At 68.6% G+C, this 113,487-nt stretch carries 112 protein-coding genes, 2 pseudogenes and 2 riboswitches (2 of these 116 running past the window's edge); of the genes and pseudogenes, 56 read left to right on the top strand and 58 right to left on the bottom strand.

Going from position 1 to position 113,487, the window contains the following annotated elements; translation table 11 throughout:
* Positions 1–1,156 carry the 3' portion of a 3-oxoacid CoA-transferase gene (locus P6281_RS23840; RefSeq protein WP_009957192.1) on the top strand. The gene continues 194 nt to the left of window position 1, outside the view, so the window shows 1,156 of its 1,350 coding nt (coding positions 195–1,350); its start codon lies off the left edge, out of view; it ends in the stop codon at positions 1,154–1,156.
* A gap of 15 nt (positions 1,157–1,171) precedes the next feature.
* Here P6281_RS23840 and P6281_RS23835 read toward each other — a convergent pair whose 3' ends face one another.
* A complete protein-coding gene (locus P6281_RS23835; RefSeq protein ID WP_009957193.1) occupies positions 1,172–1,864 on the bottom strand; it encodes a DedA family protein in 693 nt (230 codons plus the stop codon).
* Between the two features lie 92 nt (positions 1,865–1,956).
* On the opposite strand from P6281_RS23835, the gene fbaA reads away from it, so the two are divergent.
* Complete coding sequence (gene fbaA, locus P6281_RS23830) at positions 1,957–2,988, top strand: class II fructose-bisphosphate aldolase (protein WP_014385926.1); 1,032 nt, start codon at positions 1,957–1,959, stop codon at positions 2,986–2,988.
* An 86-nt stretch (positions 2,989–3,074) separates the two neighbouring features.
* On the opposite strand, the gene P6281_RS23825 is transcribed toward fbaA, so the two are convergent.
* Entirely contained in the window at positions 3,075–3,956 is an 882-nt protein-coding gene (locus tag P6281_RS23825) for an Rv0361 family membrane protein (protein ID WP_009957195.1), read from the bottom strand.
* Between the two features lie 123 nt (positions 3,957–4,079).
* On the opposite strand from P6281_RS23825, the gene P6281_RS23820 reads away from it, so the two are divergent.
* On the top strand, positions 4,080–4,493 hold the full coding sequence (locus P6281_RS23820; protein WP_014381301.1) for a DUF3151 domain-containing protein: 414 nt from the start codon (positions 4,080–4,082) through the stop codon (positions 4,491–4,493).
* Positions 4,494–4,497: 4 nt separating this feature from the next.
* Here P6281_RS23820 and P6281_RS23815 read toward each other — a convergent pair whose 3' ends face one another.
* Genes P6281_RS23815 through P6281_RS23805 form a run of 3 tightly spaced genes read right to left on the bottom strand, consistent with a single transcriptional unit; the run spans position 4,498 to position 6,874 of the window.
* Positions 4,498–5,394 carry a cation diffusion facilitator family transporter gene (locus P6281_RS23815; protein ID WP_009957198.1) on the bottom strand — a complete coding sequence of 299 codons (897 nt, stop codon included), beginning with the start codon at positions 5,392–5,394 and terminating at the stop codon, positions 4,498–4,500.
* 40 nt (positions 5,395–5,434) lie between these two features.
* Entirely contained in the window at positions 5,435–6,217 is a 783-nt protein-coding gene (locus P6281_RS23810; protein WP_324738539.1) for a site-2 protease family protein, read from the bottom strand.
* A gap of 9 nt (positions 6,218–6,226) precedes the next feature.
* Positions 6,227–6,874: a hypothetical protein gene (locus tag P6281_RS23805; protein ID WP_014383409.1), complete on the bottom strand. Its 648-nt coding sequence runs from the start codon at positions 6,872–6,874 to the stop codon at positions 6,227–6,229.
* A gap of 285 nt (positions 6,875–7,159) precedes the next feature.
* Between P6281_RS23805 and P6281_RS23800 the strand changes: the two genes are divergently transcribed.
* From P6281_RS23800 to P6281_RS23775, 6 genes are all read left to right on the top strand, one after another.
* On the top strand, positions 7,160–8,074 hold the full coding sequence (locus P6281_RS23800; RefSeq protein ID WP_014385924.1) for a histidine phosphatase family protein: 915 nt from the start codon (positions 7,160–7,162) through the stop codon (positions 8,072–8,074).
* 208 nt (positions 8,075–8,282) lie between these two features.
* Positions 8,283–9,581, top strand: a complete 1,299-nt coding sequence (locus tag P6281_RS23795; protein ID WP_014385923.1) for an adenylosuccinate synthase — start codon at positions 8,283–8,285, stop codon at positions 9,579–9,581.
* The gene (locus tag P6281_RS23790) at positions 9,578–10,225 is read left to right on the top strand and encodes a PaaI family thioesterase (RefSeq protein WP_324738538.1); all 648 of its coding nucleotides are present in this window, start codon (positions 9,578–9,580) and stop codon (positions 10,223–10,225) included. The genes P6281_RS23795 and P6281_RS23790 overlap by 4 nt, the downstream gene beginning before the upstream one ends.
* Before the next feature lie 89 nt (positions 10,226–10,314).
* Positions 10,315–11,511, top strand: coding sequence for a formate-dependent phosphoribosylglycinamide formyltransferase (purT, locus tag P6281_RS23785; RefSeq protein ID WP_014943033.1), 1,197 nt, complete (start codon positions 10,315–10,317; stop codon positions 11,509–11,511).
* A gap of 116 nt (positions 11,512–11,627) precedes the next feature.
* Positions 11,628–12,068: a rhodanese-like domain-containing protein gene (locus P6281_RS23780; RefSeq protein ID WP_008261475.1), complete on the top strand. Its 441-nt coding sequence runs from the start codon at positions 11,628–11,630 to the stop codon at positions 12,066–12,068.
* Between the two features lie 7 nt (positions 12,069–12,075).
* Complete coding sequence (locus tag P6281_RS23775; RefSeq protein WP_009952489.1) at positions 12,076–13,302, top strand: O-succinylhomoserine sulfhydrylase; 1,227 nt, start codon at positions 12,076–12,078, stop codon at positions 13,300–13,302.
* Here the strand turns inward: P6281_RS23775 and P6281_RS23770 are convergent.
* The 6 genes from P6281_RS23770 to P6281_RS23745 all read right to left on the bottom strand — a co-directional run bounded on the left by P6281_RS23770 (position 13,299) and on the right by P6281_RS23745 (position 19,908).
* A complete protein-coding gene (locus P6281_RS23770; protein WP_009952488.1) occupies positions 13,299–14,693 on the bottom strand; it encodes an NAD(P)/FAD-dependent oxidoreductase in 1,395 nt (464 codons plus the stop codon). The two genes, P6281_RS23775 and P6281_RS23770, sit on opposite strands and share 4 nt — an antisense overlap.
* Positions 14,694–15,502: 809 nt before the next feature.
* A complete protein-coding gene (locus P6281_RS23765; protein ID WP_014385920.1) occupies positions 15,503–16,129 on the bottom strand; it encodes a hypothetical protein in 627 nt (208 codons plus the stop codon).
* Between the two features lie 5 nt (positions 16,130–16,134).
* A complete protein-coding gene (locus tag P6281_RS23760) occupies positions 16,135–16,806 on the bottom strand; it encodes a TetR/AcrR family transcriptional regulator (RefSeq protein ID WP_014385919.1) in 672 nt (223 codons plus the stop codon).
* Positions 16,807–16,815: 9 nt separating this feature from the next.
* Complete coding sequence (locus P6281_RS23755) at positions 16,816–17,961, bottom strand: acyl-CoA dehydrogenase family protein (protein ID WP_014385918.1); 1,146 nt, start codon at positions 17,959–17,961, stop codon at positions 16,816–16,818.
* Positions 17,961–19,145 (bottom strand): acyl-CoA dehydrogenase, encoded by a 1,185-nt coding sequence (locus P6281_RS23750; RefSeq protein WP_014712478.1) that lies wholly within the window; start codon positions 19,143–19,145, stop codon positions 17,961–17,963. The genes P6281_RS23755 and P6281_RS23750 overlap by 1 nt, the downstream gene beginning before the upstream one ends.
* 16 nt (positions 19,146–19,161) lie before the next feature.
* Complete coding sequence (locus tag P6281_RS23745) at positions 19,162–19,908, bottom strand: SDR family NAD(P)-dependent oxidoreductase (RefSeq protein ID WP_014383402.1); 747 nt, start codon at positions 19,906–19,908, stop codon at positions 19,162–19,164.
* A gap of 70 nt (positions 19,909–19,978) precedes the next feature.
* On the opposite strand from P6281_RS23745, the gene P6281_RS23740 reads away from it, so the two are divergent.
* From P6281_RS23740 to P6281_RS23730, 3 genes are read left to right on the top strand one after another with little or no spacing between them, the layout of a single operon-like run.
* On the top strand, positions 19,979–20,350 hold the full coding sequence (locus tag P6281_RS23740) for a DUF3054 domain-containing protein (protein WP_201407055.1): 372 nt from the start codon (positions 19,979–19,981) through the stop codon (positions 20,348–20,350).
* Between the two features lie 7 nt (positions 20,351–20,357).
* A complete protein-coding gene (locus P6281_RS23735) occupies positions 20,358–21,239 on the top strand; it encodes a class I SAM-dependent methyltransferase (protein WP_014383400.1) in 882 nt (293 codons plus the stop codon).
* 7 nt (positions 21,240–21,246) lie between these two features.
* Entirely contained in the window at positions 21,247–21,750 is a 504-nt protein-coding gene (locus P6281_RS23730; RefSeq protein WP_014712475.1) for a GNAT family N-acetyltransferase, read from the top strand.
* A 107-nt stretch (positions 21,751–21,857) separates the two neighbouring features.
* Here P6281_RS23730 and P6281_RS23725 read toward each other — a convergent pair whose 3' ends face one another.
* Complete coding sequence (locus tag P6281_RS23725; protein ID WP_041785254.1) at positions 21,858–22,607, bottom strand: MBL fold metallo-hydrolase; 750 nt, start codon at positions 22,605–22,607, stop codon at positions 21,858–21,860.
* A gap of 191 nt (positions 22,608–22,798) precedes the next feature.
* On the opposite strand from P6281_RS23725, the gene fgd reads away from it, so the two are divergent.
* From fgd to P6281_RS23710, 3 genes are read left to right on the top strand one after another with little or no spacing between them, the layout of a single operon-like run.
* Positions 22,799–23,809: a glucose-6-phosphate dehydrogenase (coenzyme-F420) gene (gene fgd, locus P6281_RS23720; protein ID WP_008261452.1), complete on the top strand. Its 1,011-nt coding sequence runs from the start codon at positions 22,799–22,801 to the stop codon at positions 23,807–23,809.
* A gap of 11 nt (positions 23,810–23,820) precedes the next feature.
* Positions 23,821–25,980 (top strand): phosphate acetyltransferase, encoded by a 2,160-nt coding sequence (pta, locus tag P6281_RS23715; protein ID WP_038537827.1) that lies wholly within the window; start codon positions 23,821–23,823, stop codon positions 25,978–25,980.
* The gene (locus tag P6281_RS23710) at positions 25,970–27,133 is read left to right on the top strand and encodes an acetate kinase (RefSeq protein ID WP_014383396.1); all 1,164 of its coding nucleotides are present in this window, start codon (positions 25,970–25,972) and stop codon (positions 27,131–27,133) included. Before pta ends, P6281_RS23710 begins: the two co-directional genes overlap by 11 nt.
* A 75-nt stretch (positions 27,134–27,208) precedes the next feature.
* Here P6281_RS23710 and P6281_RS23705 read toward each other — a convergent pair whose 3' ends face one another.
* The 4 genes from P6281_RS23705 to glnX form a co-directional block, all read right to left on the bottom strand.
* Positions 27,209–28,072 carry an endonuclease domain-containing protein gene (locus tag P6281_RS23705; RefSeq protein WP_036389707.1) on the bottom strand — a complete coding sequence of 288 codons (864 nt, stop codon included), beginning with the start codon at positions 28,070–28,072 and terminating at the stop codon, positions 27,209–27,211.
* A gap of 355 nt (positions 28,073–28,427) precedes the next feature.
* Entirely contained in the window at positions 28,428–30,716 is a 2,289-nt protein-coding gene (locus P6281_RS23700; protein WP_014383395.1) for a serine/threonine-protein kinase PknG, read from the bottom strand.
* Positions 30,716–31,693: a glutamate ABC transporter substrate-binding protein gene (locus tag P6281_RS23695; RefSeq protein WP_009952605.1), complete on the bottom strand. Its 978-nt coding sequence runs from the start codon at positions 31,691–31,693 to the stop codon at positions 30,716–30,718. The genes P6281_RS23700 and P6281_RS23695 overlap by 1 nt, the downstream gene beginning before the upstream one ends.
* The gene (gene glnX, locus P6281_RS23690; protein WP_008261439.1) at positions 31,693–33,012 is read right to left on the bottom strand and encodes a protein kinase G-activating protein GlnX; all 1,320 of its coding nucleotides are present in this window, start codon (positions 33,010–33,012) and stop codon (positions 31,693–31,695) included. Before glnX ends, P6281_RS23695 begins: the two co-directional genes overlap by 1 nt.
* Before the next feature lie 153 nt (positions 33,013–33,165).
* Between glnX and P6281_RS23685 the strand changes: the two genes are divergently transcribed.
* Entirely contained in the window at positions 33,166–33,798 is a 633-nt protein-coding gene (locus P6281_RS23685) for an NUDIX hydrolase (protein ID WP_009952604.1), read from the top strand.
* Here the strand turns inward: P6281_RS23685 and thiE are convergent.
* Positions 33,770–34,441, bottom strand: a complete 672-nt coding sequence (gene thiE / locus P6281_RS23680) for a thiamine phosphate synthase (RefSeq protein WP_014383394.1) — start codon at positions 34,439–34,441, stop codon at positions 33,770–33,772. The genes P6281_RS23685 and thiE overlap by 29 nt on opposite strands.
* Positions 34,442–34,489: 48 nt before the next feature.
* Positions 34,490–34,608: riboswitch (TPP riboswitch) on the top strand.
* Position 34,609: 1 nt separating this feature from the next.
* Between thiE and thiO the strand changes: the two genes are divergently transcribed.
* The 4 genes from thiO to P6281_RS23660 are packed head-to-tail and all read left to right on the top strand — an operon-like array spanning position 34,610 to position 37,353.
* Positions 34,610–35,629: a glycine oxidase ThiO gene (thiO, locus tag P6281_RS23675; protein ID WP_026071161.1), complete on the top strand. Its 1,020-nt coding sequence runs from the start codon at positions 34,610–34,612 to the stop codon at positions 35,627–35,629.
* Positions 35,629–35,838, top strand: a complete 210-nt coding sequence (gene thiS, locus P6281_RS23670) for a sulfur carrier protein ThiS (protein WP_008261432.1) — start codon at positions 35,629–35,631, stop codon at positions 35,836–35,838. The genes thiO and thiS overlap by 1 nt, the downstream gene beginning before the upstream one ends.
* Positions 35,831–36,589 carry a thiazole synthase gene (locus P6281_RS23665; RefSeq protein ID WP_014385911.1) on the top strand — a complete coding sequence of 253 codons (759 nt, stop codon included), beginning with the start codon at positions 35,831–35,833 and terminating at the stop codon, positions 36,587–36,589. The genes thiS and P6281_RS23665 overlap by 8 nt, the downstream gene beginning before the upstream one ends.
* Positions 36,586–37,353 (top strand): SGNH/GDSL hydrolase family protein, encoded by a 768-nt coding sequence (locus P6281_RS23660; protein WP_014385910.1) that lies wholly within the window; start codon positions 36,586–36,588, stop codon positions 37,351–37,353. Before P6281_RS23665 ends, P6281_RS23660 begins: the two co-directional genes overlap by 4 nt.
* A gap of 3 nt (positions 37,354–37,356) precedes the next feature.
* Here P6281_RS23660 and P6281_RS23655 read toward each other — a convergent pair whose 3' ends face one another.
* Together P6281_RS23655 and P6281_RS23650 are read right to left on the bottom strand one after the other, a co-directional pair.
* A complete protein-coding gene (locus P6281_RS23655; protein WP_014381282.1) occupies positions 37,357–37,878 on the bottom strand; it encodes a hypothetical protein in 522 nt (173 codons plus the stop codon).
* Positions 37,879–37,938: 60 nt separating this feature from the next.
* Complete coding sequence (locus P6281_RS23650; RefSeq protein WP_008261424.1) at positions 37,939–38,469, bottom strand: hypothetical protein; 531 nt, start codon at positions 38,467–38,469, stop codon at positions 37,939–37,941.
* Between the two features lie 336 nt (positions 38,470–38,805).
* Between P6281_RS23650 and P6281_RS23645 the strand changes: the two genes are divergently transcribed.
* The 6 genes from P6281_RS23645 (at position 38,806) to P6281_RS23620 (ending at position 44,961) form a co-directional block, all read left to right on the top strand.
* Complete coding sequence (locus P6281_RS23645) at positions 38,806–39,138, top strand: CD225/dispanin family protein (protein ID WP_008261422.1); 333 nt, start codon at positions 38,806–38,808, stop codon at positions 39,136–39,138.
* Positions 39,139–39,153: 15 nt separating this feature from the next.
* On the top strand, positions 39,154–39,579 hold the full coding sequence (locus P6281_RS23640) for a DUF2752 domain-containing protein (protein WP_026071162.1): 426 nt from the start codon (positions 39,154–39,156) through the stop codon (positions 39,577–39,579).
* A 52-nt stretch (positions 39,580–39,631) separates the two neighbouring features.
* Complete coding sequence (locus tag P6281_RS23635) at positions 39,632–41,116, top strand: M28 family metallopeptidase (RefSeq protein WP_014383389.1); 1,485 nt, start codon at positions 39,632–39,634, stop codon at positions 41,114–41,116.
* A complete protein-coding gene (locus P6281_RS23630; protein WP_202284518.1) occupies positions 41,113–42,585 on the top strand; it encodes a M28 family peptidase in 1,473 nt (490 codons plus the stop codon). The genes P6281_RS23635 and P6281_RS23630 overlap by 4 nt, the downstream gene beginning before the upstream one ends.
* A gap of 212 nt (positions 42,586–42,797) precedes the next feature.
* Complete coding sequence (locus P6281_RS23625; RefSeq protein WP_014383387.1) at positions 42,798–43,781, top strand: NAD-dependent epimerase/dehydratase family protein; 984 nt, start codon at positions 42,798–42,800, stop codon at positions 43,779–43,781.
* Positions 43,782–43,926: 145 nt separating this feature from the next.
* Positions 43,927–44,961: a hypothetical protein gene (locus P6281_RS23620; protein WP_231117590.1), complete on the top strand. Its 1,035-nt coding sequence runs from the start codon at positions 43,927–43,929 to the stop codon at positions 44,959–44,961.
* On the opposite strand, the gene P6281_RS23615 is transcribed toward P6281_RS23620, so the two are convergent.
* The 5 genes from P6281_RS23615 to P6281_RS23595 form a co-directional block, all read right to left on the bottom strand.
* Positions 44,945–46,165: a peptidoglycan DD-metalloendopeptidase family protein gene (locus P6281_RS23615; RefSeq protein WP_089152282.1), complete on the bottom strand. Its 1,221-nt coding sequence runs from the start codon at positions 46,163–46,165 to the stop codon at positions 44,945–44,947. The genes P6281_RS23620 and P6281_RS23615 overlap by 17 nt on opposite strands.
* Before the next feature lie 25 nt (positions 46,166–46,190).
* Positions 46,191–47,114 (bottom strand): class I SAM-dependent methyltransferase, encoded by a 924-nt coding sequence (locus P6281_RS23610; protein ID WP_089152281.1) that lies wholly within the window; start codon positions 47,112–47,114, stop codon positions 46,191–46,193.
* Positions 47,115–47,516: 402 nt separating this feature from the next.
* Positions 47,517–48,773: an HNH endonuclease signature motif containing protein gene (locus tag P6281_RS23605; protein WP_324738537.1), complete on the bottom strand. Its 1,257-nt coding sequence runs from the start codon at positions 48,771–48,773 to the stop codon at positions 47,517–47,519.
* A 62-nt stretch (positions 48,774–48,835) separates the two neighbouring features.
* A complete protein-coding gene (locus P6281_RS23600; RefSeq protein WP_014943017.1) occupies positions 48,836–49,735 on the bottom strand; it encodes a class I SAM-dependent methyltransferase in 900 nt (299 codons plus the stop codon).
* A gap of 64 nt (positions 49,736–49,799) precedes the next feature.
* A complete protein-coding gene (locus tag P6281_RS23595; RefSeq protein ID WP_236595415.1) occupies positions 49,800–51,230 on the bottom strand; it encodes a serine hydrolase domain-containing protein in 1,431 nt (476 codons plus the stop codon).
* Positions 51,231–51,507: 277 nt separating this feature from the next.
* Here P6281_RS23595 and P6281_RS23590 point away from each other — a divergent pair, with 277 nt between their 5' ends.
* Entirely contained in the window at positions 51,508–52,956 is a 1,449-nt protein-coding gene (locus P6281_RS23590; RefSeq protein ID WP_008261395.1) for a peptidase, read from the top strand.
* Between the two features lie 16 nt (positions 52,957–52,972).
* Here P6281_RS23590 and P6281_RS23585 read toward each other — a convergent pair whose 3' ends face one another.
* From P6281_RS23585 to thiC, 5 genes are all read right to left on the bottom strand, one after another.
* Complete coding sequence (locus tag P6281_RS23585) at positions 52,973–53,848, bottom strand: LLM class F420-dependent oxidoreductase (protein WP_008261393.1); 876 nt, start codon at positions 53,846–53,848, stop codon at positions 52,973–52,975.
* A gap of 18 nt (positions 53,849–53,866) precedes the next feature.
* A complete protein-coding gene (locus P6281_RS23580) occupies positions 53,867–54,301 on the bottom strand; it encodes a MarR family winged helix-turn-helix transcriptional regulator (protein WP_008261391.1) in 435 nt (144 codons plus the stop codon).
* A 46-nt stretch (positions 54,302–54,347) separates the two neighbouring features.
* Positions 54,348–54,983, bottom strand: a complete 636-nt coding sequence (locus P6281_RS23575) for an alpha/beta hydrolase family protein (protein WP_008261389.1) — start codon at positions 54,981–54,983, stop codon at positions 54,348–54,350.
* On the bottom strand, positions 54,983–55,810 hold the full coding sequence (gene thiD / locus P6281_RS23570; protein ID WP_008261386.1) for a bifunctional hydroxymethylpyrimidine kinase/phosphomethylpyrimidine kinase: 828 nt from the start codon (positions 55,808–55,810) through the stop codon (positions 54,983–54,985). Before thiD ends, P6281_RS23575 begins: the two co-directional genes overlap by 1 nt.
* A 37-nt stretch (positions 55,811–55,847) precedes the next feature.
* The gene (thiC, locus tag P6281_RS23565; RefSeq protein ID WP_008261381.1) at positions 55,848–57,488 is read right to left on the bottom strand and encodes a phosphomethylpyrimidine synthase ThiC; all 1,641 of its coding nucleotides are present in this window, start codon (positions 57,486–57,488) and stop codon (positions 55,848–55,850) included.
* Positions 57,480–57,590: riboswitch (TPP riboswitch) on the bottom strand. (Overlaps the previous gene by 9 nt.)
* A 104-nt stretch (positions 57,591–57,694) precedes the next feature.
* On the opposite strand from thiC, the gene P6281_RS23560 reads away from it, so the two are divergent.
* A complete protein-coding gene (locus P6281_RS23560) occupies positions 57,695–58,378 on the top strand; it encodes a PAS and ANTAR domain-containing protein (RefSeq protein WP_008261379.1) in 684 nt (227 codons plus the stop codon).
* Positions 58,379–58,431: 53 nt separating this feature from the next.
* Here the strand turns inward: P6281_RS23560 and P6281_RS23555 are convergent, their stop codons facing one another.
* On the bottom strand, positions 58,432–58,707 hold the full coding sequence (locus P6281_RS23555) for a hypothetical protein (RefSeq protein ID WP_008261377.1): 276 nt from the start codon (positions 58,705–58,707) through the stop codon (positions 58,432–58,434).
* Between the two features lie 63 nt (positions 58,708–58,770).
* On the opposite strand from P6281_RS23555, the pseudogene P6281_RS26200 reads away from it, so the two are divergent.
* A pseudogene (locus P6281_RS26200) lies at positions 58,771–58,848 on the top strand (hypothetical protein); the annotation flags it as partial.
* Here P6281_RS26200 and P6281_RS23550 read toward each other — a convergent pair.
* The 5 genes from P6281_RS23550 to P6281_RS23530 form a co-directional block, all read right to left on the bottom strand.
* On the bottom strand, positions 58,829–63,265 hold the full coding sequence (locus tag P6281_RS23550) for a cation-translocating P-type ATPase (protein ID WP_008261375.1): 4,437 nt from the start codon (positions 63,263–63,265) through the stop codon (positions 58,829–58,831). The pseudogene P6281_RS26200 and the gene P6281_RS23550 overlap by 20 nt on opposite strands.
* Before the next feature lie 21 nt (positions 63,266–63,286).
* Entirely contained in the window at positions 63,287–63,760 is a 474-nt protein-coding gene (locus tag P6281_RS23545) for a hypothetical protein (protein WP_008261371.1), read from the bottom strand.
* Between the two features lie 127 nt (positions 63,761–63,887).
* Positions 63,888–64,694, bottom strand: coding sequence for an exodeoxyribonuclease III (locus tag P6281_RS23540; protein WP_008261368.1), 807 nt, complete (start codon positions 64,692–64,694; stop codon positions 63,888–63,890).
* A 1-nt stretch (position 64,695) separates the two neighbouring features.
* Positions 64,696–65,589 carry an N-acetylglutamate synthase, CG3035 family gene (locus P6281_RS23535; RefSeq protein WP_008261366.1) on the bottom strand — a complete coding sequence of 298 codons (894 nt, stop codon included), beginning with the start codon at positions 65,587–65,589 and terminating at the stop codon, positions 64,696–64,698.
* Complete coding sequence (locus tag P6281_RS23530; RefSeq protein WP_008261364.1) at positions 65,589–66,182, bottom strand: peptide deformylase; 594 nt, start codon at positions 66,180–66,182, stop codon at positions 65,589–65,591. The genes P6281_RS23535 and P6281_RS23530 overlap by 1 nt, the downstream gene beginning before the upstream one ends.
* A gap of 202 nt (positions 66,183–66,384) precedes the next feature.
* On the opposite strand from P6281_RS23530, the gene P6281_RS23525 reads away from it, so the two are divergent.
* From P6281_RS23525 to P6281_RS23495, 7 genes are read left to right on the top strand one after another with little or no spacing between them, the layout of a single operon-like run.
* A complete protein-coding gene (locus P6281_RS23525; RefSeq protein ID WP_008261362.1) occupies positions 66,385–66,693 on the top strand; it encodes a DUF3263 domain-containing protein in 309 nt (102 codons plus the stop codon).
* A gap of 19 nt (positions 66,694–66,712) precedes the next feature.
* On the top strand, positions 66,713–67,186 hold the full coding sequence (locus tag P6281_RS23520) for a LytR C-terminal domain-containing protein (protein WP_050989397.1): 474 nt from the start codon (positions 66,713–66,715) through the stop codon (positions 67,184–67,186).
* Between the two features lie 21 nt (positions 67,187–67,207).
* Positions 67,208–67,891: a superoxide dismutase[Cu-Zn] gene (gene sodC / locus P6281_RS23515; RefSeq protein ID WP_008261360.1), complete on the top strand. Its 684-nt coding sequence runs from the start codon at positions 67,208–67,210 to the stop codon at positions 67,889–67,891.
* On the top strand, positions 67,881–69,011 hold the full coding sequence (locus P6281_RS23510; RefSeq protein ID WP_008261359.1) for a glutamate--cysteine ligase: 1,131 nt from the start codon (positions 67,881–67,883) through the stop codon (positions 69,009–69,011). The genes sodC and P6281_RS23510 overlap by 11 nt, the downstream gene beginning before the upstream one ends.
* A complete protein-coding gene (locus P6281_RS23505) occupies positions 69,011–69,649 on the top strand; it encodes an LON peptidase substrate-binding domain-containing protein (RefSeq protein ID WP_008261358.1) in 639 nt (212 codons plus the stop codon). The genes P6281_RS23510 and P6281_RS23505 overlap by 1 nt, the downstream gene beginning before the upstream one ends.
* A 22-nt stretch (positions 69,650–69,671) precedes the next feature.
* Entirely contained in the window at positions 69,672–70,694 is a 1,023-nt protein-coding gene (locus P6281_RS23500) for a TIGR03617 family F420-dependent LLM class oxidoreductase (protein ID WP_008261357.1), read from the top strand.
* Positions 70,691–71,509 (top strand): enoyl-CoA hydratase-related protein, encoded by an 819-nt coding sequence (locus tag P6281_RS23495; RefSeq protein WP_008261356.1) that lies wholly within the window; start codon positions 70,691–70,693, stop codon positions 71,507–71,509. Before P6281_RS23500 ends, P6281_RS23495 begins: the two co-directional genes overlap by 4 nt.
* 5 nt (positions 71,510–71,514) lie before the next feature.
* Here the strand turns inward: P6281_RS23495 and P6281_RS23490 are convergent, their stop codons facing one another.
* On the bottom strand, positions 71,515–72,435 hold the full coding sequence (locus P6281_RS23490) for an SDR family NAD(P)-dependent oxidoreductase (RefSeq protein ID WP_008261350.1): 921 nt from the start codon (positions 72,433–72,435) through the stop codon (positions 71,515–71,517).
* 272 nt (positions 72,436–72,707) lie between these two features.
* On the opposite strand from P6281_RS23490, the gene P6281_RS23485 reads away from it, so the two are divergent.
* The gene (locus P6281_RS23485) at positions 72,708–73,922 is read left to right on the top strand and encodes a hypothetical protein (protein WP_020823657.1); all 1,215 of its coding nucleotides are present in this window, start codon (positions 72,708–72,710) and stop codon (positions 73,920–73,922) included.
* Here P6281_RS23485 and P6281_RS23480 read toward each other — a convergent pair.
* Together P6281_RS23480 and P6281_RS23475 are read right to left on the bottom strand one after the other, a co-directional pair.
* The gene (locus P6281_RS23480) at positions 73,864–74,427 is read right to left on the bottom strand and encodes a hypothetical protein (protein WP_008261346.1); all 564 of its coding nucleotides are present in this window, start codon (positions 74,425–74,427) and stop codon (positions 73,864–73,866) included. The two genes, P6281_RS23485 and P6281_RS23480, sit on opposite strands and share 59 nt — an antisense overlap.
* Entirely contained in the window at positions 74,424–74,819 is a 396-nt protein-coding gene (locus P6281_RS23475; RefSeq protein WP_008261344.1) for a hypothetical protein, read from the bottom strand. The genes P6281_RS23480 and P6281_RS23475 overlap by 4 nt, the downstream gene beginning before the upstream one ends.
* Positions 74,820–74,840: 21 nt before the next feature.
* Here P6281_RS23475 and P6281_RS23470 point away from each other — a divergent pair, with 21 nt between their 5' ends.
* Positions 74,841–75,437, top strand: a complete 597-nt coding sequence (locus tag P6281_RS23470; protein ID WP_008261342.1) for a TetR/AcrR family transcriptional regulator — start codon at positions 74,841–74,843, stop codon at positions 75,435–75,437.
* On the opposite strand, the gene P6281_RS23465 is transcribed toward P6281_RS23470, so the two are convergent.
* The 3 genes from P6281_RS23465 to P6281_RS23455 are packed head-to-tail and all read right to left on the bottom strand — an operon-like array spanning position 75,411 to position 79,218.
* Positions 75,411–77,582 carry an AAA family ATPase gene (locus P6281_RS23465; RefSeq protein WP_036429626.1) on the bottom strand — a complete coding sequence of 724 codons (2,172 nt, stop codon included), beginning with the start codon at positions 77,580–77,582 and terminating at the stop codon, positions 75,411–75,413. The genes P6281_RS23470 and P6281_RS23465 overlap by 27 nt on opposite strands.
* A 56-nt stretch (positions 77,583–77,638) precedes the next feature.
* Positions 77,639–78,499 carry a CDP-diacylglycerol--serine O-phosphatidyltransferase gene (pssA, locus tag P6281_RS23460; protein WP_008261338.1) on the bottom strand — a complete coding sequence of 287 codons (861 nt, stop codon included), beginning with the start codon at positions 78,497–78,499 and terminating at the stop codon, positions 77,639–77,641.
* Complete coding sequence (locus P6281_RS23455) at positions 78,496–79,218, bottom strand: phosphatidylserine decarboxylase (RefSeq protein ID WP_008261336.1); 723 nt, start codon at positions 79,216–79,218, stop codon at positions 78,496–78,498. The genes pssA and P6281_RS23455 overlap by 4 nt, the downstream gene beginning before the upstream one ends.
* A gap of 35 nt (positions 79,219–79,253) precedes the next feature.
* On the opposite strand from P6281_RS23455, the gene P6281_RS23450 reads away from it, so the two are divergent.
* Entirely contained in the window at positions 79,254–80,501 is a 1,248-nt protein-coding gene (locus P6281_RS23450; RefSeq protein WP_008261334.1) for an MFS transporter, read from the top strand.
* Between the two features lie 200 nt (positions 80,502–80,701).
* Here the strand turns inward: P6281_RS23450 and moeA are convergent, their stop codons facing one another.
* The 3 genes from moeA to P6281_RS23435 are packed head-to-tail and all read right to left on the bottom strand — an operon-like array spanning position 80,702 to position 83,978.
* A complete protein-coding gene (gene moeA / locus P6281_RS23445; RefSeq protein ID WP_008261332.1) occupies positions 80,702–81,907 on the bottom strand; it encodes a molybdopterin molybdotransferase MoeA in 1,206 nt (401 codons plus the stop codon).
* Positions 81,908–81,926: 19 nt separating this feature from the next.
* Positions 81,927–82,877, bottom strand: coding sequence for an SDR family NAD(P)-dependent oxidoreductase (locus tag P6281_RS23440; protein WP_095663089.1), 951 nt, complete (start codon positions 82,875–82,877; stop codon positions 81,927–81,929).
* 42 nt (positions 82,878–82,919) lie between these two features.
* Positions 82,920–83,978, bottom strand: coding sequence for an alpha/beta fold hydrolase (locus tag P6281_RS23435; protein ID WP_008261322.1), 1,059 nt, complete (start codon positions 83,976–83,978; stop codon positions 82,920–82,922).
* A 92-nt stretch (positions 83,979–84,070) separates the two neighbouring features.
* On the opposite strand from P6281_RS23435, the gene P6281_RS23430 reads away from it, so the two are divergent.
* The gene (locus P6281_RS23430; RefSeq protein WP_438941767.1) at positions 84,071–84,700 is read left to right on the top strand and encodes a TetR/AcrR family transcriptional regulator; all 630 of its coding nucleotides are present in this window, start codon (positions 84,071–84,073) and stop codon (positions 84,698–84,700) included.
* Here P6281_RS23430 and P6281_RS23425 read toward each other — a convergent pair.
* Positions 84,688–85,179 (bottom strand): cupin domain-containing protein, encoded by a 492-nt coding sequence (locus tag P6281_RS23425; RefSeq protein ID WP_008261318.1) that lies wholly within the window; start codon positions 85,177–85,179, stop codon positions 84,688–84,690. The two genes, P6281_RS23430 and P6281_RS23425, sit on opposite strands and share 13 nt — an antisense overlap.
* A 29-nt stretch (positions 85,180–85,208) precedes the next feature.
* Between P6281_RS23425 and P6281_RS23420 the strand changes: the two genes are divergently transcribed.
* From P6281_RS23420 to P6281_RS23410, 3 genes are all read left to right on the top strand, one after another.
* Positions 85,209–85,901: a M24 family metallopeptidase gene (locus P6281_RS23420; RefSeq protein ID WP_008261315.1), complete on the top strand. Its 693-nt coding sequence runs from the start codon at positions 85,209–85,211 to the stop codon at positions 85,899–85,901.
* Positions 85,902–86,076: 175 nt separating this feature from the next.
* Positions 86,077–87,702, top strand: a complete 1,626-nt coding sequence (groL, locus tag P6281_RS23415) for a chaperonin GroEL (RefSeq protein ID WP_008261313.1) — start codon at positions 86,077–86,079, stop codon at positions 87,700–87,702.
* A 291-nt stretch (positions 87,703–87,993) separates the two neighbouring features.
* Positions 87,994–88,818 (top strand): SDR family NAD(P)-dependent oxidoreductase, encoded by an 825-nt coding sequence (locus P6281_RS23410; protein WP_014385883.1) that lies wholly within the window; start codon positions 87,994–87,996, stop codon positions 88,816–88,818.
* Here the strand turns inward: P6281_RS23410 and P6281_RS23405 are convergent.
* The 4 genes and pseudogenes from P6281_RS23405 to P6281_RS23390 form a co-directional block, all read right to left on the bottom strand.
* Complete coding sequence (locus P6281_RS23405) at positions 88,807–89,370, bottom strand: carboxymuconolactone decarboxylase family protein (RefSeq protein ID WP_014385882.1); 564 nt, start codon at positions 89,368–89,370, stop codon at positions 88,807–88,809. The genes P6281_RS23410 and P6281_RS23405 overlap by 12 nt on opposite strands.
* A gap of 74 nt (positions 89,371–89,444) precedes the next feature.
* Entirely contained in the window at positions 89,445–89,846 is a 402-nt protein-coding gene (locus P6281_RS23400; protein ID WP_008261307.1) for a hypothetical protein, read from the bottom strand.
* 62 nt (positions 89,847–89,908) lie between these two features.
* Positions 89,909–90,529 (bottom strand): annotated as a pseudogene (locus P6281_RS23395) (PPE family protein); the annotation flags it as partial.
* A gap of 39 nt (positions 90,530–90,568) precedes the next feature.
* Positions 90,569–92,299: an N-acyl-D-amino-acid deacylase family protein gene (locus P6281_RS23390; protein WP_008261303.1), complete on the bottom strand. Its 1,731-nt coding sequence runs from the start codon at positions 92,297–92,299 to the stop codon at positions 90,569–90,571.
* A 47-nt stretch (positions 92,300–92,346) separates the two neighbouring features.
* Between P6281_RS23390 and P6281_RS23385 the strand changes: the two genes are divergently transcribed.
* Genes P6281_RS23385 through P6281_RS23375 form a run of 3 tightly spaced genes read left to right on the top strand, consistent with a single transcriptional unit; the run spans position 92,347 to position 94,112 of the window.
* Positions 92,347–92,718: a VOC family protein gene (locus P6281_RS23385; protein WP_008261301.1), complete on the top strand. Its 372-nt coding sequence runs from the start codon at positions 92,347–92,349 to the stop codon at positions 92,716–92,718.
* 10 nt (positions 92,719–92,728) lie between these two features.
* Positions 92,729–93,247, top strand: coding sequence for a mycothiol transferase (locus tag P6281_RS23380; RefSeq protein ID WP_008261300.1), 519 nt, complete (start codon positions 92,729–92,731; stop codon positions 93,245–93,247).
* Positions 93,248–93,257: 10 nt separating this feature from the next.
* The gene (locus tag P6281_RS23375) at positions 93,258–94,112 is read left to right on the top strand and encodes a hypothetical protein (RefSeq protein WP_014385881.1); all 855 of its coding nucleotides are present in this window, start codon (positions 93,258–93,260) and stop codon (positions 94,110–94,112) included.
* Between the two features lie 9 nt (positions 94,113–94,121).
* On the opposite strand, the gene P6281_RS23370 is transcribed toward P6281_RS23375, so the two are convergent.
* Positions 94,122–95,864 (bottom strand): cytochrome c biogenesis protein DipZ, encoded by a 1,743-nt coding sequence (locus tag P6281_RS23370; protein ID WP_008261296.1) that lies wholly within the window; start codon positions 95,862–95,864, stop codon positions 94,122–94,124.
* 112 nt (positions 95,865–95,976) lie between these two features.
* On the opposite strand from P6281_RS23370, the gene P6281_RS23365 reads away from it, so the two are divergent.
* The 3 genes from P6281_RS23365 to P6281_RS23355 all read left to right on the top strand — a co-directional run bounded on the left by P6281_RS23365 (position 95,977) and on the right by P6281_RS23355 (position 100,216).
* Positions 95,977–96,663 carry a TetR family transcriptional regulator gene (locus P6281_RS23365; protein ID WP_085976859.1) on the top strand — a complete coding sequence of 229 codons (687 nt, stop codon included), beginning with the start codon at positions 95,977–95,979 and terminating at the stop codon, positions 96,661–96,663.
* A 77-nt stretch (positions 96,664–96,740) separates the two neighbouring features.
* Positions 96,741–97,289, top strand: a complete 549-nt coding sequence (locus P6281_RS23360; protein WP_324738536.1) for an MmpS family transport accessory protein — start codon at positions 96,741–96,743, stop codon at positions 97,287–97,289.
* On the top strand, positions 97,286–100,216 hold the full coding sequence (locus tag P6281_RS23355; protein ID WP_009953516.1) for an MMPL/RND family transporter: 2,931 nt from the start codon (positions 97,286–97,288) through the stop codon (positions 100,214–100,216). The genes P6281_RS23360 and P6281_RS23355 overlap by 4 nt, the downstream gene beginning before the upstream one ends.
* 33 nt (positions 100,217–100,249) lie before the next feature.
* Here the strand turns inward: P6281_RS23355 and nrdF are convergent, their stop codons facing one another.
* From nrdF to P6281_RS23325, 6 genes are all read right to left on the bottom strand, one after another.
* Positions 100,250–101,218, bottom strand: coding sequence for a class 1b ribonucleoside-diphosphate reductase subunit beta (gene nrdF, locus P6281_RS23350; RefSeq protein WP_008261290.1), 969 nt, complete (start codon positions 101,216–101,218; stop codon positions 100,250–100,252).
* Positions 101,215–101,862 carry a superoxide dismutase gene (locus P6281_RS23345; RefSeq protein WP_008261287.1) on the bottom strand — a complete coding sequence of 216 codons (648 nt, stop codon included), beginning with the start codon at positions 101,860–101,862 and terminating at the stop codon, positions 101,215–101,217. Before P6281_RS23345 ends, nrdF begins: the two co-directional genes overlap by 4 nt.
* 247 nt (positions 101,863–102,109) lie before the next feature.
* A complete protein-coding gene (locus P6281_RS23340; protein WP_008261284.1) occupies positions 102,110–102,562 on the bottom strand; it encodes a DUF5078 domain-containing protein in 453 nt (150 codons plus the stop codon).
* Positions 102,563–102,641: 79 nt separating this feature from the next.
* Positions 102,642–103,553, bottom strand: coding sequence for a crotonase/enoyl-CoA hydratase family protein (locus P6281_RS23335; protein ID WP_008261283.1), 912 nt, complete (start codon positions 103,551–103,553; stop codon positions 102,642–102,644).
* A gap of 7 nt (positions 103,554–103,560) precedes the next feature.
* Entirely contained in the window at positions 103,561–103,872 is a 312-nt protein-coding gene (locus tag P6281_RS23330) for a hypothetical protein (RefSeq protein ID WP_008261279.1), read from the bottom strand.
* A gap of 10 nt (positions 103,873–103,882) precedes the next feature.
* Entirely contained in the window at positions 103,883–106,063 is a 2,181-nt protein-coding gene (locus P6281_RS23325; RefSeq protein WP_324738535.1) for a prolyl oligopeptidase family serine peptidase, read from the bottom strand.
* A gap of 65 nt (positions 106,064–106,128) precedes the next feature.
* Here P6281_RS23325 and exaC point away from each other — a divergent pair, with 65 nt between their 5' ends.
* The 6 genes from exaC to P6281_RS23295 all read left to right on the top strand — a co-directional run bounded on the left by exaC (position 106,129) and on the right by P6281_RS23295 (position 110,881).
* The gene (exaC, locus tag P6281_RS23320; protein ID WP_008261276.1) at positions 106,129–107,652 is read left to right on the top strand and encodes an acetaldehyde dehydrogenase ExaC; all 1,524 of its coding nucleotides are present in this window, start codon (positions 106,129–106,131) and stop codon (positions 107,650–107,652) included.
* A gap of 28 nt (positions 107,653–107,680) precedes the next feature.
* Positions 107,681–108,187, top strand: a complete 507-nt coding sequence (locus P6281_RS23315) for a DUF779 domain-containing protein (protein ID WP_050782791.1) — start codon at positions 107,681–107,683, stop codon at positions 108,185–108,187.
* 19 nt (positions 108,188–108,206) lie between these two features.
* A complete protein-coding gene (locus tag P6281_RS23310; RefSeq protein WP_026071173.1) occupies positions 108,207–108,485 on the top strand; it encodes a putative holin in 279 nt (92 codons plus the stop codon).
* Complete coding sequence (locus tag P6281_RS23305; RefSeq protein WP_008261270.1) at positions 108,478–109,050, top strand: hypothetical protein; 573 nt, start codon at positions 108,478–108,480, stop codon at positions 109,048–109,050. Before P6281_RS23310 ends, P6281_RS23305 begins: the two co-directional genes overlap by 8 nt.
* Before the next feature lie 144 nt (positions 109,051–109,194).
* Entirely contained in the window at positions 109,195–110,592 is a 1,398-nt protein-coding gene (lpdA, locus tag P6281_RS23300) for a dihydrolipoyl dehydrogenase (protein WP_014383364.1), read from the top strand.
* 7 nt (positions 110,593–110,599) lie between these two features.
* On the top strand, positions 110,600–110,881 hold the full coding sequence (locus P6281_RS23295) for a hypothetical protein (RefSeq protein ID WP_008261268.1): 282 nt from the start codon (positions 110,600–110,602) through the stop codon (positions 110,879–110,881).
* Here P6281_RS23295 and P6281_RS23290 read toward each other — a convergent pair.
* On the bottom strand, positions 110,876–111,436 hold the full coding sequence (locus P6281_RS23290; RefSeq protein ID WP_324738534.1) for a carboxymuconolactone decarboxylase family protein: 561 nt from the start codon (positions 111,434–111,436) through the stop codon (positions 110,876–110,878). The genes P6281_RS23295 and P6281_RS23290 overlap by 6 nt on opposite strands.
* Complete coding sequence (gene ramB, locus P6281_RS23285) at positions 111,433–112,848, bottom strand: acetate metabolism transcriptional regulator RamB (protein WP_008261266.1); 1,416 nt, start codon at positions 112,846–112,848, stop codon at positions 111,433–111,435. The genes P6281_RS23290 and ramB overlap by 4 nt, the downstream gene beginning before the upstream one ends.
* A 158-nt stretch (positions 112,849–113,006) precedes the next feature.
* Between ramB and P6281_RS23280 the strand changes: the two genes are divergently transcribed.
* Positions 113,007–113,487: the 5' portion of an acyl-[acyl-carrier-protein] thioesterase gene (locus P6281_RS23280; RefSeq protein ID WP_008261265.1), read on the top strand. Its footprint extends 317 nt past the window's final position; 481 of the gene's 798 nt are visible here — the first part of the coding sequence; the start codon lies at positions 113,007–113,009; the stop codon falls past the right edge of the window.

The following is a 113,487-nucleotide window of genomic DNA, read 5'->3' as shown; positions in this document are numbered from 1 at the left end:
GCTCAAGGGCAGGCAGGTGAAGAAGGTGATCGCCTCCTATGTGGGGGAGAACAAGGAGTTCGAGCGGCAGGTGCTGGCCGGCGAGCTCGACCTCGCGCTCACGCCCCAGGGCACGCTGGCGGAGAAGCTGCGGGCCGGCGGCGCCGGCATACCCGGGTTCTACACGCGCACGGCCTACGGCACCAATCTCGCCGAGGGCAAGGACACCCGGGTCTTCGACGGTACGGAATACGTTCTGGAAGAAGGCATCCGGGCGGACGTGGCGCTCGTCAAGGCGTGGAAGGGCGACACGGCGGGCAACCTCGTCTACCGCAAGACGGCGCGCAACTTCAACCCCATGATCGCCACCTGCGCGGCGGTCACGGTGGCCGAGGTCGAGGAGCTGGTCGAGGTCGGCGAGCTGGATCCGGACCTGATCCACACCCCCGGCATCTACGTGGACCGCATCATCGAGGGCACCGGCTACGAGAAGCGCATCGAGTTCCGCACCACCAGCGGCGGCGCAGCGCTGAAGAACGACAGCCCTATTCGCGAGCTCATGGCCCAGCGCGCGGCCCGCGAATTGCGCGACGGCTACTACGTGAACCTGGGCATCGGCATCCCGACGTTGGTGGCCAACTTCATTCCCGACGACATCAACGTCACGCTGCAGTCGGAGAACGGCTTGCTCGGCATCGGGGCCTACCCGAGCGAGGACAGCGTGGACCCCGATCTCATCAACGCCGGCAAGCAGACCATCACGAGCCTGCCCGGCTCCAGCTTTTTCAGCAGCGCCGACTCCTTCGCGATGATCCGCGGCGGCCACATCGACCTGTCGATCCTGGGCGCGCTCGAGGTGGCCGAGAACGGCGACCTGGCCAACTGGATGGTGCCCGGCAAGATGGTCAAAGGGCCCGGCGGCGCAATGGATCTCGTGTCGGGTGTCAAGCGGGTGATCGTCGTCATGGACCACACCGCGAAAGACGGCAGCCCGAAAATCCTCAAGCAATGCACGTTGCCGCTGACCGGCAAGGGCGTCGTCGACATGATCATCACCAACCTGTGCGTCTTCGACGTCGAGCCGGGGCAGGGGCTGGTGCTCACGGAACTGCATCCCGGGGTGACGGTCGAGGACGTCCGCGCCAAGACCGGCTGCGATTTCACCGTCGCGGTCTGAGCCGCGCGCGGGCCGCTACTCGGAGGCCGGCAGCTTCTCGGGTTCCCTGTCGGCGGTCTCCGTCACGCGGCGGCGGCCCCGATAGCCGCGCCAGGCAGCGATGAACGCCGGGATCATCGATACGAACAGGATGGCGAGGATGATCTTTTCCAGGTTGTGGTGCACGAACGGCACGTTGCCCAAGAAGTAGCCCGCGAGGGTCGCGCCGCCGCCCCAGGCGATGCCGCCGACGATGTCGAACCCCAAGAACAGCGGATAGCGCATGTAGGACACCCCGGCGATCACCGGGACGAACGTCCGCACGAACGGCGCGAACCGGGCCAGGATGATCGCCCAGGGCCCGTACTTCTCGAAGAACGCGTGTGACTCGGTCACGTAGTGCTTCTTGAAGAACCGCGAGTCTTCCTTCTTGAACAGCGCGGGCCCGATCCGCCGCCCGATGAAATATCCGGTCTGATCGCCCAGGACCGCGACCGTGGCGACGCACGGCGCCAGCACCCAGATGCTGACCGGTGGGTGCGGATGCGCGGCCAGCAGACCGCCGGTGAACAGCAGCGACTCGCCGGGCAGCAACGGAAACAGCAGCCCGGTCTCGATGAAGACGATGACCAGGATCCCGGGCAGCACCGCCGACCCGAAGACGCCGTCGGCGCCCAACCAATACATCGGGTCGAGGATGGCGGGCAGGGCCGTCACGGCGGTACTCATGATCCATCAACATACCGGCCCGCGGTGAGCCGCCCGCCGACCTGGACGATACTGGGTGGACCCGGCCGCAGAAGGGGCAGAAGGGAGTTGCCATGCCCATCGCCACGCCCGAGGTCTACGCCGAGATGCTGCGCCGCGCCAAGGAGCACTCGTACGCCTTCCCCGCGATCAACTGCACCTCGTCGGAGACGGTGAACGCCGCCCTCAAGGGCTTCGCCGATGCCGGCAGCGACGGAATCATCCAATTCTCCACCGGCGGAGCCGAATTCGCGTCCGGCCTCGGAATCAAGGACATGGTCGCCGGGGCGGTGGCGCTGGCCGAGTTCACCCGATCCATCGCGGCCAGGTACCCGATCAACGTCGCGCTCCACACCGACCATTGCCCCCAGGACAAGCTCGACACCTACGTCCGCCCGCTGCTGTCGATCTCGGCCGAGCGGGTCAGCAGGGGCGGCGAGCCGTTGTTCGGATCACACATGTGGGACGGGTCGGCGGTGCCGATCGACGAGAACCTGGCGATCGCCCGGGAACTGCTCACCGAGGCGTCGGCCGCCAAGATCATCCTCGAGATCGAGATCGGCGTGGTGGGCGGGGAAGAGGACGGCGTCGCCAACGAGATCAACGACAAGCTCTACACCACGCCGGAGGACTTCGAGAAGACCATCGACGCGCTGGGCCACGGCGAGCACGGCAAGTATCTGCTGGCCGCCACGTTCGGCAACGTGCACGGCGTGTACAAGCCCGGCAACGTCAAGCTGCGCCCCGACATCCTGGCCCATGGCCAGAAGGTGGCGGCGGCCAAGCTCGGGTTGCCCGACGACACGAAACCGTTCGACTTCGTCTTTCACGGCGGCTCCGGATCCGAGAAGTCGGAGATCGAGGAGGCCCTGCGTTACGGCGTGGTGAAGATGAACGTCGACACCGACACGCAGTACGCGTTCACCCGCCCGATCGCCGGCCACATGTTCACCAACTACGACGGCGTGCTGAAGGTCGACGGCGACGTCGGGGCCAAGAAGGCCTACGACCCCCGCAGCTACCTCAAGAAGGCCGAGGCGTCGATGTCCGAGCGGGTGGTCCAGGCGTGCACGGACCTGCACTGCGCCGGAACGTCGATCGCCTGACCCCGTCGAGCGTCGACTTCTGCGGCTGAATCCGCCCCATTTCGCGCAACAACTCCACGTTCGGCGGGCAGGGGCGGGCTAGCGGGTCAGCCGCTGGCGGACTGGCAGATCTTCCACTGGTCGTCGCGGTACTGCAGGTCCAGGCTGCGGGTGGAGCGCACCTGCGGGTCGTAGGCCATGAACGTGGTGACGTTGGCCTCGGCGTGCTGGCCGTTGACGACGACCTGGTCGATGCTGGCGATCACCGGATACTGCTTGGCCGCCGAGACCCGCCGGTACGTTTCGTCCCAGGAACGTTCGTCGTAATCGGCGTAGCCGTCGCGGGTGGTGCCGCAGGTGATGGTGCGCAGCGTGGTCAGGTCGCCCCGCTGAATCGCGACGTCGAAGTTGCCGATGGTGTGCCGGACCTGGTCTTCCTGCGAGACGCCGGTGTGTTTGCCCCGGGTAAGCAGCACCGTGCCCAGGATCGCGATCGCCGCCAGCGCCAGCACGATCACGACGATCGCCAGTATCCACCCCCAGTTGAATTGCCTGGACGTGCGCAGCTTCCCGCCGAGCCGGGGTGGGATCGATTGCGGGACAGCGGCTTTGGGCGGGGCCCCGAACTGCGCGGTCCCGTCCTGTCCCGGCGTGGCGAAGACCTCGGTGGCGGGCTCCGGGGTGGTGGAGATGATCGTGGTCTCTTTCGCGTCAAACCCCGGGGCGGTGAAGCGACGCTCGCGCTGCGGTGCCTCCGGCACTTCCTGGGGACCGCTGCGCGGATCGGGTTTGTTGATCACCACGGTCTCGGTCTCGGCGTCGTTGGGGACCATGGGCACGCTCTCGGTGGCGTCGTCACCGGTCTCGAAGCCGGCTTCGGGGCCGGATTCGGCCCCCCACTCGTCGCTCGGATCGTTGCGAGACTCGCGTGGATCGAACCCGGGCCGGTTCGGCGGGCCGCCGCGGTCGGGCTCGGATGGGTTGGGCATGAGTACTACTGTCCTCCCGCTGTCGAGTGGGGTAGTTGCAGAGCTTAGCGACCGAGACCCCGGCCCGGGGCGATGGCCGAGGTGCGTCCTGCGGGCAAAACGGGCGAGCTGCAGAATAGAGCCATGACGCCGATGAAGGATCTGCTAGGGCCCGACCCGATCCTGCTGCCCGGGGACCCCGACACCGAGGCGGAACTGCTGGCCGGCGAGAAGCCGGGCATCGTCGCCGCCGCGCATCCGACGGCGTCGCTGGCCTGGGCGGCGCTGGCCGAGCAGGCGCTGGCCGACGACCAGGCCATTACCGCGTACGCGTACGCCCGCACCGGCTATCACCGCGGCCTGGACCAGCTGCGCCGGAACGGCTGGAAGGGTTTTGGCCCCGTCCCGTATTCGCACGAGCCCAACCGCGGCTTCCTGCGCTGTGTGGCCGCGCTGGCGCGCGCCGCCGACACGATCGGCGAAACCGACGAGTACGCACGGTGCCTGGACCTGCTCGACGACTGCGACCCCGAGGCGCGCAAAGCGCTTGGGCTGTAACGCCTTAAAAGCTTTCCGAGCAATCGGTGTCGTCGGGGCAGTCGATCTGAACGGTGGCGTGTTCCAGCCCGCGGGCCGATAGCACCGCCCGCGCGTCATGCAGGACCCGGGCGGGGTCCCCGGTGCTGGTCAGGTGCGCCGTGCACATGTCTTTGCCCGGCGACAGCGTCCACACGTGCAGGTCGTGCACCCCGGTCACGCCGTCGACGGCGCCGAGGGCGCTGCGCAGCTCCTCGACGTCGATGTGGGTCGGTGACGATTCGGAAAGGATCCGCAGCGCGTCGCGTGCGAGCGCGATCGCCCGGGGCAGCACCCAGAGCGCGACGAGCACGGCAACCACCACGTCGGCGTAGGGCCAGTGCGTCGTCACGGTGACCATGCCTGCGATCAGCACGCCCAGGCTGCCGACGGTGTCGGCGACGACCTCCATGTAGGCGCCCTTGACGGCCAGGCTCCCCGACGAGTGGGACCGCAGCAGCAGCGCGACGGCGAAGTTGGCGGCCAGCCCGGCCAGCGCGACGACGATCATCGGCACGCCCGGGACGGCGGGCGCCTCGCTGAGCCGCCGGACGGCCTCGTAGAGGATGAACGCCGCCACCCCGATCAGCAGGCCCGCGTTCGCGACGGCGGTGAATACCTCGGCGCGATGCCAGCCATACGTGCGGGCCGGCGACGAGCTGCCGCGGCGGGCCAGCGTGACGGCGGCCAGCCCCATGAACACGGCGACCACGTCGGTCAGCATGTGGCCGGCGTCGGCCAGCAGCGCGATCGAGTTGATCAGCAGCGAGGTCGCCAGTTCCACGACGAAGAACGCCGCCAGGATCGCCGCGGCGGTGACCATGCGCGGGATCAGCCGAGCGTCGTCCGTCTCGGCCGGGGTGTGATTGTGGCCGGCGCCCATGTCCGGAAATATATGCGTGACGACGCATATATGGCAAGGGTCAGAACCAGCGGCTCCAGAAGCGGGTCAGCCCGTTGCCCCAGCTCACCAGCACGTCCGGCACGCCGGACAGGTCGAACAGCGACAACACGATCCCGAAGAACCAGTGGTTGAGCACCGGCGCCAGGAGCAGGAACAGCAGGATGACGAAGCCCCATTGCTTGGCCGGGGCCAGTGCGCGCTGCGTCTCGGGGTTCAGGTGCGGTTCCAGGGCGTCGTAGCCGTCCAGCCCGGGGATGGGCAGCAGGTTCAGCACGACGGCGGTGAGCTGAAGGAATCCCAGGAACGCCACCGCGGCCCACAGCACCACGTGCGTCGGGTCGAAGAACAACCGGATCAGCGCCAGCAACAGCGCCGCCAGCACCAGGTTGGCCGCCGGCCCGGCCAGGCTGACCAGCGTGCGACGGGCCGGCGTCATGAACCACGTCCGCACGTAGACCGCCGCCCCGGGCAGGCCGATCCCGCCCAGCGTGACGATCACCAACGGCAGCACGAGCGACAGCGCCGGATGGGCGTAGCGGCGGGGATCCAGCGTCAGGTACCCGCGCACGGCCGCGTCGTGGTCGCCGAACCGCCAGGCGGTGACCGCGTGCCCGAACTCGTGCAGGCACAGCGACACCAGCCAGCCGGCGATCACGAAGATGAACACCCCGACATAGGCGAGCGGCCGCGCGCTGTAGCCGGCCTGCCAGGCTAGTCCACCACCGACCGCCGTCAACCCGAGCAGGGCCAAAAAGATCGGGCTGGGCCGGACCGATTCGCGTTGGGGCGAGGGGAAGCTCACCGCACGAAACTATCGGACCAGCAGCCAGCCCTCGATGTTGCGGTAGAACGCCGAGCGGCGGCCGGGCCGGGGGGCGGGGACGCCGTCGCGCAGCACGACGACGCCCGTGCTGCCGAGCTGGGCCGCGCGGCCGGTGACCCACCGGCGCCAGCGCCCCTGGAGCGAGGCCCGCAGGCCGGGCATGGCCAGCGTCGGCTCGACGAGCACGCCGGCGGCGTCGCCGTCGAACAACGTGGTGTCGTCGACGACCGCCTCGCCGTGGATCACCCGCTCGCCGTCCGGCGGCACCCAGGCGGCGCGCCCGACGACCACCGAGCCGGTCTCGTCGCGGATCAGCGTCACCCGTTGCGCGGAACCGCGGACGGCCCGGCGCGCCGCCCGGCGCGCAGCGGGCAGGCGATAGATCCGGGTCGCCCGGGTGCGCCGCCGCGGCACGTAGGCCACCTCGACGTCGAGCCGCTCCGCGCGCAGCAGCCGGGTCAGCACCGCCGCCAGGTCGGCGTCGGCGCCCACCACGACCAGGCGCGGGAAGGGGCCTATCGCGGCGTCGAGGTCGGGTTCGCCGGCGATGCGGTGGGCGCGCAACCCCCGCAACGGGCCGTAGGTCCGCCCGTGCGTGAACACCAGGACCGCGGCGGCCGGATCGTCTTGTGTCACAAGCTATCCAATCAAGCTGTTCCAATCTGTTTGACTTCCAACGACTCTGGCTCGATCAATGGGCCATAACGACACAGTCACAACATGGTGTCGGACTGCGAAAGTTGTTGCGGCGCCGCCTGGAAACACCCGGATACTTTACTCCTGCCACAGGGCCTACGTTGTGCGGAATCCCGCCAACGAGTGGCTGAGAGAACGGAGAACGACCATTCGCCGCCTCACCCCCATTTTCTCCGCCGTGCGGCCCGCGCCGCTCGGGTACGGCGCCGGCCCCGCCCGCCTCCGTTGCTGACGACGCACCTCGGTCGCCTTGGCGCCGTGCTGCTTTCGGCCGTCCTGCTGTGCCTCGCATCGGCGCGGGCGTCGGCCGACGAGTCGATCGTGATCGATTTGGTGCGCCACGGGCAGTCGGTGGCCAACGCCGCGAGGGTGATCGATACGGCGGTGCCCGGGGCCGCGCTCACCGCGCTTGGCCAACAACAGGCGCAGGACGTCGCCAATGTGCTCGCGGCGAAGGGCCCGGTCGCCGCGATCTTCGCGTCGCAGTTGATCAGGACGCAGCAGACCGCGGCGCCGTTGGCGGCGGCGTTGGGGATGAATGTGCAGGTGCTGCCCGGGCTCAACGAGATCGACGCGGGCATCTTCAACGGGATGCCGCAGTTCAGCCTGGCGGGGCTGGCGTACCTGCTGGCACCGGTCGCGTGGTTGCTCGGGCTGCGCGTCGTGCCGATGCTCGCGCCGGGCTCGGCCGACCCCAACGGGTACGAGTTCCACAGGCGTTTCAGCGGCGCGCTCCAGACGATGTCCGGCAACGCGGCGACGACCGCGAGCGGCTTCAACGACATGCTCGCAAGGATGTACGGCAGCGCGTTGGCCAACCCGGTCCGCGCGTCCGACGGCAGGATCAGAGAGGTCGCGTTCTCCAGCGAATTCGACATCGGCATCGGGACGATGACGACCGTCACAAACCCCGAACAGTTGCTCCTGCTTTTCGACCCGCTGCCCAACACCGGCATCGTCGAGATCCAGGGCAATCCCCACGATGGCTGGACGCTGGTCAGCTGGAACGGGAAACCGGCGTGGCCCGGTTGGGCGGCCAAGCGATACGACCGTGACGCCAACGGCCTGTGCCTGATGCTGGACGCGCCGTCGCGCAACGGCGTGTGCGCGGCGAAGCCGCCGGTGGCGGCAAGCCCCTGAGCACCATGCGAGGCCCGACGTCTAGGATCGCCACGTGAGCGCGGCAAGCAAAGACGCGTGCAGCTACGCGCACGGTCACGACGCGGCCAACCGAGGCGCCGTCACCCGACGGCAGTGCGAGCCATCGGGCGATGTCGAAAACCGTTGCAGCGGTGCAAGATCTGGCGTTCTGCCAGCAGAACCACAGTAGGCAGGCGGGAGCAAACTCATGCCGGCAATCGTCCTGATCGGCGCCCAGTGGGGCGACGAGGGCAAAGGTAAGGCCACCGACCTGCTGGGTGGGCGGGTGCAGTGGGTGGTGCGCTACCAGGGTGGCAACAACGCCGGGCACACGGTCGTCTTGCCGACGGGGGAGAACTTCGCCCTGCACCTGATCCCGTCGGGCGTGCTCACGCCCGGCGTCACCAACGTCATCGGCAACGGTGTGGTGATCGACCCCGGCGTGCTGCTCGACGAGCTCAAAGGCCTCGAAGACCGCGGTGTCGACACCTCGAGGCTGCTGATCTCCGCCGACGCGCACCTGCTGTTGCCCTACCACGTGGCCATCGACAAGGTCACCGAGCGCTACATGGGCAACAAGAAGATCGGCACCACCGGCCGCGGCATCGGGCCCTGCTACCAGGACAAGATCGCCCGGATCGGAATCCGCGTCGCCGACGTGCTCGACCGGGAGGTGTTGACCCACAAGGTCGAGGCCGCGCTGGAGCTGAAGAACCAGATCTTGGTCAAGATCTACAACCGCAAGGCGCTCGACCCGCACCAGGTGGTCGAGGCCCTGCTCGAGCAGGCGGAGGGTTTCGCGCACCGCATCGCGGATACCCGGCTGTTGCTCAACACCGCGCTGGAGTCCGGCGAAACCGTGTTGCTGGAGGGTTCGCAGGGCACCCTGCTCGACGTCGACCACGGCACGTATCCCTATGTGACGTCGTCGAATCCGACGGCGGGCGGGGCGGCGGTGGGTTCGGGGATCGGGCCGACCCGGATCACCGCGGTGCTGGGGATCCTCAAGGCCTACACCACCCGCGTGGGCTCCGGCCCGTTCCCCACCGAGTTGTTCGACGAGAACGGCGAATACCTGTCCAAGACCGGCGGCGAATTCGGCGTCACCACCGGGCGGCGCCGGCGGTGCGGCTGGTTCGACGCCGTTATCGCCCGCTACGCCACCCGGGTCAACGGCATCACCGACTACTTCCTGACCAAGCTCGACGTGCTGTCCAGCCTGGAAACCGTTCCCGTGTGCGTCGGCTACCAGATCGACGGGGCACGCATCCACGAGATGCCGATGACCCAAAGCGATTTGCACCGCGCCGAGCCGATCTACGAGGAGCTGCCCGGCTGGTGGGAGGACATCTCGCATGCCCGCGAGTTCGACGACCTGCCCGCCAAGGCCCGCGACTACGTGCTTCGGCTCGAAGAGCTTGCGGGAGCCCATGTTTCGTGCATCGGTGTGGGACCCGGGCGCGAACAGACCATCGTGCGCCGCGACGTCCTGGCGGCCCGCGCGTGACGGACCCGGAACCGAACCCGATCGACCTCGATCCCGAATACGAACACCACGGCGGCTTCCCGGAGTACGGGCCCGCCAGCCCCGGTCCCGGCTTCGCCCGGTTCGTCGCCTCGATGCGCCGGCTGCAGGACCTCGCCGTGTCGGCCGACCCGGGTGACGACGTCTGGGACGACGCCGCCGACCGGGTCGCGGCGCTGACCGAGCTGCTGGGGCCGTTTCAGGCCGAGGCCGAGGGCCAGGCGCCCGCGGGCCGCACCCCCGACCTGCCGGGCATGGGCAGCCTGCTGCTGCCGCCGTGGGTTCTGACGCGGTACGACCCCGAGGGCGTCGAAATGACCGGCCACTTCAGCCGCTTCCACGTCGGCGGCAACCACGCGGTGCACGGCGGCGTGCTGCCGCTGCTGTTCGACCACATGTTCGGCATGATCTCCCACGCCGCCAACCGGCCCATCAGCCGCACGGCGTTCCTGCACGTCGACTACCGCAAGGTCACCCCGATCGACGTGCCGCTGCTGGTGCGGGGCCGGGTCACCGGCACCGAGGGCCGCAAGGCGTTCGTCTCCGCCGAATTGGTCGACGAGGCGCAGACCGTGCTGGCCGAGGGCAACGGCCTGATGGTGCGGCTGCTTCCCGGCCAGCCCTAGCGCGGCGACGATGCGGCGCGGTGCCACCGCGCCGCTGAGGAGCCGGGCAGTCAGCCCTAGCACTCGCCGAACCGACCTATCCTTGAGCCGTGACTGACGGCGTGACGGACGGACGCGACGACGAGACGACGGCGCTCGTCGTGCCCCCACCGGCCCCCGCCGACGCGCGCCCGACGGTGCTGCTGCTGGGTTCCGGCGAGATCAGCCGGGAGCTGGCGATCGCCCTGGGACGCCTCGGGGCCCGGGTGATCGCCGCCGACCGGTACCCCCACGCGCCCGCGCACGGGGTCGCCGACCAGGCGCTGGTGCTCGACATGACCGACGCCGACGAGCTGGCGCAGGCGATCGGGCGGCTGCAACCCACCCTCGTCGTCACCACCACCGACGCGGTCGCCACCGGGGCCCTCGACGCCCTCGACGGCGAGCTGGTGCCCAGCGCCCGCGCCGTGCGGCTCACCGCCGACCGCGAAGGGCTGCGCCGGCTGGCCGCCGACGAGCTGGGGCTGCCCACCGCGCCGTTCTGGTTCGTCGGATCGCTGGGCGAACTCGAGGCGGTCGGCGCGCACGCCGGGTACCCGCTGCTGGTCAAGCCGGTGGCCGGGCCGACCGGGCAGCGGCAGTCGGTGGTGGCGCGCCGCGAGGACATCGAACCCGCCTGGCGCCGCGCGGTGGGCGACCAGTCCTCCGCCCGGGTGCTGGCCGAAACCGTGGTCGAGGTCGAGTTCTACGTGACCCTGCTGGCGGTCCGCAGCGAGGGCCCGTCGGGGCCGGCCATCGAATTCTGCTCACCCATCGGGCACCGCGGGTCCGACGGGCAGGTGCTGGAATCCTGGCAGCCCCAGAAGATGAGCGCGGCCGCGACGGACGCCGCGAGGTCGATCGCCGCGCGGATCGTCAAGGCGCTGGGCGGGCGCGGCGTGTTCGGGGTCGAATTGATGGTCAACGGCGACGAGGTGTACTTCGCCGACGTCACGTCGCGCCCGGCCGACAGCGCCTGGGTGACCCTGCGCAGCCAGCGACTTTCGGCGTTCGAGCTGCAGGCCCGCACCATCCTGGGCCTGCCGGTGGACACCATGATGGTGTCGCCGGCCGCCGCCCGGGTGGCGGGCCCGGCCGATCCCCATGACCCCGCCGCGTTGATCGGCGCGCTGAGCGTGCCGGAGAGCGACCTGCGCGTCTCCGGGAGCGGGTTCCGGGCGTTGGCGACCGCGCCGGAGGTGACGGCGGCCCGCGAGCGCGCCGGCCAGGCCGCCGAACGGCTGGCCGCCCCGGCGCCCCGCGGCTGAGCCCCGAGATGCGCGCGGCGCCGGTCTCGATACGATCGCAGGTCAGGTAGCGCCGCGCGGGGGGCAATCTCGCCGGGGTGGCTGACGATGCGTACGAAGGACGAGGGAATACGAGCATGAGCACAGAGCGCGGACACTCCTACGCGGGCGACATCTCGCCCCTGGAGGCATGGAAACTGCTCAGCGACAATCCGAACGCCGTGCTGGTCGACGTGCGCACCGACGCCGAATGGCGATTCGTCGGGGTGCCCGATCTGTCCAGCCTCGGCCGCGAGGTGCTGTTCCTCGAGTGGAATTCCTCCGACGGCAGGCCCAACGCGAACTTCGCCGACCAGCTGCGCGAGCAGGTGGCGCCGGCCGAAACCGACGCGGATCGCCCGGTGCTGTTTTTGTGTCGCTCCGGAAACCGCTCCATCGGCGCCGCCGAGGTGGCGACCCAGCTGGGCATCACGCCGGCCTACAACATCCTGGACGGCTTCGAGGGCCAGCTGGACGCCAACGGTCATCGCGGCGAGTCGGGCTGGCGGGCGATCGGATTGCCTTGGAAGCAAGGTTGATCCGGGCATGACGCCCGCCGATCACGACTCGGTTCGCACTCCCGCACCGTTGCCCGAAGGCGTCAGCCAGGCGACCATCGGCGTGCGCGGTGGGCTGCTGCGCTCGGGGTTCGACGAGACCGCCGAGGCGCTGTACCTGACGTCGGGCTACGTCTACGAAACCGCGGCGGTCGCCGAGCAGTCGTTCACCGGCGAGGTCGACCGCTTCGTCTACTCGCGGTACGGCAACCCGACCGTGACGATGTTCGAGGAGCGGCTGCGCCTGCTCGAAGGCGCACCGGCGGCGTTTGCCACCGCGAGCGGCATGGCGGCGGTGTTCACGTCACTGGGCGCGCTGCTGGGCGCGGGGGACCGGTTGGTCGCGTCGCGCAGCCTGTTCGGCTCGTGTTTCGTGGTGTGCAACGAGATCCTGCCGCGCTGGGGTGTCGAAACCGTCTTCGTCGACGGCGACGACCTGTCCCAGTGGGAACAGGCGTTGTCGGTGCCCACCACGGCGGTGTTCTTCGAAACCCCGTCGAATCCGATGCAGTCGCTGGTGGACATCGCCGCGGTGACCGAGCTGGCCCACGCCGCGGGCGCAAAGGTGGTGCTGGACAACGTTTTCGCCACACCGCTGCTGCAGCAGGGCGTCCCGCTCGGCGTCGACGTGGTGGTGTACTCGGGCACCAAGCACATCGACGGCCAGGGCCGGGTGCTTGGCGGGGCCATCCTCGGCGACAAGGAGTACATCGACGGCCCGGTGCAGAAACTGATGCGGCACACCGGCCCGGCGATGAGCGCGTTCAACGCCTGGGTGTTGCTGAAAGGCCTTGAGACGATGGCCATCCGGGTCGAGCACAGCAATTCCTCGGCGTACCGGATCGCCGAATTCCTCGAGACCCATCCGGCGGTGAGCTGGGTGCGCTACCCCTATCTGTCCTCACACCCGCAATACGACCTGGCCAAGCGCCAGATGTCGGGCGGCGGAACGGTGATCACCTTCGCGCTCGACTGCCCGGACAGCAGGGCCAAACAGCGGGCCTTCGAGGTGCTGGACAAGTTGACGCTGATCGACATCTCCAACAACCTCGGCGACGCCAAATCCCTTGTCACACATCCCGCGACCACCACTCACCGGGCGATGGGCCCGGAGGGCCGCGCGGCGATCGGGCTCGGCGACGGCGTGGTCCGCATCTCCGTCGGCCTGGAAGGCACCGACGACCTGATCGCCGACATCGATCGGGCCCTGAGCTAGCCGGCCGCCTTCTGCTCGGCCGTCTCGGCGCGCTCGGCGGCCGCGAGCGTGCCTTCGGCGGCCTGCTGCTCCACCCAGTTCACCAGCGGCCGGGCGTAGATCATCTGGCTGGTGATGGCCATCTGGCCGCGGGTGCGGCCCAGGAACGAGATCCCCCAGGCGAACATGGCGGCCAGTCGGTTCCGGTGGCCGATGAGGTAGTACAGGTGCAGCACCAGCCACGCCAGCCAGGCGAAGAACCCGGCGAATTCCACCTTGCCGACCTGCGCGACGGCACTGTAGCGGGAGATGAGCGCCATGCTGCCCTTGTTCACGTACCGGAAGGGCTTGCGGTCGGCGGGATTGTCCTCACCCTTGAGCGCGTGCTTGATGACGGTGGCGGCGTATTTCGCGCCCTGGATCGCGCCCTGCGCCATCCCGGGCACGCCGGGCACCGACATCAGGTCGCCGACGACGAACACGTACGGGTGCCCTTTGACGGTGAGGTCGGGTTCGACGATCACCCTTCCGGCGCGGTCGGTTTCGGTTCCGTCGGACTGTTCGGCGAGCATCGCGCCCAGCGAGCTGGCCTGCACGCCGGCCGCCCACACCTTGCACGCGCATTCGATGCGGCGCTCGCCGCCGTCCTTCTCCTTGATCGTGATGCCCATGTAGTCGACCGCGGTCACCATCGCGTTGAGCTGGACCTCGACGTCCATCTTTTCCAGCCGCCGCTGGGCCTTGAGGCCCAGCTTGGTGCCCATCGGCGGCAACACCGCGGGCGCCGCGTCGAGCAGGATGACCCGGCATTCGCTGGGGGTGATCGTCCGGAACGCGCCGGCCAGGGTGCGCTCGGCCAGCTGGACGATCTCGCCGGCCAGCTCGACGCCGGTGGGCCCGGCGCCGACCACCACGAAGGTCAGGCGGCGTTTGCGCTCGGCCGGGTCGGTGGCGACCTCCGCGGCCTCGAAGGCGCCGAGGATGCGGCCGCGCAGCTCCAGGGCGTCGTCGATGCTCTTCATCCCGGGCGCGAAGGCGGCGTACTCGTCGTGGCCGAAGTAGGACTGCTGTGCGCCGGCGGCCACGATCAGGCTGTCGTAGGGCGTCACCGTCTCCATGCCCATCAGGTGCGATGTGACCGTCTTGGCGGTGAGGTCGATGGCGGAGACTTCGCCCCACAGCACCCGGACGTTGCGCTGCCGGCGCAGGATCAGTCTGGTGGTCGGCGCGATGTCGCCTTCGGACAGGATGCCTGTGGCCACCTGATACAGCAGCGGCTGGAAGAGGTGCGTTGTCGTCTTCGAGATCACGGTGACCTCGACTTCGGTGCCCTTGGGGGCGCGTTTGAGCGCCTTTGCCGCGGTCAACCCGCCAAAACCGCTTCCGATGATGACCACACGATGGCGCGACATGCCTCCACCGTACGACGCCGCACCCACGAAAGGCGAGGCCGACGTGCGCGCGGATGCGCGGCGCGTCGGAGTCACCGGGCTAGCAGAAGGAGCCGCAGAGGCCGAAAATGCGTGCGGCCAAGCCGATCTCGACGCCTCTGGGGACGCCATAACCCGAAATGGCGTGTGTGGTAACGGATCCCGGCCGGGGCCGCGGCGCGCATCAGGGCATGCTGTGGCCCCGGCCGATCACCTTGTGCTCTTCGCTACGCGAAGCGTGATGTGAGTGAACGGGCCCCAATTGAGCTCGGGGCCCGTTCGGTTACCGCTATCCGGTGCAGGTCAAACCGGGTCCACAGTCGATAACGAGCGGAATCGTGCATGCCGAGGTCATTGGCGCTGCGAAAGCCAGCACCACGGCGATGACGATTTTGCTAGTACGACGTGACATTAGAACCCCCTACGTCTGGGAGACGACATTCTAAGGCCCGATGTCGGCGAGCTTACGTTGTCAATCGCTCGCAGATAAGCGATTTCGCGAATATTTCCGACCAATTCGTCAAACGGATGACCGACGAACCCAGCTCGGATGCGACCGCCTGGCCGCGAACGGAATTCAGCAAAATCCGGTGGCTCGGTGAATGGGAATTATCCTGCGCGGGGCCTATGTCGCGGCTATATTGGATCGCTATTTACCCGCCGCTCGCCGGCGCGGCTGCGCAAATTGGATATGAATTCAAATAGGTCCCGAGCTCGCGCCGCCCGACGCGCGGCGAAACCGTCGGGATGGCAATTTGTTTCAGCGACGGGTGGGAGGGCATCGCTGCCGCTCAGAACGGCCACGCGCTGGCGTCGCTCTTGTACTTGGCGTTGAGATCGCTGCAGAAGTCGGCGGCGGTGCCCGCGAGCAGGATGTAATAGGTCTCGCCGCGGCGGCTGTCGTAGGACGTCGGCGTGGTCCAGCCGTTGTTGCACATGGCGGTTTCGCCCCCCGCGGCGGTCCTTCGCCAATTGGTCTTCACGCAGCCCACCAGGCCGTCGAGGCTCGGCGTCGCGCTCTTGGCCGCAACCAGCATCGCTCCGCCCCACTGCCCGTCGCTGCGCCGATAGGCGCGCGCCCCGAATCCCGAATTGTCGGTCTGGCACGCCAACGCCCGGCGCAGCAGCGAGAAGGGCCCCGCGAGTTGCGGGTTGGCGGCTCCCGCCGCGGACGTGATGAACTGCGCCGCGTCCGAGCCGTCGACCTCCTGCACGACGTTAGGATTGCCAAAGCTGAAGAGCTGCTGGGCGATTCCCTGCGCCGCCGCGGAGCCCCCGCCGATGATCGGCCCGCTGCCGCTGGACGCCATCGGGGGCAGCGCCGCGGCCGGATCGGCGCCCGCCACGGGCAGGCCGGCGGCGGCTCCCAGGGCCAACAAGGCGATCGTGCCGCGGACGCGGCGTGCGGTGACTCCCATGCCCCTCATTCCAGCACGTGCGCGTAGTCGACGCGGCGGTCGTCGGCGATCAATCCGCCCAGCACGTGGCCGATCTGCAACGCGATGTATTCGTCGAGGGTGTAGGTCGGCCCGAAGTGCCAGTGCTTGAGCGCCCAGCCATGGGCGAGCAGCATGATGTCGAACACGGTGAGGTCGACGTCGACCCCGCGGAAGACGCCCTGGGCGACGCCGGCCTCGATCACCGCGCGCAGCGGTGCGGCCGTGGCGATTTCGAGGTCCTTGATCTGGGTGCGGCCGGGCGCCCCGAGGGTTCGGCTCTCCCGGTAGGTCAGGACCACGCCGTCGAGGTTCTCGTCGACGATCTGGATGTAGCGTCGGACCCCCGCGGTCAGCTGGTCCACGACGTCGTCGCCGGCGGCGGCGATGACCGGCGCCAGCTGATCGCGGAACGCGTCGAGGATGCGCACGATCGTGGCGAGCAGCAGGTCTTCCTTGCCGCCGAAGTATTTGTAGAGCAGGCCGACGCTGACCTCGGCCTCGGTGGCCAGGTCCTGCATGGACATCTGGTGAAACCCGGTCCTGCCCATGACTTTGACCGCGGCATCGAGCACCTGGCGGCGCCGCGAGCTGACGCGGGCGGCGCGCACCGCCTCCTCGGCGGGAAGGGCGCTGTAGTCGGCGACGTCGGTGGCCATCGGCTGTCCCTACAGGCCCAGGTCCTTGGCGATGATCGTCTTCATGATCTCGTTGGTGCCGCCGTAGATGGTTTGGATGCGGGCGTCGACGAACGCGCGCGCCACGCTGTACTCGCGCATGTAGCCGTACCCGCCGTGCAACTGCAGGCAGCGGTCGGCGGTGCGCACCTGCAGGTCGGTCGTCCACCATTTCAGCCGGGCGGCCCGGGCTGCCGTCAGCTCGCCCTCGAGGTGCTCGGCGAGGCAGTCGTCGAGATACGTTCGCGCGACGTCGATTTCGGTGGCCAACTCGGCGAGCACGAATTGGCTGTGCTGGAAGCTGGCGATCGGTGATCCGAAGGCCGTGCGATCGCGGACGTAGTCGAGGGTTGCGGCCAGGATCGTTTCCGCGGCGGCCACCGCCCCGACACCGAGCGCGAGCCGCTCCTGAGGCAGGTTCTTCATCAACTGATAGAAGCCGCGGCCCTCTGATTCGAGCAGGTTGTCCTTCGGCACCCGCATATCGGTGAAGGTGAGCTCGCTGGTGTCCTGGGCGTGCAGGCCGATCTTCTCCAGGTTGCGGCCGCGGGAAAAGCCCGGGGTGTCGGCGTCGACCACCAGAAGCGACAGTCCCTGATGGCGATCCGGCGAGGTGCGCGCGGCGATGACGAACAGGTCCCCGACCTGACCGTTGGAGATGAACGTCTTGGCGCCGTTGACGACGTAGTCGTCGCCGTCTCGCACCGCGGTCGTGCGGATCCCGGCCAGATCGCTGCCGGTGCCGGGCTCGGTCATCCCGATGCCGAGCACGGTCTCGCCGGTGACCACGCCGGGCAGCCAGCGCTGTTGCTGCTCCGGGGTCGTCAAGTCGGTGAGATAGGGCAGCACCACGTCGTTTTGCAGCGTGAAGGCGATGGCCTCCGCGGCCGCCCCGGCCCGCTGCAACTCGTCGATCACGATCGCGTTGTAGCGGAAGTCGTCCACCCCCGGGCCGCCGAGATGCTCGGGCACCGAAAAGCCCAGCAGCCCAAGCTTGCCCGCCTCGATGAACAGCGAGCGGTCCCACTGGCCGTCGCGTTCCCAGCTCTCGTGGTTGGGCGCGACCGTCTGCCGCACGAAATCCCGTACCAGTTCCCGGAACTGGTGATGCTCGTGCGTGTAGGTCAGCCGGCTCATCAGCGGAAGGCGTCGCTGCCGGTGAACGCCTGGCCGAGGACCAGCTGATGCATCTCCGGTGTGCCCTCGTAGGTCAGCACCGATTCCAGGTTGACCATGTGCCGGATCACGGGATACTCCAGCGATATCCCGTTGCCGCCCAGTATCGTTCGGGCGGTCCGGCAGATCTCGATCGCCTCCCGGGTGTTGTTCAGCTTGCCGAAGCTCACCTGCTCGGGACGCAGGCCCACACTGTCCTTGAGGCGGCCGAGGTGCAGCGACAGCAGCTGGCCCTTGTGCAGTTCGACGGCCATGTCGACGAGTTTGGCCTGGGTCAACTGGAATCCGGCGATCGGGCGGCCGAACTGGGTGCGCTGCGTGGCGTAGTCGAGGGCCGCCTGCCAGGCCGAGCGCGCGGCTCCCATGGAGCCCCAGATGATTCCGTACCGGGCCTCGGACAGGCACGACAGCGGCCCGCGCAGCCCCTTGGCCTCGGGCAGCATCGCCTTGGCGGGCAGCCGCACGTCGTCGAGCACCAGCTCGCTGGTGATCGAGGCCCGCAACGACAGCTTGTGGTGAATGGTGTTGGCGCTGAAGCCCGCCGTCTTGGTGGGCACGATGAAACCGCGGACCCCGTCATCGGTGTTGGCCCACACGACCGCGACGTCGGCCACCGAGCCGTTGGTGATCCACAACTTGCGGCCGGTGAGCACCCAGTCCGAACCATCCCGTCGCGCACGGGTTTTCATCGCGGCGGGGTCGGATCCGACGTCGGGCTCGGTCAGCCCGAAGCAGCCGAGCAGCTCGCCGGTGGCCATGCCCGGCAACCATTCCTGCTTCTGCTCCTCGGACCCGAAATTCCAGATCGCGAACATCGCCAGCGAGCCCTGCACCGAGACCATCGATCGAATGCCGGAGTCGGCGGCCTCGAGCTCGACGCAGGCCAGCCCGTAGTGCACGGCGGAGGCCCCGCCGCAGCCGTACCCGTCCAGGTGCATGCCCAGCAGCCCCAGCTGGCCGAACCCCTTGGCGAGTTCGCGGACCGGGAGGTCGCCGATCTCGAACCACTCCGCGACGTGGGGCAGGACGTGCTCGGCGCAGAATTCCCGGACGGTCTCGCGCACGGCGCGTTCGTCGTCGGACAGGGAGGCGTCCAGGCCGAGCGGGTCGTAGCGGTCGAAGGCGGGTGGCGTTTTGTTGTTCATAGACGTCAGCCTGCCACTAGCCGGCCATCGTCAAACCGCCGCTGACGCTGATCACCTGTCCGGTGATGAACGAGGCGGCCTCCGACGCGAAGAACAACACCGGCGCGGCGACCTCGTCGGGCCGGGCCAGGCGGCGGAACGGGATTGCCTTGACCAGTGCCTCCTTCAGCTTCTCGGGCTGCGCGTGAAACAGCGGCGTGTCGGTCGGTCCGGGGCACACGCAGTTCACCGTGATCTGGTGACGCGCCATCTCGCGGGCCAGCGACTTGGTCAGGGCGATCACCCCGCCCTTAGCGCCGGCGTAGATGCTCTCGCCCGCGCTGCCCACCCGGCCGGCGTCACTGGCCAGGTTGACCACGCGCCCGCCGCCGTGCGTCTCGATCATCCCCGGCAGGAACGCCGAGCAGACATGCACCGGCCCCAGGTAGTTGATCGCGACCACCTTCTGCGCGAATTCCGCCGTGGCATTGAGGAATTGGTCAGTGCGGTCCCATCCGGCGGCGTTGACGACGATGTTGGGCACCCCGAGGTCGGCGTTGATGCGATCCCGCAGCGCGTTGACTTGATCCGGGTCGGCCACGTCCACCGGCAGCGCGGTGATCTTGTCGGGGTGTTCCCCGGCGGTGGCCGAGGCCGCCGCCTCGTCGAGGTCCGCGGCCACCACGCGGTCGCCGCGGGCGGCGAGTCCGAGCGCGATCGCCCTGCCGATGCCGGAACCGGCGCCGGTCACCACCGCGAGGCCATCAGGTGAATGGGTATTCATCGCTGACGAATCTAGGTTCACCGCGGCCGCCGGGTCAAGGATCGAGGCCCTGCCCCGGTAGTCTCGCTGCATGCTTAGGCTCCGATGGCTGGGCTGGCTGGCCGTGGACGTCGTCGGCGTGCTGGTGTTCTGCGCCCTGGGGCGCCGCAGTCATGACGAAGGGCTCAACCTCACCGGCATCGCCACGACGGCGTGGCCGTTTCTCACCGGCACCGCCGTCGGTTGGCTGGCCGCACGCGGCTGGCGGCGGCCCACCGCCGTGGCGCCCACCGGGGTCGTCGTCTGGTTGTCCACCGTCGTCGTCGGCATGGTGCTGCGCAAGGCGACGTCTGCGGGCGTGACCGCCAGTTTCGTCGTGGTGGCGACGGCGGTCACCGCGTTGTTATTGCTGGGCTGGCGAGTGGCCGTGGGGCTTACCCTGCGGCGCCGCTCCGACGTCTGAGCGCGCGATGGCACCGACGGCCGATGTGGAGGTGACCGCGACGTTCGGGGCCGCCGCGCGGGCCGTGGCCACCGACAAGGGCCTGCTGAACGACCCGTTCGCCGAGCCGTTGTTGTGCGCGGTCGGGATCGACTACCTCACCCGGGCGATCAAGGACCACGCGTTCGCGGCCGACGACGGCGACGACGCGGCGATGACGGCACTGATGGACGCGCTGGCGGCGCACACCCGCTTCGTCGACGAATTTTTGGCCGACGCGGGCCGGGCGGGCATTCGCCAGGTGGTGATCCTGGCGTCGGGCCTGGACAGCCGGGCCTACCGGCTGTGGTGGCCGCGGGGGACGACGGTCTACGAGATCGATCGGCCGCAGGTGCTCGACTTCAAGTCCGACGTGCTTCGGGGGCTGGACGCCACCCTGGCCACCAACCGATGCGCGGTCGGCATCGACCTGCGCGACGATTGGCCGGCGGCGTTGCGGCGGGTGGGTTTTGACGCCGCCCAGCCCACGGTGTGGGTCGCCGAGCAGTTGCTCGTCGGGTATCTGCCGCCCCAGGAGCAGAGCCGGTTGCTGCGCGGCGTCACCGCGGCGAGCGCCCTCGGCAGCCGGTTGGCCGCCGATCACATGCCCACCTGGAATCCGTTGCAGCTGGGGGCCGAACGCGCCTTCGTCGACGGCTGGCGGCGGCGCGGCCTCGACGTCGATCTGGCCAGCCTGACCTATCCGGGCGAATACCACTATGTCCCTGAGTATTTGGCGGCCCACGGCTGGGAAACGCGCGGGCGTGACATCGCCGACTTGCTGCGCACCATGGGGCTGGGCAAGCGGCGGCGCACCGGGCGCGGCGACGCGGAGTTCATCCCGGAATATGTCACCGCGACACGCGTTTGAGTTTTCGATGATGCCGGAATCCATTCCGCCAGACGGCCGGTTGCGGTTCGTCTCGGCGCCCCACGACGATCCGCTGGCCCAACCTCTGTTGGCCGAGTTGGCCGTCGAGTACGCGGAGCGCTACGGCGGCACGCCGAGCACGCATCTGTCCTGGCTGCCCGTGCCGGAGGCCGAACTGGCACCGCCGGACGGCGGGTTGTTGATCGGCGTGGTGGGCGGAGTGCCGGTGACCGGCGGCGCGTTTCGCCGCTACGACGCCCACACCGCCGAACTCAAGCGGATCTGGACCGACGCCGCCCATCGGCGCCGCGGCTATGCGCGGGCGTTGCTGGCCGCGCTCGAGGCCGAGACCCTGGCGCGCGGGTACCGGCGGCTCTACTTGATCACCGGCAACCGGCAGCCCGAGGCCGAGGCGCTCTACGACGCGACGGGCTACACCCGGGTGGCGCCGGACCCGCTGCCGTCCTGGGGGCCGTTCATCCCGATCGCCTTCGAGAAGTGGCTGGCATAGCCGGCGCCGACGCCCAGACCGGCGCGATCGAGTTGACAACCGTCACAACGGGTTCAGAACCTTCACGGGCCGGTCTGTTTCCGTGGCGATGATCTGGCCCGAGGCCATCAACCGCCGGCCAGCGAGATGGCCCGGGCCGTCGCCTCGCGGATCGGGCCGCGCCACACGTCGCCGTGCCCCGGCAGCAACACCTCGGTGTCGAGCAGGGCCAACGCGTCCAGGCTACGCAGCGAATTCTGCTGGCTGTGGCTGAACACCTCCGGCAGCAGCTGCGGCCCGTCGTGCTTGAGCAGGGGGTGGCCGGTGATCAGGGCGTCGCCGCTGACCAGGACCCCGTCGACCACGTACGAGCAGTGCCCGCTGGTGTGCCCCGGGGTGAAAACGGCCATCGGATGCCCGGGCAAGCCTGCGGCCACGTCGGCGGTCAGCGGCCGCGTCGACGGGATGCCGTCGCGGATCAGGCCGCCGCTGCGCACCACGTGCAACCCCCACGCCGCCCAGCGCGGCCGCCAAATGCGAACGGCGACATCGAAAACCGAGGCCTGCTCCAGGTATTCGCGCTTGGCGTGCCCCACCTCGTCGGCGTGGCAATACACGTCGGTGCCGTATTCGTTGGCGAACCAGATCGCCGAGCCCAGGTGGTCGATGTGGGCGTGGGTAAGCAGGATGGCACGCACGTCTCCGGCGTCGAAGCCCAGCTCGCGCAGCGACGCCAGCACGTCGGGGCGGTCCCCCGGATAGCCGGCGTCGATCAGCATCACGCCGGTGTCGTCGGCAACGATCGTCCAGTTGACGGCGTCGCCCCGGGCGAGGTGCACCGTGTCGGTGGCTTGAACAAGAGTTGGCGCCGGTCCCATGCCCGCGAGTGTAGGTCTGAGGCGCGGCGTAGCCGGGCGCGGCGGGTCGCGACCGTCAGCACAGGAGCGATCGCAAGCGCGGCGTAGCCGGGCGCGGCGGGTCGCGACCGTCAGCACAGGAGCGATCGCAAGCGCGGCGTTTCGCCGGGCGCGGCGGGTCGCGACCATCAGCACAGGAGTAGAAAGAACTCGTGGCTGAACTGAAACTCGGATACAAAGCGTCCGCCGAACAATTTGCACCGCGCGAGCTCGTCGAGCTTGCCGTCGCCGCCGAAGGTCACGGCATGGACAGCGCAACGGTCAGTGACCATTTCCAGCCGTGGCGGCACGAGGGCGGGCACGCGCCGTTCTCGCTGGCCTGGATGACCGCGGTCGGCGAACGCACGAAGCGGATCACGCTGGGCACCTCCGTGCTCACCCCGACCTTCCGCTACAACCCCGCCGTCATCGCGCAGGCCTTCGCCACCATGGCCTGCCTGTACCCGGACCGCATCTTCCTCGGGGTCGGTACCGGCGAGGCGCTGAACGAGATCGCCACGGGATACGAGGGCGACTGGCCAGAGTTCAAGGAGCGGTTCGCCAGGCTGCGCGAGTCGGTGCGGTTGATGCGCGAGCTGTGGCGCGGCGACCGCGTCGACTTCGACGGCGAGTACTACCGGCTCAAGGGCGCCTCGATCTACGACGTGCCCGAGGGCGGGGTCCCGATCTACGTCGCGGCCGGGGGCCCCGCGGTCGCCAAGTACGCGGGGCGCGCCGGCGACGGCTTCATCTGCACCTCCGGCAAGGGCGAGGAGCTCTACAAGGACAAGCTGATCCCCGCCGTCAAGGAGGGCGCCGCGATCAACGACCGCAACGTCGACGACATCGACAAGATGATCGAGATCAAGATCTCCTATGACCCCGATCCCAAACTGGCGCTGGAGAACACCCGGTTCTGGGCGCCCCTGTCGCTGACCGCCGAACAGAAGCACAGCATCGACGACCCGATCGAGATGGAGAAGGCCGCCGACGCGCTGCCGATCGAGCAGGTCGCCAAGCGCTGGATCGTGGCATCCGATCCCGACGAGGCGGTCGAAAAGGTCGGCCAGTACGTGAAGTGGGGCCTCAACCACCTGGTGTTCCACGCGCCCGGTCACGACCAGCGCCGGTTCCTGGACCTCTTCGAGAAGGACCTGGCGCCGCGGCTGCGGCGGCTGGCCTGAGGGGCGGACGAGTGGTCTCGGGCGCCGCAACGGCAATCTACATCGCCGCGCCCGAGCCGGAGACCGGAAAGTCGACGATCGCGCTGGGCCTGCTGCACCGGCTGACCGCGACGGTCGCGAAAGTCGGTGTGTTCCGGCCCATTACGCGTTCAGATGGCGGCGATCGCCAACGCGGCGAAGCCGGGCGCAGCGGGTCGCCGCAGGACCTGGAAAATCGCGACTACATCCTGGAACTGCTGCTGTCGCGCACCACGGCGGGCCTGTCGTACGAGCAATGCGTCGGCGTCACCTACCAGCAGCTGCACGCGGACGGCGACGCGGCGATCGCCGCCATCGTCGACGCCTACCACGCCGTCGCCGAGAAGTGCGACGTCGTGGTGATCGTCGGCAGCGATTATTCCGAACTCGGACAGGCGATTCGACCCGCGGAGCTTTCCACCAACGCGCGCATCGCGGTCAACCTCGGCGCGCCGCTGCTGCTGACGGTCAGCGGCAAGGGCCGCACCGCCGGTGAGGTGGCCGACGTCGTCAAGGTGTGCCTGGCCGAGCTGGACGCTCAGCACGCCCACACCGCGGCGGTGGTGGCCAACCGCTGCGAACCGGCCGAGCTGGACGCCATCCGGAAGAAGTTGGACGAGGCGCTGCGGCCATCGTCCCTGCGCAGCTACGTCCTGCCCGACGAACCGCTGTTGTCGGCGCCGACGGTGGCCGAGCTTCAGAGCGCGGTGCGCGGGACGCCGGTCAGCGGCGAAGAGTCGCTGCGCGAACGCGAGGTCACCGGTGTGATGGTGGCCGGGATGACCGCCGACCACGTCCTGGAACGGCTGCGCGACGGAATGGCGGTCATCACCCCCGGCGACCGCTCGGACGTGGTGCTCGCCGTCGCGAGCGCCCATGCCGCGGAAGGGTTTCCGTCCCTGTCGTGCATCGTCCTCAACGGCGGCTTCGAGCTGCACCCGTCCATCGCGGCCCTGGTCGCCGGGCTGCGGCTGCGGCTGCCGATCGTCGCCACCGCGCTGGGCACCTACGACACCGCCAGCGCGGCGGCCTCCGCCCGGGGCAGGGTCACGGCGGCGTCGCAACGCAAGATCGACACCGCGGTCGAGCTGATGGACGGCCACGTCGACATCACCGATCTGCTGGCGCAGCTTGCCATTCCGATCCCCACCGTGACCACGCCGCAGATGTTCATCCATCAGCTGACGCTGCAGGCGCGTTCGGATCGCAGGCACATCGTGCTGCCCGAGGGCGACGACGACCGCATCCTGCGCTCGGCCGGGCGGGTGCTGCAACGCCGCGTCGCCGACCTGACCATCCTGGGCGACGAGGCCCAAATCCGCCAGCGCGCGGGCGAACTCGGGGTGGACCTGGCCGACGTGACGGTGATCGATCCGCGCGCCAGCCGGCTGCGCGACGAGTTCGCCGACCAGTATGCGCAGTTGCGCAAGGCGAAGGGGGTCACCGTCGAGCAGGCGCGCGAGATCATGCGCGACACAACGTACTTCGGCACCATGATGGTGCACAACGGGATGGTCGACGGCATGGTGTCCGGCGCCGCCCACACCACCGCGCACACTGTGCGGCCCGCGTTCGAGATCATCAAGACCGTCCCGGACGTGTCCACCGTGTCCAGCATCTTCCTGATGTGCCTGCCCGATCGTGTCCTGGCCTACGGCGATTGCGCGATCATTCCCAATCCGACACCGGAGCAGCTGGCCGACATCGCAATCTCCTCGGCGCGCACCGCCGCACAATTCGGCATCGAACCGCGGGTCGCGATGCTGTCCTACTCGACCGGCGACTCCGGCTCCGGTGCCGACGTCGACAAGGTCAGAACGGCAACGCAATTGGTGCGAGAGCGCAACCCCGACCTGCCGGTGGAGGGCCCCATCCAGTACGACGCGGCGATCGAACCGTCGGTCGCGGCCACCAAGCTGCGCGACTCGCCGGTGGCCGGGCGCGCCACGGTGCTGATCTTCCCCGACCTCAACACCGGCAACAACACCTACAAGGCGGTCCAGCGCAGCGCCGGAGCCCTCGCCATCGGACCCGTGCTGCAGGGTCTGCGCAAGCCGGTGAACGACCTGTCGCGGGGCGCGCTGGTCGAGGACATCGTGAACACCGTTGCCATCACCGCGATTCAGGCGCAGGGCGGCCCCGATGGGAAGTAGCAGCGCGCGCCTGGTGCTGGTGATCAACTCCGGCTCGTCGTCGGTGAAGTTTCAGCTGGTCGATCCCGATTCGGGCACGGCGCTCTCGACCGGCCTCGTGGAACGCATCGGCGAAGAGGGGTCTCCCGTCCCCGACCATGACGCCGCGCTGCGCCGCGCGTTCGACACGCTGGCCGACGACGGCATCGACCTCAAGACATGCGGCGTCGTCGCGGTCGGCCATCGAGTGGTGCACGGCGGCAACGCCTTCTACGAGCCCACCCCGCTGGACGACGCGGTGATCGCCCGGCTCGGCGAACTGTCGGACCTGGCGCCGCTGCACAACCCTCCCTCGCTCAAGGGAATCGAGGTCGCCCGGCGGCTGCTGCCCGACATTCCGCACATCGCGGTCTTCGACACCGGGTTCTTCCACGACCTGCCGCCCGCTGCCGCGACCTACGCCATCGACCGCGACCTGGCGCAGCGGCATCAGATCCGCCGGTACGGGTTTCACGGCACCTCGCACCGCTACGTCAGCGAGCAGGCCGCCGCCTTCCTGGACAGGCCGCCCGGCGACCTGAAACAGATTGTGCTGCACCTGGGTAACGGCTGCTCGGCCTCGGCGATCGCCGGCACCCGGCCGATCGACACCTCGATGGGCCTCACACCGCTGGAGGGGCTGGTGATGGGCACCCGCAGCGGGGACATCGATCCCAGCGTCGTCAGCTACCTGTCCCACACCGCCGGGATGGGCGTCGACGACGTCGAGACCATGCTCAACAAGCGATCCGGGGTGCTGGGCCTGTCCGGTGAGCGCGACTTCCGCCGGCTGCGAAGGATGATCGAATCCGGTGACGAGTCAGCGCAATTGGCCTATAGCGTGTTCACGCATCGGCTGCGCAAGTACGTCGGCGCCTACCTGGCGGTGCTGGGGCACACCGACGTCATCAGCTTTACCGCGGGGATCGGCGAGAACGACGCGGCGGTGCGCCGCGACGCGGTCGCGGGCATGGAGGAGCTGGGCATCGTGCTCGACGAGCGCCGCAACCTCGGTGGCGGCAAGGGTGCGCGGCAGATCTCCGCCGACGATTCGCCGATCGCCGTCCTGGTGATCCCGACCAACGAAGAGCTCGCCATCGCCCGCGACTGCGTAAACGTGCTGGCGGGCTCCTAGCGGGCGTCGAGTGTGCATCCTGGGCTTTGATCGTGAACCGTCGGCGGCGACACGCCGATAATCGACGCCGTAGGTTCACACCGAAAGCCCCAGGTTCACACTCGATTTCGCGAGCGCCTCGCGCACCCGGCGCAGGATGCTGGCCGGGCGATCCTCGGCGACCACCCGGACTATGGTCCAGCCCATCTCCTCGAGCATCTCCATGCGCCGGAGGTCTTTGACGAATTGGCGCCGGTCGGTGCGGTGGTGATCGCCGTCGTACTCGACAGCCACCAGCGATTCCTCCCAGCCCAGATCCAGGTAGGCGAACGGTAGGCCGTCGGCGCCCAGCACCGGGATCTGCGTCTGCGGCCGGGCCAGGCCGGCGTCGATGAGGAGCAGTCGCAGATAGCTCTCCCTGGGGGACTGAGCGCCGGGGTCGACCAGGTCGAGCGCGACCTCCAATCGCCGCACGCCGGGTGCGCGAGGATGCGCCGCCGCAACATCCAGCACGTCGTCGACCTTGAAACCCGTTGCCCGGGCGAGCGCGTCCAGCCTCACCACGGCCGAGCGCACCGCGCCGCGCCGTCCGATGTCGAAAGCGGTCCGCTCCGGAGTGGTGACGGCGAGCCCGTCGCGGATCTGGGTCTCGCCGGCGCACAGCGTTTCCCGGCGTGTCAGCACGCCGCGGGGAGGATGAGTGTTGGTGTGTATCAGCTCGACCGGGACGTTGTCGGGGATCCACTGGGCGCCATGCAGCGCGGCCGCGGCGGCTCCGCCGATGACCGCCCTCCGCCCCGACCACAGCCAGGCCGCCCGAATGCGCAATTCGAGCGGCACCTCGGCATGCGTCGGCACGTAGACGTTCGGAAACACCGCTCGGTAGGACATCCGCAGCTGGTGGCGGCTGAGACTTCCCGACGCCAACTCCTCGCTGCCGATGAACGGCACTCGTCTCATGCCGCGAACGATTGCACGTCAACCACGGTCGGCGAGTGCGTCTGTGCACAGGGCGGGCCACGCGACGGCAAGCCGCCGGACGGGCTGACGCCGGGTCCGCGAGGCCCCGGCTAAATCGACTGTGAATCACCGACTTTGAGTGTGAACTCACGGCTTTCAGTGTGAACCCACGTCGGGGTTTGTCGGCGTGTCGCCGCCCAGGGTTCACACTGAACGCCCAGGATTCACACTCGACGGCGAAGGGCCGACGCGGGAAAGGCCGACGCGGGAAAGACCGACGCGCGAAAGGCCGACGCGCGAAGGGCCGACACGGGAAAACCGCCAGGCGGCGCAAACCGGCAAACCCGCAAATACCTCAGAACGTGCTCGTGGGCCGCACCCGGTTGGCCATGTCCACCAGCTCGTAGCGATGCCGCTGCGTGGGGGCGACGCGGGCCAGATTGCGCAGCGCCGCCTCGACGCCCAGCCGCAGCCCGTGCTCGGTGAACGGAAAGCCCAGGATGTGATTCGTGCTGGCCTTGTTGTCCTCCAACCAGTCCATCGCACAGCCCAGCACCAGCGCCCGGATCTGCAACACGCGTGGTTCGGTGGGCGGCAGCGCCTCCACCCGTCGCGCCGCGTCCCGGATGTCCTCCTCGGTGATCTCGCTCTTGGACCGGCCGGACAGCAGCGTCACCGCGCTCGTCAGGCGCGCGGTGGTGAAGTGCCGGGAGGTGGCCGGCACCTCGTCCAGCGTGCGCACCGCGGCGGCCCGATCACCTTCCGCGGACAGCGATCTGGCCAACCCGAAGGCCGCCGAGATCACGCCGTCGTTGGTCTTCCACACCGTCTCGTAATGCTTGTGCTCGTCGACGTCGCCGGCCAGCTCGGCGGTGGCGGCCAGCGCCAGCTTCGGTGCGAGCTCACCCGGGAACGTGTCCAGCACCTCGGTGAAATGTGTTGTGGCCGAATCGTAATCACCGGTGAGCAGGTCGGCCACCGCCTTGTACCAGACCAGCCGCCACTGCCAACCCACCCGCTCGGCCAGGTCCTCGAGCTTGCGGGTGGCCTTGGCGACGTCGCCGAGATCCAGCAGCGCGCGCACCTCCATCAGCGGTAGCTCGACCGACTCGGACAGCTCGGCGCCGTCGGCGTCCAGCGTCCCGTGCCGGGCCGCGCGCAACGAGTCCAGCGTCTGCACCGGCTGCGACAACACCGTCGCCTGCAGCACCGACGCGGCGACGTCGGCCGGATTGACCAGCGGCACTTGCAGTGCGGTGACGATTTCGCGGGCGGTCAGCTTCTCCGAATGGACCTGCCCGTCCAGGTACACGTCGGTGTGCGCGACCAGCAGATCCACCCCGAACGTGGAGCGGCTGGGGGAGAAGATCGTCGACAGGCCGGGCCGCGGCACCCCGGTGTCGTGGGCGACCACCTCACGCAGCACGCCGATCAACTGCGCCGACATCTCCTCGGTGCTGGCGAACCGGCGACGCGGGTCGGGATCGGTGGCGCGGCGCAGCAACCGGTGGAACGAGTCGTAGGTGCTCAGCACCGGGTCGTGCTCGGGCAGGCCGTCGACGTAACGGCCGTTGCGGGTGCGCAGGTTGAGCGTGAGCGCCGCCAGCGTGCGGCCCACCGTATAGATGTCGGTGGCGACCGTCGGGCCGGTGCGCACAATCTCCGGCGCCTGGAAACCCGGTGTGCCGTAAAGGTATCCGAACGAATTGATCCGCGACACCGCGCCCAGGTCGATGAGCTTGAGCTGCTCCTCGGTGAGCATGATGTTCTCCGGCTTCAGGTCGTTGTAGACCAGGCCGATGGAGTGCAGATAGCTCAGCGCGGGCAGGATTTCCAGCAGGTAGGCGATGGCCTCGGCGACCGGAAGCTTCTCGCCCTTCCCGTGCTTGAGCGACTGCCCGCCGACGTACTCCATGACGATGTAGCCGACCGGATTGCCGTGCTGGTCCTTGTGTTCGACGAAGTTGAAGATCTGCACGATCTGCGGGTGGACCACCTCGGCCAGGAACTGCCGTTCGGCCATCGCGATCGCCTGCGCCTCCGCGTCGCCGGAGTGGACGAGACCTTTGAGCACGACCGGCCGGTCGTTGACGTTTTTGTCGACGGCCAGATACACCCAGCCCAGCCCGCCGTGCGCGATGCACCCCTTGACCTCGTACTGGCCGGCGACGATGTCGCCGGGATTGAGTTGCGGCAGAAACGAATACGGGCTGCCGCAGGCCGGGCACCAACCCTCCGACGTGCCCTTGCTCTTCTTGCTGGACCGGCCCACCGGCTTCCCGCAGTTCCAGCAGAAGCGCTTGGACTCGGGGACCACCGGGTTGGTCATCAGCGCTTCGCGGGGGTCGATGTCGCGTCCCCGCGGGATCTCGACGAGTCCACCGCCGAGCTGTCGGACCGCGGGCAGCGCCCGCGTCGCCACCGTCATGCGGTCGCCGGTGTCGGTGTCAAGGGCGCCCAGCGCGATGTGCGGAAAGTCGTCGTCGTCATCGTCGAAGTCGGGCCGAAACAGCGCCTGCGTGGCCTGCAGCCGCCCCGTCGAGGCGCCGGTCTGGACCTCCGCCGGCTGGGTGCCGGGATTCACGTCTTCCACCGCTTCCGGGCCCGATTCCGGCTTCTCGGATTGCTTGTCCGGCTCGGCCATCAGTCCAGATACCTCGGTGTGGGCGGGGCCGGCGCGGGGCCCAGCACGGTCAACCACTTGCGGTACAACGTGTTCCACGTGCCGTCGCGGCGGATCCTTTCCAGGGTCCCGTTGACGAACCGCACCAGGGGAGTGTTGTTCAGGTTGATGCCGATGCCGTAGGGCTGCGTGGCCATGTTGGGGCCGACGATGTGCAGGTAAGGGTCCTCTTCGACCAGCCCGGCCAGGATCGAGTCGTCGGTGCTCACGGCGTCGATCTCGCGCTGCTGCATCGCGACCAGGCAGTCGGCCCAGTTGACCACCGACACGATGACCGGCGGCGGGTCGATCTGCCGGATGCGGTGCAGCGAGGTGGTGCCCTTGGCCACGCACACGCGTTTGCCCGACAGGTCGCTCACCTTGACGATCGACGAGTCGCGCGGGGCGAGGATGCGCTGGTTGGCGTCGAGGTAGACGGTGGAGAAGTTCACCAGCTTGCGCCGGTCGCAGGTGATGGTCATGGTCTTGACCACGATGTCGACCTCGCCGCGTTGCAGCGCGGTGACCCGCTCGTCCGACGACAGGATCCGGTACTCGACGTGGGACGGCGCGCCGAAGATGTCGCGGGCGATCTCGCCGGCGAGGTCGACGTCGAACCCGGTGATCTCGCCGGTGATCGGGTCGCGGAAGCTGAACAGGTTGCTGCCGATGTCGAGCCCGACGATCAGCCTGCCGCGCGCGCGGATGTCGGCGACCGCGGCGTCGGCCTCGGCCTTGGTGGGGAAGGGCCGCAGGCTGGCCGTCAGGTCGCAGTCCTGATTGGGGCCGTCGGGCGGTAGCGGCGGCTGCGGCGGCAGCTGTTCCATGCCGACCGGGGTGGGCGGCGGCAACGTCGGGACGCTGGCGACGTGCAGCGATTCCGTGTGCCCGCAACCCGCCAGCACGCAAACCGTGGCGGCCACGGTGCACGCCCGGCGCAGCAGGGGCAGGCGGATCATTATCGATACTCTTTCAGCCGCGGCCACAGGCCCAGCGCCACCGCGATGGCCGCCCCGAGGCTGAGCACCACGCCGCCCACCTGGGCGCCGGAGAGCCCGCTGCGCGCGTTGATGACGTCGTTGCGCAGGTGGATGCGGCCCTGGTCCATGGCCTTGACCAGCTCGTCTTCCAGCTTGTCGAACGCCGGGGTGGAATCCTCCTCGCTGCTGCCCAGCGCGACCTGGGTGGCGGCGCGGTAGTTCCCCACCGAGATGTACGAGCTGATCCGGTCATTGGCCTGACGCCAGCGCAGCAGCAGCTGGTCGGCGCCCTCGAGGTCCGGTTTGTCCACGGCGTCGCTGCGGGACATGTACTGGTCGAGCTGGCGGTGCATCGAGTCGATCCGCTGATAGAACGACTGCTTGCGCTTCTCCTCGTCCCCGCGGCGGATCAGCGACAGCGTCTCGTCGGCGCGCGCCTGCTGGGCGGTGATCGCGACGTTGGTGACGGTCTTGAGGGACTCCGCGGCGGTGTCCTTCGCGCTACGACTTGCCGTCGTAGAGATGGTTAGCGCAGTCCCGACCCACACCACCATGACGAGGATAGCGAGAGCGCCCACGACCAGGCCCGGGTTGATCCGGCGCCGGGTGCGCCGGGCCAGCCAGCGATGCGAGAAGGCGCCGAAGACGACGGTGGTGCCGACGACCATGATGACCGGCGCCGGAATCTGGGTCGACGCCGTGGTTTCCACGTCCACCCGCTCCGAGGTGGCCCGGTACAGCCGCGCCGCGTCGGGCAGGATCGTCGACTGCATCAGCCCCGATGCCTCTGACAGGTACGACGAACCGACCGGGTTGCCCGCCCGGTTGTTGGTTCGGGCGATCTCGATCAGTCCGGTATAGACGGCCAGCTGGGCGTTGATCCGGCCCAGCAGCTGCACCTGCGGTTCGTCGGTGAGCCCGCTGGAGGCCCTGGTCACGGCCACGGCCGCGTCGGTGATGGCCTGTTCGTAGCGCTGCCGCACGGGCGGCGGTTCGGCTTCGGCGATGAACGCCGTGGCCGCGGCGGCGTCGGCCACCGACAGCGTGGTGTAGAGCCGCCCGGCCGCGAACGACAGCGGCTCGGTGTGGTTGAGCACCGTGGTGAGCACCTGTTGCCGGTGGTTGATGGTGGTCGAGGTGGCGAAGGCGCTGATCCCGCCGAGGGCCGCCAGCACGATGCCGATGGTCAGGATGCGGCCCGGCGTCGTGGAGATGAACCACCAGCGGGGATGGGCTGGTTCGGCCGGTGACCGCGATCCCTGCGGCTCGGTCGACGGATGCGCCAGCTCAACCGTCACGTCTGATCAGCCCTCATCTCTTGGCCACTGGATTTCGCTGCACGGACCTCTATAAGCGAAGTCTAAGAGCATGTTCGGGTGGATGGGTGGAGGCCGACGCAATTGCCGACGCGCCGAAGACCGCCAAGAACCAAGTCTGCCTATCCTTGATCCGTGCAGGGCGACGGCGACGGTTGGGTGATCTCGGAGCGCGGCGCCCATTACTGGGGTCGGTACGGCGCCGCCGGTCTTTTGCTGCGCGCCCCGCAAGCCGACGGCACGCCCGCGGTGCTGCTGCAACATCGGGCGGTGTGGAGCCATCAGGGCGGGACCTGGGGGCTGCCGGGCGGGGCCCGGGACAGCCACGAGACGCCCGAGCAGACGGCGGTCCGCGAGGCGAACGAGGAGGCCGGGCTGCTCGTCGACCGGCTCGCCGTGCGCGCGACGCTGGTCACCGCCGAGGTCGCCGGGATCGGCGGCACGCGGTGGAGCTACACGACCGTCGTCGCCGACGCCGACGAGTTGTTGCACACCGTCCCGAACCGGGAAAGCGCGGAAATGCGGTGGGTGGCCGAGGACGAGGTGGCCGACCTGCCCCTGCATCCGGGCTTCGCGGCCAGCTGGCAACGGCTGCGCACCGCGCCGGCGCTGTTGCCGCTGGGCCACGGCGACGAACGCCGGCAGTATCTGCCCCGAACGATCGAGGTCGAGGCCGGCGTCTTCGTGTGGTGCATGCCGGGTGACGCCGACGAGGTTCCGTCGCAGCTGAGCCGACGGATCAGCTCGCTGCTGCCAGCGCCGAACTGAGCCGCCGGGCGGCCGCCCGCGGGTCGGACGCCGCGGTGATCGCTCGCACCACCACCACGCGGCGGGCGCCGGAGTCGAGCACCTCGGGCAGTCGCTGCGCGTCGATGCCGCCGATCGCGAACCACGGTTTGTCGGTCCCGAGCCCGGCGGCGGCGCGGACGAGTCCCAGGCCCGGCGCCGCGCGGTCCGGCTTGGTGGGCGTCGGCCAGCAGGGGCCGACGCAGAAGTAGTCCGCTTCGCTGACGGCCGCGGCGCCGGCCTGGTCGGCGCTGTGGCTGGAGAGCCCGAGCAGCACGTCCGGACCGACGATGTCGCGCGCGACGTCCAGCGGCAGGTCCCCCTGCCCGAGGTGCAGCGCGTCGGCGCCCGCCGCGCGGGCGATGTCGGCGCGGTCGTTGACCGCGAACAGGGCGCCGTGCCGGCGGGCGGCGTCGGCCAGGATCTCGCAGGCGGCCAGTTCCTCGCGCGCCTCCAGCGGCCCGAACCGCTGCTCGCCGGCCGACCCCTTGTCGCGCAGCTGGATGATGTCCACGCCGCCGGCCAGGGCGGCGTCGGCGAACTCGGCCAGGTCGCCGCGCTCACGGCGCGCGTCGGTGCACAGATACAGCCGCGCGGTGGCCAGGACGGAGAGTCGTCTATCCATGGGGCGCTGCACACCGAGACGCTAGCGCGCTAGCGTGGAGCGCAGAGAATTACCAGACACGGGAGTCCCGGGAGCGGGGCTGAGAGTGGGCACAGCCGCGAGGACCTGCCCTTACCGTCACACCTGATCCGGATCATGCCGGCGAAGGGAGGCTCGACAATGACCGGGATGCCTTCGGGCCCGCCGCTGGGGTCGCTGGCTGTCATCGGCGGCGGCGTCATCGGGCTGGCGGTGGCGCGCCGTGCCGCCCAGGCCGGCTGGTCGGTGCGGGTGCACCGCAGCGGGGAGCGGGGCGCATCCTGGGTCGCCGGCGGCATGCTGGCCCCGCACAGCGAGGGCTGGCCGGGAGAAGAGCGATTGCTGCGGCTGGGCCTGGAATCCCTGCGGTTGTGGCGCGACGGCGGTTTCCTCGACGGCCTGCCGGCCGGAGTGGTCACCGCCCGCGAGTCGCTGGTGGTGGCCGTCGACCGCGCCGACGCCGCCGACCTGCGCACCGTGGCGGACTGGCTGTCCGCTCAGGGACACCCCGTGGTCTGGGAGTCGGCCGCCCGCGACGTGGAACCCCTACTCGCGCAGGGCATCCGGCACGGCTTTCGGGCGCCCACGGAGCTGGCCGTGGACAACCGGGCGGTGCTCGACGCGCTCGAGGCGGAGTGCGAGCGTCTCGGGGTGCGGTGGGCGCCGCCGGTGCACGACCTGTCGGCGGTCGAGGCCGACGCGGTGGTGATCGCCAACGGCATCGACGCGCCGGCGTTGTGGCCCGGGCTGCCGGTGCGCCCGGTCAAGGGCGAGGTGCTGCGACTGCGGTGGCGCAAAGGCTGTATGCCGTTGCCGCGGCGGGTGATTCGCGCCCGGGTGCACGGCCGGCAGGTCTACCTGGTGCCGCGCGCGGACGGCGTGGTGGTCGGCGCGACCCAATACGAGCACGGGCGCGACACCGCCCCGGTCGTCTCGGGGGTGCGTGACCTCCTCGACGACGCCTGCGCGGTGCTGCCGGCGCTCGGTGAATACGAGCTAGCCGAGTGCGGGGCCGGGCTGCGCCCGATGACACCCGACAATCTGCCGTTGGTGCATCGCCTGGACGCGCGCACGCTGGTCGCCGCCGGCCACGGCCGGTCGGGGTTCCTGCTGGCGCCCTGGACGGCAGAACAGATCGTTTCCGAACTGGCACCGGTGGGAGCACACTAATGATCATCCTGGTGAACGAGAAAGAGGTCGACGTCGACGCGCACACCACGGTGTCGGCGCTGCTCGATTCCCTGGGCTTCCCGGACCGCGGCGTCGCCGTGGCGATGGACGACGCGGTGCTGCCGCGATCACGATGGGCGACAGAGCTTTCGGAGCTTCCCGGCGCTCCCGTGCGTCTCGAAGTGGTGACGGCGGTGCAAGGTGGCTGACTCGAAACTGACCATCGCGGACCGCAGCTTCGCCTCGCGGCTCATCATGGGGACCGGGGGAGCGAGCAACCTGGCGGTGCTGGAAGAGGCGCTCGTCGCGTCGGGCACGGAACTGACCACCGTCGCGATTCGCCGGGTCGACGCCGAGGGCGGCACCGGGTTGCTCGATCTGCTCAACCGGCTCGGAATCACGCCGCTGCCCAACACCGCGGGATGCCGCGGCGCCGCCGAGGCGGTGCTCACCGCGCAGCTGGCGCGCGAGGCGTTGAACACCAACTGGATCAAGCTCGAGGTGATCGCCGACGAGCGCACGCTGCTGCCCGACGCGGTCGAATTGGTGCGCGCGGCAGAGCAATTGGTCGACGACGGGTTCGTCGTGCTGCCCTACACCAACGATGATCCCGTGCTTGCGCGCCGGCTGGAGGACGCCGGATGCGCGGCCGTCATGCCGCTGGGATCGCCGATCGGGACCGGGCTGGGCATCACCAATCCGCACAACATCGAGATGATCGTCGCCGGGGCCCACGTCCCGGTGGTGCTCGACGCCGGCATCGGCACCGCCAGCGACGCCGCGCTGGCCATGGAATTGGGTTGCGACGCCGTGCTGTTGGCCTCCGCGGTGACCCGGGCCGCCGACCCCCCCGCGATGGCCGCCGCGATGTCGGCCGCCGTCACCGCCGGCTATCTGGCCCGGCGCGCCGGGCGGATCCCGAAGAGGTTCTGGGCGCAGGCCTCGAGCCCCCAACGATGAAACGCTATGTCGCGCTGGGCAGTTCGATGGCCGCCGGTCCCGGTATCCGGCCGCGCGCCGCGGGTGCCCCGCGCTGGTCGGGCCGATCCGCCCGCAACTATGCCCACCTGATCGCCCGGCGATACGGCTACGACCTTGTCGACGTCACCTTTTCCGGTGCGACCACCGCGAACGTGCTCGCCGAGCGTCAACGCGGCGCGCCGGCGCAAGTCGACGCCCTGGACGGTTCGGAGGGTCTGGTCACCATCACCATCGGCGGCAACGACGTCGGCTACGTACCGCTGTTGATGGCGGCCGCACTGCCGCGCCCGCTGCGGCGCGTGCCGCTGTTGGGCGACCGCATCCGCGAACTGCTCGATCCCGACGCGCGAGATCAGGCCCTCGACGCGGTGTTCGAATCGCTGTGCGCGGTGGGCCGCGCGGTGCGTCAACGATCCGCAGGGGCGCGGATCTTCTTCGTCGACTACCTGACGATGCTGCCGCCCGCGGGCACGCCTGCCCCACCGCTGTCGCCCGCGGACGCCGACCTGGGCCGGCACGTGGCCGCCACGCTGGAAAGGATGACTGCCGACGCCGCCGCGGCGGCCGGCTGCGGAATCGTCCACGCCGCCGCGGCCAGCCGCGAGCACCACGCCTGGTCGGCGGAGCCGTGGACGACGCTGCCGGCGCGCTACGGTGTTCCGCTACCGGGTCGCCCCGCACCGTTGCACCCGAATCCCGCCGGGATGTGCGCGGTAGCGGATTTGATTGCGGCTCAGCTGTAAACGTCAGCCGTTCGTGCGCCACCACTGGTAGAGCGCGTTGACGTCGGCGTTGGCCGCGGTCAGGTGACCCAGCACGTTCTTGGCGTCGGTGGTCCAGGTCAACGTCGCGTAGTTCTTGTAGGTGCCGCAGGCGATCTGGCCGCCGGTCTGGCCGTTCTGCTTCCACGTTCCCGGCGACTGCCCGGCGTCCCCGCACGCGGCCAGCGACACATCCTTGATGGTGGAACTGAAGGCAGAGCCCAGGTTCGTGCTGTTGGAGAAGAGCGCGTAGACGCCGGAGCCGGGTCCGCCGGAGTCGGGGCTCTGCCCGCAAAGCAGTTCGGCCAGTTCGCCGGTTTCGGTCAGCTCCTGCGGCTTGCAGTTGTTCAGGCCGTAGCCCTTCGACAGCGAAGCCGCCAGCGTGTTCATGTCCGTGGCGCTACCGGTGTTGGGTTCGGCGACCGCGGTGGCGCTGCCCGCGAGGACCAAACCGCCCGTGAAAGCTGCGGCCGACGCGACGCGCAGCGCGGTGATCAGATGTGACATTTTGACTCCCTGCGGTTGTGGGTGGTTGATGCAGAAACCCCTTGCCCCCCAAGAAGATTGTCAACCGTTGGCGCGCCACCACTGGTAGAGCGCGTTGACGTCGGTGTTGGACGCACGCAGGTAGCTCAGCGTGTTTTTCGCGTCCGTCGTCCAGATGATCTCGGCGGCGTTTTGGTATGTGCCGCACGCCGCCTGCCCGGCGTTGGCGGCCGAACCGTCCTTGTGCCAACTGGACGGCGACTGGTTGGCGTCCCCGCACGGCGTCAGGACGTCCTCCTTGATGGTGGCCCGAAACGCGGTGGCCAGGTTCTCGGCGCTGGTGAACAGGACGTACTTGGCCTGTGCCGGTCCTTTCGGATCGGGGCTTTGTCCGCACGTGAGTACGGCCAGTTGCCTGCCGCGGTCGATGTTCTGGGCGGTGCAGTTGTTCAAGCCGTAGCCCTTCGAGAGCGTGGCCGCGAGCGTGTTGATGTCCGACGAGTTGCCGGTGCCGGCGGGGTCGGCGGCCGCCGTGACGCCGCCCGCTAACGCGAAACCGGCCGTGAGCGCCATTGCCATCGCCGTCTTCAGCGCGTTGCTGAAATCAGACATGAATGGCTCCTTAACGGCCGTTGCTAACACGGATAGTAGGGCTATGTCGTGGTAATGCAACACGTTCCGGCGGCAATTGTCTGTGTGGGCATTAGTTCGGGGCGTCGCCCGCAAAGCCCCAGGGCAACGGACCGCAGGGGCATTTCGACGCGTCGAATATCGAATGACGTTGAGGCCGGGCGACAATCGGGTCTTCGGGCCGATGCGCCGACGCCGCCGATGCGCCGCGGTCGTCGTTGCGCGGATCGGATTTTTTCATTGCTAGTGCCGACGCGACGCCGAGCGGGTATGGTTAGCACCGCTTTACGCCAGCTAACTTCTCTGAGTGGAGAATCCATGACACAACCGCCGCCCCCGCCGCCGCCTCCCGGTTACCCGCCGCAGCAGCCGGCCGCCCAAGCGCCGAACAACTATCTGGTGTGGTCGATTCTGGTGACCCTGTTCTGCTGCCTTCCGTTCGGGATCGTGGCGATCGTCAAATCCAGCCAGGTCAACGGGTTGTGGGCGCAGGGCCGCTACGCCGAGGCGCAGGCATCGGCCGAGAGCGCCAAGAAATGGGCGATCTGGTCGGCGGCCATCGGCGTCGTCGTCGGCATCATCTACGTCATCTTGATGTCGGTCGGCGCGCTGAACACGAACACGAACGCGGCGCTCGCCGCGATGTTCTAAGCCCGGATCTCGATGTTGGTGACCCGCCGGGGGGCGGCGCACGCGGGCCTGGGTGCACCACTAGTGGTGGCCGCATCCACGACGTTGATGTGCGCCGCCATCTGGGCGGGTGACCCGACCACCCCGAACGGCCCGCTGCCGGTATGCCCCACCAAGGCGTTGTTGGGGATCGACTGTCCCGGTTGCGGCAGCCTGCGCATGCTGTATTCCCTCATGCACGGCAATGTGTTGGCGGCCGCCAGGTTCAACGCTCTGGGCCTGGCGGCGGTCGTGCTGCTGGTGTGGGCGTACCTGGCCTGGACCTACGGACACGTAGTGGGCCGGCGGGTCCGCAGTTGGCAACACCGCCGCTGGGCCGCCGCCGTGACACTGTCATTGGTGCTGGCGTGGTTCGTGGTGCGCAACATTCCCTTCGCCCCCTTCACTGCGCTGTATGTCTGATCCCGACGTGTCCTGATCCCGCCCGCTCGGACCGCGGTCTAACCTGGGCGCGATGGTGAACAAACTCGCGACGTTGCCGGCGGCGCTCGCCGTGATCGCCCTGACCGCATTCTCGACCGGTTGCTCCCACCGGTCCGGCTCGGAGCAAACGACGGGTGCGGCCGAGTTCGCGTCCGCGCTGAAGGGCAAGGTGACGACCGACGCCATGATGGCCCACCTGTCCAAGCTGCAAGACATCGCCAACGCAAACAACGGCACCAGGGCGGTGGGGACCCCCGGCTATGAAGCCAGTGTGGACTATGTGGTTAATACCTTGCGAGACAGCGGTTTTGACGTGCAGACGCCCGAGTTCTCGGCGCGAGTGTTCCATGCCGAGAAGCCGGAGCTGACCGTCGGCGGCAGGCCGGTGGAGGCGCGCGCGCTGGACTTCAGCCTGGGAACCCCCCCGGGCGGGGTGAGCGGGCCGCTGGTCGCCGCGCCGGCGAACAGCTTGGGCTGTGCGGCCGCCGACTACGGCGATCTCCCGGTGCGGGGCGCGGTGGTGCTCGTCGATCGCGGCACCTGCCCGTTCGCTCAGAAGGAAGACGCCGCGGCGCAGCGCGGGGCCGTGGCGATGATCATCGCCGACAACGTCGACGAAGAACAGATGGGCGGCACGCTCGGGCCGACCACCGAGGTGAAGATCCCGGTGCTCAGCGTGACGAAATCCACCGGGGTGCAGCTGCGCGGCCTGCCGGGGCCCACCACGATCAAGCTCGATGCCAGCGCGCAAAGCTTCAAGGCCCGCAACGTGATCGCACAGACCAAGACCGGTTCGGACGCCAACGTGGTGATGGCGGGGGCGCACCTGGACAGCGTGCCCGAGGGGCCCGGGATCAACGACAACGGATCGGGAGTGGCGGCGGTGCTGGAAACCGCTGTGCGGCTGGGCAGTTCGCCGCCGGTGCACAACAAGCTGCGATTCGGCTTCTGGGGTGCGGAGGAACTCGGGCTCATCGGGTCGCGGAACTACGTCGAGTCGCTGGACCTGGCCGCGCTCAAAAACATTGCGCTCTACCTCAACTTCGACATGCTGGCATCGCCGAACCCCGGCTATTTCACCTACGACGGGGACCAATCGCTGCCCATGGACGCCCGCGGCAAGCCGGTGGTCCCCGAAGGCTCGGCCGGCATCGAGCGCACGCTGGTCGCTTACCTGAAGTCGGCCGGCAAGACCGCGCAGGACACCTCCTTCGACGGCCGGTCCGACTACGACGGATTCACCCTGGCGGGCATCCCCGCCGGCGGCCTGTTCTCCGGCGCCGAGGGGAAGATGTCCGCGGACCAGGCCAAGCTGTGGGGCGGGACGGCGGACCAACCGTTCGACCCCAACTACCACCAAAAAGGCGACACCCTCGACCACATCGACCGCACCGCGCTGGGAATCAACGGCGGCGGGGTGGCCTACGCGCTCGGGTTCTACGCACAGGACCTCAGCGGACACAACGGGGTCCCGGCGATGGAAGACCGCGTCCGGCACGTCCTCGCCAAGTCATGAATCCCCGCTGGGGTGCAACGCTGTTGCTGATCGCGGCGCTCGTGGCCGGGTGTTCGTCGACGCGGCCCGCCCCGCACGCCGCGACACCCGACCTCGGGCACGGCCTCGCCAAAAAGATCACCGTCGAGGGCATGGTCACCCACCTGCGCGCCCTGCAGGACATCGCCAACGCCAACGGCGGCAACCGCGCGGACGGCACGCCGGGCTTCAACGCCAGCGTGGACTACGTCGCCAAAGCGCTGCGCGACAAGGGGTTTGACGTGCAGACGCCGCAGTTCGACCGGTTGTACACCGTGTCGATGGGTAAGCCGTCGCTGACCGTCGCGGGCCGCACCTATCCCGTCGACCAGGCCTCGCTGCTGGTGCAAACGCCGCCCGGCGGCCTGACGGGGCAACCGATCCGGCCGGCACAGCCATCGGGTTGCGCCGCCCACGACTACCCGGCCGCGATGCCCAAGGGCGCGATCGCCGTCGTCGACGACACCCGCTGCTCGGTCGTTGACAAGCAGAACGCCGCGCTGGCCAAGGGGGCGAGCGGGCTCATCGTGCTGAGCGCCCCCACCGGGCGAGGGGCGCCGCCCACGTTGTTCAGTCCCGGTTATTTCAAGCAGCTGACCGTGCCGGTTGCCGTCGTCAACCCGTACGGCGCCTCCGCGCTGACCGGTGTGACCGCACCGATCCGCCTGGTGCTCGACGCCGTCAACACCAAGATCACCTCCCGAAATGTCGTGGCACAGACCAAGACCGGTTCTCCGCACGACGTCGTCGTGGTGGGTGCGCAGCTCGACGGTTCACGCGCCGGACCCGGCATCAACGACGACGGCTCCGGGGTCGCCGCGGTGCTCGAGACGGCGCGTCAGCTGGGACCGCTGGCCCCGGTGAACAACGCCGTGCGGTTCGTGTTCTGGGGCGCCGAAGCCGAGGGGCTGAACGGGGTCATGGATTACGTGTTCGGCATGGACCGTGAGCAGCTCAACGACATCGCGCTCTATCTGAACTTCACCATGCTGGGCTCGCCCAACGCGGGCTTCTTCACCGACGACGGCGATCAATCCGGCCCGCCCGGACCCGGAGTCTTCGCCGCGGACGTCCCCGAAGGCTCGGCGGGCATCGAGCGCACGCTGGCCGGCTATCTGAACCTGGCCGGCAAGCGTCCCGCGGACATGCCGCTGAATTCCCGGGCCGACTACCACCCCTTCATGGTCGCGGGCGTGCCGATCGGCGGGCTGACGACCGGTTCCTCCCAGACGAAGACCACCGTGCAGGCGCGCTTGTGGGGCGGCCAGGCCGGCGTGCCGTTCGATCCGAACTTCCAGAGCCCGCGCGACACCGTCGACAACATCAACCGGGAAGCCTTGGGGATCATGGGTTCTGGCGTCGGTTTCGCGGTCGGCAGCTACGCCGAGTCCATCGGCGGGGTCAACGGCGTGCCGTCACACGACAAGAGGCATCGCACCCGAATGCCGTAGGGGCGTTTTGTCGGACACTGCAAAATAATGCGCTGCGCCAAGCGCTATATCGCTCGCGGGAGTTTAGCAGGCGTCCGCGATCCCAGCAGCAGAATCATCGAACTCCTTTCCTGAGAACATAAGAGCTTCCACTATCAAGCCGGATCGCCCACCGAGCCCGCGCGTATCGATTAAGCTCTCGCCCTACCAGTAGCAGGCGAGGGACGAACCAGATGGAAATACTTGTCACGGGGGGCGCAGGCTTTCAGGGAAGCCATCTATGCGAGTCGCTACTGGCCGACGGGCATTGGGTCACCGTCCTGAATACGTCGTCGAAGAGCGCGAACCGAAACACCAATGACTTTCGTTCGCACCCGCGAGCGGCATTTATCTCCGGCTCGGTGACCGACGGCGAAACTGTCCATCGCGCGGTGCGGGAGCACCACGTCGTTTTTCATCTGGCCGCCAATATCAACGTGGACCAGTCTTTGGGTGATCCAGAGAGCTTTCTCGAAACCAACGTCATGGGTACCTACCGCGTGCTCGAGGCGGTAAGGCGCTATAAGAACCGGTTGATCTACGTGTCAACCTGCGAAGTGTACGGCGACGGACACAATCTGCGGGACGGCGAGCTTCTCGACGAGACAGCTGAGCTCAAACCGAACAGCCCCTACGGCGCCTCCAAGGCGGCGGCGGATCGGTTGTGCTACTCCTACTACCGCTCCTATGGGCTTGACGTCACGATCGTTCGGCCATTCAACATCTTCGGGGTGCGCCAGAAAACCGGGCGCTTCGGTGCGCTGATTCCACGACTCGTCCGGCAGGCCATCAACGGCGAAAACCTGACGATCTTCGGCGACGGTTCGGCAACGCGCGACTACCTGTACGTCAGCGATATCGTGCGCGCATACACCCTGGTATTGGAAAACAGCGCGCTTCGTGGACGGGCGATCAATTTCGCGAGCGGCATAAACACACGGGTGAAAGACATCGTCGAATATGTCGCCGGAAAGTTCGACGCCAAAATCGAACGTCGCGAAGCACGCGCCGGCGAAGTCGCTCGTTTCCCCGCCAACATCGACTTCGCGAAAAGCCTCGGATTCAAGCCCGAAGTCGGTATCTGGGAAGGCATCGACCGCTACATCCAATGGGCCAAGGATCAGCCACAATACTCGTACCAACAAGACGGGGTCAGCGGCGTCTTGTCGCCCCTATGAGTCCGGCGATTACCGATCTTTCAAAAAGTGCATCTTGCCCAGCACATCGCCGTTAGGCTGGTGAAAGCTTCCATCCCACAAATGGCTCGGTGTTACGTGTTCGCGGAGCAAGGACCTTGAAGTGAACAGTCCGGCTGAAGTGTCGATGCGTGGCGGCGAGTTTGATGGTGAGTTTTTGACGTCGCTGCGCCAGGAGGTCGACGCGTGGAGTGCGCATGACGCGCTGGCGCAGCTGGTTGCGATGTTCGGCGGAGTTTTCCCGCGGCACGCCAACCTGGCAGCCCGGTTGGCCGCCCTGGACGAGTTCAGTGAGGTATGGGATTACCGGGGCCATGCGAGGGCGCGTCGGGGCGGACAGCAGGTGCGGTGCCAAGACGCCGACGGCGGGGCGCGGTGGATGATCCCGCGCCTGGACCTGCCGGACCGGCAACTCGACACGATCACGACGCTGGCGCAACAGCTTGGCCTTACCGACGAATCACGGCGCACTGACGCAACGTTCGACTACATGCTGGTGATCGGCACCGGACGCTACTCGAACATGCTTCGGGCCCGGTGGGCGCGGAATCTGGCCGCCGAGAATCGCGTCGGTCATATCGTGCTGGCCGCCGCTTCTCGGCAGCTATTGCCGTCCGAACACGACGCGGCCGCGTCCTGCGCGCCGGGCGCGCGTACCGAATTCGAGTTGTTGGCGGCCGCTGCGACCGACGCGTTCGGGGTGGATACCCGCGAAGCGGTACGGCATGGGCGGCAGCGAGTCGGCGACCCGCATCGGGGCCAGATGGTCTGGCGCTTCAGTGAAGACAGCAACGACGTCGGGCTACCCATCACACTGCTCGAGGCGCCGTCGCCGGACCCCAACAACCGCCGCGCCACCTCCGCGGATACCTTCACCTTTACCGCGCGGAGCCTGGATATGCAGCGATCGAGTTGCCTACTGGTGACCGGTCAGCCGTTCGTCCCCTATCAGAACTTTGACGCGCTGCGAACTCTGACCCTGCCGTTCGGAATTGGCATCGAGACGGTGGGCTTCGGCATCGACCGCTACGAAGGACTGCACGACATGGACCTGCAGCACCCCGCCAAACTGCTGCAGGAGGTCCGCTCGACGATCCGGGCCGGCCGCAGCCTGCTGGAACGCGTCGAGGCCGCCCAACTCACCGCTACCCGTCGGCGGTGATTGTGCACGGTGTGGCGGGCGGGTAGTTGCCCGATACCGCGCGCAGCCGCCCCGGCGGCGGCCAGGGCCGCAGGCCCATGTTGCCCAGAAAGCGCAGCGGATTGACGTGTGCGCCCCGAACCCGCGTCTCGAAATGCAGGTAGCCGTCGGCTGATTGACCTTCCGCGCCGATGCTGCCGATTTGGGTTCCCGCATTGATTCGATCACCGACCGCGATGTGCGTGGCGCCACCTGGCCGAAACACGTAGCGGATTTCGGAGTCGCCGTCCGAGATGGTCACCGAGCAAAGGTGATCGACTTCGCCTGTGCGGCAAACAGTTCCGGATATGACTGCGTAGATCGGGCTACCGGGGTCAGCGGCGAAGTCGACCCCGGGATGGAAACCGTCCGCGCGGGGTCCGTATCCGCGCCCGATCGCGCGTGGCTCCGCCTCGATCGGCAGGCGCGCCCCCGGCTCGGTCCGGTCGAAGTCGCCACGCACCCGCCGCCGGTAGTCCGCTTTGAGGAGGTCGACCTCGTCGAGTGCGTAGCCGAACAGCAGGGATCGGTCATAGGCCACACCGAAGTTGTGCCGAAAATCGGGATCCAGCCGCATGTAGTGCCTGACGCGTGCGATCCGTTCCTCCAGCGTCGACCAGCCGTTGTGCGTCAAGCGGATTCCGTCCAGCCGCCCTATCCGGCCGTGGTCGGTGATGTTGGCCGGCCAGTGCGAATTGTGCATCAACTTGGAGCCCGCATACAGGCCCGGGTACCAACGCCAAAACGGCCCGCGCAGCGCCTCGGCGGTGCCCATCACCGGCACCATGTCCGGGTAGTCGGGGTCATCCCAGCGGGAAACCATCGGACACATCAGCGCCGCCACGTCCTCCGGTGTCCGGGCAAGCACTTCACGGATGTCGACGTCGATCTGGAAAACCCAGTCGGCGTCGACCATCACCATCCAGTCCGGGCGACAGAAATCGGCCATCCGGTAGAGCAGATCCAGGCCGGTGGACTCGGGGATCAACCATGGCGTGGACGGTAGATCCGCCCGGGCGCGAACAACATTGGTGACCGCGGGATGGTTCGCGAGAATCGCGGCGGTCTCGTCGGTGCTGCGGTCGTCGATCGCGTAGATCTCGTCGCTGAAGGCGGCCAGCGAGTCCAAGGTATCGGCCAAGGTTTCCCCGGCATTGTGGGCGCGCGTTACCGCCAGAATCCGCATCCTGCTGTCCTCTACGTCGCGTCTATCACGCGAGAACCGAAATGTAGTAGCTGGGCTTGTCGGAAGGCGGGCGGTGATTGCCGGGCATCGCGGGCAGGCCGTGATCGGCCAGCAGCTGCGCGGCCGTGGTCCCCACCGAGCGCCAACCGTGGTTGTCGAGGTAGTCGGAAACGTCGCTGCGGGCCCCGGAATAGTTCAGCGACCAGATGTCGAGATGGAATCCATGGTCGCGCCAGCTGCGAGTCGCACCGCGGATGATCTCTTCGACCCGCTGGGAGTCCAGTTCCGACGATCCCACGAACGTCTCCATGGCCATCTGGCTTCCCGGCGCGCTGAGATGGGTGACATTGTCCAGCAGGCGATCCTGGGCTTCCGGGGGCAGATAACCGAACAGTCCTTCGGCGATCCAGGCGGTCGGTTGCGCCGGGTCGAATCCGCTACGCAGCAGCGCGGCCGGCCAGTCGTGGCGCAGGTCGGCCTGCACCATCCGCAGATGTGCCGTCGGCTCGGCGCACAGCTGTGCCAGGGTTTCGGCCTTGAATTGCAGCACATCCGGTTGATCGATCTCGTACACCGTCATCCCGGGCGGCCACGACAGTCGGTAGCCGCGCGTGTCCAGGCCGGACGCCAGGATCACCGCCTGTCGGATTCCGGTGGCAGTGGCGTCGGCGAGGAACTGATCGAAGTAGCGGGTGCGGGCCACCAACTCGGTTGTCATTCGCTGTAGACCCCACGCCGCCTCGGGATCGTCGACGTCGGACGCGCGGAGCTCTCCGGTGGCCCATCTGATGAGGAATTCGATACCCACCGCGCGGACCAACGGTTCGGCGAACGGGTCCTCGATCAACGGCTCGGCCGAATTGGTGGCTCTGGCACGGCCTGCGGCCACCAGCGTTGCGGTTGCGCCGACATGGCTGGTCAGATCCCAGCTATCGTCGTCTCTCCGCACCGCCAATCCTCCCTTTTCGCTCGCGCCGCCACCCCCGGGAATTCGTCGACCAATCCGAACCTTTTCCTCCGCCGTTCCGCACCACTCTGGCCAAAGAATCGCATACAAACGAGGTGTTGGGTGGCGCTATTCGCCCGAAACTCAATGAGCCGAGGGCGACTGGACCGATTGGCAAGGGGCGCCGCCCTGCTCGCGAACCTCCGGGATATGTGGGATCCCGGATATCGGGAGTCTGCAATCGCGCCAACGCGAACCGGCGCCAACAAACGCAGGTCGACAACCACCACATTGGCGCGCACGCTGACCGTGGATGCTGATGAGGTGCACGACGAGCTAGGCGGCCGGGTGGTGTGAACGAATCCCGTTATGTCCCAGCCTGTTTGATCGCCAGCACTGAACGGGCTAGTTGTTTGTCGGTGGTGGTTGGGGTTGGAAGGGGTCATACCACCACCACTGGGCGCGTTCCCCGGTAGGACCGGGGCAGGGCGGCACCGCGGGCGGGGGTCGGGTGGGTGGGTGTGCCAGTGATCCCGGGTTCAGGATTTGGCCGTCGTCGCCGGTGACCACGAGAGCGTCTGCGGGTCCGGTGATGGTGATCAGGCCGCGGTGGTGCAATCGGTGGTGATAGGGGCAGACCAGCACCAGGTTGGCCAACTCGGTGGGGCCGCCGTCTTCCCAGTGCCGGATGTGGTGGGCGTGCAAACCACGGGTGGCCCCACAACCGGGCACCGCGCACATGGTGTCACGGTGCTCGAGCGCGCGGCGCAGCCGCCGATTGATCACCCGCGTGGTCCGGCCGGCACCGATGACCTCGCCGTGGCGCTCGAACCAGACCTCACAGGTGGCATCACAGGTCAGGTAGCGGCGTTCGGCATCGGGCAGCAGCGGACCCAGATGCAGCGCGGCGACGCGCTGCTCGATGTCGAGGTGTGCCACGACGGTGGTGTGCTGGCCATGCGGGCGGCGGGTGGCCTCGGCGTCCCAGCCCGCCTCGACCAGGCGCATAAACGCGTCGGCGGTGGTAGGCAACGGCGGCACCTGAGCACCGGCGTGCTCGCCATTGTCGTGGTCGCGCTTCCACTCGGCGATCAGCGCATCACGATGAGACGCCAAAGCGGCGTCGAACTTCGCCGCGTCGTGGTGCGGAAGTTTGATCCGGTAACAGCTGCCCGCCTCGTCGGTGGTCGTGGTGATCGAACGCTCGGGCCCAGGATCGGGGCGAGGTTCGGGTTGCGGTCGCGGTTCCAGCTTGACCGCGGTACGCAACTGGTTCACCGTGGCGACCGCGGCCAGCTGCGCGTAATGCTCATCAGATCCCTCGCCTGCGTGTGCGGCGATCACCCCGACCTGATCGGCCGACAGGCGACCCTCTCGCATGCCGGCGGTGCAGCGGGGAAACTCCTCGAGCCGGGCCGCGATCGCGGCCAGCGTGTGCGCGTTGGCCGACGAACACCCCAACTTCCAGGCCACCAACGCCGGCACCGAGCGCGCCCCGGTCACACCGCACAATTGGTCACGATCAATCTCGGCGACGATCTCCACGATGCGCCCGTCGATCGCATTGCGCTGACTCGCCAACTCCGCCAACTCCCCGAACAGCACCTCAAGGCGGTCACTCGCAGTGACCACCACGGCCTCAGCAGATGCGATCGACGACATGACCACATCATCACAGCGACCACCGACAACACCGGGCCGCCAATCCCGATACGTGAGCCAAGTCAGGCCAGAGCGCCGCTGATGAAGAGGGTGTCGTCGTCGTCTGGAGCGGGCGCATCGAGGCCGCTGCGCCGGAACAGTTCTGCCAGCGGCACACCTTCGAGCTGCCAGCCCTTGGCGCCGAGGTAGTCGAGGGCGTGGTTGCGCTGGCCGGTGTAGACCAAGGAAGCCAGGTCGATGTCGACGCCATGGTCGCGGAACGGGTTGGAGATCGTCCGCGCTCGCTCGGCGTCGAAATCCACGATGCTGGTGACGAATTCGGTGGCTACCCTGCTTCCTGACGCGCTGAGTGCCGTGATGTTGTCGAACAGCCGGTCCTGGTCTTCTGGCCTCAGATACATCAGTAACCCCTCGGCCAGCCACGCCGTCGGTGCCGCCGAGTCAAGGCCGGCGGCGCGCACCGCCGTCGGCCAATCCGCGCGCAAGTCGACGGACACGGCGCGCAGCGTCGTCAACGATCGGGCGCCGAGGCCGGCCAAGGTCGTCGCCTTGAACTCCATCACTTGTGGTTGGTCGATCTCGTACACCACCGCCCCGGTCGGCCACGGCAGACGGTAGGCCCGGGTGTCCAACCCGGACGCGAGGATCACCACCTGTCGAATCCCCCGGCCGGTGGCGTTGAGGACGTAGTCGTCAAAGTACTTCGTGCGGACCGCGTTTCCGTCGACCATCGCCCGGGCCACGGCCGGTGAGACATCGGCGATCGCCGACATGTCGAGCTCGCCGTCCATCAGCTTGGTGAACAGATCCAATCCCACCGCACGGACCAGAGGTTCGGCGAACGGATCGTTGATCAAACCGCGCGGATCCTTGGTGGCCATCGCGCGCCCGGCCGCGACAATCGTCGCGGTGACGCCGACGCTCGACGCCAGATCCCAGCTGTCGTCGTCGGTGCGCGGCATCAGGCCACCTTAGCCGTGGCCTCGTCGTCGGCTGTCTGCGTTGGGTGGATTCATCGGTGCGGTGCTATTGGCGTCGGAACAGGCGCCCATGCAGGGTGCAGAACCAGGCGATGTTGCCGTCCGGCCCGCGGACGAAGTTGGACCGACTGCCGGTGGGTTCGCCGTCGGGTCCGATGTCGATCCCGTAATCGGGCCGGTAAAAGGCGAGCCCCAATTCGGTGGTATCCGGGCCGTCCGGGTTGGCATCAGTCAGGGTTCCGGCGAGCTGGCCGTCCCTCGCCCGGAATTCGATGACCGTTTGCTCGAAACTGCCATTTTGCGAGACTTGCCCGGCGACGTACCGGCCCTCGTAGGGTGCCAGGTCGGCGGGGCCGAGGCGTTGCGGTGCGGCGGGCAGGTTGCTGATTCCTGCGAATCTTCGCAACGCCCAGTCGCGGGCGAAAAGGTCGTTGATCAGATGAAATCCGCCGTCGGAGTTGGTGAGTACGGTCATGGCGAAGTTGCGATCGGGCACCATGAAGAAACCGGAACGTTGCCCCTTCCAGGTACCGCCGTGCTCGACGATGGTCACATTCTCCGCGGACGGCCGCAGCATCCAGGTCACCCCCATCCCGGTCAGCTCGACCCAAAGCGTTCCGCCCGCGCCCGGGTTCGAGCGCATTGCCTCCAGCGACCGTCGGCTCAGAATCTGCTCGCCGTTCGGCGCGCTGCCGTCGCCGAGGTGGAACCGCGCGTAGCGCAGCTGATCTCGCGCCGTGGACATCAACCCACCGGTGGGATTGCAGCTGCGTGGAAAAGCCCAAAACTCGCTTTCGACAATGGGTCTTCCGCCGACCACGGCGTGCGGCGCCGCCACATTCAGACCGATGATCTGGTCGGAGAAGTAGTGGGTGTGGGCCAGCTGCAGCGGATCAAGTACCAGCTTCTGCACGGCGGACTCGTAGGTTGTTCCCGTGACAAGCTCGATGATGCGCCCCGCCACCACGAGACCCGAATTGTTGTACGCGAACGCGGTTCCCGGAGCCGTCAGCTGCGGTAAGTGTGTCATCGCGTCGACGTAGCGCGCCACCGCGTCATCGCCACGCCCAAAGTCCTGGCCGTTGCGGCCATCCCAGCCCCCGGTGTGATTGAGCAGCTGACGGACGGTCACCGTGGCGCCGACCGACTCGTCGGCCACCGCGAAGTCGTGGATGTAGCGGCGCACGGGTGAATCCAGGTCTACCTTGCCCTGCTCGACCAGGCGCATCATCGCGGTTCCTGTGAACGTCTTTGTGGTGGAACCGATTCGGAAGACCGTGTCGCCGTTGACGGGCAACGGATGGTCGACATTGGTGACCCCGTAGCCCTTGACGAATTCTTGGCCGTCGACCCAGATAGCAACCGCGACGCCCGGAATCGCGTAGGCGTCCATGCCGGCGTTGATCTTGGCATCGAGTTCGTCGAACGCCACGCCAAGGTCCGCGCGCTGAGCGGTTTCAACCACTGCAGCGGCGATTTCGCGCGGCGGTCGATCCGAATGGCTTTGTGGTGTCTTTGGCCTTCAGTGGCACCGTCCACATGACCGTCAATATAGCCGGGCTTACGTAACCATCGCGAGGCCTTCGACACGCCGAGCCGTCAGCCGAAGGCGACGGCGAGCCACCGCCTTTCTAGCGCAGCCGCGTCCTGCCGGGGTTTGCTGGGTCTCTCGATTTCGCCCGCCGCGGACAGTCGGCACCTCTAGAATGAGTCCCCTTGGTGCTGCCGTGTCGCCGGTCGGGATGAGGTTGGTCATGAATAGCCATGCGCTCAGGTCGGCACTGGTCTGGGCGGCGGCGGTGCTGGTGGTGGCCGGCTGCACGACATTCGTCGACGGGCGCGCGCTGTCGATGCTCAACGACCCGTTCCTGGTGGGCGGGCTGCCCGCGACCAACGGGCCCAGCGGGATCCGCTCGAACGCACCCAGCCCCACCGGCAAGGTGCTCAACACCGACAACGGCCCCATCGACAGGTTGGCGTTGCTCTCGGTCAACGACATCGAGGACTACTGGCAGTCGGCGTACAGCCGATCGCTCAAGGGCACCTTCGCTCCCGTCAGCAAGATGGTGTCCTACGACTCCAACGACCCGAGCAGCCCGATCGTGTGCCACAACGACACCTACAAGCTCGTCAACGCCTTCTACACGTCGCGCTGCAACCTGATCGCCTGGGACCGCGGCGTGTTCATGCCCGTCGCGCAAAAGTACTTCGGCGACATGTCCGTTACCGGCGTGCTCGCCCACGAATTCGGGCACGCGTTGCAGCAGATGGCGAAGCTGGTGACCAGACGGGACCCGACCATCGTCCACGAACAGCAGGCCGACTGCTTCGCCGGCGTCTATCTGTTCTGGGTCGCCGACGGCAAATCGCCGCGCTTCACGCTGAGCACCGCCGACGGCCTCGACCACGTGCTGGCCGGAATCATCACCACGCGTGACCCGGTGATGGACAGCGAGGCCGAAAACGACGACGCACACGGCTCGGCCCTGGACCGGATCAGCGCCTTCCAAATGGGTTTCCTCACCGGCGCCTCGGCGTGCGCGGCGATCGACCGCAGGGAGATCGAGCAGCGCCGCGGCGATCTGCCGAACGCCCTGCGGGTCGACTTCAGCACCGGAACGCCGGAGACCGGCGAGGTCCCGATCAACCAGGACACCCTGTCGACCCTGATGGAACTGCTGGGCAAGATCTTCGCCCCGGCCAATCCGCCGGTGCTGTCCTACCAGCCCGCCAATTGCCCGGACGCCAAACCCACCCCACCGGCGTCCTACTGTCCGGGCACCAACACCATCGCGGTCGACCTGCCCAAGCTTGCCGTCATGGGCAGGGTCGCCGACGAGAGCGAACAGTCCCTGCCGCAAGGCGACGACACGGCCCTGTCCCTCGTGATGTCGAGATACGCACTGGCGGTGCAGCATGAACGCGGCCTGCCGATGCAGAGCCCGTGGACCGCGCTGCGCACCGCATGCCTGACCGGCGTGGTGCACCGCAAGATGGCCGAACCCATCGAGCTGCCCTCGCACAACCAATTGCAGCTCACCGCCGGCGATCTCGACGAAGCGGTCGCCGGGCTGCTCACCAATCACCTGGTGGCCAGCGACGCGGACGGCACCAGCGTCCCCGCCGGCTTCACCCGCATCGCCGCGTTCCGTGGCGGCGTGACCGGCAACGCGGACGCGTGTTATTCCCGTTATCCGGGATAACGAAAGACCCCGCGGATCAGCCTATTTCGGCCAGCCGGGGAATCACCTCGTCACCCAGGCGGCGGACGAACCCGACCGGGTCCGGGTTGCCCGGCAGCGGGCCGACATTGATCATGTCCACACCGAGCCTGGCGTAGCGTTCCACGGTCTTCAGGTACTCGTCGATGTTCTCGAACGGGTCCGTCGTCGCGAGACCGCCGGACGTCTTACGAATGTCGGCGGGGTTCCTGCCCACCGCGTCGCAGTGCCGGTGCAACACGTCGATTTTGTGCTCGAGCTCCTCGACGTCATTCGACATGCTGTTCCAGATGTTGGCATACTGCGCGACCAGGCGCAGCGTCTTCTTCTCGCCATCCCCGCCGATCAGGATCGGGGGACGCCGAATCGGTTGCGGCACACAGATCGTCTCGGCCAGCCGATAGTGCGCGCCTTCATACGGGCCGTCGTCGTCACTCCACATCTGCCGGCAGATCTGCAACGTCTCCTCGAGCATTTCGAAGCGCGCGCTCAGCGGCGGATACGGAATGCCCAGCGCGGTGTGCTCGCGCTCGTACCAGGCCGCACCCAGCCCCAGCATCGATCGGCCCTGCGACAACACGTCCAGGGTGGTGACCGTTTTGGCCAACACGCCCGGGTGGCGGTAGGTGACCCCGGTGACCAGCAGGGTCAGGTCGATCGTGGCGGTCTGGGCGGCCAAGAACCCCAGCGACGTGTAGCCCTCGAGGAACGGGTCCTGCGCTGGGCCAAGCTCTTCCATCTGGAAGAAGTGATCGGCCAGGGTGAACAACGTGGCGCCGCCCTGCTCGGCGGCCTTGGCCGCGTCGGCCAGCGTCGGGCCCAGTCGCGCCGGGTCTCCGGGTAGAAAGTCGATGAAATGCAATCCCAATTCCATTGCGATGACGCCCCTTTCTCAGTGTTCGGTCAAGCGCTCGAGTAGCGACAGCGCGTCGACGATGACGCGCCGCTCCGCCTCGGTGTAGCGCTCCTGGATGGTCCGGGCCAGCCATTCCTCCCGGGCCCGACGGTCGCTCTCGGCGCGCTTTCTCCCCGCCGGGGTCAGCGAGACCACCTGTCGCCGACCATCATTCGGGTCCGGGGAGCGTTCGATGAGCCCCCGCTGCCCCAATCCGGCCAGGATGGTGGCCATCGACTGGGGACGCACCTGTTCCGCGCCGGCCAATGCGCTGGCCGACGACGGCCCCTCCTTCCAAAGCCGCGTGAGCACCGCCGTCTGCGACGGTGTCAAACCGTCGACCGCGATGTCCTTCAACCGGCGCCGCAGCCTGCTGAACACCACCCGGATATCGCGTGCCGCCGCTGCCGCGGAGTCGCTGATGCCATCCACGGCACCACTCTAAATTAGACAGCCAAAACTGTCCAGTTCGGACTGTCTATTCCCGTCCGAGCAGCTGTAGCGCGGCATCCACGGCCAGGGCCGGGACGTTCAGCGTCTTGGACCGCAGATCGTGTCGGGCGCTGGCGATCTCGACGACGGCGGTCGTTCCGCCGATCAGCGCGGCCGCGGTGCGCAGCTCGTCGGGCGTGCCGAAGGGATCCGAGGTTCCGTGGGTGAACACCGTCGGCACCGTGATGTCGGGCAGATGCTCGGTGCGCAGGCGCTCCGGCTTGCCCGGCGGGTGCAGCGGGTAGGAGAACAGCGTCAGCACGTCCACCGGGGCCTCGCCGGCGGCAACCACCATGGATGTCTGCCGGCCGCCGTAGGAATGCCCGCCGGCGATCAGCGGCCCGGGGGCGAGGTCGCGGCACACCGTGATCGCCTCGACGATGCCGGCGCGATCGGTGGCGGCCGACCCGGATGGCGGCCCGGTGGGGCGCCGGCGGCGGTAGGGCAGGTTATAGCGCACCGCCAGCCAGCCCCGTTGGGCCCATTCGTCGCAAACCTGTTGCAGCAGTGGAGAATCCCGATTGCCACCGGCGCCGTGGGTCAGAACCACGACCCCTTCTGGGCGACTTGCATCGTCCGGTTCGTGCACGATGCCCGCGATCTGATCGAGGGGGCGAGCCATCATGACAGCCTAAACAGCGGCGAGACGGGGCCGTGGCCGTGGCCCAGGGGATAGGAGGCACGCAGAGATTCAGTGACCCACCGCTTCCCGAAACCGACCGCTTCCGGCACGGTGAGGCCGTGCGCGAGTGCGCAAGCCGCCGCGCTGGCGAGGGTGTCCCCGCCGCCGTGGTCGTTGCCGGTCGCGATCCGCTCCGCGTCGAACTCGTGGTAGGAGGTGCCGTCATAGAGCAGGTCACAGCTGTGGTCCGACGAGCGCAGGTGGCCGCCCTTGACCAACACCCACTGCGGGCCGAGCGCATGCAGGGCCTTGGCCGCCGCCCGCTGCGACGCCGGGTCCACGACGTCGATGTCCACCAGTAGCCTTACTTCGTCAAGGTTCGGCGTCACCAGCGTGGCCAACGGAAACAATTGATTCCGAAGCGAATCCAGGGCCGCCGGCGCCATGAGCGCGTCGCCGTGCATGGAGGCCGCCACCGGGTCGACGACGAGCGGGACGGTCAGTCCGAGCCGGCGCCACGTGGTGGCGACGGTGTCGATGATGCGTGGCGACGCGAGCATCCCGGTCTTGGCGGCCTGGATGCCGATGTCGCCGACCACGGCCTCGATCTGGCCGGCGACGACGTCGTCGGGAATCTCGTGAAAGCTCTTGACTCCCACGGTGTTCTGCACGGTCACCGCGGTCACGGCGACGCAAGCATGCACACCCAACAGCGCCATGGTGCGCATATCGGCTTGGATGCCCGCGCCGCCCCCGGAGTCCGACCCGGCGATCGACAACACCCGCAGGGGCGTCGTGCCCGGCGGCGGAACCGGAAGGAACGTCACTGCGCCAGATGGTGGCGCGCCGCGGCCGCCCTTGCGGTCACTGCTGTGCCAGCGGCAGATACACCCGGTTGCCGTGCTCGGCGAACTCGCGAGACTTCTCCGCCATGCCCTCGGACATGACCGCCTCGATCGCTTCCTCGCTGTCCAGGCCGTGTTCCGCCGCGTACGCCCGCACATCTGCGGTGATGCGCATCGAGCAGAACTTCGGCCCGCACATCGAGCAGAAGTGCGCGGTCTTGGCGGGTTCGGCGGGCAGCGTCTCGTCGTGGTACTCCCGCGCGGTGTCGGGATCCAGCGACAGGGCGAACTGGTCGTTCCAGCGAAACTCGAAGCGCGCCTGGCTCAATGCGTTGTCGCGCTCCTGGGCGTGCGGATGCCCCTTGGCCAGGTCGCCGGCGTGGGCGGCGATCTTGTAGGCAATCACCCCATCCTTGACGTCCTTGCGGTCCGGCAGCCCCAGGTGCTCCTTGGGCGTCACATAGCACAGCATCGCGGTGCCGGCCTGGGCGATGATCGCCGCGCCGATCGCCGAGGTGATGTGGTCATACGCCGGGGCGATATCGGTGGCCAGCGGGCCCAGCGTGTAGAACGGGGCCTCCTCGCACCACTCCTCTTCCAGCCGCACGTTCTCGACGATCTTGTGCATCGGGACGTGGCCCGGGCCCTCGATCATCACCTGCACGCCATGGGATTTCGCGATCTTGGTCAGCTCACCGAGGGTGCGCAGCTCGGCGAACTGCGCGGCGTCGTTGGCGTCGGCGATCGAGCCCGGCCGCAGCCCGTCACCGAGGGAGAAGGTGACGTCGTAGCGGGCGAAGATCTCGCACAATTCCTCGAAGTTGGTGTACAGGAACGACTCCCGGTGATGCGCCAGGCACCAGGCGGCCATGATCGAGCCACCGCGCGACACGATGCCGGTGACGCGCTTGGCGGTCAGCGGCACGTAGCGCAGCAGCACACCGGCGTGCACCGTCATGTAGTCCACGCCCTGCTCGCACTGCTCGATCACGGTGTCGCGGTAGATCTCCCACGTCAGCTCGGTCGGATCCCCCTTGACCTTTTCCAGCGCCTGGTAGATCGGCACGGTCCCCACCGGCACCGGCGAGTTGCGCATGATCCACTCGCGGGTTTCGTGGATGTTCTTGCCGGTGGACAAGTCCATGATGGTGTCCGCGCCCCACCGGGTGGCCCACACCATCTTGTCGACCTCCTCGGCGATCGAGGACGTCACCGCCGAGTTGCCGATGTTCGCGTTGACCTTGGTCGCAAACGCCTTGCCGATGATCATCGGCTCGATCTCGGGGTGGTTGTGATTGGCCGGGATCACCGCGCGCCCCCGGGCGACCTCGTCGCGCACCAGCTCGGCGGGCATGCCCTCGCGCGCGGCGATGAACGCCATCTCCGCGGTGATCTCGCCCGCGCGGGCGCGCTGCAACTGAGTGCCGCGGTCGCGAACCACACCCGGCCGCGCCGGCAGCCCGGCCGCCAGGTCGATCGTCGCGTCCGGATCGGTGTAGGGGCCCGAAGTGTCATAGAGATCGAAGTGATCGCCATTGGACAGGTCCACCCGGCGGAACGGAACCCGCCCGCCGGCGACATCGCGATAGATCTTGTGGCTGCCCGCAATCGGGCCGGTGGTCACGGAGGGTGCAGCGGTTCCCGATAGGGTCTCGGTCATTTTTCATCTCCCTACGCCGGCATTACCCGGTCAGGTTCGTACGGTCGACGGCCCCGAGCCGTCCTCTCAGCGCACTCGGCATGCGCTCCCGCGTTGATGGATGGGTCCGCACGCGACGTTACCCCCACCCCGGAACACATGGCAGGGCGACGGCCCATCTTCCGGGGCGGTAGCCGAGGACGTCCCCCGAGTGGAAAGATGCAAACGTGCAAGCTGGCGACCCATCCACGAACGGCGATGACGCGCGATCCCGTGGGCCGTCCGAATACCTGAACATCGGCACCTTCCGCTTCTGGTTCGGGGGACAACGCTGGGAATGGTCCGACGAGGTCGCCAGGATGCACGGCTACGAACCCAACGACGTGGAGCCGACGACCCAACTGCTGTTGTCGCACAAGCATCCCGACGACCGCGCGCACGTCCAGGAGTTGCTGGACTACGCGCTGCAGTCGGAGGGCTCGTTCTCGAGCCGGCACCGATTCCTCGACACCGCGGGCACGGTGCACGACGCGATCGTCGTCGCTGACCGCATGCTGGACGAGTCGGGCGCCGTGCTGGGCACCGAGGGCTATTACATCGACCTCACCGACACCCTGGACGAGACCCGCCAGGAGGTGCTCGACGAGGCGCTGCCGGATCTCGTCGAGAGCCGCGCGGCCATCGAACAGGCCAAGGGCGTGCTGATGTCCGTCTACCGGGTCAGCGCACAACAGGCCTTCCGCGTGCTGCAGTGGCGCTCGCAGGAGACCAACGTGAAACTGCGTGCGCTGGCCAAGCAGCTGCTCGACGAAATGGCCGGCCTGCCGGCGCCGTCGACCGCCGTGCAAAGCCAGTTCGACCATTTGCTGCTGACCGTGCACGAACGGATTTCGCCCAGGCCCGCCGACTAGGATCTCGACGTCGGCTGTGGCGACAGGTCCGACGCTGCCGGCGCGTTACGAGGTCAGACCTCCTCCATCGCCTCGCCGAGTTCCTCGAGAAGCTTGTTGTGGTGGTTGCTCGCCAGCAGGTGTCCGGCGGCGATCACGACGGCCACCGGCCAGTCGATGAGTTCGAACGCCGCCAGGGCGGCCAACCCCCCGAAGTAGGCCAACTGCTCGGGCCGGGGAATCTGCACCTGGCCGATCGCCGGCAGGTTCACCACAAACGTTTCGCCCTCGCGGATCTTCTCCACCGCATCGCGCTGGGACGTCTGGCGCCGCGACTTCTTTTCCGCCATCATTTGCCTTTCGGTAACGAAGGGTTTCCCGCCTCGCTGGGTCACGCGTACAACGTCGGACCTATGTCGACGATGACAGGCACCGGGGGCGATCCGCTAGTTTCGTCGATTGCTTCGGTGCTCAGGGTGCCGTTACTGGAACTCTATGCGCTGTTGTGGCGCGCCGGGGTGGTCGAGATTCGGAACTCGGAGCGGGAGGCTCGGCGGGATCCGGCGGCGGCTCCGGGTTTGATTTGTCCCGACCCGTCAGCGCACGTGACAGCACGCCGGTCGCGACCGTCGCCGCCGCGGCGGCGCCCAGGCCCTGGGCCCAGCCGAACGGTCCGAGTGGCGTACAGCCGAGCAGCTGGCTGACGCCTGGCGTGCTGATCAGGACCCCCACCAGGCCGAGTGAACCCAGCGCGGTGAGCACCACCAGCGGGGCCTGAGACTCCACCAGCGTCTGGCCCAGTTCGGTCCCCACCAGCGCGACCAGCGCGACGGTCGAGGCGCGTTGCGGACTACTCAGCGGGCCGGACAGGCCCGCCATCGCCCACGCCGCCGTCGTCGCCGCCGCCGTGGTGACGCCGCGGATGGTGACCGCCTGCCACAGCGCGGCCTGATCCGCGCCGCGCAGCCGCGGGTCGATCGGGCCGCTGGGCTTGCTGACCGCGAGCGCGGCGGCCGGCAGGGCGTCGGTCATCGTGTTGACCAGCAGCAGCTGGCGCGTGTTCAGGGGCGACGTGCCGGTGATCGCGCTGCCGATGATCGCGAAGATCACCTCGCCGGCGTTGCCGCCGAGCAGCACCGACACCGCCGACTGCACCCGCCGCCACAGCTGGTGTCCTTCCCGGATGGCCTCCATGAGCGCGTCGATCCTGCCGTCGACCAGCACCACGTCGGCCACCAGGTGCGCCGGGTCGCTGCCATGGGCGACCACGCCGATGCCGACCGTGGCGGACCGGATGGCGGCGGCGTCGTTGGCGCCGTCGCCCACCATCGCCGTCCGCACGTCCGCGTTCTCCAGCGCCTGGACAACCTGGACCTTGTTCTCCGGTGTCATGCGGGCGAAGATCACCCGCTCCGCCGCGACGCGCTCCTGGTCCTTGCGCGACAAGGCCTCCCATTCGGCGCCGCTGATCACCTGATCGGCGGTCACGTTGAGCCCCAGCTCGGCGGCGATGGCCTTGGCGGTGATCGGATGGTCACCGGTGATCAGCTTCACGCCCACCCCGAGGCCGCCGAGGTCGGCGAGCAATTTCGCGGCCTCGGCGCGCGGGGTGTCGGACAGGCCGAGGAAGCCGGTCAACGTCAACCCGCTGGTGCAGTACTCGGCGATGTCATCGGGGTTTTCCGCTATCGCCCGGGCCTGTTGGGCGGTCAGCTCGCGGCGCGCCACCGCGATGACGCGCAGGCCGCCGGCGGCGAGTTCGGCGACCGTGCCTTCCATCGCGCCGGTGTCCCCGCTGGCGGCCAGGACCACTTCGGGCGCGCCCTTGACGGTCAGCTCGGTGCCGGTCACCGAGGCGGAGAAGGACCTGCCGGAGCGGAACGGCAGGTGCGCGGTCGGCGGTGCGGACGCCGAGCCGTCAACGGCCGAACCGGCCTCGACGATGGCGACATCGGTGGCGTGCACCTGGGTGCCGCCGTTGGTCACCGGCGCGGCGTGCACGGCGCAGCGCAGCACCTCCTCGCGCGAGTACCCGGGCGCGGGATGGACCTGCGAGACGCGCAGGCGGTTTTCGCTGAGCGTCCCGGTCTTGTCGAAGCACACCACCTCGATGCGGCCGAGCGCCTCCACCGAGCGCGGAACCCGCACCAGCGCACCGAACTTCGTGAGCCGTCGCGCCGACGACGCCTGGGCCAGCGTGGCCACCAGCGGCATTCCCTCGGGGACGGCGGCGACCGCGATGGCGATGGCGCTGCCGACCGCGTGCTGCAGGGGGAGGCGGCGCAACAGCCCGAGCGCGCCGACCAGCGCGCCGCCGGTGATGCTCACCGGAAGCGCCTTGGTGGTCAGCTGGCCGAGCTGGTGCTGCAGACCGATGTCGGAGGACAGCTCGCCGGAGATGAGGTCGGCGGCGCGGCGCTGCTGGGTGTCGGGCCCGACCGCGGTCACCAGGGCCAGGGCGGTACCGGCCACCACGGTGGTCCCGGCGAACACCATGCAGCGACGCTCGGCGAGCGGCGCGCCGGGCGTCGCCTCGACCTGCTTCTCGACCGACAGCGATTCGCCCGTGAGCGCCGATTCGTCGACCTCGACGTCGACCTCTTCGATGACGCGGGCGTCGGCGGGCACCACCTCGTGCGTGCGCACCTCGATGACGTCGCCCGGCCGCAGTTGCGCGGCGTCGACGAGCGTGTACGTGCGCGCGCCGTCCGGGCCGCCGATGACCTTCCGGGCGGGCGGAGTCTGTTGGGCCAGTAGATAACTCAACCGCTTCTCGGCGCGCAGCCGCTGCGCGGCGGCCAGGATCGAGTTGCCGGTGAGCACGGTGCCGACCAACATCGCGTCGACGGGCGAACCGAGCACGGCGCTGGCGGCCGAGCCGAGCGCCATCACCGGGGTCAGCGGGTCGGACAATTCGGCGCGCACCGCCTTGGCGAGCTGCCACACCGCCTGCGCGGGCGTCTCCGCCAGCCGCAGGGCCGCGGGGGTGCCTCGCTCCGTCGGGACGGGCGCCGCGGAATCCTGCTCGGGCAACGCCTTACGGACCTGCTCGACCGACATCGCGTGCCATTCGTGCGTGGCCGCCGGGCGTGGGGTGTCCGCGCCCAGGACCCCGCGGGCGAGCAGGTATCCCGAGAGCAGACCGGCCGCCGCGCCGACGTTCACCGTTTCGGATCCGAGGTTGCCCCGCACGCCCGGGATCATGAACAGCGACCCCATCGCGGTGGCACCGGCCGAAATCCCGATGCCGCGCTGGGTCGCCGCGGCGGCCGCGGGCAGCGCGTGCAGCACCCGCCAGGCGGCCTGAAGGTCCGGCAACAGCAGGTCAGCGTTCCACAGCGGGGCACCCACGCCGTCCTGCGGCAACACGCCGAGCGCCAGATGCGCCGACGAAATGGCTTGTGCGGCAGTCGACGACAGCACGGCCACGGTGCGGCCGGCCTCCTGCAGGTCGTCCACCGCGGCGGCCAGCGCGTCGTCGATGGACTTGTCGGTCCCGCTCTTCAGCGGCCGGACCTCGTCGAACGCCGGCCGCAACTCGTCGAGCGACTCGTGGTCGACCGTCACCAGTTGCGCCCCGGCGCGGTTGGCCTCGCCGACGACGGCGGAGGCCAGCGGATCGTGGGCCGGCAGGAACAGCGCCTTGACCTGTGCACCGGACCGGCCGCTCGATATGCCGGGCACCTTGCGCCAGCCGGCGCGCAGGCCGCTGTTCTCCAGCATGAGCTGGGCGCGATTCCAGGCCGCGGGTAGCTCGCTGTCGTCCGCGCCGCGGATGCGGGACACCCGCAACGTGTCGGTACACAACACGCGGGGGTCGATGACGATGGTGTCGACCTTGTTCAGCCGGCGCAGGCTTTCGGGCCGCAACGGCAACACCGAATGTCGCTCGGCCAGGCCGCGGCCCAGCGTCGCGGCGAACGCCTCGGGGGTGGTCCGGTTGGCCTTGGGGGTGGTCACCTGCACCGCGGTGGCGGCCATGTTCAGGTTGCGGGTGCCGGCGCCGATCGCGCCGGCGCTGAGCGCCTGAAGGAGGGCGAAGCGACCGGGCGCGCGCTCCATGCCCCTCGACGGCTGCGGCCGCGGCGAGCGGGGGGACAGCGGTTGGTCGGCGTGGCGCGCCAGCTCGGGCTCATGCTGTTCCCAGGCTCGTGCCTCGGCGCGGCACTCGGCGACCTTCAGCGACTGCATCGTCAGCCCCAGCGACAGCGACGTCGGCGACTGGGAGAGCGTCTGGCTGGTCGCCTGCACCAGCGTCATCACGGTGTCGGTGGCGGGGCCGCCGATGCGGTCTTCGAGCCGACGGCGCAGCCAGGGCTGGTAGTCGAAGAACGTGATGCCCGCGGCGATGGTGACCGGCAGCCGGGGTAGCCGCGTGGCCCGGCCGAAGAGCGCGACACCCAGCCCGGCCGCATTGGCGGCCACGGTGACCGCCCTGGTCGCCAGCACCAGGCCGTCGCCCGGCAGGCTCGCCGACGCCTGGCCGGCATCTTGCGTTGTCGGGCAACGGTTTTCGGCTTCCTCGACGACGCGGCAGAGGTCGCTCAGCGAGGTGTCCGGGTCGTCGAGGTCCACGACCACCCGGGACAGGGGACGATTCAGCTTTGCTGACGCCACGCCGGGATGGGCCAGGATCGCCTCGAGCACGGTCGGACCGAGTGGGCCGTCGGCCGCGTCCGCCAGCCCGCGTACCTCGATCCACGCGCGGCCGTTGCCACGCCAGCAATGCCGGCGCAACGTGGCGCGGGAGAGTTCGCCGGACAGCGCCTTGGCCCCCTCGCGCAGGGGGATCGTCGCGACGTCGATACCGGTTTCGATCCCGGCTCGCGCCAGCTCGGTTGTCGCCTGTAGGCCCGCAGAAATCAGTCGCGACGGCAGCGACCGTCGCAGAGACGTTGTGATACTCAAGGGTTCAGTAAGGATTCCGTGTCAGTTGGTGCTGCGCAGCGCGGCGCTGCCGGCGCGGCGGCCGGTGGCCTTCTTGGCCGGTTTACTGGCGGCCGCCCGCTTGGTGGGGGCCTTTTGCGGCGGCGATTTGCGCGTCTGGGGCTCGGGTTCGGGCTTGGTCGGCACCGTCGTCAGCTTTGCCCTGGACGGCGGGGCCGACTCCTTCTGCTGGCGGGCGATCCGCTGCAACACCAGCGCCCCGCCGCCGACCGCGAGCAGCACCGGCCACTCGATCAGGCCGATGGCGCCGAGCGCTCCCAGGCCCACCGCGGCGGCCGTCGTCGATTTGCTGCCCTTGCTGATGCCCTGCTGAATGCCGTCCGCGGCGCCCTTGATGCCGCCGACGACACCGTTCACCGCCGCTCCGCCGACCGCGCCGGCAGTGGAGGTGGTGACCGATGCCGCACGATTCAGTGTTCGCCCCACGCTGCGAACCGCTCCGTCGACGACACCCATGTTGACTCCCTGGCCCAATTTCGTATTCATGCAATTCGCGTTCGCTGTTTTCATGTATACCGTGGATCGCACAGTTGAGGGGATCTACGGAATTGCGCTGCCAGTTAGCCTACGCCGGGTCGCGGCGTCAGTCGACGCGCAGATCGACGAGCACGGGCGCGTGATCGCTGGCGGCCTTGCCTTTGCGTTCCTCGCGGTCGATCCGCGCGTCGGTCACGCGACTCGCCAATGCCGGTGAGCCCAGGATGAAGTCGATGCGCATGCCCTGCCGCTTCGGGAACCGCAGCCGGGTGTAGTCCCAGTACGTGTAGACGCCGGGCCCCGGCGCGAAAGGCCGTACCAGGTCGGTGAATTGCGCCTCGACGATCGCGTTGAACGCGCGGCGCTCCGGTGCGGAGACGTGCGTGGCGCCGGCATAGAACTCCATGCTCCACACGTCGTCGTCCTGCGGAGCGATATTCCAGTCGCCGGCCAGCGCGATCGCGGCGCCGGGGTCGTCGCGCAACCATCCTTCCGCCGAATCACGCAGCGCGGCAAGCCAATCGAGCTTGTACGCGTAGTGCGGGTCGCCCAGCGCGCGGCCGTTGGGAACGTAGAGGCTCCACAACCGCACGCCGCCGCAGGTGGCGGCCAGTGCGCGGGCCTCCGCGACGGCGGCGACCTCCGGCTTGCCGCTCCAGGTCGGCTGGCCGTCGAATCCGATCTGCACGTCCTCGAGGCCGACGCGGGACGCGATCGCCACGCCGTTCCACTGGTTGAAACCGACGTGGGCGACCTCGTAGCCGAGTTCGAAGAACGGCAGGGTCGGGAACTGGCTGTCGGAACACTTGGTCTCCTGCATGGCCAGCACGTCGACGTCCGTGCGGGCCAGCCAGTCGAGGACGCGCGGCAGCCGGGAGCGGATCGAATTGACGTTCCAGGTGGCGAGCCGCATTTCAGGCGCCCTGCCGGACCGGGAAGTAGCGGCGGTGGTGGTGCAGCCGGAAGCCCAGCCACCCGGTGTCGGCCTCGGCGTCGGGGACGGCGACGTAGCCGCGCGCCGCGCCGCGACCGGCGCCCCACGCCAACAACGCTTCGCACAAGGCCGTCGCGGCCCGGTCGTCGCCGCGGATCGCCGACAGCCCGACCCAGCGCGCGCCGTCGGGGGCGTCGGTCACCGCGGCACGCGCGACCGCCGCGCCGCCCAGTGTCCCGAACATGAGCTCGCCGTTGCCCACCGCGGTGAGCACGTCGACGTCGACCTCGGGCCCGAAAATCGACAGCCAGGCATCGTCGGGGCGCGCCGAGAGGCCGGCGGACGGGTCGGGTTCGCGCGCGGCCGTTTCCGACACGTCGCGCACCAGCACGCTTTCGGGCTGTTCGCCCGTCGAACCGGTCGGCACCGACAACAACCGATCGGGTATCGCCAGCCGCGGTGTCAGGCCGCGGCGCTCGTACCAGTCCACGATCGCCGGTACGGTACCCAGGCGAGCCGAAAGATCCAGCGGCACCGCCGAATTCGCGGGCAGCTCGGTGCCCTTGCCGGTTGGGGAGCCGGCCCGCAGCAGCCAGCCCTCAAGCCAGGCGTGTTCGACGCCGGGCCAGGCCATCGCCGCCGCGTGCTCGAGCGCGCGGATGTCGGAGGTGCGCACCGGGGCGAAGGTCAGCACCCGCAGCATCACCACATCGGCGGGCGAACATTCGACGACCGCGCCCGTTTTGGTCTGCAGCCGCACTACCGGGTCGACCGCCAGCAGGTGTCCCACCGCGTCGGTCAACGGCGGTACCGATCCTTCGGCGAGCCGGTAACGAACCATCACCCGCGTTCCCAGGGCCGGCCACGAGATCATCAGTGACCGAACGGGTCCGGTCCCTCGCCGGGCATCCAGGAGAGGCCGGGGACGCCCCAGTTGTGGGATTTGACGGCGCGTTTCGCGCTGCGGGCATGCCGGCCGACGAGGCGATCCAGATACAGGAAGCCGTCGAGGTGTCCGGTCTCGTGCTGCAGCATGCGGGCGAACAGGTCGTTGCCCTCGAGGGTGACCGGGTTGCCGTCGGCGTCCAGCCCGGTGACCCGCGCCCACTTCGCCCGGCCGGTGGGGAACGACTCGCCGGGGACGGACAGGCAGCCCTCGTCGTCGTTGTCCGGGTCGGGCATGGTCTCGGGTACCTCGGAGGTTTCCAGGACCGGATTGACGACGACGCCGCGCCGGCGCTCGGTGCGCCCGCGTTCGTCGGCGCAGTCGTAGACGAAGACCCGCAAGCCGACCCCGATCTGGTTGGCCGCCAGGCCGACCCCGTGCGCGGCGTCCATGGTGTCGTACAGGTCGGCGATCAACGCCGGCAGCTCGGCGGGCAGCGAACCGTCGGCAGCGACGGGCACCGGTTTCGTCGGGGTATGCAGGACGGGATCTCCCACAATGCGGATCGGAACGACTGCCATGGTCGGCTAAGCTACCGCACGCCCGTGGGCTGCTCAGCCGCCGATCTTCGGGGTGGGCAATTAGGCCAATCGGCCGACTCGCGGGTCTGGATGACGGCTTGAGGGTTTGGGGCGTGTTTCAATATTCGCCGAAACACGCCCTTAGCTAAGTCAAGTCATTCGAGCAGTTCGGAATTCGCCGAAAGGGTCCAGGGGAAGCAATATGGACAGCGCCATGGCGCGGGCAAATCGATCGGGGGACGATTCTGAGGTCGCCGATGGCCTTACCCGCCGCGAACACGACATCCTGGCCTTCGAACGCCAGTGGTGGAAGTTCGCCGGTGTGAAGGAAGACGCCATCAAGGAGTTGTTCTCGATGTCGGCGACGCGGTACTACCAGGTGCTCAACGCGCTCGTTGACCGGCCTGAGGCGCTGGCGGCCGATCCGATGCTGGTGAAACGGCTGCGCCGGCTGCGCGCCAGCAGGCAGAAGGCACGGGCGGCGCGGCGTCTCGGCTTCGAGGTGACCTGACTCGTTACAGTAGGGCTCGATGAAAGAACGAGTTCCCGACTCCACTGGGCTGCCCTTGCGGGCCATGGTGATGGTGCTGTTGTTCCTCGGCGTCATCTTCCTGCTGCTCGGCTGGCAGGCGCTGGGCACCTCCGGGAGCTCTGACGACGATTCGGCGTCGCCGGTACCGAGCGCGACCGCCACCGCGTCGGCCACGTCGACGAGCAACAAGCCGGCCGCCACCCAGGCCGAGGTGCAGGTGTACAACATCTCCACCAAAGAGGGCGTCGCCGCGCGCACCGGAGACCAGCTGACGTCCGCCGGCTTCAAGGTCACCAAGGTCGACAACATGACCGTGCCCGACGTCTCGGCCACCACGGTCTACTACACCGACGCCGACGACGAACACGCCACCGCCGACGCGATCGGCAAGAAGCTGGGCGCCCCCGTCGAACCGCGCATTCCCGCGCTGAGCGGGGAGCCGCCGGGTGTCATCGTCCTCGTCGCGGGCTAGATAAGCGATAGGCTGCTGGCTATGCCTAAGCTGCCCCCCTCCCTGGTTCTGGCCGGTTGCGCCGCGCTGCTGGGCGCCTGCTCGACGCCGCAGTACGCGTCGTCCGTCCCGGGCACCACGCCCGCGATCTGGACGGGATCGCCGTCGCCGTCGGGCGCCAAGGCCGCAGAGGCGGGGCCGGCGGAGGTGCCCACCGTCACCACGCACCTGAAGGCACCGGACGGCACCCAGGTCGCGATCGCCAAGTTCGAATTCAACAACGGCTACGCGACGGTCACCATCGAGACGACCGCCAACGGCGTACTCGCGCCCGGCTTTCACGGCGTCCACATCCACAAGGTGGGCAAGTGCGAGCCCAACTCGGTCGCCCCGAACGGCGGTGCGCCCGGCGACTTCCTGTCCGCCGGTGGGCACTTCCAGGTGCCCGGACACGCCACCGAACCCGCCAGCGGGGACCTGACCTCCCTGCAGGTGCGCAAAGACGGTTCCGGGACGTTGGTGACCACCACCGATGCCTTCGCCATGGAGGACCTGCTCACCGGGCAGAAGACCGCGATCATCATTCACGCCGACGCGGACAACTTCGCCAACATCCCCGCCGAGCGCTACAACCAGACCAACGGCACGCCGGGCCCCGACGAGACGACGAAGAGCACCGGTGACGCCGGCAAGCGGGTGGCATGCGGTGTCATCGGTGCCGGCTAAAAGGCGTGACGCGCGCATCGATTTCGCCCGTTCGTCACGGCCGACCATCGGGGTGGAGTGGGAGTTCGCGCTCGTCGACGCGCAGACCCGCGACCTGAGCAACGAAGCCACCGCGGTGATCGCCGAGATCGGCGAAAACCCGCGTGTGCACAAGGAATTGCTGCGCAACACCGTCGAGGTCGTCACCGGCATCTGCCAAACCGCGGGCGAAGCGATGGAGGACCTGCGGCAGACCCTGGGCCCGGCGCGACGCATCGTGCGGGATCGGGGCATGGAGCTCTTCTGCGCCGGCGCACATCCGTTCGCGCAGTGGACCACCCAGAAGCTCACCGCCGGCGCGCGCTACGCCGAGCTGATCAAGCGCACCCAGTGGTGGGGACGGCAGATGCTGATCTGGGGTGTGCACGTGCACGTCGGGATCTCCTCGCCGAACAAGGTGATGCCGATCATGACGTCGCTGCTGAACTACTACCCGCACCTGTTGGCGCTGTCGGCGTCCTCACCGTGGTGGACCGGCGTGGACACCGGGTACGCCAGCAACCGGGCGATGATGTTTCAGCAGCTGCCCACCGCCGGGCTGCCGTTTCAGTTCCAGACCTGGTCGGAGTTCGAGGGATTCGTCTACGACCAGAAGAAGACCGGCATCATCGACCACGTCGACGAAGTCCGTTGGGACATCAGGCCTTCCCCGCACCTGGGCACGCTCGAGATGCGGATCTGCGACGGCGTGTCCAACCTGCGGGAGCTGGGCGCGCTGGTCGCTCTCACGCATTGCCTGGTGGTCGATTTGGACCGCAGGCTCGAAGCCGACGAGTCGTTGCCCAGCATGCCGCCGTGGCACAACCAGGAGAACAAATGGCGCGCGGCGCGCTACGGCCTGGACGCGGTGATCATCCTGGACGCCGACAGCAACGAGCGATTGGTCACCGAGGATCTCGACGACGTGCTGAACCGGCTGGAGCCGGTCGCGAAGAAGTTGAACTGCGTCGACGAGCTCGCCGCGGTGGCCGAGATACCCCGGCAGGGCGCCTCCTACCAGCGCCAGCGCCGGGTGGCCGAGGAACATGACGGCGACCTGCGCGCGGTCGTCGACGCCCTGGTGTCCGAGCTGGAAATCTGATGATGGAATCCCTTGAGCTGGCGATGTTTCCGCTCGAGTCGGCGCTGCTGCCCGACCAGGACCTGCCGCTGCGGATCTTCGAGCCCCGTTACGGGGCGCTGGTGCGGCATTGCGTGGACGCGGGCGACCCGTTCGGGGTGGTGCTGATCGCGCGGGGGCGCGAGGTGGGCGGCGGTGATGAGCGTTGCGACGTCGGCGTGCTGTCGCGGATCACCGAATGCGTCGACCAGGGCGCCGGCCTGTACGCGCTGCGCTGCCGGACCGGCGAACGGATCCGGGTGCGCGAATGGCTGCCCGACGATCCCTATCCGCGGGCGCGGATCACGCTATGGCCCGACGAGCCGGGACCCGAGGTCTCGCCGGCCCAGTTGCTCGACGTCGAAGACCGCGCGGTGGCCCTGTTCGAGCGGATCGCGCAGGCGCGCGGGATCACCCTGCCCGGCCGCGAGGTGCTGTTGGGCCACGACCCCCAGGCCCCGGCGGGGGAGCGCCTGTTCGCGTTGGCCTCGCGCATCCCGATCGGCACGGCCGACCGCTACACGGTGCTGGCGGCCCCAACGGCCGCCGAGCGCCTCGCCGCGCTGAGCGAAGCCGTGGACGCGGTCGCCGAGGTGGTCGAGTTTCAGCTCTCCGAATAGAACTGCGCGACAGGAGCTTACGATGAAGGTTCACCTGCAGGTGGACGGTTCACCGGCGGGTGCGGCGGCCAGCGCCGCCGACATAGCCGCGACGGGCGCGGATGGCCTGTTCACGTTCGAAGGCCAGCACGACGTCTTCTTCCCGCTGCTCCTCGCCGCCGGCACGACCGGCCTGGACCTCATGACCAACGTGGCGATCGCGCCGCCGCGCAGCCCGTTGCACCTGGCGCACTCGGCCTACGACCTGCAGTGCTATAGCGGCGGGCGGTTCCGCCTCGGCCTCGGCTCCCAGATCAAGGTGCACATCGAAAAGCGTTATGGCAGTAAATGGGACAAGCCCGCGGCCCGTATGGCCGAGGCCATCGCCGCGATCAAGGCGATCTTCGCCGCGTGGGAAAACCAGGGCCGCTTGGACTTTCGCGGCGAGTTCTACACGCACACCGTGATGGCGCCCAACTTCAACCCCGGGCCCAACCCGTTCGGCCCGCCGCCGGTGCTGCTGGGCGCGCTGGGCCCGGTGATGACCCGCACCGCCGCCGAGGTCGCCGACGGATTGTTGGTGATGCCGTTCAACAGCGCCCGCCATTTCGCCGAACGCACCGTGCCCGCGATTGCCGAGGGGCTGCGCCGTTCGGGCCGGGCGTTCGGTGAGTTCACCGTCATCGCCCAGGCCATGGTTGCCGTCGGCCGCGACGAGGCGGATCTGGCGGCCGCGGTCAACGGGGTGGCGTCCCTCATCGCGTTTTACGGCTCGACGCCGGCCTACCTGCCGGTGCTGCAGGTCGAGGGCTGGGACGATGTCCAGCCCGAGCTCAACGCCCTGTCCAAGCAGGGCCGCTTCGCCGAGATGCGCCGGCTGGTCAGCGACGAGATGGTGGCCCGGATCGGGATCGTCGGAACGCCCGAGGAATGCGCGCGGCAGATCGCCGGCCGGTTCGGCGAGCACGCGGGGGAGGTGTGCTGTTACTTCCCCGGCTACACGCCGCGCGACGCCGACATCGCCGACCTGATCGGGGCCCTGCACCGGGCGCCGGCCCTGCCATGAGCGATGACCTGACGGTCGAAATCGACTCGGGCGTCGCGGTACTCACGCTCAACCGCCCCGAACAGCTCAACGCCTACACCGCCGAGATGGGCGCCCTGCTGAGCCGCGCGTACCGGGAGTGCGACGAGGACGACGACGTGCGGGCCATCGTGGTGACCGGGGCGGGGCGCGCCTTTTGCGCCGGCGCCGACTTCTCCGGTGACGCAAGCCCTTTCGATGCGCCCGCCGCTGACGGCACGTTCTCGGCGTCGCCGATCACCCCGGCGGCCTTCGAATTGCGCAAACCGGTGATTGCCGCGGTCAACGGCCACGCCATCGGAATCGGCCTCACGATCGCGTTACAGGCAGACATCCGGATCCTGGCCGAGGACGCCAAATACGGTGTGGTGCAGGTACGGCGGGGCGTGATCCCCGACTGCATGGCGCATTGGACGCTGGCCCAGTTGACCACCCTGGGGGTGGCCGCCGACATCCTGCTCACCGGCCGGACGTTCGGCGGGGCCGAGGCCGTGACGCTCGGGATCGCCAACCGGGCCCTGCCCGGCGAGCGGGTCCTCGACGACGCGCTGACGGTGGCCCGCGACATCGCGCTCAACGTGGCGCCGATGTCGGCCGCGCTGTGTAAACGCCTGCTGTGGGACAGCGCGATCCATCACTACACGCCACGGCAGGTCGCCGCGCTGGAGACCCGGTTGCACGAGCGGGTGATGGGCGGCGCCGACGCCGCTGAGGGCGTCGCCGCCTTCCTGGACCACCGCGCACCGAATTTCACCGCCCGGGTTTCCCGGGATTGGGTACCGCTTCCCGAACCGTGACCGAGTCATCGTGCGGTGCAAAGCCTTTCGGAGAGCTCCCACAGTTGCGCCGCGCGCCGCTCGTCGCGAGCGTGCGGCGCTGCCTCACCGATCCCGCAGTCCTCCAGGTAGTCCCCGCCGCGGCCGGCGAGGTCGGGGCTTACCGCGGCCCATACCTGCGTCGCCGCACCGTGTTCGGGCATGACGAAATCGAGGAAGCCGTCGGAGGGCTCGCGGCTGTTTTCGGCGACGAGGCTGCGCAGCGCGGAGAAGTCCGAGCGCGACATGTACCGCGCGAGCGCGGTCGCCACGGTGCCCGGATGCACGGCGTAGGCGCGGATTCCCGCGTCGCGCAGGCGCCGGTCGGCTTCGATCGCATGCAGGACGTTCGCCGTCTTGGAGGCGCCGTAGGCGGCGAACTTGTCGTATTCGCGACGCTCCCAGTTGGGGTCGTCGACGTCGACGTCACCCATCACGTGGCCACCGGACGACAGGATCACCACCCGGGCGGCGCCGGCGGCGGTGAGCTGGGGGATCAGCAGCCGGGTGAGCTCGAAATGCCCGAAATGGTTTGTCCCGATTTGCAGTTCGAAGCCGTCCCGGGTCCGGCCAAAGGGTGTGAACATCACGCCGGCGTTGTTCATCAACACGTCGACGACCGGCGTGATGCCGGCGACCGCGCTCGCCGCCGCCCGCACGCTGGACAGGTCGGTGAGGTCGAGCGATACCGTCGACGTCCGGGCAGCCGGAACCTCGGACGCGATCCACCGGGCCGTCTCCGCCAGCGCATCGGGGTTGCGGGCGGCCAGGATGACGTGCGCGCCCCCGGCGGCCAGCGCCCGGGCCGACTCGCGGCCCAGTCCCGACGACGCGCCGGTGATCACACATGTCTTGCCGGACAAATCGATTCCCTCGACGATCTGCAGGGCCGTTGGATGCTCGGTCATGCGGACCAACCTATCGCCGCGGCCGGTTCGCGGCTGCAAAGTCCTTACCGCCGGTGACTGGCGGCGCGGGCACGGGAGCCGGAGACTGGCATGACGAAAAGGAGTGCACATGTCTGACGGCCCAGATCAACCCGCCGACGCGGCCGATCCGGTTGCGGGCGCCGACACGGAATGGCGCTCGGCGCTTGCCACATTCGGGCCCCATCACGAGTCAACCTTGACCGCGCTGCTCGCGCTGGCGTCCGCGCGCTGGACCGCCGGGGACAGCCTCGGTGCCGTCCACGATGCCGGGCCAGGTGCTGGCCGTCAGGCGCGAAACACTCGGAGACGAACATCCCTCCACCCTTGGCGTGGCGGGGCTGGTCGCGATTTGGCGCTACCACCGCGGCGAAGAGGGCAGCGTCGATGAGCTGCGCGAGCTCGTCCCGGTGATGACCCGGGTACTCGGCGCCGAGCAAGCGGACACGTTGTGGGTTACCCACGCTTTGGCGACCGCCGAGGATGTCGGCGCTGATCCCGCCGCCCGGCTGCTGCGCTGGGTGCAGTTGTGCGGCGCCGAGACTCGGGTATTCGGCCCCCGTAACGAATTGACCTTGGCGGCCGCCTTCGGGGTGGCCCAAGCGCGCCACGACCTCGGGGACCCCTTCGGCGCCAGCACCGACGCGTTGATCGTCGTCGGCTACCGCCGGCGTCTGCTTGGCGAACATCATCCCCACACGCTGGCCGCGCAACTGTCGCGGCTGACGTGGCTGGGGGAGGCCGAGGGTATCAACGATCACACCCTCAACGAGTTCGACGAGCTGATCGTGGCCCTGCAGAACACGCTCGGCCACGACCACGAGCACACGCTGATCGCGCGCTACAACCGCGCTGTCTGGACACCGGAGACTGCCGACGAGGTCGAGCGAGTTTCCGAATGGGAGGTCCTGGCCGAGGATCTCGCGCGCGTTCTCGGCGAGCAGCATTCCGTGACGGTCGAGGCTGCCCAGAGACTCGGCGCCGCCCGCGCCGAATGGGAGGACAGCGTCAACGAGACCCGCAACATTGCTTTCGATCTCTTCGTCGACGCCGAATCCGAAGACCGCGAAATCGATGTCATGCCCGGGCGGGATTGGATGGCCCCGGGCAATCTCGACGACGACGCCGTGGCCAAAGTCGCCGAAGACGCCGACGAACAACGCTCCGATCGCGTGGATCTCATGGAACACGCGGTGGAGGTGAAAAGGGCGCTCGCCCGCAGCGCCCGCAGGCTGGGCAACGATCACATCGAAACGTTGCAATGGAGGTACTACCTCGCCTGGTGGCTATGGAACGGCCACGAATTCGACCCGGCCGCGGCGCGCACCCGAAAGCTCATCGATGACGGTGGACGTGTGCTCGGTGAAGATCACCCACTCATCGATGCGACGCGGACCCTCGACCACCACATCACCAACCGCGTCTGGGGTGGGTTGAGCCCGTTCTGGGATGGGAGCGCGCTGGTGTGAGAGCTGGAATCCGACGGTGGTCGGCTTCGGTCTCGGCCAATGACTTCAGCGTGAGCAACTGCTTGCGCATCATCAGCAGGTCACCCAGCGCCAGGGCCTGAGCGAGGAGCCGAGGCCCGGCGAACAACACGCGCGCATGCAGCCGCGAGCCCTCCCCTTCGGGGCGGATCGCATACGTGACGGCCACACCCTTGGATTGCAACGTGATCTGCCGACCGTCGAGAAACGACCGCAAGACGAAGATGGTCATGAATCGCTGCCCGACCGCAAGGCGCGTCAGCTCGGGGTCGCGCCGGCGGGGGCTGCGGCGCCCGAGGTTATCGAGGCTGTCGTAGCTGTAAGGCGCCACGCGCAACTGGCACAGCCAACCGAACACGATCGAGGGGGGCGCGGCGACGCTGATCGCGCGGTCGGCCCGGACGCCGGCCGAGGGCAGGACGCCGTCGCCGGGCAGCGGTGTCGTTCGCTCCCAGGGCCTGACCCCCCACGTCAGGCCCGGCGTCACGGGACCGGAGTCCTGCGTGAATGAACCCTTGCCGCAACGCGTTTCAGCGTCCACCTTACGGCGACGCGGTGCGCGCCGGTGCCGATGACGAGCGCCCGATACGCCTTCCCGTGGATGCCCGGGAACGCGGCCCAGGTCGCCGCGCGCAGCCGGGTGCGGGCGGCGCCGTCGAGTTCGTCGAGCTCGAAGACCCACCGGTAGACCGCGAACCAATGGCGGCCCTTCAGCGCGAACCGCGCCGGCGCGCGCGCTTCGTCCAGGACGAAGCCGACCGGCACGGTCGTCGCGTCATGCGGGTCGCGGCACATCACCCGCAGCAGCGCCGACCACGTGTCTGCGCGGTTCGCGTCGAGGGTTATGGCATGCTCGTCGATATAGGGTAATCGTTCCATATAGAAGGACTGTACTAGATCATGGCGCCTCCGCGGAAGCATGAAACCGATGTGATCCTCGACGCCGCCCGGGCGCTGGTGCTCGACGGCGGACCGCGCGCGGCCAGCGTCGCCGCCATCGCGAAAACCAGTGGAGCGCCGGCGGGCACGCTGTATCACCGGTTCGGCAACCGCGACGGCGTCCTGACGGCGGCGTGGCTGCGGGCGCTGGAACGCTTTCAGGCGCGGGCGCTGGCCGCCGAGGGGGACACGCCGGCGGACACGGCCGTGGCGATGGCGGTGGCGGCCGTCGGCTTCGCGCGCGCCCTGCCCGAGGACGCCCGGCTGTTGTTGACGATCCGCCCGGGCGACCTGCTCGACGAGGAGCCCGACGCGGCATTCCGGCAGACGCTCACCGCGATGAACGCCCCGCTGACCGAGCGGATCGCGGTGTTGGCGCGGCAGCTGTACGGGAACGCCAGGCCGCGCTCCGTCGACGCCGTCGCGCGGGCGGTCGCCGACCTGCCCTACGCGGTGGTGCGCCGCCACGCCCACGACGATCCGATGCCGTCCTGGCTCGAAAAGGACGTCGCCGCCTCGGCGTTGGCCGTGCTAAACAGCTTTGGCGAACGCCCGTAGGGACTCGACCTGCGCGGGATCCAGTGAGGGGCGGACGGTTTCGCGCGCCGCCGCGAGATCGGCGGCCGTCACGTCGGTGGCATCGAGGGATCGGCGCATGGCCGTGAGGGCGGCCTCCCGCAGCAGCGCCACGCAGTCGGCGGCGCTGTAGCCGTCGAGCCCGGCGGCCACCTCGTCGAGGTCGACATCGGCGCTCAGCGGAACCGATTTGCCCGCGGTGCGCAGGATGTCGCGGCGGGCGGCGGCATCGGGGGGTTCGACGAAGACCAGCCGCTCCAGCCGGCCGGGACGCAGCAGCGCGGGGTCGATGAGATCCGGGCGGTTGGTGGCGCCCAGGACGACGACGTCGCGCAGCGGATCGACGCCGTCGAGCTCGGTCAGCAGCGCGGCCACCACCCGGTCGGTGACGCCCGAGTCGAAGCTCTGCCCGCGCCGCGGCGCCAGCGCGTCGACCTCGTCGAGGAAGACCAGCGAGGGCGCCGAGTCCCGGGCGCGCCGAAACAGTTCGCGCACAGCCTTTTCCGAACTGCCCACCCACTTGTCCATCAGCTCGGAGCCCTTGACCGCGTGCACGGACAGCTGCCCGGTGCTGGCCAGCGCGCGCACGACGAAGGTCTTGCCGCAGCCGGGCGGGCCGTACAGCAGCACGCCGCGCGGCGGGTCGACGCCGAGCCGGGCGAAGGTGTCGGGATGCTGCAGCGGCCACAACACGGCCTCGGTCAGCGCTTGGCGGGCCTCGGCCATGTCGCCGACGTCGTCGAGGGTGATGTCGCCGACGCTGACTTCTTCACTGGCCGAGCGGGACAGCGGCCTGATGACGCTCAGCGCGCCGATCAGGTCCTCCTGGCTGAGCTCGGGGGGCCGGCCGTCGGCACTGGCCCGCGACGCCGCGCGCAGCGCCGCCTCGCGCACCAGCGCGGCCAGGTCGGCGACGACGAAACCCGGTGTGCGTGAGGCGATCTCGTCGAGATCCAGGCCGCCGGCGGGGACGTTTTTGAGCAGCGATTCCAGCAGCGCTTTGCGGGTGGCGGCGTCGGGCAGCGGCAGGCCCAGCTCGCGGTCACACAGGTCGGGGGCCCGCAGGCGGGCGTCGAGTTGGTCGGGTCGCGCGGAGGTGGCGATCAGGGCGACGCCGTCGCTGGCCACCGCGGTGCGCAGCTCGCCCAGGATCAGCGAGGCCACCGGGTCGGCGGCGGCCGGCAGCAGGGCGTCGACGTCAGTGATCAGCAGCACGCCACCGCCGTCGCGCACCGTCTGCACCGCCGAGGCCACCGCCTTGAGCCGGTCTTCGGCGGCCAGCGCGCCGACCTCCGGGCCGTCCAGCGTGACCAGCCGGCGATCGCCGCAGACCGCGCGGACCAGCGTCACCTTGCCCACCCCGGCCGGGCCGGACACCAGCACCCCGAGGTTGGTGCCGGCGCCCAGGGTCTTGAGCAGGTGCGGTTCGTCGAGCGCAAGCTTGAGCCATTCGACGAGCTTGGCGGCCTGCGGCTGGGTGCCCTTGAGCTCCTCGACGACCATCTCCGGCCGGGCGACTTCGACCGATACCCGCGACGACGTCATCGCGCCGGACGCGACATCGCCGGTGCCCCAGGTGACGAGCGAGTTGGGCTGCACGCTGACCGGCCCCACGGGGTCGACACCCGTGACGGTCAACAGCTCCGAGGTCCAGCTGATGCCCACGGCCGTGGCCAGCGCCCGGGTGGCGGCCGAGGTGGACGTGCCGGGTCCCAGGTCGCGGGGCAGCAGCGACACGGCGTCGCCCACCATGACCACCTTGCCGAGCAGGGCCTGGCGCAGCGTGTCCGGCGTGATCGACTGGCTGGCCAGCGTCGAGCCGGACAACGTCACCGACCGCGCGCCGTAGACCGTGACCGCGCCGACGACCACCGCGGACCCCTCCCGCAGTCCCGCGTTGGACAGCGTCACGTCGTCGAGCAACACGGTGCCGACCGGCGTGCCCGGGCCGGCCAGGCCCGCGACCGCCGCCGTGGTCCGCGACCCGATCAGCGACACCGCGTCCCACTCACGAATCCCCAGTGCGGCAACCGCGCTCGGATGCAACCGGACGACGCCGCGGCGGGAGTCGACGGCCGAGGTGTTCAGCCGAGCCGTCAAAGTGAGCTGACGGGACGCGGGATTGATGGCTCCGCTCCTCAGCGGCCCGGAGCGGCCCGCATCGTCGCCGGAGCCGCCGGCCGTCACGGCACCCGCCTGCCCGGCTTTCGCAGGCCCAGCCGCGCGACCGATCGACGGTTGGGCTGCGCCCGGCGGATCGCGCGGCGGGTGGCGCGACGCTGCTTGGGTTCGTCGTCCCACGCCTCGGGGTGGGCGGCCAGCCAGCGCTGGTTGCGGATGGCGAACGGCACGTGGCACAGGTAGGCGATGATGATCACCCAGATCAAAACGTAGGGCGCCAGCACCGCCGCGGCCGCGCAGATCGCCAGGATCGCCAGCAGCGGGGCGGCCCAACTCGGCGGCACCGCGACCGCGTGCATCTTGCGCATCGGGATCTTGCTGACCATCAGGATCGAGGTCCCCGTGATCCAGATGCACAGGAACAGCGGCGAGGTCCACCAGCCGTCACCGAACTGCAGCTTGAGCCCGATCAGGCCGATCATCGAGATCGCCCCTGCCGGCGCGGGCATGCCGACGAAGAATTCGTGCGTGTAGGCGGGTTGGCTGCCGTCGTCCTGCAACGCGTTGAACCGCGCCAGCCGCAACACGACGCAGACGGCGTAGAGCAGGATCACGACCCAGCCCGCCGGAGAGTTGGTCAGCAGCGTCACATAGAGCACGATCGCCGGGGTCACGCCGAAGTTCACCGCGTCGGCCAGTGAGTCGATCTCCTCGCCCATCCGCGACTGGGCGTCCAGGATGCGCGCCACCCGCCCGTCCAGACCGTCGAGGATGGCCGCCGCCGCGATCAACGCCATCGCGGCCTTGGGCTGGTGTTCGAGGGCGAACCGGATCGAGGTCAATCCCGCGCACACCGAGAGCACCGTCATCGCGCTGGGCAGGATCTGCAGGTTGACCGCCCGGCCGCGCGGCTTGCTGATCATGGCAGCTCGGCCAGCACGGTCTCGCCGGCGATCGCGCGCTGGCCGACTTTCACCAGCGGTTCGCAGCCGGCCGGCAGGTAGGTATCGAGCCGGGAGCCGAACCGGATCAGCCCGTAGGTGTCGCCGATCGACAGCTTGTCCCCGACGTGCGCGTCGCAGATGATCCGCCGCGCCAGCAGCCCCGCGACCTGAACCGCGACCACGTCGGCACCGCCCGGGGTGCGGATGACCAGGCTGGTCCGCTCGTTCTCGGTGCTGGCGGCGGCCAGGTCGGCCGACCCGAAGCGGCCCGGCCGGTGCTGCACGGCGATCACCTCGCCGCTGACCGGTGCGCGCTGCACATGGGCGTCCAGCAGTGACAGGAAGATGCTGACCCGCGGCAGCGCCGCGTCGCCCATGCTCAATTCGGCGGGCGGGGTGGCGAAGTCGATCACGCAGATCTCGCCGTCGGCGGGGGCGACGACGGCCCCGGGTCGGGTGGGCGGCACCCGTGGGGGATGCCGGAAGAACCCCGCGCAGGCCCCCGCGGCCAGCAGGCCCGCCCGTCGCACCCAGCGGTGACGGCGGCCGGCCAGGGCCAGCACCAGCCCGGCGCCGATGAACGGGCGCCCGGCCGGGTGCACCGGCGGGACGGCGGAGCGCACCAGCTCCAGCGCGTGTTGGGGGCTGAAGCCCGGGTCCGAAGCCGTGGGGCCGATAGTGCGGGGGCGTCGTGCCACGCGGCCATCTTACGGAGCCCGCGGTTGATTCGTGGATGCCCGCAGAGGGAACGTTGACCTTCGACATGCAACCGCACAGTGCTGATCGGCGGGCGACACCGGTGCGTCGGGCGAAACGCGGTGTCACCGCCGCATTCATCGCCCACGGTCTGGTGTTTTCGTCGTGGGCCGCCCACATTCCGCGGGTCAAGGACGAGCTGGGCCTCTCCGACGCGGCGTTGGGAACGGCGCTGTTCGGCGCCCCGCTGGGATCGGTGGTGGCCACGCTGGCAAGCCACTGGGCGCTGCGGCGCTGGGGCAGCCACCGCCTGATCCCGGTCATGGTCGCCGGCTATGCGGTCGCGGGGACGACGGTGGGGCTGGCCAAATCCGGGGCCGCCCTGTTCGGCGCGCTGGCGTTGTGGGGGACGTTCCAGGGCGCGCTGGACGTCGCGATGAACACCCAGGCCGCGACCGTCGAGCGGGCCGCCCGGGCGCCGATCATGGCGCGGTTCCACGGCATGTGGAGCGTCGGGACGCTGGTGGGGGCCGTCATCGGCGCGGCGTGCGTCGGCGCGGGCATCGGGCTGACCGCCCAGCTGACGGTCCTCGGGGCGGTCGTGCTGATCGTGGTGGGAACGCTCACCCGTCGCCTGATCCCCGATGCGGCAGATGACTCCGACGCGCCGTCGGGACCCACCCCCCAAGGCCGGCGGGCCTGGATGACGCCGACGGTGGCGATCCTGGCCGCGGTCTCGTTCGCGTCGTTCCTGTGCGAGGGCGCGGCGACCGACTGGTCGGCCAACTACCTGCGCAACGTCGTGGGCGCCGGCCCGAGCGTCTCGGCGTTGAGTTACGCGGCCTACACGCTGACGATGGTGATCACCCGGTTCGGAGCGCCCCGGCTGCACGCGCGGGTGCCCAGTCGCAGGCTGCTGCCGGCCCTGGCGGTGGTGGCCGTGGTGGGCATGAGCGTGACGCTGGCGACCGCCAACGCGGCCGTCGGCGTGCTAGGTTTCGCCGCACTGGGAATCGGCGTGGCGCTGCTGGTGCCCACCGCGTTCAGCGCGGCCTACGGCGCGAGCGAAGCGGGATCGGCGATCGCCATCGTGGCGGCGACGGGCTGGCTGGGCTACCTGCTCGGCCCGCCGCTGATCGGTCACCTGTCCGGCTGGGTGGGGCTGTCGGCGGCGCTGGCCACCATCCCGGTGATGATGGCGATCGTCGGCATCGCGATCCGCTACAACCCGGCCTTCGACAAGGCCGACGAATTCCACCGGGACGTGGCCACGCCCGCGGGCTAAGTCACCAACGTCCCTGGTCAGTACAGCTGGGTCTGATTGCCCGACTCCTCCTCACCCCGCTACGCGGGCTGCATCGTCGGCGGGCTAGGCCTGATTGCCCGACTCCTCCTCACCCCGCTACGCGGGCTGCATCGTCGGCGGGCTAGGCCTGATTGCCCGACTCCTCCTCACCCCGCTACGCGGGCTGCATCGTCGCCGGGCTAGCGCAGATCCCAGACCTGCAGCCGCGTTCCCTCGGGCACCTCGACAACGTCTTCGGGGATGTCGAGCAGCCCGTTCGCCGACGCCAGCCAGCGCAGGTGGTGCGAGGCCGGCGGCCCGTAGCTGGTGACCGAGCTCGCGTCCTCGCTGAGCACCGCGCGCCGGAACTGCCGCTTGCCCCGCGGCGAGGTCAGCGACTCGGCGAGGACGGCGGACCGGTGCGGGCGTTCCGGGTCGGGCAGGCCCATCGCCGTGCGCAACGCCGGCCGGATGAACACCTCGAAGGACACCAGCGCGCTGACCGGGTTGCCGGGCAGCGTGACGATCGTCGCGCCCGCCACCCGGCCCACGCCCTGCGGCATCCCGGGCTGCATCGCCACCTTGACGAATTCCACGCCCTGATCGCCCTCGCGCCCGAAGGCATCCTTGACCACCTCGTAGGCGCCGGCGCTGACACCGCCGCTGGTGATGATCAAATCGGAGTCCGCCGCGTACCGGTCGATGATCGAACTGAATTGGGCCACATCGTCTTCCGCGGTCGCGACGGCGACCAGATCGGCGCCCGCATCCCGGACCGCCCCGGCCAGCATGATCGAGTTGGACTCGTAGATCTGCCCCGGCCGCAGCGGGACGCCCGGGGTCACTAGCTCCGATCCGGTCGAGATCACCAGCACCCGCTGGCGCGGGATCACCGGCAACTCGGCGATCCCCAGCGCGGCGGCCAAGCCGAGCACCGCCGGCGTCACCACCTGGCCCCGGCGCAACACGGTGGTGCCGGGAGCGACGTCCTCACCCGCGCGCCGGATGTGCTTGCCGGCCTCGCGGGGCTCGCGGATCGACACGACGTCCACCCCGCCGTCGGTGGCCTCGACCGGAACGATCGCCGTCGCCCCCGCCGGCAGCGGGGCGCCCGTCATGATCCGGTGCGCCGTACCGGGTTGCAGCGTCAGCTCGTCGGTGCGCCCGGCCGGAATGTCCTCGGCGACCGGCAACACCACCGGGTTTTCCGGCGTCGCGGACGCCGTGTCCTCGGCGCGCACCGCGTAGCCGTCCATCGCGGAGTTGTCGAAGACCGGCAGCGCCAGCTGGGCGATGACGTCCTCGGCCAGCACCATGCCCTGGGCGTCGGTCAGCGCGACCGAAACCGGCGGCCGCGGACGAATCAAATCGGTGACGACGCGCTGATGTTCCGCGACTGATCGCATCGGGGCCATTATCCGCGCGTCAGACCGGGAAGCGGACGCCGGTAAGCTCTTCGGAGACGGCCCACAGCCGGCGTTGCAGTTCCGCGTCGTGGGACTGGGCGCTGGACTTGACGAGCTTCGGGTGGCCACGCTGCTCGAGGAATCCGTCCGGGCCGAAGTACTGCCCGCCCTGGACGTCCGGATCGGTGGCGGCCCGCAACGTCGGCAGCGCACCCATGGCCGCACTCTGGAACAGCACCGGGCCCAGCGCCGCGGCGGCGGGCCGGAAGATCGCCGGCAGGTTGCGGGTCAGCTCGGTGTTGGAGCCGCCGGGGTGCGCGGCCACGGCGATGGTCTTCGCGTCGGGCGTGGCCGCCAGCCGGCGCTGCAGCTCGTAGGTGAACAGGAGGTTGGCCAGCTTGGATTGCCCGTAGGCGGCGATCCGGTCGTACCGGTGTTCCCATTGCAGGTCGTCGAAGTGGATCGCGGCGCGCAGCCGGTGGCCGAGGCTGCTGATGGTCACCACCCGCGAATCCCGCACGGGGAGCAGGTGGTCGAGCAGCAACCCGGTCAGCGCGAAGTGGCCCAGATGGTTGGTGCCGAACTGCAATTCGAATCCGTCCGCGGTGACCTGCTTGGGCGTCCACATCACCCCGGCGTTGTTGATCAGCAGGTCGATGCGCGGGTAGGCCGCGCGCAGCGCGTCGGCGGCCGACCGGACCGCGTCCAGCGAGGTCAGATCCAGCTGCTGCAGGGTGACGTCTACTTCTCGGGACCCTTGCCCCCCGGCGGCGACGATGCGCGACAGCGCCGCGTTGCCCTTCTCGGGGTTGCGCACCGCGAGCACGACGTGGGCGCCGCGGTGGGCCAGCACGGCGGCCGCCTCATACCCGATGCCGGTGTTCGCGCCGGTGATGACGACGACGCGCCCGCTCTGATCCGGGACGTCACTCTCCGACCAGGCGCGGGTTTCTTTGTCGTTGGAAGCCATGGCCCAAAACATACTCACCCCGGCCGGATGTTGCCGGGCGCGTCATCGCTCGGTTGTCATCTGCGCGCGCAGCCAGGCGATGACCCGCGGCACCACCTCGGGCGCCTTGCTCATGGCGACATGGCCGGTGCCCTCGATGAGGTGCACCTCGGTGTCGGGCCGGCCCTGGAAGACGAGCGTGTCGGACTGCGGGACGAAGTAGTCGTCGGCGCCATTGATCACCAACATTTCCGAATTGCCTTGCCGGGCAAGCAGATCCCGTCGGTTGAGCCGGCCGAGGCCGGCGCTGAGCTCCTCGAGGGTGGGGGAATGATCCCAGTGCATGGCGTTGCCCACGATGTCGCGCATGCCGTAGGGCAGCTTTGCGATGTTCTCGGCGGCGAACGCGTCGACCACCGGGCCACCGAGTTCGATTGCGGCGTCGACGATTCCGGTCAGCCCGGACATCGCGGCGAAGTTCCCGCCGAATGACGCGCCGAAGTGTGCGACCCGGCCGTCGCCCAGCGTCCGGGCGTAGCCCACCAGGCCGCGGATCACCTCGTCGGCGTGTTCATCGAGCGGGATGTCCGTCTCGCCGGTGCCGGGATGGTCGAAGGCCAGCGTGGTCACGCCCGCGCCCTGGGTGAATGCGACCCACCACGGGTGGATGTCCATCTTCCAGGTGTCCACACCGCCGCTGGCGATCAGCACCGCCCGGTCCGAGTATCGGCCGTCGGCCGAATACAGGTGCACCGGCACCTCGACCGATCCGCCGCGGTACCCGACGGCGACGATGCGGCGCTCGAAGTGCACCGGAAAGCCGTTGGCCGCCAACTGAAATTGCTCGAGCTGGTGCTGCAGCGCCTTGACCCGGGCGGCGTCCGTCAGGCAGGGGAACTTGGCGCACCCGTACACCAGGGACGCCATCCGATGGTCCCCGCGCTCGGCGTAATCCCTTGCCACCCGCGACCATTCGTAGACCCAGCCGCCCGGCGCGTCGGCCCACATGTCGTCGACGGCCGAGCGGACCCGCTCAATGTCCTCGAGTGGAACGCCGAACTTCGCGAACTGGTCGGTGCGGTCGTCGAACATGGCCGCGGCGTCGATGTCGTAGGTGTACATGGGGCCGCTCCCTCGAGATTTTCACGGACCGTTGAGACTAGTCTCACGCTACGGTGAAATTAGTTTCAACGCAAGGAGAAATTCACGCTACGATGAAACTCGTGGCGAAGACTGCGACGACGCCCGGGACCCCTGGACCCCGGGACGAACGGGGGGTGCTCGCCGCGCGCATCGCCGCGGCGGCGCGCGACGAATTCGCCGTGCACGGCTGGGCCGGCACCACGATCCGGGCGGTCGCGCGGCGGGCCGACGTCGACCCGGCGCTGGTCTACCACTACTTCGGGTCGAAGGAAGGGCTGCTCGACGCCGCGACCAACCCGCCCCAGCAGTGGCTGGACCGCGTCGCCGAGGTGTGGGCCACCCCGGTCGAGCGGCTCGGCGCCGCACTGCTGCAGCTGCTGCTGGCCAGCTGGGCCGACGATGAGATCGGGCCGACGCTGCGGGCCATCCTGCAGACCGCGGCGCACGACCCCGCCACCCGCGACAAACTCCGTCGCGTGGTCGAGGGCAGCCTGATGGGGGTCTCGGGGCTCGGCAGCGACGACCGGGACCGCTTGATCCGCAGCGGCCTCATCTCCTCACAGATGATGGGGTTCGCGCTGATGCGCTACGTGTGGAAGATCGAGCCCGTCGCCTCGATGACCGACGACGAGGCCATCGCCGCGATCGCCCCAAACCTGCAGCGCTACGTCGACGGCGACCTGGGCGGTCAGACCCAGTAGTTGTCGTGGCGGACGAACCACTCCCGGCGTTCCTCGTCGGTCATGTCGGCCAGCGCCGCGAAGCCTTCGAAGTAGGCCTCGCGGGGGGCGCCCGGCGCGAACAGCATCAGGATCGACGCCGGCTCGTCGGCCTCGTTGCGGAAGCCGTGGACGCCGCCCGGCGGGACATAGAGGAAATCGCCCTGGTGCCCGTCGGCCCACTCGGTGCCGTCGTAGAGCTTCATCGTCCCGGAGAGCACGAAGAAGGCCTCCGACATGGCCCGGTGGAAGTGGGCCGGGGGACCGCCGCCGGCCGGGGCGATGTCGACCCGATAGAGGCCGTAGTCGCCGGCGGTGTCCTGTTGGTTGGCCAAATAGTGGTATTTGACGCCGGAGGTCTCGTAGTCCGGGGGCTGGTCGGCCCGCTTGAGCCAAGCGCTGATCTCCGGCTCTTCGGCGGTGTAGCGGGCCGGCGGGTAGGGCGGCACGACGAGGGACATGGCTCCAGTGTGCGCATAACATCGCGTGGATGGAGGCCGCGGAGGAACTGCGCGTGGAACGGCTGCTGGACGCCGAACGCAAAGCGGCGCAACTGTTCGACGAGATCGAGCGGCGGGCCATGATTCGGCCCGGGGTCGGGGAGAAGGAGCTCTCCGATGAGATTCACGACCTGGCCGGCGAGATGTTCGGCGTGACCCGGCACTGGCATCGGCGGATCGTGCGCGCCGGGGAGAACACGCTGCAACCGTTCCACGAGCGCCCGCCGGACCGGCTGATCGTCGACGACGACATCGTCTTCCTGGATCTGGGGCCGATCTTCGAGGAGTGGGAGGCCGACTTCGGCCGGACCTTCCTGTTGGGCGACGACCCACACAAGAAGGCCGTCCGCGACGCGCTGCCCCGGGCGTGGCAGGCCGGCCGCGACTACTTCGCCGGCCATCCCGACGTCACCGGCGCCGAGCTGTTCGACTTCGTCGTCGGGGTGGCGCACGCGGAGGGCTTCGAGTGGGCCAGCCGGATCGCCGGGCACCTGGTGGGGGAGTTCCCGCACAAGAAGATCGCCGGCCCCGGCATCGAGTGGTACATCATGCCCGGCTCGGACAAGCCGATGCGCCGCACCGACCCGCGCGGGCGCATCTGCCACTGGATCCTCGAGATCCATCTGGTCGACCGGCCGCGCGGCTTCGGCGGGTTCTACGAGCAGCTGCTCGACCTGCCCTGAGCCCCACTACTTCTTGCACTCGGCATAGGCGAGTGCTAAGAATGACTTGGCACTCGCGACCAGTGAGTGCTAGGTCGGGACGGTGAGACCAGGTCCAACGACAGCCCGGTCGTCCGTCGCGGGCACTGCACCCGGCCAGAACGTGTCATCCCCAATCCGGAGGAATCACTTCGCAATGGCCAAGACAATTGCGTATGACGAAGAGGCCCGCCGTGGCCTCGAGCGGGGGCTCAACGCCCTCGCCGACGCGGTAAAGGTGACGTTGGGCCCCAAGGGTCGCAACGTCGTCCTGGAGAAGAAGTGGGGTGCCCCCACGATCACCAACGATGGTGTGTCCATCGCCAAGGAGATCGAGCTGGAGGACCCGTACGAAAAGATCGGCGCCGAGCTGGTCAAGGAAGTCGCCAAGAAGACCGACGACGTCGCCGGTGACGGCACGACGACGGCCACGGTGCTGGCTCAGGCGTTGGTCCGCGAGGGCCTGCGTAACGTCGCCGCCGGCGCCAACCCGCTGGGTCTCAAGCGCGGCATCGAGAAGGCCGTCGAGAAGGTCACCGAGACCCTGCTCAAGTCGGCCAAGGAGGTCGAGACCAAGGACCAGATCGCTGCCACCGCGGCGATTTCGGCGGGCGACCAGTCGATCGGTGACCTGATCGCCGAGGCGATGGACAAGGTCGGCAACGAGGGCGTCATCACCGTCGAGGAGTCCAACACCTTCGGCCTGCAGCTGGAGCTCACCGAGGGCATGCGGTTCGACAAGGGCTACATCTCGGGCTACTTCGTCACCGACGCCGAGCGTCAGGAAGCCGTCCTCGAGGACCCCTTCATCCTGCTGGTCAGCTCCAAGGTGTCGACGGTCAAGGACCTGCTGCCGCTGCTGGAGAAGGTCATCCAGGCCGGTAAGCCGCTGCTGATCATCGCCGAGGACGTCGAGGGTGAGGCTCTGAGCACCCTGGTCGTCAACAAGATCCGCGGCACCTTCAAGTCGGTGGCCGTCAAGGCCCCCGGCTTCGGTGACCGCCGCAAGGCGATGCTGCAGGACATGGCCATCCTCACCGGTGGTCAGGTCATCAGCGAAGAGGTCGGCCTGTCGCTGGAGAGCGCCGACGTCGCCCTGCTGGGTAAGGCCCGCAAGGTCGTCGTCACCAAGGACGAGACCACCATCGTCGAGGGCGCCGGTGACTCCGACGCCATCGCCGGCCGGGTGGCCCAGATCCGCAGCGAGATCGAGAACAGCGACTCCGACTACGACCGCGAGAAGCTGCAGGAGCGCCTGGCCAAGCTGGCCGGCGGTGTTGCGGTGATCAAGGCCGGGGCCGCGACCGAGGTCGAGCTCAAGGAGCGCAAGCACCGCATCGAGGACGCCGTGCGCAACGCCAAGGCGGCCGTGGAGGAGGGCATCGTCGCCGGTGGTGGCGTGGCCCTGCTGCACGCCACCCCGTCGCTGGACGAGCTGAAGCTCACCGGTGACGAGGCGACCGGCGCCAACATCGTCCGCGTCGCGCTCGAGGCTCCGCTGAAGCAGATCGCCTTCAACGGTGGTCTGGAGCCCGGCGTGGTGGCCGAGAAGGTCCGCAACTCGCCCGCCGGTACCGGCTTGAACGCCGCCACCGGTGAGTACGAGGACCTGCTCAAGGCCGGCGTCGCCGACCCGGTGAAGGTGACCCGTTCGGCGCTGCAGAACGCCGCGTCGATCGCGGGCCTGTTCCTGACGACCGAGGCCGTCGTCGCTGACAAGCCGGAGAAGGCCGCCGCTCCCGTCGGCGACCCGACCGGTGGCATGGGCGGCATGGACTTCTAAAAAGTCGCCAACGAAAAAACCCGGCCCTCACAAGGGGCCGGGTTTTTTCGTGGCGATGGCGCCGAGCGTGAGCTCACGGCGGGCTTTTCGCGATTCTCCCGCCCTGGTTTCACGTTCGGCGGGTACGCCGCCGCGGCGCGCATCGAGTGTGAGCTCAGGGCTTTGGGTGTGAGCTCACGGCGAGCTTTTCGCGATTTTCCCGCCCTGGTTTCACTCGCGAAGCCCTGGCCTCACACTCGACGCCCAGAGTGCACACTCGAGGCGCCTGGCCGGCCTTGTACGTTTGAACGCGTGGCGCTTCCCGCTCCCTCACCCACCAGCACCGCCGTCGTGACGGGCGCGTCGTCGGGCATCGGCGCCGACATCGCCCGCGAGTTGGCCGACCGCGGCCACGGCGTGACGCTCGTCGCCCGCCGCGAAGACCGGCTGCGCGATCTGGCCGACGAACTCGCCGGCCGAGTGCGCGTCGAGGTGATCGCCTGCGACGTCGCGGATTCCGCCGCCCGCGCCGGCCTGTTCGACGAGGTCGAGCGCCGCGGCCTGACGGCCGACATCCTGGTCAACAACGCCGGCATCGGCACCATGGGCTCGGTGACGAAAATTCCCGTGGCCGACGAGATCGCGCAGGTGCGGGTCAACGTCGAGGCCGTCATCGACCTGAGCACCCGCGCGGTCCAGCGGATGGTGCCGCGCGGCCGCGGCGCGATCCTCAACGTCGGCTCAACCGCCGGCTACCAACCCTTCCCCGGGCAGGTCGGGTACGCGGCCACCAAGGCGTTCGTCAACAACTACACCCAAGGGCTGCGCGGTGAACTCGCCGGCACCGGCGTCACCGTCGTGCTGCTGTGTCCCGGCCCGGTGCGCACCGAGTTCGTGAAGAGCGCCGGCATGGACGAGCGCGACTTCGCCGACGCGTTCCCGAAGTTCATGTGGAAGCCGTCGCGTGAGGTGGCGCGCGCCGGGGTCGACGCGCTCGAGAGCGACCGCCCAACCGTGATCCCCGGCCTGCCTAGCCAGATCAGCACCCGCCTGTTCCAGTTCATGCCGCGACGAGTGCTGCTGCCGCTGTTGAAGAGTCAGCATCCGAGCCTGCGCAGGGACCGGTCAGCCGGCTGACCCCGGCCAGGGCCGCATCCAGCCCTCCACCGGAAGCGCGAGCGCGTTGCACAGCGTGCAGATCGTGCGGTACCAACCGACGGCCGTGAGCAATTCGATGCGCTGTTCGTCGTCCAGAAAGTCGCCGAGCGCTTCCCATGTCGCCTCCGACCACGAGCCGATGCGCTCGCACTCGTCGACCGCCGCGATCAGCGTCCGCTCGGCCGGGCCCCACCGCGGGTCGTCGGCCCCCGCCAACACTAGCGCGTCGCACTCGTCGTCGCTGACGCCGGCGATCGGGCCCCAGAAGGCGGCCTGCCCGCCCCACTCGTAGGCGCAGCGCAGCAGCGCGCAGATGCGAAGGATGGCGATGGTCCGCGTCCGGGGCGGCAAAAGCGCTGCGGTGTAAAGGGATTCGCCGAGTTTGCGCAGCCGGGAGGCCAGCACCGGATGGCGCTGCAGGCAACGCACCAACAGCAGCGGCTCGTAGGTGCGGTCCGGGTGGCCCCAGCTGTTGATGCCGGCGGCATCCTCTTCGCTCCACGGCGGGGCGAGGGGCGCGATGCGGCTCACGGATGAGACTGTACGGCCCTAGGCCGATGGCGGCGACCCGCTGCGCCCGGCTAGGCCGATGGCGGCGATCGCTGCTAGGCCGGCAGCGAGAACACCACACAGTCGTGCAGGCAGCCCCGGGCCGCATCGGGGGAGTCGGCGTCGCGGTGCAGCAGCGCGCGGGTGGGCGTCACCGTGAGCCGCACCGCGTCACCGGCTCCGCCTTCGGGCGACACCTCGGCCGCGCCGTCGACGATCAGCGAGTAGCCGCCCGGTTCGGCCGGGGGCCACAGCAGGGTGACGTCGCGGCGCCGGGCCAGGTTCTGCTGCGTGCGGCCGCCGATGAGACCGACCTCGAGGGTCTGTCCGCGCAACTCGGGTTCGACCGTCACGGTGTGCGAGCGGTATTCGTCGTCGACGGTGATCAGGTACGCGTACGGGTAATCGACGAGCGCGTCGGCGAGCGCCGCGAAATCGACTTTCTTCTTGCTGCGCATGATGTCCCAGGATAGGCGCGAACCGATGCGGCCCCGCGCTACTGCGGCGCCGGGGGCGTGAGGAACCCGGCGATGCGCGACGTGTAGCCGCGGGCGACGGCGCCGGAACTGGCGGGCCGCGTGACCGCGGTGGTGGTGTTGGAGAACCCGAGGTTTTGCAGTACCTCGTTCCAGGGCGGCAACTTCGCCACGGCCGCCGACGCGTCGGCGTGATACCCGAACATCGCCGCCACGTCCGAGGCCCACATCTGGTCGTAGGCCGCCTCGATGTCGGCGATCGCCGGGGTGTTCTGGCCCAGATGATTGTTGGCCGCCAACGCCCGCACCAGGGCCCGGTTGGCCGCCACCACCGCGGGCTGCACCGTGGCCGCCAGCGCCACCTCGAACGCGGTCGCGATGGCCGAGGCCTGGTGGGACACCTCTTCCGCCTGCGCGGCCGCCGCGGAAAGCCAACTCACGTATTGGCTGGCGACCGTCATCATGGCCGCCGACGACGCGCCCTGCCACGACCCGCTGGCCAGATCCGACGTCACCGAAGAAAAGGACGACGCCGACGACGCCAACTCCCCGGCGAGCCCGTCCCACGCCGCCGCGGCAGCAAGCAGCGGCCCGGGACCAGGACCGGAGAAAATTAGTGCCGAGTTGACTTCCGGCGGCAACCACGCAAAATGCGGGTTCGTCACGGGACCCAACTTAGCTGGTATATGCCACTTTTGGTGGCGTTATTGCAAGGGCGCCGGAGCGGGCTGACGGCCCCGCACCAACTTGCCCGGACGGGCGGCGGTGGGGACGCCATATTCAGCGATGATTTCCCCGGACACGATCGTGGCGACATACCCGTCCGCCGTCTGGTCCAGGCGTCGCCCGCCGGCGGGCAGGTCGTAGGTGATGACCGGCTTGTGCAGGCGCAGGGCGGCGTGGTCGATGACGTTGAGATCGGCCTTGTAGCCCACGGCGATACGGCCGCGATCGCTCAGCCCGGCGATGCGCGCCGGCACCGAGGTGAGCTCGCGAACCGCCTCGGGCACCGTGAACCGTCCGGCCTTGCGGTCCCGCGCCCAGTGCGTCAGGAAGTACGTCGAGTAGCTGGCGTCGCAGATCATGCCGTAGTGCGCGCCGCCGTCGCCGAGGCCGAGCACCACGTCGTCGCGGTGCAACAGCTCCCCGACGGTGTCCAGCGAGTTGCCCTGCAGGTTGCTGGTCGCGACCAGCAGCATGGCTTTGCCGTCGTCGTCGAGCAGCCTGTCGTAGGCCTCCTCCATCGGCTCCACGCCCTTGGCGCGGGCGCGGGCACCGATGCTGGTCGACGGGTCGGGCTCGTAGTCGGGGTCCTCGCCCAGCGGGTAGATCCAGTCCCACATCTGGGCCACGTACAGGATCGGGTGGCCCTGCCCCGGCTTGTCGGCCAGGATGCGGGCGCGGACCTCGGGCTTGCGCATCTCGGCGACCCGCTCGGCCAGCGGCAGGTGCGCGATTTCGCGGTAGCTGGGGTAGAGCACGAAGGGGTTCGCCGACAGCTGCAGCCCGATGATCAACCCGATGGGCCGCGGCAACAGCTGCGCGGTGATGTCCCCGCCCGCGGCGTTGGCCTTCTCGATCATGGTGATGGCGTCCGGCCACGACGGGTCACCCGAATTGGCGACGACGAGGGTGAAGGTCAGCGGCAGCCCGACGTCCTCGGCAACGTCGAACACCGTCTGCAGCACGGGCTGGTAGCCGCCGGCCGGGATGTCGGGGACGAACTGCAGCAGGCCGCCGCCGCCGTCCACGACGCCGCGGGCGATCTGCTCGATCTCCTCGCGGGCGGCGTCGTAACTCGGTATGGGCGAACCACTTTCGGTCTTGTGGATGGTCAACCGCGACGAGGCGAAGCCCAGCGCGCCGGCCTCGATCGCCTCCTTGGCCAACGCCCGCATCTTCGCCAGGTCGTCCTCGGTGGCCGGCTCGCGGTCGGCGCCGCGCTGCCCCATCACGTACACGCGCAGCGGCGAGTGCGGCAGGTACGCGGCCACATCGATGTCACGCTTGCCGGCATCGAGGGCGTCCATGTATTCGGGGAAGGTTTCCCACGTCCACGGCAGGCCGTCGGTCATCACGACGCCCGGGATGTCTTCGACGCCGGCCATCACGTCGACCAGGACGTCGTGGTCGGACTGGCGGCACGGCGCGAAGCCGACCCCGCAGTTGCCCATCACCACCGTCGTCACCCCGTGCGCCGACGACGGCGTCAGGCGCTCCGACCAGATGGACTGGCCGTCGTAGTGGGTGTGCAGGTCGACGAAGCCGGGCGTGACCAACAGCCCGGTGGCGTCGATCTCGCGGTTCGCCGCGGCGCCGTTCACGTCGCCGACCGCCTTGATGACGTTGTCGGCCACCGCCACGTCACCGACGTACGGCTCACCCCCCAGCCCGTCGACGATGGTGCCGTTGCGGATGATGAGGTCGTAAGTCATCCAAACAATCTACGACCGTGGCGGCGGCTCGTGCCAGGATCTTCTCCGTGATCGACCACGTGGGCATCAACTGCGCCGACTACGCAAAGTCCCAGCGGTTCTACGACGCGGTGCTGGAGACGCTGGGCTTCTCCCGGCAGCTGGATGTGGGCCCCGCCATCGGGTATGGCCGTGGGGGCAAGCCGACCTTCTGGATCTCAGGCGCGCTGGCCGGACCCAATCGCGAGGTTCACCTGGCGTTCGAGGCGCCCGACGAGGACGCCGTGCGCGCCTTCTATCGGGTGGCCGTGGAGTTGGGCGCCGAACCGCTGCACGAGCCGAGGCTCTGGCCGGAATACCACCCCGGCTACTTCGGCGCGTTCGTGCGCGACCCCGACGGCAACAACGTCGAGGCTGTCTTCCACGGCGCGCTCCCGTAGTGTCGCGAGTATGGCCCGCACCGACGATGCCGCCGTAATCCAAGACCTCCTGCGCGACGCCTTCACCCGGTTGATCGAACACGTCGACGAGATCACCGAGGGATTGACCGAGGAGGTGTCGTCCTATCGGCCGACCCCGGACGCCAACAGCATCGCGTGGCTGCTCTGGCACAGCGCGCGGGTGCAGGACCTCCAGCTGGCCGACGTGGCCGGGGTCGAGCAGGTCTGGCTGCGCGACGGGTGGGTGGACCGGTTCGGACTGGACCTGCCACAGGGCGACATGGGCTACGGGCATTCGCCCGACGACGTCGCCAAGGTGAAGGCGCCCGCGGACCTGCTGTCCGGCTACTACCACGCGGTGCACGAGCTCACCCTCGAATACCTCAGCGGGATCACCGCCGAGGAGCTAGCCCGCGTCGTGGACACCAACTGGGATCCGCCGGTGACGGCCAGCGCCCGGTTGGTCAGCATCATCGACGACTGCGCCCAGCACCTCGGGCAGGCCGCGTACGTGCGGGGGATTGCGTAGATTCGCAGGCGTGCGATTCGCGGCGAGCGTGCTGTTGTGGCTCATCACCACGCTGGCGCTGGCGGTGGCCATCCCCGCGGCGTGGACGCAGCTGCACGTCGTCGACGCCGACGGCTACGCGGCGCTGGCGCGCGGGGCGGCGGCCGACCCGGACCTGCAGTCCGCCATGGCGGCCGAACTGACCACGCGGGCAATGGCTCTCATCGCCGAACACGGCGGGGGCCGTTATCCCGTCGACAGCTCCGACGTGCACGATGCCGCCAGCGCTTTCACCGCCGGGCCAACCTTCCCGCCGCTGTTCGCCCAGGCCAACCGCGCGGCGCACGGCTGGCTGTTCGGTGACCCGGGGGGCGGCGAGAACGGCGATCAGTGGGCGGTCGACGTCGCCCCGATGCTGGGCGACGACTCGATCCGGCCGCTGCTCAGCCGTTACAACGTGACGGTTCCCGCGAAACTGGCTGTCCCGCTGACGGTTTCGATGCCACAAGCGATGCGTCAGGGGCGGCTGAGCCGGCTATCCACCTGGGGGCCGTGGGTGAGCGTGGGGGCGGCGGCGTTGTGCGGGGTCTGCGCGCTGCTCACGCTGGCCGCCGCGCGCCGGCGCGGCAAGGCGCTCAGCAGCCTGGGGGTGTCCGCCCTGCTCGTCGGCGCGGCCGGGTGGGCCGGCCTCGAGGTCGCCGGCCGCTACGTCGACAAGGCGCTCAACCGCACCACCGGCGACATCCGGCGCGTCGCCGAGGCGATGGTCGGACACGCCGAAGCCGGTCTGCACCAATGGCTCAACGTCACGCTGCTGGCCGGCGCCGCCCTGGTGGGACTCGGCGTGGTCGTCGCGATGGTCGGCAGTCTGTGGAAGAAGTCGTGAGCCGCCCCGCTACCCGAACGTGAACGAGAAGACCTGCAGGCCCTTGCTGACCCGCATGTCCAGCTGGTCGCGGTGCGCGGAGTCGTCGGCGACGATCCGGTGCAACGTGGGCGCCCCGCCGATCGGTGTGGTGGTGGTCGTGCCGTCCCGGGTCACGGTGAGCGTGCCGGTGCCGCCGATGACGGCGTAGACGTCCTTCGCGGTGTAGTTCAGCCGGACGGTGGCGTCGTCGCCCTCGGCGGTGGCGCCCTGATCGTCCAGGGTCCAGCGCCCGCGCAGGGCGAACTTGTCGTCGGCCAGGGTCGGCGGAAAGCTCAGCGTGACGGTGCCCGACGTGTAATCGCCGGTGCCGCCGTAGTTTCCGGACCTTTCGACACCGAGGTAGGTTTCGGGCGTGAGCCGGGTCTGCGGGGTGGTGTCGGCCGAACTCGTCGGCGCGGGCAGCGGCGCGCCGGGGTGGGCGTCCGCGAGCAGTTGGCGGATCAGTTTTTCGGTGCCGTCGTAGTCGCCTTCCCCGAACTTCGTGTGCCGCACTTGCCCGTTCGCGTCGATCAGGTATTCGGCCGGCCAGTACAGGTTGTGGAAGTTGTTCCACGTCGCGTAGTCGTTGTCCAGGGCGATGGGGTAGGGGATGTGCAGGTCGGCGGCGCCGCTGGCCACGTTCTCGGGGACCCGCTCGAACGCGTACTCCGGCGTATGCACCCCGATGACGACGAATCCGGCGTCGTGATACCTGTTGTACCAATCGATTACGTGCGGGATCGCGCGTTGGCAGTTGATGCACGAGTAGGCCCAGAAGTCGATCAACACGACCTTGCCGCGCACCTCGGCGGGGTCCAGCGGCTTGCCGTCCGGGGTGTTGAGCCACCCGGTGACGCCGGTCAGGGCGGGCGCGGGCCCGCACTGTTGCAGCTCGTCCGAACCGCTGGAGCAGTCGCTGAGCGCCCCCTCGACGGTGACGCTGGGCGGGCTCAGCGCCAGCCCGGTGCCGCGGTTCGGCTGCTGCGCGGGGGTGGGGTTTAGGCTGTGCCCGATGTCGTTGGCGCCCAGCTTGTTCTGCATCGCCGTCGTGTAGTCGGGGACGGCCCGCTGCAGCATCGCCGGCAGGTTGAACACCAGCGCCACGGCCAGCACGATCATCGCGATCCCGCCGGCGATCTGAATCGCACGCTGCCGTCGGCGGAACGCGGCGACGCGCTCGGCGACGCGGCGCCCGGCCAGCGCGAAGGCCAACAGCGGCACGGCATTTCCGAGGGCGAAGGTCGCGGTCAACACCAGCGCGCCCGGACCGATCGACGAGGTTCCGCCGGCGACCACGATCGCCGCGAGCACCGGACCGGCGCACGGCACGTAGAGCGCGCCCAACGTCAGACCGAGACCGAAACCGTCTGCGTTGGCGCCGATTTGGCGCTGCGGGAGGTAGGCGAACGGCCGTTCGATCAGGTGCTGCACCGGCGGGAAGATCAGCCCCAGGCCGATGAGGGTCAACACCACCAGGGCGGCCCACCGGATCGCGTCCTGCGGCAGGTGCAGCGCCGTCAGCAGCGCGGAGCCGAGCAGGGTGGCCAGGCTGAAGCTGCACACCAGCCCCGCGATCACCAGATACGGGCGGGACACCGAACTCACGCGGCGGGAGTCGGCTCGGGTACCGCCCGCACCGGACAGCAGGATCACCGGGAGCACCGGCAGGATGCACGGCGAGATGCCGGTGATCAGCCCGCCGAGAAACCCGATCAGGGCGATGGTCTGCACGCGCTATTTCCAAGGACGCGACGGGAGCATGGTTCCACCTTTACCCGTTCGCGCCGCCGACGAGAGTGACCTCGCACAAATCACGCAACGTGCGTTATACAAATCACACGACGTGCGTTACGCTCTTCCGGTGGCGCAACTGACATTCCAGCGTGCCCGCACCGAGGAAAAGAAGCGCCAACGTGCGGAGGCCCTCGTGGAAGCCGCACGCTCGCTGGCGATGGAGACGGGCGTCGCGTCGGTCACCCTGACCGCGGTGGCGAGCCGCGCCGGAATTCACTATTCGGCGGTGCGCCGCTACTTCACCTCGCACAAGGAAGTGCTGCTGCGCCTGTCCGCCGAGGGGTGGGTGCGGTGGTCGAACACCGTGTCGGACAAGCTGGCCGAGCCCGGCGCCAAATCGCCGTCGCGCATCGCCGGGACGCTGGCCGAGGCGCTGGCCGACGATCCGCTGTTCTGCGACCTGCTGGCCAACCTGCACCTGCACCTGGAGCACGAGGTGGACGCGGAGCGGGTCATCGAGGTCAGGCGCATCAGCACCGCCGCCACGCGCTCGCTCGCCGATGCCATCGAGAGGGCGCTGCCCGAGCTCGGGCGGTCGGGGTCGCTCGATATCCTGCTGGCCGCGTACTCGCTGGCGGCCACCCTGTGGCAGGTCGCGAACCCGCCGGCGGATCTCACTGACGTCTACGCCGAGGAGCCGGAAGTGGCTCCGCCGGAGTGGAATCTGGACTTCGCGACCGCGCTGACGCGCCTGCTGACTGCCACGTGCATCGGGCTCATCGCGGAAGCCGCATGAACTCAGGGAGGGAGGCCGGTAACGCTGTGGCTTGGCGATCTTCAACCGGTGAACACGGGAAGGGACTTGGAGCGCCCATGACGACGACTGAGCCAAGGACCGAGCCGCTGCGGCAGCAGGGCTCCGCCGGCGGGGAGGGCGAAAAGGCCGCTCCGCAGCGCGCCAAGAAAAAGGGGGTTTTGGGGCGTTTCTGGCTGGTGCTCACGATCGCGGCTGTCGTCGCGCTGTCGGGTTTCGTCGTGTACCGGTTGCACGGCGTCTTCGGCGTTCACCGCGGTTCGTTCGGTGGTGGCACCTCGGGTGAGGTCCTCGACGAGTTCAACGCCAAGACGATCACGCTCCAGGTCTGGGGCCCGCCGGGCAGCACGGCCACCATCAACTACCTCGACGAAAATTCCCATCCGCAGCAGGCCCTCAACGTGCCCTTGCCCTGGAGCAAAGTATTGAGTTCAACGAAGCCCGGCATCCCGGCAAACCTGGTGGCGCAAGGCGACGGCAGTTGGATCGCCTGCCAGTTCGTGGTGAACAAGCACGACGGAAGCGGTGACGTCATCAAGACGCCGAATCGCTCGGATCCCAACCAAACCGTGAACGCCTTCGTCTATTGCCTGGACAAGTCCGCATGAGCGAGCCGGGCGAGGTTCCGCCGCGCGTCGATCAGCCGCTGATCCCGCCGTTCCTGCCGCGGATGATCCACAAGCTGGCCCTGCCGATCGTCCTGGTGTGGTTGGGCATCGTGTTCGTCACCAACACCGTGGCCCCGCAGCTGGAGGTCGTCGCCAAAACCCACTCGGTGTCGATGAGTCCGACCGACGCGGCGTCCTTCCAGTCGATGATGAAGGTCGGGTCGACGTTCAAAGAGTTCAACTCCGACAACTCGGCCATGATCCTGCTGGAGGGCGACAAGCCACTCGGGGCCGAAGCGCACCGCTACTACGACGAGATCGTCAGGCGCGTCGAGCAAGACAAGAAACACGTCCAGCACGTCCAGGATTTCTGGAGTGATCCGCTCACGGCGGCGGGTTCCCAGAGCCACGACCAAAAGGCGGCGTACGTCCAGGTTTACCTCGCCGGCAACATGGGCGGCGGCCTGGCGAACGAGTCCGCCGCGGCCGTCCGCAAGATCGTGGACTCGGTACCCGCGCCGCCGGGAATCAAGGCATACGTCACCGGCGCGGGTCCGCTGTTCGCCGATCAATCCCACGCGGGTGAGAAGGGCGTAGCGAAGGTCACGCTCGTCACGTTCTTGGTGATCATCTTGATGCTGCTGTTCGTCTATCGGTCGGCGATCACCATGCTGATCATGCTCGTCATGGTGTTCATCGAACTGGCGGCGGCCCGTGGCGTCGTCGCGGTCCTGGGAAACTACGGGATCATCGGGCTTTCCACCTTCGCCAACAACATGCTGGTGCTGATGGCGATCGCTGCCGGGACCGACTACGCGATCTTCGTGGTCGGCCGCTACCACGAGGCCCGTGGTCTGGGCGAATCGCGCGAAAAAGCGTTCTACACCATGTTCCACAGCACCGCGCATGTCGTGCTCGGGTCGGGATTGACCATCGCCGGCGCGATGTACTGCCTGAGCTTCTGCCGGCTGCCGTACTTCCAGACGCTGGGCGTGCCGTGCGCGGTCGGCATGCTGGTGGCGGTTCTAGCGGCGTTGACGCTGGGCCCGGCGGTGTTGACGGTGGCGTCGTTCTTCAAGCTCATGGACCCGAAGCGCAAGCTGCAGACCCGGGGCTGGCGTCGCATGGGCACCGCGGTGGTCCGCTGGCCCGCACCCGTTCTCGCGGTGACCATCGCGGTCGCGTTGGTCGGTCTGCTCGCCCTGCCCGGTTACAAGACGGACTACGACAACCGCCACTTCCTGCCGGCGGACACCCCGGCCAATGTCGGTTATGCCGCCGCGGATCGGCACTTCGACCAGGCTCGGCTCAATCCCGAGCTGTTGATGATCGAGACCGATCACGACCTGCGTAACCCGGCCGACTTCCTGGTCTTGGACAAGGTCGCCAAGGCGGTGTTCCACATCCCGGGTATCGGCCGGGTGCAGACCATCACCCGGCCGTTGGGCACGCCGCTCGACCACAGCACCCTCGGGTTTCAGATGGGCGCGCAAGCCGCGGGGCGGATCCAGACCCAGCACTACCAAGAGGAGCAGGCGAACAATCTGCTCAAGCAGGCCGACGAGCTGCACAAGACGATGGCAACGCTGCACGAGCAGATGCAGGTGACCCAGGATCTGAGCAACACCACGCACGAAACCACCAGGCTCACCAAGGAAACCGTGCAGATCACCGAGAGGTTGCGCGACGACATCGCCAACTTCGACGACTTCCTCCGGCCGATCCGCAGCTACTTCTACTGGGAGAAGCACTGCTACGACATCCCGGCCTGCTGGGCACTCCGGTCGGTCTTCAACGCGCTCGACGGCATCGACCAGGTGGCCGAGAACATCGTGAACCTGAGCGCGAACCTGGACAAGCTGGATCGGATCCAGCCCAAGCTGGTGGCGCTGATCCCCCCGCAGATCGAGAGCCAGCAGCGCAACCTCGACACCATCATGTCGAATTACGCGATCACACAGGGACTTAACGAACAGGCGAAAGCGCAGGCCGACAACGCCACCGCGCAGGGCGATGCCTTCGACAAGGCGAAGAACGACGACACGTTCTACCTTCCGCCGGAGGCGTTCAAGAGCCCGGATTTCGCGCGGGGTCTCAAGCAGTTCATATCGCCGAACGGGCACGCCGTCCGGCTGATCATCTCCCACGAAGGCGACCCGGCGACCCCCGAAGGCATCAACCACATCGAGCCGATCAAGCAGGCCGTGCACGAGGCGATCAAGGGCACCCCCTGGGAGGGCGCCAAGGTCTACCTCGGCGGCACCGCGGCGACGTACAAGGACATGCACGACGGCTCCGACATCGACCTGATCATCGCCGGAATCGCCGCGGCCACTTTGATTTTCGTCATCATGCTGGTGATCACCCGAAGCGTCGTGGCGGCCGTCGTGATCGTCGGCACGGTGTTGCTGTCGCTGGGCGCCTCGTTCGGACTCTCCGTGCTCTTATGGCAGTACATCCTGGGTTTGAAGTTGCACTGGATGGTGCTGGCGATGGCGGTTATCCTGCTGCTGGCGGTCGGCTCGGACTACAACCTGCTGCTGATATCGCGGTTCAAAGAGGAAATCCACGCCGGGCTCAAGACCGGGACGATCCGCGCGATGGCCGGTTCGGGCTCGGTGGTCACCTCCGCCGGTCTGGTGTTCGCCGCGACGATGGCCACGTTCATGTTCAGCCCGCTGCTGGTGATGGCCCAGGTGGGTACGACGATCGCGCTGGGTCTGCTGTTCGACACCTTGATCGTGCGGTCGTTCATGACACCGTCGCTGGCCACCTTGCTCGGGCGCTGGTTCTGGTGGCCGCAGCACGTGCGGCCACGGCCGGCCAGCACCATGCTGCGACCGTACGGACCGCGTCCCGCGGTGCGCGAGCTGATCCTCAACGACGTCGAGGAGCACCCGCCGGGCGGATTGGTACAGCCGCGCTGATCCTACGAAGCGTGAGCAGCCCGCTGCGGGTGGTCAGAAGTCCCAGTCCGCGTCCTCGGTGGCCTGGTGGGAGCCGATGACATAGGAGCTGCCCGACCCGGAGAAGAAGTCATGGTTCTCGCCGGCGCCGGGATCGAGCGCCGAGAGCACCGCTGGGTTCACCCGGCAGTCCGAGGGCCCGAACATCGGCTCGTACCCGAGGTTGGCCAGGGCCCGGTTCGCGTTGAACCGCATGTAGGGCAGTACGTCGTCGGTCCAGCCCAGGCCGTCGTACAGATCGTGGGCATAATCAATCTCGTTGGTGTACAACGCATTCAGCAGCTCGTAGGTGTACTCGCGGTGGCCGGACCGCTCTGATTCCGAAAGCTCGGCGAGTCCGCACTGACACTTGTAGCCGATGTAGAAGCCGTGCACGGCTTCGTCGCGGATGATTAGCCGGATGATGTCGGCGGTGTTGGTGAGCTTGCCGCGCGAGGACCAGTACATCGGCAGGTAGAAACCGGAGTAGAACAGAAACGATTCCAGCATGACCGACGCCGCCTTGCGTTTGAGGGCGTCGTCCCCGCGGTAATAGTCGACGACGATCTGAGCCTTGCGCTGCAGGTGCGGATTGCGCTCGGACCAGTCGAAGGCGTCGTCGATCTGGCGGGTGGAGCACAGCGTCGAAAAGATCGAACTGTAGCTCTTGGCGTGGACCGATTCCATGAACGCGATGTTGGTCAGCACCGCCTCCTCGTGGGGCGTGACCGCATCGGCGATCATCGACACCGCGCCGACGGTGGCCTGCGTCGTATCGAGCAACGTGAGCCCGGTGAACACTCGCACGGTCGTCTGCTGCTCCTGCGCGGTCAGCGTCTGCCATGACGCCGAGTCGTTGGACAGCGGCACCTTCTCCGGCAGCCAGAAGTTGCCCGTCAGCCGATCCCATACCTGCGCGTCCTTGGGGTCGGGCAGGCGATTCCAGTTGACCGCCCGCATTCGATCCACCGATCGGATGCTCATCGCGCGCCGCCGATCTCGTCGCTGCTGTGTAGCCCGGACAGGTCGCCGCGGCGAGCGGCCTCGAAGCGGACGGCGACGTCGGCCCAATTCACGATGGACCACAGCCTGTCGACGTAGTCGGCCTTGACGTTGCGGTACTGCAGGTAGAACGCGTGCTCCCAGGCGTCGAACACCAGCAGCGGAGTGCTGGTGATCGCCACGCTGACGTGGTGATCGTGAATCTGGTGCACGACCAGACGACGCCCGATCGGGTCCCACGCCAGCGCACCCCACCCCGAACCCTGCACGCTGGAGGTGGCCCCGGTCATCTCGGCGCGGAACGCCTCGAATCCGCCGAAGAACTCGTCGATGGCGGCGGCCAGTTCCCCCTCGGGCCTTTCGGCGGCCTCCGGCGAGAGATTCGTCCAAAAGATCGAGTGCAAGGCATGGCCGGCGAGGTGAAACGCCAGCGTCCGCTCCAGGCCCGGCAAGTGGGCGAGGTTGCGCTCGGCACGCGCCTCGGCGAGCTGGTCGACGGTCGAGTTGGCGCCCTTGACGTAGGCGGCGTGATGCGCGTCGTGGTGCAGCTGCATGATCTCGCCGCTGATCGCGGGCTCGAGCGCACCGTAGTCATAGGTCAGGTCGGGCAGGACGTAGTGGGGCATGGCTCTCCCTCGTCGGTGTGGGCTGTCGTCCGAACATACCGCGAGATTTCGGGTAGCCAAATAATTTGTTCCGAGGTACCGTAATTCGTGTCGGTGGGTGTACCGACAGCCACGCGGCCCGCACCGGTTCTCCGGTGCGGGCCGTACCTTTCAGTGGTGAAACGGCAGCAGGGCACACCAAAAGACTCAGCGCCCAGGAGGAGATTCCTGGGCGCTGGGTGGGTGAATACCGCTTATGCCGTGAGGATTACGACCAGTTCCACACCGACATGTCGCCGGGCGGGTAGGTGTTGCAGATGTCGGTGGCCTTGGCGACCACGCCCTTGTTGTTCCAGAAGATCTTCATGTGGTTGGGCCAGGCCAACCACAGCGGATCGGCCTGTGGCGCATAGAAGTTCTCGGAGTAGTTCCGGCGGTCGGCCGGCGACAACGCATAGAACCAGTGGGCCTTGTCGATGGCGGCCTGGTTCACGTTGGGGTGGTTGTTGAAGTCGATCATGTAGCGCTGGTAGTACACCGGGCTGGTGTCCCGGGTTGCCGCCAGGATCTGCTCAGCATCACATGTGGTGTTGATCATCCGGCGGGGGATCGGGAAGTCCTCCGTGGAGTCGGCTACCGCGGTCGACGGGAAGATCGCAGCGGTAACACCCAGAGCAAGGAACACAGCGCCTGCACGCAGGCCGGTACTCAGCCGAGACATAGCAGTTACGGTAGCACTTTTTGGCCGGACGCGGATATTTCCCAGCTGACTGCCAGGGGATCTCTAGCCTGTCTCAGTATCAGTCCCGATCAGGGACGATGACGTGTGACGGGTCCGGCCGCAGCTCCGGCGGGGCCTGGCTGTAGTCCCCGAACGGGCCGTCGCGGCGCTCGACGGCGGCGCGCACGCCCTCGTCCTCCGCGATCTTGATGAAGCCCAGGGCGTCGGGCGTATTGCGCATCAGGCCGTCGAGGATGCCGCCCAGCGTCTGGGTGGAGGCCAGGCCCATGTTCTCGTAGGCCTGGTTAACGATCAGCTTTTGCGCCTGCAACTGCGACAAGGGGATCTGCGCCAGTTCGGCCGCGATCTCGGCCACCCGCGCTTCGAGGCGCTCGAAGGGCACCGCCTCGTTGATCAGCTCGATCTCCGCGGCCTGCACGCCGGTCAGGGGACGCCCGGTCAGCGAGTGCCACTTCACCTTGGCCAGGCTCAGCCGGTAGAGCCACATCCCGGTCAGGTACGCGCCCCACATCCTGCTGTAGGGGGTGCCGATCACGGCGTCCTCGCTGGCGATGACGAGATCGGCGCACAGCGCGTAGTCGCTGGCACCGCCCACGCACCAGCCGTGCACCTGGGCGATCACCGGTTTGGACGCCCGCCAGATGGCCATGAACTTTTGCGTCGGCCCGGTCTCGCGGGCGCTGACCATCGCGAAGTCCTTGCCGGGATCCCACTTTCCGTCGCTCATCATGGATTCGCCCCAGTGCTGGAAACCGCCGCCGAAGTCGTAGCCGCCGGAGAACGCCCGGCCCGCCCCGCGCAGCACGATGACCTTGACGGCCGGGTCGCGCTCGGCCAGGCCGACCGCGGCCTCGATCTCGTCGGGCATGGGCGGCACGATCGTGTTCAGCTGCTCGGGCCGGTTCAGCGTGATGGTGGCCACCGGGCCGGCCGTGCGGTAGAGCAGGGTCTGGAAGTCGCTGCTTGGCATGGCGTCCTTAAGGGTCGGGCTGCCGGTTTTCCGGTGACGAGGCGTAGATCCGCCCGGCGATCTTCAGATACGGCGTGGTGAGGTAGGCCGAGAAGGCGACGATGGCCGAAAAGATCGCCGCCACGACGACCCCGTTGGGCCACAGCTGGCCGGTCCCCACCGCGAAGCAGGCGATGCCGATGATCGCAGTCGCCCAGTAGAACCGCCGGCCCGCGCGACGGTCGTTGATGAAGCGGTACCGTGCCTGGGCCGCCGACGCCAGGATGAAGATCAGCCCGGTCGCCAACAGGGTGAGTTCGATGCGCTGCGCCGCTGACACGTCGTTGATCCTATGACTGCGTGCGCCCGCCCAGCATCTGCCATAGGAACGAGTAGGTCAGCGCCGACTTGAAGGCGACCTGCTCGTTGTCGGCCGCGCCGGCGTGGCCGCCCTCGATGTTCTCGTAGTAGAACACCGGGTGGCCGGCGGCCTCGAGGGCCGCGGTCATCTTGCGGGCGTGCCCCGGATGCACCCGGTCGTCGCGGGTGGACGTGGTCATCAGCACCGGCGGGTACCGGCGCGTCGCCGAAATGTTTTGGTAGGGCGAGTATTCGGCGATGAATTTCCAATCGTCGGGGTTGTCCGGGTCACCGTACTCGGCCACCCACGACGCGCCGGCCAGCAGCAGGTGGTAGCGCTTCATGTCCAGCAGCGGGACGCTGCACACCAGCGCGCCGAATTTCTCCGGGTACTGGGTCAGCATGATGCCCATCAGCAGGCCGCCGTTGCTGCCGCCCTGCGCGCCGAGCTGCTCGACGCGTGTGATGCCGCGGTCCACCAAATCGGTTGCCACGGCGGCGAAGTCCTCGGCGACCTTGTGCCGGCCCTCGCGTATCGCCTGGGTGTGCCACTCGGGGCCGTATTCGCCGCCGCCGCGGATGTTGGCCAACACGTACGTGCCGCCGCGGGCCAGCCACAGCCGCCCCAGCACGCCGCTGTAACCGGGCGTGTTCGACGATTCGAATCCGCCGTAGCCGTAGAGCAGGGTGGGCGCCGGTCCGTCGGACGCCGGGCCGGCGGGCCGCACCACGAAGTAGGGGATCGGCGTGCCGTCCTTCGACTTCACGAAGTTCTGTGTCACGGAGATGTTTTCGGCATCGAAGAACGCCGGGGCGGACTTGAGCTGTTCGAGGGCCCCGTCGTCGGTGCCCCGCATCAGCCGGGACGGTGTGTCGAATCCACTGGAATCCAGGAAGAACTCGTCGCCGGTGTCGTCGGCGGAGACGACGACGGTGTTGGTGGCGGCCGGGATCCCGGCCACGGGTTCGCGGCGCCAGGATGCCCGTGACGATCGCAAGCGCGGCGGAGCCGGGCGCAGCGGGTCGTCACCCGATGCCCGTGACGATCGCAAGCGCGGCGGAGCCGGGCGCAGCGGGTCGTCACCCGATGGCCGTGACGGCGTGACGATCTCGACGCGACTGGCCACGTCCACCAGCGAGACGATCACCAGCCGGTCGCGGGTCCACGCGTAGTGGTTGAGCGCCGTGTGTTCGTCGGGTTCGAAGACCACCTGCAATTGCGCTGTGCCGGCGAGGAATTCCTCGTAGTCGGCGGCCAGTAGCGACCCGGCGCCATAGGTGGTGTCGCCGAAGAACCAATCGCTGCGCAGCTCGACCAGCAGCCATTCGCGGTGCAGGCTCACGCTGGCGTCGGTGGGGGTGTCGATGCGGATGAGTTCCGGGCCGCGCAGCTCGTAGAGTTCTTCGTTCCAGAAGTCCAGCGCCCGCCCGATCAGGGTGCGCTCGTACCCGGGGATCCTGCTGGCGCTGGCCGCCACGTTCACGTCGGAACGGGCGCCCTCGAAGACGGTCTCGGCCTCGGCCAGGGGTGTGCCCCGGCGCCACCGCTTGACCACCCGCGGGTAGCCCGAATCGGTGAGCGTGTCGGGCCCGAAGTCGGTGCCGACCAGGACGGTGTCGGGGTCTTCCCAGCTGACCTGCGACTTGGCTTCCGGAAGTTCGAATCCGTCGGTGACGAATTCCCTTGTCAGCATGTCGAATTCGCGCACGATCGAGGCGTCCGAGCCGCCGCGGGAGAGGCTGACCAGCGCGTGGGTGTACTCGGGGTAGATGACGGCGGCGCCGGCCCACACCCATTTCTCGCCGTCGACCCGGCCCAGTTCGTCGACGTCGATCAGCACGTCCCACTCGGGGGTATCGGTGCGGTAGCTGTCCAGCGTGGTGCGCCGCCACAGCCCGCGGGGGTTGGCCGCGTCACGCCAGAAGTTGTAGAGGTACTCGCCGCGGCGCACCACGTAGGGGATGCGGGCGTCGGTGTCGAGCACCTCGAGCGCCTCGGTGCGCATCCGCTCGAAATCGGTGTCGCGGAAGCGCGCCAGCGTCGGCTCGTTGCGCGCCCGCACCCAATCCAGCGCCTCGTCGCCGGTGACGTCCTCGAGCCAGAGGTAGGGGTCTTCGCTGTCCTGCGGGTCGGTGCGCGTGTGCGGCGTCGTGGAAGCGTTGGAAGCCATGGAAGCCATTGTGGCCACGGCGGTACTGTGAGGTGTATTACACAGCCGAACGAGGAGTGAGAGCAGTGACCGTTTTCGCACGTCCAGGTGCCGCCGGGGCGTTGATGTCGTATGAGTCTCGCTACGAGAACTTCATCGGGGGGCAGTGGGTTCCGCCGGCGCGGGGGCGCTACTTCGAGAACCCGACACCGGTCACCGGCCAGACGTTCTGCGAGGTGGCCCGTTCGGATGAGGCCGACGTCGACAAGGCGCTCGACGCCGCCCACGCGGCCGCGCCGGCGTGGGGTAAGACGGCGCCGGCCGAGCGCGCCGCGATCCTGAACAAGATCGCCGACCGCATCGACGAACACACCGCCGCGCTGGCGGTGGCCGAGGTCTGGGACAACGGCAAGCCGATCCGCGAGGCGCTGGCCGCCGACATCCCCTTGGCGGCCGACCACTTCCGGTACTTCGCCGCGGCGCTGCGCGCCCAGGAGGGCTCGCTGAGCCAGATCGACGACGACACCGTCGCCTACCACTTCCACGAGCCGCTCGGCGTGGTCGGGCAGATCATCCCGTGGAACTTCCCCATCCTGATGGGCGCCTGGAAGCTGGCGCCCGCGTTGGCCGCCGGCAACGCGGTGGTGCTCAAACCCGCTGAGCAGACGCCGGTTTCGGTGCTCTACCTGATGTCGCTGATCGGCGATCTGCTGCCGCCCGGGGTGATCAACGTCGTCAGTGGGTTCGGCGCCGAGGCCGGTAAGCCGCTGGCATCGAGCAACCGGATCGCCAAGATCGCGTTCACCGGCGAGACCACCACGGGGCGACTGATCATGCAGTACGCGTCGCAGAACCTGATCCCGGTCACCCTCGAACTCGGGGGCAAGAGCCCCAACATCTTCTTCTCCGATGTGATGGCCAAGGCCGACGACTATCAGGACAAGGCTCTGGAGGGCTTCACGATGTTCGCCCTCAACCAGGGCGAGGTGTGCACCTGCCCGTCGCGCAGCCTGGTCCAGGCCGACATCTACGACGAGTTCCTGGAGCTGGCCGCGATCCGCACCAAGGCGGTCCGGCAGGGCGACCCGCTGGACTCCGAGACCATGCTGGGGTCGCAGGCGTCCAACGACCAGCTGGAAAAGGTGTTGTCCTACATCGAAATCGGCAAGGACGAGGGCGCCAAGGTGATCACCGGAGGCGAACGCGCCGAGCTCGGCGGCGACCTGTCCGGCGGCTTCTACATGCAGCCCACCATCCTGGGCGGCGACAACTCGATGCGGGTCTTCCAGGAGGAGATCTTCGGGCCGGTGGTGGCGGTGACGTCGTTCTCCGATTACGACGACGCCATGTCGATCGCCAACGACACCCTCTACGGCCTGGGGGCGGGGGTGTGGAGCCGCGACGGCAACACCGCCTACCGGGCCGGGCGCGACATCCAGGCCGGCCGGGTGTGGGTGAACTGCTACCACGTCTATCCCGCCCACGCGGCGTTCGGCGGCTACAAGCAGTCCGGCATCGGCCGGGAGAACCACAAGATGATGCTGGACCACTATCAGCAGACCAAGAACATGCTGGTGTCCTACTCCGAGAAGGCGCAAGGGTTCTTCTGACGCGCCGGCGACGATGCAGAGCGAAGCGATGAGTGGAAGCGGCGCGAGGGGTCTCGCGCCCGCCGGAGTGGCCATCACCGCCCCGGCCGCCGAGGTACTGACGCGGCTGCAGGCGGCGCACGGCCCGGTGATGTTCCACCAGTCCGGCGGCTGCTGCGACGGCTCGTCGCCGATGTGCTACCCGCTCGGCGACTTCCTGGTCGGCGATCGCGACGTCCTGCTCGGCGTGCTCGACGTCGGACCCGACGGCGTGCCGGTGTGGATTTCGGGCCCGCAGTACGCGGCCCACTATCGCGACAAGCACACCCAGTTGGTGATCGACGTGGTGCCCGGCCGCGGCGGCGGGTTCAGCCTGGAGGCACCCGACGGCGTCCGGTTCCTGTCCCGCGGCCGCGTCTTCACCGCCGAAGAACAGGCGTCTTTGGCCGGCGCGCCGGTCATCACGGGCGCCGGTTACGAGCGGGGTGAACGGCCCGCGACACGCGGTCCGGTGGTGGCCGGCGCGGGCGCGCAGACATGCCCTGCGCCTCGGTGACCGCAGTACAGTCGAGAAAGTGATTCCCCTGCCCCGTCCCTGGTTACTGGCCGGCGCCATGCTGATCGGAAGCGCGGTCGGGGCCCTGGCGTGCGTGGCGTACACCGTCGTGGTCCACGCCAGCGTCCGCCCGGACATCGCGATCGCGTCGGTGGTTGGCATCCCCAGCGTCGTCGGGCTGACGATGATCCTGTTCTCCGGGCGCCGCTGGGTCACCGCGCTGGGCGCGTTCATCCTGGCGGCGGCGCCGGGCTGGTTCGGTGTGCTCGTCGCGTTGCGGGTGACCGCCGGTGCCTGACGACAAGGACGCCGCGAGCCCAGGGACCGAGGCCTTCGTGCCGGACTTCTCCGACGATGAACGCGAGACCGAGGACACCGGGACCCAGTCCTGGGTCCCCGATTTCGACGACGACTCCGACTCCGAGATCGCGGACACCGGCGAGCGGCCGGCGGCCACCGAGCCCGAACCCGGCGAGCCAGAACCGGAGGCCGCCACCGGATCCGCCGTCCCGGTGCAGTCGGTCACCGTCCCCGGTCGCTACTTCTACGTCAAGTGGTGGAAGTTGGCCCTGATGCTGCTGGGCGTGTGGGCCGCCGCGGCCGTGGTCGGGCTGGGTTTGTTCTCGTGGTGGTACGGCTCGATCGACAAGACTCCGGCGCTGTTCGCGGTGCTGGTCTACGTGGCGGTGTGCGTGGTCGGCGGCGTGATGCTCGCGATGGTGCACGGCAGGCCGCTGGTTTCCGCGCTGTCGGTGGCGCTGATGTCGGGGCCGTTCGCCGCCGTGGCCGGCGCGGCACCCCTGTACGGCTATTACTACTGCGAGCGAGTGGGCCACTGCCTGGTCGGCGTCATTCCGTATTGACCTGATTCCGAGGCGCCCCGCGAGTGTGGGGGTGAGGGACGAATTTCCGGCGTTTCCGGTACGTAGCGCCCACCCTCGGCGCGTTGGAAGCGGCGCGACTCACGGCGTTGTCCGCTGCGAGCCGGCGCCCACTAGGGTGGGCACGTGACTTCTCACTATGACGTCGTCGTCCTCGGGGCCGGCCCCGGCGGATATGTCGCGGCCATTCGCGCCGCACAACTCGGCCTTTCCACCGCGGTCGTCGAGCCGAAGTACTGGGGCGGGGTTTGCCTCAACGTCGGCTGCATTCCGTCCAAGGCGCTGCTGCGCAACGCCGAACTCGCGCACATCTTCACCAAAGAGGCTAAGACCTTTGGCATCAGCGGAGAGGCGACCTTCGACTACGGCGTCGCCTTCGACCGCAGCCGCAAGGTGGCAGAGGGCCGCGTCGCGGGCGTGCACTTCCTGATGAAGAAGAACAAGATCACCGAGATCCACGGCTACGGCCGGTTCACCGACGCGAACACCATCTCGGTCGAACTCAACGACGGCGGGACCGAGACGGTCACGTTCGACAACGCCATCATCGCCACCGGCAGCAGCACCCGGCTGGTTCCGGGCACCTCGCTGTCGGCCAACGTGGTCACCTACGAGGAACTGATCCTGTCCCGCGAGCTGCCTGAGTCGATCATCATCGCCGGTTGCGGAGCGATCGGCATGGAGTTCGGCTACGTGCTGCGCAACTACGGGGTCGACGTGACCGTCGTGGAGTTCTTGGCGCGCGCGCTGCCCAACGAGGACGCCGAGGTGTCCAAGGAGGTTGAGAGGCAGTTCAAGAAGCTGGGCGTCAAAATCCTCACCGGTACCAAGGTCGAGTCGATCTCCGACAACGGTGCCGAGGTGACTGTGGCCGTCAGCAAGGACGGCAACACCCAGGAGCTCAAGGCCGCGAAAGTGTTGCAGGCCATCGGTTTTGCGCCCAACGTCGAGGGCTACGGCCTCGAGGCCGCCGGGGTCGCGCTGACCGACCGCAAGGCCATCGGCATCACCGACTACATGCGCACCAACATCGAGCACATCTACGCCATCGGCGATGTCACCGGGAAGCTGCAGCTCGCCCACGTCGCCGAGGCCCAGGGCGTCGTGGCGGCCGAAACCATCGCCGGCGCAGAGACTTTGGCGCTCGGTGACTACCGGATGATGCCGCGCGCGACCTTCTGCCAGCCTCAGGTGGCCAGCTTCGGCCTCACCGAGGAGCAGGCCCGCGAGGAAGGCCACGACGTGGTGGTGGCGAAGTTCCCGTTCACCGCGAACGGCAAGGCCCACGGTGTCGGCGACCCGAGCGGGTTCGTCAAGCTGATCGCCGACTCGAAATACGGTGAGCTGCTGGGCGGTCACCTGGTGGGGCACGATGTCTCGGAGCTGCTTCCGGAGCTGACGCTGGCGCAGAAGTGGGATCTGACCGCCACCGAGCTGGCCCGCAACGTGCACACCCACCCGACCATGTCCGAGGCGCTGCAGGAATGCTTCCACGGGCTGACCGGACACATGATCAATTTCTGAGCCGCGCATGATTCGCACCGTCACGCCCCAGACGATCGCGGGCGCCGTCGCCGGCCTGGCGACCGGTTATGTCGTGTGGCTGCTCGGCATTTCGACCGGGGACAACGCGACGGCGGGCCAGTGGGGTCCGCTGGTCTTGCTGGCCTCGGTGGTGCTGGGAATCGGCGCCGCGATCTGGGGTGCCTGGCAGCGACGACGCGGGAAGCTGGGCTGGGCGGCGTTCGCCTTCGGCCTGCCGGTACTTCCCGTGGTCCTGACGCTGGCCATTTTGGCCGACGTCTACCTATAGCTGCTGCGGGTTGTCCAGCGGAATCTCGAGCGTCGCCATCGTCGCGGCCAGCCCATCGTATTGGCTTGCCAGCAAGCAGAATTCGATCAGCTGCCGCCGGTCCAGGTGAGTCGCCAGCTCGCGCCAGGTGGCGTCGGTGACGGTGCGGTCGTTGACGAACTCGTCGGTCGCCGCCAGCAGCGCCTGCTGACGCACAGTCAGGCGCCCCTCGACCGGGTCCAGCCGTTCCGGCCACGCGAAGATCGCGGCCTGCGCGTCGGTGTCGAGCCCGGCCTTGCGCGCCATCCGGCGATGGTGCTGCAGTTCGTATTCGCATGCCCGTAGGTGTCCGACCCGCAGGATCACCAGCTCGGTGTCGATGGTCGGCAGCTTCCCGCGCAGCAGCCGGCCCCCGTAGGCCAGCCACGTCCAAAACAGCAACTGGCGCTGGCCCAGGATGGTGAACAGGTGCATCTCCGGTGCGCGCACGGTGCGCGCGCCCAGCTTCGCGATCACCCAATTGATCGGTCCCAGTTGGCGGAATCGCCCCGGCGGGATGCGGCCGTCGGGACTCACGGTTGCGTCACCAGGTACGGGGACACCGTGCTGCGATGCTCGTCGAGATCGAGCGCGCGCCCGAGCGCCGGGAAGGCGCGCTGCGGACAGTTGTCGCGCTCACAGACCCGGCATCCCGCGCCGATCGGTGTGGAGATTTCCCCCGACAAGTCGAGTCCTTCCGAGTAGACGAGCCGGTGCGCGTGGCGAAGCTCGCACCCCAGGCCGATCGCGAAGGTCTTACCGGGCTGACCATACCGGGCCGCGCGTCGTTCCACGGTGCGGGCCACCCACATGTAGTTGCGGCCGTCGGGCATCTGCGCGATCTGGACCAGGATCTTGCCCGGGTTGGCGAAGGTTTCGTAGACGTTCCACAGCGGGCAGGTGCCTCCGCTGGAGGAGAAATGAAAACCGGTGGCGGACTGGCGTTTTGACATGTTGCCGGCGCGGTCGACCCGGACGAAGGAGAACGGCACCCCGCGCATCGACGGGCGCTGCATCGTCGAGAGCCGGTGCGCGATGGTCTCGTAGCTGATCGAGTAGAAGGAAGACAACCGTTCGACGTCGTAGCGGAAATTCTCTGCGACGTCGTGGAATTGGCGGTAGGGGAGCACGGCGGCCGCGGCGAAGTAGTTGGCCAGACCGAGCCGGGCCAGCGTATGCGACTCGTCGCTGGTGAACTTGCCCTGCGCGACCAGGTCATCGATCAGATCCCCGAACTCGAGGTAGGCCAGTTCGGCGGCCATCTTGAACACCTGCTGCCCCAGCGAGAGGTGATTGCTGATCTCCAGCGTCTTGGTGGCGGGGTCGTAGCGGTGCAGCACGGTGTCGCCGAGATCGATGCGGCGGTTGATGTGCACCCCGTGCACCTCGGTGAGCCGGCGCGTCAACTCCCGGGCCAGATCGCCGTGGTGCAACCGCATCTTGATGGTGAGCTCCTCGGCGGCGGTGTCCAGCTCGTGCAGGTAGTTCTGCCGTTGGTAGAAGTAGTCGCGCACCTCCTCGTGCGGCATGGTGATCGATCCGCTGCCGCTGCCGTCGGAGAACCGCTCCTCGGTGGCGGCCGCCAGCTGCGCGGTGGTGATCCGGTAACGGCGGTGCAGGTTGACCACCGCCCGCGCCAACCCGGGATGAGCGCTGACCATTTCGGCGACCTCGGTCGGGTCGACGTCGATGTCGAGGTCGCGGTCCAGGGTGACCTCGCGCAGCTCGGCGACCAGCCGGGTGTCGTCCTGTGAGGAGAAGAACGTGGCGTCCACCCCGAACACCTCGGTGATGCGCAGCAGCACGGCCACCGTCAGGGGGCGAACGTCGTGCTCGATCTGGTTGAGGTAGCTCGGGGAGATTTCCAGCATCTGAGCCAGCGCGGCCTGGGAAAACCCGCGCTCGTTGCGCAGCTGGCGGACCCGCGAGCCGACGAACGTCTTGGACACCTCACCGAGGTTACCGGCCTTGCGAAGCTTTGGTTCGCAGAGTTGGCAGCGGGTCTCGCGCGTCGCGATTGGTGTTCGATGGCCCTCGTTGGCATTATTCGACCGGGGCCTCGGGCCTTAACCTGGGGTAACCGCGAGGAGGAAACGGGGAGCGCACCGTGAGCCTGGATAAACAACTGATGCCGGTGCCCGACGGTCACCCGGACGTTTTCGACCGCCAGTGGCCGTTGCGGGTCGGGGATATCGACCGCACGGGCCGGCTGCGACTGGACGCCGCGTGCCGGCACATCCAGGACATCGGCCAGGACCAGCTACGCGAGATGGGTTTCGAGGAGACCCATCCGCTGTGGATCGTCCGGCGCACGATGATCGACCTGATCCGACCGGTCGAATTCAGCGACATGCTGCGGATGCGCAGATGGTGCTCGGGCACCTCCAATCGCTGGTGCGAGATGCGGGTCCGCATCGACGGCAAGCGCAAGGGCGGGCTCATCGAGTCCGAGGCCTTCTGGATCAACATCAACCGGGAGACCCAGATGCCCTCGCGCATCGCCGACGACTTCCTGGCGGGCCTGCACAAGACCACGTCGGTCGACCGGCTGCGATGGAAGTCTTATCTGAAGCCGGGCAGCCGGGACG

The organism is Mycobacterium sp. 5-140-3-2, assembly GCF_035666375.1.
Taxonomy (GTDB): Bacteria; Actinomycetota; Actinomycetes; order Mycobacteriales; family Mycobacteriaceae; genus Mycobacterium; species Mycobacterium intracellulare.
Note: the sequence above shows the minus strand (reverse complement) of the source record. Positions and strands in the feature narration are given on the sequence as shown.

Coding starts and splice junctions, on each gene's coding strand:
- P6281_RS23295 (WP_008261268.1), top strand. CDS start 110,600: ATGATTCGCACCGTCACGCCCCAGACGATCGCGGGCGCCGTCGCCGGC.
- P6281_RS23825 (WP_009957195.1), bottom strand. CDS start 3,956: ATGCCCAACCCATCCGAGCCCGACCGCGGCGGCCCGCCGAACCGGCCC.
- P6281_RS23630 (WP_202284518.1), top strand. CDS start 41,113: ATGAATCCCCGCTGGGGTGCAACGCTGTTGCTGATCGCGGCGCTCGTG.
- P6281_RS23425 (WP_008261318.1), bottom strand. CDS start 85,179: ATGTCCCTCGTCGTGCCGCCCTACCCGCCGGCCCGCTACACCGCCGAA.
- P6281_RS23450 (WP_008261334.1), top strand. CDS start 79,254: ATGCCCGCAGAGGGAACGTTGACCTTCGACATGCAACCGCACAGTGCT.
- P6281_RS23835 (WP_009957193.1), bottom strand. CDS start 1,864: ATGAGTACCGCCGTGACGGCCCTGCCCGCCATCCTCGACCCGATGTAT.
- P6281_RS23780 (WP_008261475.1), top strand. CDS start 11,628: ATGAGCACAGAGCGCGGACACTCCTACGCGGGCGACATCTCGCCCCTG.
- P6281_RS23555 (WP_008261377.1), bottom strand. CDS start 58,707: ATGGCGGAAAAGAAGTCGCGGCGCCAGACGTCCCAGCGCGATGCGGTG.
- P6281_RS23635 (WP_014383389.1), top strand. CDS start 39,632: ATGGTGAACAAACTCGCGACGTTGCCGGCGGCGCTCGCCGTGATCGCC.
- P6281_RS23740 (WP_201407055.1), top strand. CDS start 19,979: ATGCTTAGGCTCCGATGGCTGGGCTGGCTGGCCGTGGACGTCGTCGGC.
- pssA (WP_008261338.1), bottom strand. CDS start 78,499: ATGATCAGCAAGCCGCGCGGCCGGGCGGTCAACCTGCAGATCCTGCCC.
- thiS (WP_008261432.1), top strand. CDS start 35,629: ATGATCATCCTGGTGAACGAGAAAGAGGTCGACGTCGACGCGCACACC.
- P6281_RS23585 (WP_008261393.1), bottom strand. CDS start 53,848: ATGGAATTGGGATTGCATTTCATCGACTTTCTACCCGGAGACCCGGCG.
- P6281_RS23615 (WP_089152282.1), bottom strand. CDS start 46,165: ATGCGGATTCTGGCGGTAACGCGCGCCCACAATGCCGGGGAAACCTTG.
- P6281_RS23475 (WP_008261344.1), bottom strand. CDS start 74,819: ATGGAACGATTACCCTATATCGACGAGCATGCCATAACCCTCGACGCG.
- P6281_RS23335 (WP_008261283.1), bottom strand. CDS start 103,553: ATGCCAAGCAGCGACTTCCAGACCCTGCTCTACCGCACGGCCGGCCCG.
- P6281_RS23340 (WP_008261284.1), bottom strand. CDS start 102,562: ATGTCTCGGCTGAGTACCGGCCTGCGTGCAGGCGCTGTGTTCCTTGCT.
- P6281_RS23400 (WP_008261307.1), bottom strand. CDS start 89,846: ATGCGCAGCAAGAAGAAAGTCGATTTCGCGGCGCTCGCCGACGCGCTC.
- P6281_RS23775 (WP_009952489.1), top strand. CDS start 12,076: ATGACGCCCGCCGATCACGACTCGGTTCGCACTCCCGCACCGTTGCCC.
- P6281_RS23750 (WP_014712478.1), bottom strand. CDS start 19,145: ATGAACAACAAAACGCCACCCGCCTTCGACCGCTACGACCCGCTCGGC.
- P6281_RS23490 (WP_008261350.1), bottom strand. CDS start 72,435: ATGACCGAGCATCCAACGGCCCTGCAGATCGTCGAGGGAATCGATTTG.
- fbaA (WP_014385926.1), top strand. CDS start 1,957: ATGCCCATCGCCACGCCCGAGGTCTACGCCGAGATGCTGCGCCGCGCC.
- P6281_RS23470 (WP_008261342.1), top strand. CDS start 74,841: ATGGCGCCTCCGCGGAAGCATGAAACCGATGTGATCCTCGACGCCGCC.
- P6281_RS23360 (WP_324738536.1), top strand. CDS start 96,741: ATGACGACGACTGAGCCAAGGACCGAGCCGCTGCGGCAGCAGGGCTCC.
- P6281_RS23525 (WP_008261362.1), top strand. CDS start 66,385: ATGGACAGCGCCATGGCGCGGGCAAATCGATCGGGGGACGATTCTGAG.
- P6281_RS23315 (WP_050782791.1), top strand. CDS start 107,681: ATGAGTGGAAGCGGCGCGAGGGGTCTCGCGCCCGCCGGAGTGGCCATC.
- P6281_RS23535 (WP_008261366.1), bottom strand. CDS start 65,589: ATGATCTCGTGGCCGGCCCTGGGAACGCGGGTGATGGTTCGTTACCGG.
- P6281_RS23710 (WP_014383396.1), top strand. CDS start 25,970: ATGGGAAGTAGCAGCGCGCGCCTGGTGCTGGTGATCAACTCCGGCTCG.
- moeA (WP_008261332.1), bottom strand. CDS start 81,907: ATGCGATCAGTCGCGGAACATCAGCGCGTCGTCACCGATTTGATTCGT.
- P6281_RS23540 (WP_008261368.1), bottom strand. CDS start 64,694: ATGCGGCTCGCCACCTGGAACGTCAATTCGATCCGCTCCCGGCTGCCG.
- P6281_RS23500 (WP_008261357.1), top strand. CDS start 69,672: ATGAAGGTTCACCTGCAGGTGGACGGTTCACCGGCGGGTGCGGCGGCC.
- P6281_RS23815 (WP_009957198.1), bottom strand. CDS start 5,394: ATGGGCGCCGGCCACAATCACACCCCGGCCGAGACGGACGACGCTCGG.
- P6281_RS23755 (WP_014385918.1), bottom strand. CDS start 17,961: ATGAGCCGGCTGACCTACACGCACGAGCATCACCAGTTCCGGGAACTG.
- P6281_RS23505 (WP_008261358.1), top strand. CDS start 69,011: ATGATGGAATCCCTTGAGCTGGCGATGTTTCCGCTCGAGTCGGCGCTG.
- P6281_RS23420 (WP_008261315.1), top strand. CDS start 85,209: ATGGAGGCCGCGGAGGAACTGCGCGTGGAACGGCTGCTGGACGCCGAA.
- P6281_RS23345 (WP_008261287.1), bottom strand. CDS start 101,862: ATGCCCCACTACGTCCTGCCCGACCTGACCTATGACTACGGTGCGCTC.
- nrdF (WP_008261290.1), bottom strand. CDS start 101,218: ATGAGCATCCGATCGGTGGATCGAATGCGGGCGGTCAACTGGAATCGC.
- P6281_RS23655 (WP_014381282.1), bottom strand. CDS start 37,878: ATGTCACATCTGATCACCGCGCTGCGCGTCGCGTCGGCCGCAGCTTTC.
- P6281_RS23520 (WP_050989397.1), top strand. CDS start 66,713: ATGAAAGAACGAGTTCCCGACTCCACTGGGCTGCCCTTGCGGGCCATG.
- P6281_RS23820 (WP_014381301.1), top strand. CDS start 4,080: ATGACGCCGATGAAGGATCTGCTAGGGCCCGACCCGATCCTGCTGCCC.
- P6281_RS23440 (WP_095663089.1), bottom strand. CDS start 82,877: ATGGCTTCCAACGACAAAGAAACCCGCGCCTGGTCGGAGAGTGACGTC.
- sodC (WP_008261360.1), top strand. CDS start 67,208: ATGCCTAAGCTGCCCCCCTCCCTGGTTCTGGCCGGTTGCGCCGCGCTG.
- P6281_RS23390 (WP_008261303.1), bottom strand. CDS start 92,299: ATGACTTACGACCTCATCATCCGCAACGGCACCATCGTCGACGGGCTG.
- P6281_RS23695 (WP_009952605.1), bottom strand. CDS start 31,693: ATGATCCGCCTGCCCCTGCTGCGCCGGGCGTGCACCGTGGCCGCCACG.
- P6281_RS23735 (WP_014383400.1), top strand. CDS start 20,358: ATGGCACCGACGGCCGATGTGGAGGTGACCGCGACGTTCGGGGCCGCC.
- P6281_RS23530 (WP_008261364.1), bottom strand. CDS start 66,182: ATGGCAGTCGTTCCGATCCGCATTGTGGGAGATCCCGTCCTGCATACC.
- P6281_RS23600 (WP_014943017.1), bottom strand. CDS start 49,735: ATGCCGCGCACCGACGACGACAGCTGGGATCTGGCGTCGAGCGTCGGC.
- P6281_RS23590 (WP_008261395.1), top strand. CDS start 51,508: ATGAATAGCCATGCGCTCAGGTCGGCACTGGTCTGGGCGGCGGCGGTG.
- P6281_RS23495 (WP_008261356.1), top strand. CDS start 70,691: ATGAGCGATGACCTGACGGTCGAAATCGACTCGGGCGTCGCGGTACTC.
- P6281_RS23795 (WP_014385923.1), top strand. CDS start 8,283: ATGCCGGCAATCGTCCTGATCGGCGCCCAGTGGGGCGACGAGGGCAAA.
- P6281_RS23745 (WP_014383402.1), bottom strand. CDS start 19,908: ATGAATACCCATTCACCTGATGGCCTCGCGGTGGTGACCGGCGCCGGT.
- P6281_RS23435 (WP_008261322.1), bottom strand. CDS start 83,978: ATGTACACCTACGACATCGACGCCGCGGCCATGTTCGACGACCGCACC.
- thiC (WP_008261381.1), bottom strand. CDS start 57,488: ATGACCGAGACCCTATCGGGAACCGCTGCACCCTCCGTGACCACCGGC.
- P6281_RS23650 (WP_008261424.1), bottom strand. CDS start 38,469: ATGTCTGATTTCAGCAACGCGCTGAAGACGGCGATGGCAATGGCGCTC.
- P6281_RS23730 (WP_014712475.1), top strand. CDS start 21,247: ATGATGCCGGAATCCATTCCGCCAGACGGCCGGTTGCGGTTCGTCTCG.
- P6281_RS23725 (WP_041785254.1), bottom strand. CDS start 22,607: ATGGGACCGGCGCCAACTCTTGTTCAAGCCACCGACACGGTGCACCTC.
- P6281_RS23760 (WP_014385919.1), bottom strand. CDS start 16,806: ATGGCCACCGACGTCGCCGACTACAGCGCCCTTCCCGCCGAGGAGGCG.
- P6281_RS23705 (WP_036389707.1), bottom strand. CDS start 28,072: ATGAGACGAGTGCCGTTCATCGGCAGCGAGGAGTTGGCGTCGGGAAGT.
- P6281_RS23660 (WP_014385910.1), top strand. CDS start 36,586: ATGAAACGCTATGTCGCGCTGGGCAGTTCGATGGCCGCCGGTCCCGGT.
- P6281_RS23620 (WP_231117590.1), top strand. CDS start 43,927: ATGCGTGGCGGCGAGTTTGATGGTGAGTTTTTGACGTCGCTGCGCCAG.
- P6281_RS23325 (WP_324738535.1), bottom strand. CDS start 106,063: ATGGCTTCCAACGCTTCCACGACGCCGCACACGCGCACCGACCCGCAG.
- groL (WP_008261313.1), top strand. CDS start 86,077: ATGGCCAAGACAATTGCGTATGACGAAGAGGCCCGCCGTGGCCTCGAG.
- P6281_RS23700 (WP_014383395.1), bottom strand. CDS start 30,716: ATGGCCGAGCCGGACAAGCAATCCGAGAAGCCGGAATCGGGCCCGGAA.
- P6281_RS23770 (WP_009952488.1), bottom strand. CDS start 14,693: ATGTCGCGCCATCGTGTGGTCATCATCGGAAGCGGTTTTGGCGGGTTG.
- P6281_RS23605 (WP_324738537.1), bottom strand. CDS start 48,773: ATGTCGTCGATCGCATCTGCTGAGGCCGTGGTGGTCACTGCGAGTGAC.
- P6281_RS23765 (WP_014385920.1), bottom strand. CDS start 16,129: ATGGGAGTCACCGCACGCCGCGTCCGCGGCACGATCGCCTTGTTGGCC.
- P6281_RS23545 (WP_008261371.1), bottom strand. CDS start 63,760: ATGGGTGTCGTCGACGGAGCGGTTCGCAGCGTGGGGCGAACACTGAAT.
- thiE (WP_014383394.1), bottom strand. CDS start 34,441: ATGGATAGACGACTCTCCGTCCTGGCCACCGCGCGGCTGTATCTGTGC.
- P6281_RS23575 (WP_008261389.1), bottom strand. CDS start 54,983: ATGGCTCGCCCCCTCGATCAGATCGCGGGCATCGTGCACGAACCGGAC.
- thiO (WP_026071161.1), top strand. CDS start 34,610: ATGCCTTCGGGCCCGCCGCTGGGGTCGCTGGCTGTCATCGGCGGCGGC.
- P6281_RS23625 (WP_014383387.1), top strand. CDS start 42,798: ATGGAAATACTTGTCACGGGGGGCGCAGGCTTTCAGGGAAGCCATCTA.
- P6281_RS23355 (WP_009953516.1), top strand. CDS start 97,286: ATGAGCGAGCCGGGCGAGGTTCCGCCGCGCGTCGATCAGCCGCTGATC.
- P6281_RS23380 (WP_008261300.1), top strand. CDS start 92,729: ATGGCCCGCACCGACGATGCCGCCGTAATCCAAGACCTCCTGCGCGAC.
- P6281_RS23645 (WP_008261422.1), top strand. CDS start 38,806: ATGACACAACCGCCGCCCCCGCCGCCGCCTCCCGGTTACCCGCCGCAG.
- P6281_RS23430 (WP_438941767.1), top strand. CDS start 84,071: ATGAAACTCGTGGCGAAGACTGCGACGACGCCCGGGACCCCTGGACCC.